Origin of the sequence: Flagellimonas nanhaiensis (assembly GCF_003382275.1) — a bacterium.
Classification (GTDB): Bacteria; Bacteroidota; Bacteroidia; order Flavobacteriales; family Flavobacteriaceae; genus Flagellimonas; species Flagellimonas nanhaiensis.
Genome location: NZ_QTJX01000003.1, coordinates 1 through 115,343, shown reverse-complemented (window position 1 = coordinate 115,343; position 115,343 = coordinate 1). Strand labels below are relative to the sequence as shown.

Here is a 115,343-nt window from a genome sequence, read left to right as displayed (position 1 = left end):
TTCGCTATATAAATGGGTGTGGGTATCAGTAATAATCATATCGCAAAAATAGGTTTATCTTTAATAAATTTTGCGAATGAAATCACTCAAAAAATTCTTGAAATCCAAAAGTTATGTAAGGATTCCTTTAGCATTGACCGAAACCAATCATTTTGAAATTTCAGCAAAGATAAATGGGGTATCTGGTCGTTTTATTTTGGACACAGGAGCCTCCAATACTTGTGTGGGCATAGATAAGATTGAATTCTTTGAGATGGTCTCCGAAACTTCAGACGTAAAAGCAGCCGGAGCCGGAGCGGTTGAGATGGAAACCTTGGTGTCTTCCAAAAACAAGATCCAAATTGGGGATTGGAAAAAGAACCGTCAAAAAATTGTGCTTTTTGATTTGGTCCATGTCAACCAGGCCCTGACCTCGCACAACGCGCTTCCTGTGGATGGAATTATTGGCGCTGACCTTCTTAAGAAAGGCAAGGCCATTATTGATTACGATAAAAAAAGCCTTTACTTAAAAAAGTAAAGGCCCATTAGTTTTGAAACATCTTTCGACTGCGCTCAAGGCGACCTTTTTTTAAAGCTCCAGTGCTTTTTTCACATTACCGTCCATCAACAATTCCTCCGGACTTTCCAAAGCTTCCTTAACGGCCACTAAAAATCCTACGGATTCACGGCCATCTATTATTCTGTGGTCATAGGAAAGTGCCACATACATGATTGGCGCCACCACAATTTGACCATCCTTAACAATAGGACGCTCTACAATGTTGTGCATTCCCAAGATACCACTCTGTGGAGGGTTAATAATGGGCGTGGACAGCATAGACCCAAAGACACCTCCATTGGAAATTGTAAAGGTTCCTCCCGTCATTTCATCAACCGTAATCTGTCCGTCCCTTGCACGAATTGCCAATCGTTTTACCTCAGCTTCCACTCCACGGAAAGTCAGGTTTTCGGCATTTCGGATAACAGGGACCATTAATCCTTTAGGACCAGAAACTGCTATACTGATGTCACAGAAATCATAAGTGATCATTTCCTTGCCATCGATCATGGAATTCACCGCAGGATACATTTGAAGCGCCCTGATCACCGCCTTGGTGAAAAAGGACATAAAGCCCAAACTAACCCCGTGCTTTTCCTTGAATTCTTCTTTGTACTGCTTGCGAAGTTCAAAAATGGGCGACATGTCCACTTCGTTGAAGGTGGTCAACATGGCGGTTTCATTTTTGGCAGAGACCAATCGCTCTGCAACTTTTCGTCTAAGCATTGATAGCTTGGAGCGGGTTTCTCCCCTATTTCCTCCAGTTGGAGTTCCCATGGATGGAACTGCACTCATAGCATCCTCCTTGGTGATTCTACCATCACGTCCGGTACCCGAAACTGCTGCGGGCGCTATACCCTTTTCATCCAATATCTTTTTAGCTGCAGGCGAAGGGGTTCCTGAAGCATAGGTCTCCTTGGCTGTTTCAGCAGCCTTGGGTTCTTGCTTTGGTTCTTCTTTTACAGCTTCCTCCTTTTTTTCTGCCTTTGGCGCATCTCCTTCCGGCTTTTCGGCGCTGGTGTCTATCAAACAAACTACTTCTCCGACGGCCACTGCATCGCCAACTTCTGCCTTTAAGGTGATTATTCCACTTTCTTCAGCTGGCAACTCCAAGGTTGCCTTATCAGAATCAACTTCGGCTATTGCTTGGTCTTTCTCCACATAATCTCCATCTTCCACCAACCACTCGGCAATTTCGACCTCTGTAATGGATTCCCCTGGCGAGGGAACTTTCATTTCTAAAACCATTCCTTTACTCGTTTATCTAGTTTTATTGAATTAACATATTGTCCTTGGACTTATCAAACACATACTCCAATACTTGGGCATGACGTCTTTGGGAACGTACCGCGCTTCCTGCTGCCGGTGCTCCATAGACCCTTCGCGAGGCAACCCTAAATTGTTTGGCTTCATCCAAGTGCATGAGCATATGACCCCAAGCTCCCATATTTCTTGGTTCTTCTTGGGCCCATACCACTTCTTCCGCGGATTTATATTTTTTGATGATTTTTCGCATTTCCTGAGCTGGCAATGGAAAGAGTTGTTCTACCCTTACCAAGGCAACATCTTTTCTATTGAGTTCTTCTCTTTTGTCGAGCAAGTCATAATAGAACTTACCAGTACAGAAAACCACACTTTTTACCTTGGAAGCCGTAACCGTGTCATCATCAATTACCATCTGGAAGCTACCGTTGGCCATTTCTTCTTTTGTGGAAAGCACCTTAGGGTGCCTTAGCAAACTTTTAGGGGTGAAAACCACCAATGGTTTTCTATAACCCGCCTTCATTTGTCTACGGAATAGATGGAAAAGGTTTGCAGGTGTTGTTACATCGGCCACGAACATGTTATCTTTTGCGCATAACTGAAGGTAACGCTCCATTCTGGCAGACGAATGCTCAGCTCCCTGTCCTTCATATCCATGTGGCAACAAGAGTACCAACCCGTTCTGCAACTTCCATTTATCCTCTGCCGATGACAGGTATTGGTCAATGATAATCTGGGCACCATTGCTAAAATCACCAAACTGTGCTTCCCAAATTGTCAAGGTTTTTGGACTTGCCATGGCATAGCCATAGTCAAACCCCATTACTGCATATTCGGACAAGAGCGAATTATAGATATGGAACTTCCCGTTCTGGTTTTTCCCAAGCTCGTTCAGCAATATCACCTCTTCCTCGTGCATCTCGGTCTTGATTACCGCATGTCTATGGGAAAAGGTTCCACGTTCCACATCCTGTCCGGTCATACGCACATCGTAGCCCTCTTCTATCAAAGAACCATAGGCCAAAAGTTCTCCCATGGCCCAATCCAACTTATTGTCCTCAAAATACATTCTGCGACGAGCTTCCACCAATCGCTCCAATTTCCTTAGGAACTTTTTCCCTTCCGGCAACCCTGTAATACCTTTTGCCACCTGATCCAACTTCTTCATGTCGTAGGTGGTATCCAAAGAACTTAGCATGGTTTCCTCGGTTACTTGCTCAAAGCCCTCCCATTCATCTTGCATGAAAGGCGTAATCCTGGTCTTCTCGATTTTTCGGGAATCCAACAGGTCTTCTTCCAGACTTTTCTTGTACTCTAATTCCAGTTCCTTCACATAGTCCTTATCTATAACACCCTCAGCAATGAGTCGTTCCGCATAGATATCTCTTGGATTCTTATGTTTTGATATTGCTTTGTACAATAGAGGTTGGGTAAACTTAGGCTCGTCACCTTCGTTGTGCCCATATTTTCTATAGCCTAAAAGGTCCAAGAAAATATCCCTTTTATATCGCATTCTATATTCAAGCGCAAAGGTTGCCACATGTACCACCGCTTCGGCATCATCAGCATTTACGTGCAATACGGGAGAGAGCGTAACCTTACCCACATCGGTGCAGTAGGTTGAGGACCTTGCATCCAAATAATTTGTGGTAAAACCTATTTGGTTGTTGACGACAATATGTATGGTCCCTTCCGTACGGTATCCATCCAAATTGGCCATTTGAATGATTTCATAAACCACTCCTTGACCTGCAAAGGCAGCATCACCATGTACCAAAATGGGCAGTACTTCAGAGGTATTTTCTTGATGATCTCTATCTTGTTTAGCCCTGGTTATTCCTTCTACAACAGAATTGACAGTTTCCAAATGCGAAGGGTTTGGGGCAATGTTCATGTTTACCATCTTCCCGGAATCGGTTTCCCGAGTTGATGTCCATCCTAAATGGTACTTTACGTCACCATCAAAAATAGTCTCCTCGTAATCCTTTCCATCAAACTCACTGAAGATATCCTTTGGGGATTTCCCGAAAATATTGGTCAACACATTCAACCTCCCCCGGTGGGCCATACCCATCACAAATTGCTTCACCCCGGCATCCGCAGCCTTTTCAATAATCACATCCAATGCTGGAATCAATGATTCTCCTCCTTCAAGGGAAAATCGTTTTTGTCCTACGTATTTGGTATGCAGAAAGCTTTCAAAGGAAACAGCTTCATTCAACTTTCGTAGAATGTTCTTTTTTTCCTCTGGGGTAAAGTTGGGGTGGTTGTCATTGACATTGAGCCAATCCTGAATCCACTGTATGCGTTCTGGAGTACGGATATACATGTATTCCACTCCAATAGCATCACAATAAATACGTTCTAGGTGAGCTATAATATCCCTGAGGGAACTTGACCCTATCCCGATGATTCGACCAGCATCAAAAACTGTATTCAGGTCTTCTTCTCCAAGTCCAAAATTGGCAATATCGAGGGTGGGAACGTATTTTCTTCTTTTTCTTACTGGATTGGTCTTGGTAAACAAGTGTCCTCTAGATCGATATCCGTCTATAAGCCGAATTACTTGAAATTCCTTTTGAAGTGTATCTGGTATGGCAACCTGTTCTCCATTGGCAAGAGCCACTGTTCCATTCTGCCCTACTTCAATTCCCAAATCATCAAGGGAACTCTCCAAGCCAAAATCAAACCCTTGAAAAAAAGCCCTCCAACTGGGCTCAATACTATCAGGGCTGGTCAGGTATTTATCGTATAGCTCCGCAAAAAATGAGGTATGCGCAGCATTTAAGAATGAATATTTGTCCATGGACATCTTCTAACTAAAACCTATCAAAAAAATTTCATCAAAAATACAACAAATACAATTGGCAGCCCATAAACGTTACTGGAATTGGAAAAATCTTTCAGGCACTGTATTTGTTTTTGAACCAGACCTTTGTCCAAACGCGTTTCAAAACCAAAAAACATACTTCTGCAGAAATATCAACAACATCTATACTCTTGATTTTTTTGACGTCATTTTCCGGGACATCAATCACATACAATAGCTTGAGATAATCTTGAAATCTTTCCATAAGCAAGAAATAGAGTTTTTCGTGGAGTTTTCCCTTTAGTTCTGAAGGCTTAATTTCATTTGAAATTTCAAATTCCACATTGGCCAATTCAAAATCCTTTTTCAATTGCACCAACATTTTTTGGTAGAGCTGCTTACTCTGAGCAGCTTCCAAAACCTCCATACTATTGTTCAATTTGGACAGCATACCTTATATACGTCCAAGGTTTTACCTAAGGTTTATATAGACTTGACTATTTTGCCATCTTTCATTACAAAGACCACGTTCTCCAAAGTTCTTACATCGTCCTTTGGGTTTTGGTCCACGGCAATGATATCAGCTAAAAATCCATCTTTTAACTGGCCAAGTTCATCTCCGACACCCAAAAGCGAAGCATTGGTTATCGTGGCAGATTTTAGGGCTTCCATAATTGGCATACCCGCTTCTACCATATATCCAAATTCCCTTGCGTTCTCACCATGCGGAAAAACTCCGGCATCGGTTCCAAAGGCAATGGGCACTCCCTTTTTATAGGCCTTTCCAAAAGTTCTTTGGCTCTTTGGGCCAATCTCAAGTGCTTTTTTGGCGACAACCTCTGGAAAGTAACCCGGAATCTTTGCGCTTTCTGTAGCTTGTTTTCCAGCAGTAATAGTGGGAACCAAATATGTATTATGCTTCACCATGAGTTCCATGGTTTCTTCACTCATTAAAGTACCGTGCTCTATGGTCTTGATTCCTCCTAGAATTGCTCTTTGCATTCCCTCGTCTCCATGGGCATGTGCCGCAGTCAACATGTTATAATCTTTGGCAGTTTGCACGATAGCTTTGACCTCTTCCAATGTAAATTGAGGGTTTTGTCCACTTTTAGCCACACTCAGCACTCCTCCCGTGGCCGTTATTTTAATAACATCAGCGCCATCTTTATATCGCTGGCGAACTGCTTTTTTAGCATCCTCAGGAGAATTTACCACTCCTTCCCTTGGTCCGGGGTCGCCCATCAATGATTTTTTCATGCCGTTGGTAGGATCGGCGTGTCCTCCCGTGGTCCCAATTGCCTTTCCAGCTGTAAAAATTCTTGGCCCCATAATGGTGCCTCTGTCAATAGCCTTTCTGAGCGCAATATTTACTCCACTACCTCCAAGATCCCGTACCGTTGTAAACCCAGCCAGTAATGTTTTCTTGGCATAGATGGTGGATTCAAAGGCGACATCCGCTTCGTTCAGCGTAAATCTTTGGATATATCTTTTTGGACTTGATTGTCCTTCGATATGCACATGCATATCTATCAATCCTGGAAGCACTGTTTTGTCTTTTAGATCTACAATGACATCCCCTTCACTTCCTGTTTGATAACCATTTGAAATTGATTTTATTTTCTTTCCTGAAACGACAATGGTCTTTTCGGAAAGAACCTTCCCAGATTCTACATCAATAATCTGCCCGCAATGCAAATAGGTCTCTTGGGAAAACATTAGGGCACTAAAAAGGCCCAACGAGATAGTTAGAAGTTTTTTCATTTTTATTTGAGTTAGCTATTTGGTCTTCTAAAATAAGTATACATTCTGAACCAACCTCAGAGTTGGACATGAATAAGTGGGAAACCATTGGAATTTTAATTGCTTCTAATCTTCTGTTCCCATTCCCAAGCCGACTTTATAGCTTCATCTAAAGTAGACTGAGCTTTCCATCCCAGTACATTATTGGCTTTTTTGGTATCCGCATAAGCCATGGCATCGTCCCCGGGTCTTCTGTCAACTATACGATACCTTAGCTTTTTGCTAGAAACTCTTTCAAAACTTTCAATAACCTCCAAGACCGTGTTTCCCTCTCCGGTACCCAGATTAAAATACTCGTAATTGGAATCGTTCTGAGCATCTAGCAGCCTTTTAAGCGCCTGTACGTGCGCCTTTGCCAAATCCACAACATGAATATAATCCCGAACGCAGGTGCCATCCTTAGTTGGCCAATCTCCACCAAAAACCTTGAGTTCCTCGCGGATTCCCATTGCGGTTTGGGTAATATAGGGTACAAGATTTTGCGGTTCTCCAAGTGGCAGCTCTCCAATGTGTGCGGACGGGTGGGCCCCAACAGGATTAAAATAACGCAACGATATAGTAGATAGGTTTGGATGGGCCTTACAGGTGTCCTCAAGGATATCTTCCCCTATCTTTTTTGTATTTCCATAGGGTGATTCTGCTGGCTGCAACGGTAAGTCTTCTGACATTGGCTTGTTGTCCAACCTTCCATACACTGTTCTGGAAGAGCTAAAAATAAAATTGGCTCTTTCCTTCTTAATCAGTTCCTGTAATACGTAGATCAATGTCCCAACATTGTTTTCGTAGTACAAAAGTGGTTTTTCAACACTTTCACCAACCGCTTTAGATGCCGCAAAATGAATAACCCCTTCCAAATCCTGGTGCTTTGAAAAGAAATCTTGGACTTTTGATTTTTCCCGAAGGTCGATTTTTTCAAAAGCAGGCTTCATTCCTGTGATTGATTCAATTCCTTCCAGAACATCTATAGAAGAATTGGAAAGATCATCAATTATCACCACATCAAAACCTTCGTTCTGGAGTTCAACAACAGTATGGGAACCGATATACCCCAGGCCTCCGGTTACGACTATTTCCATAGTTATTCCTTCACAAAATTTATGACCAGGTTGGTTATATGCTGAATCTGCTCATCATCCAACTCTGTATGCATCGGAAGAGAAATCACTTCGTTAATTAGCTGGTTAGTGACTCCAAAGTCCTCTTCCTTGTATCGCTCATCTAGATAAGCCTTTTGTTTGTGTAAGGGAACGGGATAATAAACACCACAGGGAACATCATTTGCATTCAAATGTTCTACCAATGCATCTCTTTTGCCATTAAGAATACGCAAAGTGTATTGATGGAAGACATGGCAATCACACGTGTCACAAATTCCATCGCAGTCATTGGTGGTTTTAGGAAGGATAATATTGGCCTGCCCCTTGAGTGCCTCTGAATATTTTTTCGCAGCTTCTCTTCGCTTCTTGTTATAGCTGTCCAGTTTTGGAAGTTTGGCCCTTAGAACAGCGGCTTGAATGGAATCCAATCTTGAGTTGACCCCTACCACATCGTGATAATACCTTTTGTACATACCATGATTTACCATGCCACGAATAGTATGGGCAAGGTCATCATCATTGGTAAAAATGGCACCGCCATCTCCATAGCATCCCAAATTTTTTGATGGAAAAAAAGAGGTTGAAGCCACATGACCCATGGTGCCTGCTTTTTGTTTTGTTCCATCTTTTGAAGTATAGGTAGCGCCTATGGCCTGAGCATTGTCCTCAATAACATACAAATTGTGCTTTTTGGCCAGTTCCATGATTGCATCCATATCTGCACATTGCCCAAACAAATGCACTGGAACTATGGCTTTGGTTCTTGGAGTTATTGCTTTTTCAATGGCTTTGACGTCTATGTTGAACGTATCCGGCTCAACATCCACCAAAACTGGGGTCAAATTTAAGAGCGCAATTACCTCAACTGTTGCCGCAAACGTGAAGTCAGCAGTAATGACCTCATCCCCAGGTTGCAGCCCAAGGCCCATCATACAAATCTGAAGAGCATCGGTCCCATTGGCACAGGGAATCACATGCTTTACACCAAGATAGTCTTCCAGTTCTTTTTGAAAAGCGTGGACATGCGGACCGTTTATAAATGCCGAGGAATTTAAAATTTCACTAATGGAATTGTTCACTTCCGTCTTAATACCTTCATACTGACCTTTAAGGTCAACCATTTGTATTTTTTTCATCCGATTATTTTGATGCTTCAAAATTAAGAAATTAAGATACCATAGCGCCCTATTCTCGAAAGAATGTATTTTAGCGAAATATGTTGGTCCTACGTTTCATCTACAGCCTTTTGATTTCAGTTTCCTGGTTGGCATTGAACATTATTGCAGCCTTCAATCCCAAAATTAGATTGTTTGTTTTAGGACGAAAAAAATCGTTCTCCCAATTAGAGAGCAATATCTCGGGATACGACAAGGTAGTTTGGATGCACGTAGCCTCCTTAGGTGAGTTTGAACAAGGACTGCCCGTACTTGAAAGCATAAGGACAAACTATCCTGATTACAAAATTGTTCTTACGTTCTTTTCTCCCTCTGGTTTCGAGGTGAAAAAAAATACACAAGCCGCAGACCTGGTTGTTTATCTGCCTATGGACACCATCACCAATGCACGAAAATTTATGGATATTGTCCATCCGTCCCTTGCAATTTTTGTGAAGTACGAAATCTGGCCCAATTACCTCAGTGAGTTGAACAAAAGAAAAGTCCCAACCCTTTTGGTCTCTGCTATATTTTCTAAAAGGCAAATATTTTTTAAACCCTTTGGCGGTTTCATGAGAAATGCACTAAAAAGCTTTGCCCATTTTTTTGTTCAGGATGAAACTTCAAAAAAATTGCTCAATTCCATAAGCTTTGAAAATGTAACCGTAAGTGGCGACACCCGTTTTGATAGGGTATCTAAGATTTTGGAACAGAATAACGAATTGTCCTTCATGAACAATTTCAAAGGAGAGTCCATGTGCTTGGTTTCAGGTAGCACGTGGCCAGAAGATGAGAAAATCCTAATTGACTATATCAACTCAGTAAAATCCTCCGTAAAATTTGTCATCGCTCCCCATGAAATAAAACCAACCCATGTTGACAATATCATTGATGCCCTGGACAAAAAGACAGTCTGTTACTCCAAAATGGGCGATTCCAATCTGGAAGATTTTGAAGTTTTGGTGATAGATACCATTGGTCTACTAACCAAAGTTTACAGCTATGCAGACATCGCCTATGTTGGAGGCGGTTTTGCCACTGGACTTCACAATACCCTAGAACCCGCCGTCTATGGAATTCCTGTAATTATTGGCCCCAACTACAAAGGATTTAAGGAAGCAGAAGATCTAGTGGAAAAAGAGGGGATTCTTTCCATATCAGGATCGGAGGAATTTAATACGTTAATGGACAAGTTCATTACCGCTGAGACCGAAAGAGAAAAAACAGGAAAGATCAACAGTGATTATGTGCAAAGCAATAGGGGTGCAACAACGTTAATTTTACAACAAATCAAAACTATTCTTTAACTTTTCCCTAGCTTTGATACAACCAACCAAACACATATGAACAACCGTATTTTTAAGATTTCCATAGCCGCAGCACTGGCAGGATTTCTATTTGGATTTGACACTGTTGTAATCAGTGGAGCCAACCAGCCTATCAAAGAAATTTGGGACACCAATTGGTTTTTAGGTGATTCCATTTTTACTTTTCACGGAATATTTATCATGTCCATGGCATTGTGGGGAACCGTATTGGGGTCTCTTTTTGGAGGCATCCCCTGTGACCGTTTGGGCAGAAAAAAGACACTTTTTTGGATTGGAGTGCTGTACTTCATTTCAGCAGTAGGCTCTGCTGTTGCCGCTGAACCCTACAGCTTTTCATTTTTTAGGTTTATTGGCGGTGTAGGTGTAGGTGCCTCTTCGGTGGCCGCACCCGTCTATATTTCCGAAATCTCCACTGCAGAGAACAGGGGGAGACTTACAGCGTTGTACCAGTTCAATATTGTATTTGGAATATTGATCGCTTTCATTTCCAATTATCTCATAGGAAATCTTTTCGATGAAAATGTTGCTTGGCGATGGATGCTGGGCATAGAAGGTTTACCGGCTTTGATCTACACACTGTTGGTGGTTAGAATTCCAAATAGTCCAAGATGGCTTCTTTTAAAGAATCGTGAAGAATCAGTGGTAATCAAATCCCTCACCCTTTTGGGAATTGACCCTGATAAAGCCTCTTCTCACCTTGCCCAGATTAAGGCTGCCATACAAGAGACGGCCGAAAAGGAAAAGGACAAACTCTTTTCTGGCAAATACAACAAATCATTGATTCTGGCTTTTTTGATTGCATTCTTCAATCAATTATCGGGTATAAACTTTGTTCTATACTATGCCCCGGAGATACTTGAACGGGCAGGGTTGGCCTCGGGCGAATCGCTTTTCAGTTCTATTTCAATAGGATTCATCAACCTGATTTTCACATTTGTCGGTATAGCCCTTATAGACAAGCTGGGGCGTAAACAACTCATGTACATTGGCTCTGTTGGCTATATTTTGAGCTTGGCCATGGTGGGTTGGTGTTTTTATACCGGAGCAAGTTCCGTTCTGTTGCTAATCTTCATTCTTGTTTTTATTGCTTCACACGCCGTGGGACAAGGATCTGTGATTTGGGTTTTCATTTCTGAAGTATTCCCCAATAAAGTCCGCTCGTACGGACAGTCCTGGGGAACTGGGACCCACTGGGTATTTGCCGCACTGATTACCTTATTGACCCCAACTTTTCTGGATTCGGAAATTGGAATCTTCAAGGATAATCCTTGGCCAATTTTCATTTTCTTTTCTTTTATGATGGTGCTTCAATTGCTCTGGGTATTCTTTATGATGCCAGAGACCAAGGGAAAAAGTCTAGAGGAATTGGGCAAACTTCTGAGTTCCAAAAAAGGAAAAAAGGACAAGTAGGTACATCACATGCCCAAAAGATAGCTTTTAATCGAATATCGAAGTTTGATTTACCTTCGGTACGTGAATAATTCCGTACATTGAAAGGAAATTACACTATTATGTCTAATGAAATATCTTTTGGCAACAAAATGATGGTTGCCTTTCTGCGGTTCATGGTAATTGTTCTGATTCTTATACTGATTGCAATTCCAGTTTGTATACTACTGGATTTAGTTGGGATTATTCAATAGATGCCAATTTTCAGCTTCTTAAATAGCTGTTTCCAATCAATTAAAAAATTACATCTTGTTCAGACATTGCCCCAGTGATCAGCTTGAGGTACGTATCAATAGCTTTGTCCATGTTAGCGGGTTCCATTACCTCTAGATTTCCCCTCCAGATCAACTCCCTTTCTTTACCCACGCATATGCAGTACAATGAAGTTTCTACATGGTACAAATTGAAGGTTTCATAATAACCAGGGTCGTAGTAAATGTCCTGATGCTCTAAATAATCACTGCTGAAACGGGTAAACATTGCATCAATATTGTTCATGCGCTCCCTAAAGGTTCTTCTATTTTCGGTTCCAACCACTTTGGTGAACAAAATAGCATCAAAACCTTTGTCCAGCAATTGCTGTTCCACCTCTGTCAGCTCGTCTTCTGATTTTTCAGAAGAAGTAAACTCTACATCAAAAAGATCAATGCTGCGCATGGCCTCTACGCCATTATCGCTGAACTTTTGTACGAGACGTGTCTCGAAATCGACTCTTACGTTCTCGTCCTGCGCCATACCCACTACAAGCACTTTATAAGCATCAAACAAAACTATTTCCGGATTTTTCCAGGTGCTGACGAGCTTGGTGGAAGAGCAGCTCATCAGTAATAGAAATAGAATGGATATGACTTTAGGTTTCATCGAAAATTAGTTTAATAGTTCATGCGCAGCCAATGATCTTGGTCTATCTAATGTGTGGCAAACGTTCCTTGGCGTTTTTCCAATTGACGTTTGAGTTCACTAATGGTCTCTGCCAGTGCTTTTTCAAAATCATTTGTCCTTGCCTTGGCAAAAAGCCGTGGGCCAGGAGCACTTAGCTCAATCTCACAAATCTTGTCCATACCCGTCTTATCATTCTCCAGTTTGAAAAGTACGTTGGCCTTGATCACCCAACTGTATTTCTCCCCCAGCTTGTCCAGCTTTTTCATTAGTATTTGACTTAATGATTCACTAGCCTTCATTTTTTGATATTGAACATGTACTTCCATGATAATTGTTTTGATTTATATCAAAGCTAACTCAGTAAAAAAAGAAATTAAATGACATAAGTCATTCTTAACCCATGAAAAATGGTTGGCCCGTACTCTGTAGTACCGAGAACCAGAATTCACCCTCCAAATCAATTTTCTTTCTTTTCTTGGTTACTTCGGAAATTGGTATGTAAACGTATTGATTGTTGACCTTACAGGCCATGAATTTGGTTTTTCCGGCCATAGCTCCATGTACGGCATGGTAGGCCAGTCTATTGGTGTACACACTATCGCCCGAGTTGGCCGGTGCACTTCTTACAATATAGCTAGGATCAATGTACTTTATGGTAATATCCTTATCCGCAAAGTGTTCTTCTATCTTAGCTTTTAAAAAGAGTCCGATATCTGAATGTTTTATGTTTCCCGAGGCATCTTTAACGGTACTTTTTTCTTCAAAGAGATGTTGTCCTGCCCCCTCGGCAACAACAATAAGCGCATGCTTTTTGCGCACCAAGCGTGCCTCAAGAGCTTTTAGGAAACCATTTTCGCCTTCTAGGGAAAAATCCATTTCGGGAATTAGCACAAAATTTACCACCGGCATGGCCAATGCCGCCGAAGCAGCAATAAAACCACTATCTCTTCCCATTAGCTTCACAATGGCAATACCATTATAGGCTCCGGTAGCTTCATTGTGGGCATCTCGGATTATGGGACTAGCCACATCAAAAGCTGTTTCAAACCCAAAGGATTCATCAATAAGGTCAATATCATTATCAATGGTCTTGGGTATGCCAACCACACTGATCTGTGCGTTTCTTTTCTTGATTTCCTCCCCTATGGCATTAACTCCTTTTAAGGTGCCATCTCCTCCAATTGCAAACAACATATCCACATTGTTGGCTTCCAAAGTATCTACCATAATGGACACATCTTGCCCTCCTCTGGAAGAACCTAAAAATGTTCCTCCAAACTGATGGATCTCTTTTACATTATCGGGTGACAGCTCTACTAATTTGTGTCCTTTTTCAGGATTGAGGCCTTCGTACCCATATGGGACACCTATGATTCGTTTTACCCCATAAAAGTAATGGAGCGCCATAACCACTCCCCTGATTACATTGTTAATACCGGGACATAGTCCCCCGCAGGTTACAATAGCGGCGGTCACTTTTTTAGGGTCATAGAAAATATCTTGTCTGGGGCCCGCCTTCTCCAAGCTTGGAGGTTCTTCGCCTGTATGTAAAATTTGGTTGTAATGTTCCAAGGAAAGGTCTAGGACCAATCTATCGGAATCTTTGATAAAATTGAAGATTTTATCTCCCCTGACAGTGCTTAACTGCAGGGGAGATTTAAATTTGGGTTCTCCAAGTTGTTCTATTCGGAACATATTCTTGTTATGATTTTACATGTGATCCATCTCGTGATGCGCATCAATTAGTGGACCTCCGTTCAAAATTTCCTCTGATGATTCGCTAGCAAATTTATCAAAGTTAATGTGGAATGAGTGTGCCAATTGAATTGCTTTACTAATGTAAGCACCTTTTTGCAGCCATGTATTCATTGGATCTAAAATTTCGCTTGGAACACCTGGGCAGTATTTTGGCATATGCAAACCAAAGATTGGATGTGTTTCATAATCAACTTGATCAAGTTCACCTTCTAGAATGGCAGAAATCATTGCTCTTGTGTATTTAAGCTTGATTCTAGAACCAACTCCGTAAGGGCCACCACTCCAACCTGTGTTGATCAACCATACATTTACACCAGCTTCTTGCATTTTTTTACTCAACATCTCAGCATAAACTGCTGGGTGCAATGGCATAAATGGCTCACCAAAACAAGCAGAGAACGAAGGTACCGGCTCGTTAATACCTGCCTCTGTACCAGCAACTTTAGCTGTATAACCAGAGATAAAGTGGTATGCTGCTTGACCTGGGGTTAATTTAGATACTGGAGGTAATACACCAAAAGCATCACAAGTTAAGAAGAAGATGTTCTTTGGATTGGATGCATATGATGGTGTCTGTAAGTTATCAATATGATCCAATGGATAGCTTACCCTTGTGTTCAAGGTAATTGAACTGTCAAAAAAGTCTACCTCTTTAGTGCCTTCTTTAAACACAACATTTTCAAGAAGTGCTCCAGGACGAATAGCTCTGTAAATGTCCGGTTCTTTTTCTTCTGTAAGGTCAATTACTTTTGCGTAACATCCGCCTTCAAAATTGAAAATGGTGTCTTCAGCTGTCCAACCATGTTCATCATCACCAATCAATTTTCTGTTAGGATCGGCGGAAAGGGTTGTTTTACCAGTACCAGAAAGTCCAAAATAAATAGCGGTATCACCTTTTTCACCAACGTTTGCAGAACAGTGCATTGGCAATACATCTTTTTCCACAGGTAGAATAAAATTCAAGGCAGTAAAAATACCTTTCTTCATCTCACCTGGGTATTCAGAACCACCAACCAAGGCTATTTTTCTTGAATAATCAAGAATGGAAAAGTTACCTGCAATAATGCCATACTCTTTTGGATCAGGGCACTCATAACCAGGAGCACAAAGCACCAACCATTCTTCTTCAAAATCTTTAAGTTCTTCCTCGTTTAATCCGATGAACATATTTTTTAAGAAGTAATTTGACCAAGGAAACTCAGTAACGCTTCTTACATTGGTTTGATATCTTGGATCAGCACAAACCGCTGCATCACGAACATAAATCTCTTTACCAGACAAGTATTTAACTATCTCACCTCTAAGTCTGTCAAAATTCTCAGGAGAAATCGGTTTGTTGATACGTCCCCACCAGATTTTATCTTTGGTATAATCGTCTTTTACCAAAAAACGATCTTTAGGAGAACGTCCAGTGAATTTCCCGGTATTGATAGCCAATGTTCCGTTTTCTGACTCTACGCCCATTCCTTTTTCTACGGTAATCTTCTGTAATGTTTCGGGATCAAGATTCCAATGCACTTGAGCATCTTTTATCCCATACTTTTCTAAGTTTTTCGTGTTGTCCATAACTGTACTCATTCTAATATTAATTTTCAAGGTTGTTTTAAAATTTCCAAATTAAAGGCACCAAAAACACGGTTGCCACAAAAAATAACAACAATAAAGGCCCACCTACCCTTACGTAGTCTGTAAACTTATACCCGCCCGCAGACATGACCATTGCATTGGTTGTTGTGCCCACAGGGGTTAAAAATGCTGTCGATGCGCTTATTGCCACCGTAATCAAAAATGGTTTTGGCGATACTCCAAGAGAGGTTGCAGCAATCAGGGCTATAGGCGCCATTAAAACTGCAGTCGCCGAATTGTTAATCGTTTGGCTCAAAATCGTGGTCAATAAGAAAATTCCACCCAAAAGAGCCACAGGGTGCCATTTACCCAAACTCTCTACCAAACCATTGGCTGCTTCTTGAGCTACCCCAGTTTTTTGTAGTGCTATACCCATTGGTATCATGGCCGCTATCATTACCACACTCGTCCAACTAATCCCTTTATAAGCTTTTGAAATTGGCACACAACGGGTTAACATCATTATACCTGCACATACCAGGGCTGCTATTGCACCTGGCAGAATCTTGAACACAAGAAATAGAATCATCAGCACCAAGGTTCCCAAAGCAATATAACTTCGCGGTGTAAGCTTGGCTACATTTTTTGACATTGCCTCTGGACTACCAATGATTACCACATTTTCGTAGAGAGACTTAAGGTTTTCAATATTTTCCCAAGGCCCCCTGATTATAAATGCATCTCCTGCCTCAATCTTTATTTTACCTTTTAAAGGTCTACTCTTACGTGACGCAGCCAATAACTGCACGCCTGATTTTTTCAGGTAATGGCCTAGATTAAATATTCTTCCCACAAAAACTGATTTAGGCGTAATCAGCATTTCTGCCATTCCCACCTCTTGGGTAATAAATTCTTCTTTTAACACATCTGATTCGGGGGGTGTTGGAATCACGCCCAACCTAAAGGTTCTTATCAATTTATCAATATCACCAGGCTCTCCTTTAACCGTTAAAATATCATGATATCGCATTTCGGTTTCAGGATCGGGCAACTCAACAAATAAGGGTACCTTTTGTTGAAGAGGACTGGGATGCCTTCTTCTCAAACGCATTATTGATACTTTATAATCTTCCTCAAAGCTCCAATCACCAATTTTCGTATTGATAAGCCGCGACATGGAACGAATTCGTAATCGATATAAGTTATCACCTATACTATAATCCTCAATCCATTTATACATTTCAGCGTCTAGGTCAGCAGGCTTATTCAGGGTTTTACGCTCTGGCAACAATCTATAGCCTACATACCTGAAATACACTATTGCAATAATTAGTAAGGGTAGGCCTATTAGGGTAAATTCAAAAAATGAAAATCCTTCAAAACCATTTTCTGCCAGCGTGTTACTTACAATAATGTTTGGTGGCGTACCTGTTAATGTGAGCAATCCTCCAGTATTAGACCCAAATGCAACAGGCATCAGTAATTTTGAAGGTAATGTTCCCGCGCTCCAAGCTGCCGATACTGTAACTGGCAACAGCGCTGCTACCGTACCTGTATTGCTCACCAAACCTGAAAGAACACTTGCTCCCATAGTTACTATTATTAATAGTTTAGGAACACTTTTACCTGCCCATTCCACAAATCGTCGACCCGCCAAGGCGGTCCAACCTGTTCTCGCCAAACCCTCACCTATTATGAATAATGCTGCAATCATTATTACTGTCGGGTTACTAAAACCGCTCAATGATTCCTGAAGGTTTATAATACCTGAAAGGTATAAAGCGAGCATTGATATAATCGCTACGACATCTGGTGGAAATTTGCCCCACACGAAGAGAACAATTGTAATACCCAAAATGATTAGCAGTGGCAGCATGCCTTTTATAGTATATGGGTTATCAGTCTAAAGTCAACACAGGAATTTCAGAATGCAAAGTCAGTAATTGGGTCAATCTGCCCTCTGACGGTGTACTCTTTTGTGCATGGTTTCTGGGCAGAATGACCAACATATCAATGTTCTTTTCATTGATATATTCCAAAATACCCTCTTCCACATCTTGATTTTTACTAAAGGAATGCTCTACATAAAAATGTTCCAGATAGTATTCCAATAGGTTTTCCGTGCTGTCAACTACAGACTCTTCGGCATATACTGACTCCTTATATATGGTCAGTACATGGACTCTTGAGTCAAAGGTTCGGGCCACATCCAATAGCGTGCCCAAAACTTCCCGGTCTTCAATTTCTTCTTTACCAAGTACCAATGCTATATCCTTGGGTTGTTTTATTTCACATCCAAAGGGCACAGATATTACAGGGCAATTGGCCCCCAAAACCAGTTTAGAGGTATTGGTAATGGCCTCATCTGTAACTTTGTCCCCCATGGTTCCCATTAAAACCAAATCAATATTTTGATCCTTCCTTACCGAAAGGATGGATTCTATTACATTTCCTGTGGTAGTAATAAACTCAGGGGCCTTTTTGGCCTTTTTCTGAAATGACCTCACCACTTTGGCAAAGTCCATTTTCAACATGTTTTCCTCAGATTCTGCTGTGGGCATTGCCGCTACATAGAGCGCCAAAATATCCACAGGTCGATTTGGTCCTACGTAATTGATCGCATACTGTAATGCATTGACAGATGCTTCAGAAAAATCGAAAGGAACCAAAATCTTTTTAATGTTGCTCATACCCATAAAATTTAGCTTGTTAAACTCTACGATCCAAAATTAGAACCGCCCTATAACCTAAAATATGACAGAAATCAGTTTTGGATTGTTTCATTACAGTATATAAAAATATATTGCCTTTTACCAGCCCACAACGTTAATTTTTAAAGGCCTTATGGTTATCTTTATCAAAGGCAATCAAAATATAACACGAGCTATGAAAATTGTTATAGGAGTAGACATAGGAGGTACAAAAACCAAAATTGGGTTGGTTGACCAACATGGAAAATGCCATGCCAAGACTTTTTTTAGAACAAGGGAATATCCTGAGCTGGAATCGTTTTTGGACAAAATAAAAAGCACCTCCGATGAACTTATAGAAAGTTTGGAAGGCGAAGTCTCTGTATTGGGGTGCGGAATTGGTGCTCCAAATGCCTCCAGTAAAAATGGAACCATTGAAAATGCCAGTAACTTGGTCTGGAAAGAATCGGTACCCATTCTTGAAAAACTAAAACTTAGAATGCCCATGCCCATGCGCATCATGAACGATGCAAGCGCTGCAGCCTTAGGTGAAATGTTGTTTGGAGGGGCAAACAAAATGAAAGACTTTATAGTCATTACTTTGGGTACCGGTTTTGGGGCTGGCATAGTCGCCAACGGACAATTAATTGATGGCTATGATGGTTTTGCCGGTGAACTTGGCCATGTGGACATGACCATTGGTGATGGCCGATTAACCGGACTCGGAGTAAAAGGAGGACTTGAGGCTTATGTTTCGGCCACTGGATTAAAACGGACCATAATGTATATGTTGAGCAAGTATATGACCGAGAGTCGGTTTAGAAATATTGCTTACAACGACCTTCATGGAGAAGACATCACTAAAGCTGCTGAAGAGGGTGATGAAATAGCCTTAATGGCCTTTGACTATACTGCAAGGATAATGGCTCTGGCACTGGCAAACTTCACGGCTTTCACACAACCTGAAGCTTTCATTCTCATGGGAGGACTCACCAATAGTGGAAAATGGATTCTGGAACCACTTGAGGGATATTTTAATGAATATTTGCTCGATGTGTACAAAGGAAAAGTCAAAATTCTCAAGTCTGGAATGCATGGCAAGACCGCAGCAATATGCGGAGCGGCAGCTCTTATTTGGGAAACCCAGGAGCATTGATGTCTACCCTATTTTGATACATTTTCCATAAATTATTTCCATAAATGATAAGTATCATATTATACTAAAAGTATTGAGGCAAAACTTTGTACCCAATCTTCAGAAACCATATTCATATGGGACGTACAAAGTATTTTACTGTTTTGTTTGTCTTATTTTTTTTGATTGCCCCAGGTCTTAAAAACACTTCTTACGGCCAAATGGAAAATGAAGGCCATCCAGGGTCATGGACAGTAATTTCAGGGAATGCTGACCTACATGAGGATTGGAGCATTCCCTTGGTGTGCCTTATGAAGCATAACGATGTGTTGGACCAATACGGTTTTTCCTTTGTTAGGACCGGGGTTACCCGTCAGCTTAGTAGATCATCAAAATTAACAGCGGGAATCTCTTTCTTTAATTCCAGCGTTTATGGAGAGAACGAAAGCATCAAAAATTCATCGCAGCTTTGGTTCTATGGGGAATACGTCTTTAATCTCAATCTTAGAAAGGATGTTCTTGCTCAGCGTTTTCGATGGGAAAACCGCAGGACCCTAAATTCCGAAGATGCCAACCATAACAATAGGATTCGATATCGCCTCCAATACATAAAACCAATTAGTAGTAACATATATATAAGATCGTTCAATGAATTGTTCCTAATCGTTGAAGGTTCCTCTTTTGATCAGAATAGATTTTACATCGGTGTTGGCCAAAGACTGACCAAATCCCTAAAATTGGATTTGGGGTACATGAAACGTCATTTGAAAGCTTCCAGTGAAGATATGATAAGAATGGAACTTACATTCTCTCTGGATCTGACCAAAAATGACCTTGCTCAGCATTCACAATAGAAATCTTAAAAAAAATGGGATAAAGGATAACCTGACGATTATCATGTTTTTTGATTAGGGACATATCTAACTTTATTTCAACAAAATAAGAAAAGTCATGAAACCCAAAAAGAATCCCAATGTAGACGTAGGTAGAAATAGTAGCCTATACTTCATGATAGGCCTTACTGTAATTTTATTTGTTACCTGGCAATCTTTCGAATTGAAGACCTATGAGAAAGACACTTTGGTATCTGAAGTTCTTGAAGTAACAGATGATCTTGATGAGGAAGTGCCAGTGACCGAAATGATTCGGACCCCCCCACCTCCACCTCCACCATCTGCACCAGATGTAATTGAAATAGTGGAAGATGTAGAAGATGTAGAAGAGACCGTTATTGAGAGTACCGAAAGTAGTCAGGACGTATATGTGGAAGACGTAGTTGTTAATGTGGATGATGTGGAAGTGGATGAAGTAGAGGATGATGTTGTTGTTCCGTTTGCTATTATTGAGTACGTTCCCGTATTCCCTGGATGCGAGGTTTACGAATCCCAAGCCGATCGTAAAGAATGTTTTAACCAAAAGGTTCAAGAACATATTAGGAAAAACTTCAAGTATCCACCAGCTGCATTGGATATGGGAATCACCGGTAAGGTCTTTGTCCAGTTTGTTATCAACTCAAAGGGCCAAGTAACCGAGATCAGACAAAGAGGACCAGACCGTCTTTTGGAGCAAGAAGCTGTGAGAATCATCTCTACCTTACCACAGGTAAAACCAGGTGTACAGCGCGGTAAGCCTGTAAAGGTTAAATACAGTATTCCAATACACTTTGTGATGAAATAAATTTCAAGAAGTAAAAGGTCCAAGTTTTTAACTTGGACCTTTTTTATTTAAACCATTCTGTATTGGAATATTCCCTAGTCTTTGATGCGGTCTCACGGCTCTTTACCACCAAATGGGTACTATTGAATTGCCTGGCCCTATATCCAAGAAGGTGGAAGAAGGATTTGGCCAAGAAACGTGCGATACGTTGATCCACCACCATTGCATCTTTTTTAATGGACTTCCAGTTGACACCTGGCAGTCTCACCAAGAGGTGATCCACCTTGAACCTTCTCAACCCTTTTGACATCCACAACAGTATTTTTGGTATAGGCCTTATAAAATAGAAGCCCTCTTTTCCCTGTTCCTGGTACAGTGGCATAAAAATCTGCCTTTTACTCTCTGTTGTCAAGATTTCCCCATTGCTCATGGCAATTTCAATTCCCTTGGGAATTTCCTGAAAGTTGATAAATCCAGGCAGCATTTTAAACTGATTGCCCACTGTGATATCGTGCTGGTAATAGATTTCATAGAATTTGTCCGACACCTCACTGGATTTCAAAACCTTGTTTCTAAGCACAATCTTCTCGTTCTTGGAACTGGGAACAGCACTTGTGATGGCCAGGGTGTAGCGAATGAAGTCCATACTATTTTTTATGGCCTTAATATCATCGTGCCTTCCACTTTCATATCCCAGGGACACATACCCTAGTTCATTAATAAAGCTCAACAATGCTCCTTCCAAATACTCTTCAATACCCAATATGGTCGGCAATGGATAGTTAGAGGCATATTTCCTGTTCAACAAACTATCATTTAGAACAATAAATGGTGAGGTGTCACTGGAAGTGGTGTGCAAATCGATAAAATAAAAGGGAGGACGGCCATCTTTCAAAATTTGTTTCAAGGTATTGTAGAGCTCCAAAAGCTCTTTTTCTTCAACACCAGGAACTTCTTTACTTCCCATGCTCTCAATCTTCTCAGGAAACCATATTCTGTTCAAATCCTGTTCTTGAAATCGAACTCTTTTCTCCAAGGCACCAAGATTCCCGGCAATGGCATAGACCTCCCCATGAATGGCCGCTTCGTTAATCTTCAACTCCTGCATTACATGTTTTAGAGCGAACACCCCTGCAGGTTCATTTCCGTGAATCCCAGCAAAAAATACCAGGGTAGGACCTTCTTTTTCTCCTTGAAAATGGTCAATGATACGTTCAATATCCAATGTTTCGGAAAGGGCTTCGCTATAGACTTTGGACATGTTTATAAATCAACTTTACTGATTATACCCACCAAATTGGAGCCTGAGCACACAGGCAAACATCCTATTTGATAATCTGCCATTAACTTCTTTGCAGTGGTAATTTTTGTTCTTGGACGTACGGTGACTACTTTCTTTATCATAATTTCCGACACGCGAACATTGTGGTTGTTCTTTATTTTGCCCAAATCTTCAATATGACTCCATGTCAAAAGTCCCACGAGTTCACCTTTGTTATTTTCTACCGGTAAATGGTGGATATTGTTCCATTTCATGATTGCTGTGGCCAAATTGGCAAAGTCATCTTCTTGGAGCTTTAAAAGTTTGGTGGACATAATCTGACCTACCCATTTAAAGGATTCCTTGATTTCATCAGTTTCGGTAATCAATGGCCATTCATGAACTGGTAAACCTGTCTGTTGATTTTCATACATTGCCTTTGTCATTTGAACAACGGCACTATCCGGCTTCATTTGTTTTTTTAGCTTTCTATAGTTCTTCACTTGCCACTCTGCACCAGAACTTAATTTGGTTCGCGCCTCAATTATGCCCAACAACCTTTCAATATCCTTTTCATCCACATTTCTCTTTTTAAGGCCGTCATACGCAATGGGCAGAAGCTCCTCAAGAACAAGTTTTTGTAAGGGCATTGGTTGGTTCAACCACGAGAACACAGTTTTTCTGCCATTGATAGCTGCTCGTATAAAATTGAGCTTTGCCTCCCTAAAGTCCATAATGTTGGACATGTCATCATATTTTTCTGGTCTGCCCACCATTAATCCCACCCAAAAGGCAAAGTTGGCCATTTCATCAATTACTGATGGCCCTGAAGGGATATATCGATTTTCTATACGCAAGTGGGGTTTTCCATTGCCCACACCGTAACATGGTCGGTTCCATCTGTAAACCGTTCCGTTGAACAAGCCGAGAGCCTCAAGTTTTGGGATAGCTCCATTTTCCAATATCTGCAAAGAATTATGGGTTATGGGTTTGGTCAACATTATTCTATGGGTGGAAATGTCCTCCTTGAAAATATCAGTAACCGTTTCATGTTGCCAATGCTGCCCAAAACCTACTCTGGGAACTTGTTCCCTCAAAGCGTTTATCCACTTTCTTGTGTCCAAACTCTGTTGAAAAAGGGCAATACGAGTTTCTTTCCAGAGTTCCCTGCCCATTAAATAGGGAGAATTACAGCACACCCCTAAAACTGGACCTGCAATGGCTTGCGCCCAGTTATAACTTTTTATGAAATCGTATGATGGAATCTGGAGGTGCAACTGAAAACTGGTGTTACAAGCTTCAAAAAGCACGGAATCATGGTAGAGGGACAATTCATCCACTCCTTGAATCTTGATTCGAAAATCATCGCCATGCCAATCCTTTAGAACCTCATTGATTTTATAATACCTGGGAATCGGAGTCATATACTCCATCTCCATTTCCGCTTTACTTATAGTAGGAAGGATTCCTGCAAGCAAAATCCGCATATCCAGCTTTTCGGCCTTTGTTTTTGCTTTGTCAAGGAATTCCAAAAGTTGTTTTTCTACCTTGCCAAAACACCCTTTTGTAAGCGTGAAGGGATCTAGATTTGCTTCTATGTTATAGCTCGCCAGTTCAGTAGTAAAGTGCGGGTCATCTATTTCCTTTAATAAAGACATTGACCTTCCGGCAGGCCTAAAATCATTATCAATCAAGCACATTTCCTGTTCCGCCCCTATTCGGGTGATATCATCCTCAATGAGTCCTTGATCAACAAGGATCTCCAACGCCTTTACATCATCAATAAGGTTTTGAACAAACGCAATGCGCTCTTTTTCATCAAATTTACTTTGTGCAATACGCTCTCCCATTCTATTAGGAAATTATAGATATTTAAATCTACAAAGCTGGTAATTCTTAAAACATGATAGTTGTCATACCCCAAGCTAGACCATTAACTGACAATTATCATGTTTTTTGTTGGGAGGCAATCCTAATTTTGACTTACATAGGTATGAAGCGATTATGTGTGATCTTGTTCAAAAATACAATGTTCCAGGGCCACGGTACACTAGTTACCCCACGGTACCCTATTGGGACTTGAATACTTTTTCCGGAGAACTCTGGAAATCAACCGTTGTAAAAGCCTTTCAAGAAAGTGAAGAAGAAGGAATCAGTTTATATATCCATCTTCCCTTTTGTGAAAGTCTATGTACTTTTTGTGGATGCCATAAACGCATCACCAAAAGACACGAGTTGGAACAACCTTATATAGTATCCGTTCTTAAAGAATGGAGATTATATTGTGACCTTTTTGAATCCAGACCTACCATAAAGGAACTACATCTAGGAGGTGGTACTCCAACATTTTTCTCTCCCGAGCATCTAAAAATGCTCATTGAGGGAATCTTGGAATTGGCCGATATGGACAAAAACCCAGAGTTCAGTTTTGAAGGTCATCCCAACAACACTACCAAAGCGCACCTAAGGGCACTTTATGATGTTGGGTTCCGGAGAGTTTGTTTTGGCGTTCAGGATTACAATGAAACGGTACAAAAAGCCATCAATAGAATACAACCTTTTGAGCATGTTGAACAGGTGACCCAATGGGCTAGGGAAATAGGTTATACCTCAGTTGGCCATGACATCATCTATGGACTCCCGTTTCAAACCAGCTCAGATGTTGAAAACACCCTGTTGAAAACAAATGCCTTGAGACCGGATAGGATTGCTTTTTACAGTTATGCCCATGTTCCATGGATAAAAGGAAACGGGCAAAGGGGATACAATGAAGATGACCTTCCTTCCTCAACTGAAAAAAAGACACAATATGAGATGGGCAAGAAGATGCTTGCCGAATTTGGATATAAAGATGTGGGGATGGATCATTTTGCACTCCCTACCGACAATCTCTACCATGCGCTGGTAGATGGTTCTTTGCATAGAAACTTCATGGGGTATACGCCCAGTAAGACCAAATTAATGATTGGTTTAGGAGTTTCCAGTATTGGAGACAGTTGGTATGGTTTTGCACAAAATGTAAAAAGCCTTGATGAATACGAACATTTGGTCAACAGCGGAGTCATCCCAATCTTTAGGGGACATATTTTGACCCAAGAAGACCAGATTCTTAGAAAGCATATCCTGAACATCATGTGCCAGTTTGAAACCCACTGGGGTAAAAATGAGATTGAATCAGTGGATTTTGACAGGATTATTGAAAACCTGACCGAAATGCAATCGGATGGTTTGGTTGAAATAGGCGCAGATTATATCAAAGTTACGAGCAAGGGCAGGCCTTTTGTGAGAAACATCAGCATGGCTTTTGATCTAAAACTATATCGAAAAAAACCTGAAACCCGAATATTTTCCATGACAGTTTAACCTTAAAACAAGAAACAAATGAAAAACATCATTGTACCCATAGACTTTTCGGAACAGTCTGAAAATGCTCTTAAAGTAGCTGCTACTTTAGCCAAAGATCACGATGCCTCATTGTATGTGCTCCACATGTTGGAACTTTCTCCGGCCATTATGAGCGAGTCTGGCTATGTGTCCCAGGAACAAGTGGTCCACCTGCTCAAAATTGGTGAAAAGCGATTTACCGATTTCCTGGACAAACCTTACCTAAAAGGTGTCAAAATAGTTCCCATCATCAAACACTATAAAGTGTTCAGTGAGGTGAACGATATAGCTGAAAAACACGATGCAGACCTAGTAGTTATGGGGTCCCATGGTACAGATGGTCTACAAGAAATCTTCATAGGGTCCAACACGGAGCGTGTTGTGAGAAACTCAGACATTCCTGTTTTGGTAATCAAAGGAGAGGTAGACAAATTTGAACCTAAACACTTTGTTTTTGCCTGTGATTTCCAAGAAGAAAATGTTCCTGCTTTGCACAAGGCACTAAAGATGTCGAAACTCCTTAAATCAGAATTGCTTCCGGTATATGTAAACACCCCAGGGGATGAATTTCTAAGTGCCAATGATGCCAATGCCAAAATCTCCAAATTCTTGGATGCTGCAGGATTGGGTATGGAAGTAAAAATCTATGATGATTATACTGTTGAAAAAGGAGTGCTCAACTACAGTGATGCTGTTAATGCCGATCTTATTGGTATACCCACACACGGTAGAAAAGGGCTGTCCCATTTCTTTATGGGAAGTATTGGCGAGGATATTGCCAATCACTCCAAAGCCCCAGTAATTACATTTAAAATCTAGTTGATTGCGTTTTTGATTGGTTTAATGCAATGAAAGAAGGGAGGCTTAACAACCTCCCTTTTTTTTGTCGTTACATAATTTGTTATTCCTTAAATCTCTCATGGACTTTTCTGTCCAGCGCTTCCCTATGATCTGGATGCGCAATGGATGTTAGGGCCATTGCTCTCTGACGCATATTTTTACCAAAAAGATTTACAACGCCGTATTCTGTGGCCACATAATGCATATGTGCCCGTGTTGTGGTCACGCCTGCACCTTCTTTTAGGAAAGGAACAATTTTAGAAGTTCCTTTTTTGGTAGTCGATGACATGGCAATGATAGGCTTACCTCCTTTAGACAATGAAGCTCCGCGGATGAAATCCATTTGGCCACCTACACCAGAAAAATGGTATCCTCCAATGGTATCTGCACAAACTTGGCCTGTGAGGTCAATTTCTATAGCACTGTTAATTGCCGTCACTTTTGGATTTCTTCGAATCCTGGAAGTTTCATTGGTATAACCAGAATCCCTAAAATCGCATATGGGGTTATCATCAACGAAATCATATAGTTTTTGTGATCCAACGGCAAAACAGCTCACTATTTTGCCCCGCTTAACCGTCTTTTCTTTTCCGTTGATCACCCCACTGGCCAACAAAGGCAGCACCCCGTCTGAAAACATTTCGGTATGGATACCAAGGTTTTTGTGATTCCCTAGGTTGGTGAGGACAGCATCAGGTATGTTCCCAATTCCCATTTGAAGGGTTGCTCCATCATCAATCAAGGAAGCCACATGTTTCCCAATCTCATGCTCTATCTCGGAGATTTCTGAGGGTTCGTGTTGGTGAATGGGTCTATCCACCTCAACGGCGTAAACTATTTCATCAACGTGTACAATTCCGGTACCATGTGTTCTGGGTACCATTGGATTTATCTGGGCCACGATTTTTTTTGCGGTTCTCACCGCAGGGAGGGCCACGTCCACCGATACTCCCAATGAACAATATCCATGTTTGTCTGGAGGTGAAACTTGCACAAAGGCTACGTCCAATGGAAGATATCCATCAATGAAAAGCCGTGGTATCTCACTCAAAAAAATGGGAATGTAATCGCCATGGGAACTATTGACCCATTTCCTTACATTACCCCCTACAAAACAAGAGTTAAGGTTAAAAGCTTTATGGTAAGGCTCCTGCGTGTACAAGGCCTCCCCCTCTGTATGGATGGAGATAATTTCTACATTTTCAAGTTCATTATATCGCTGACACAATCCGTCTATAAGTTCATTTGGGGTCATAGCCGCTCCTTGGAAGAAAACCCGGTCACCAGGTTTTACTATAGAGACAGCTTCTTCAATGTTTGTTATTTTCATGTTTTCTTGGCTAATCTACTGCTATAAAAATAAGAAGGATCATCATTGTTGACAATCCTTCCTGAAGTTTAAGGATTAAATCATTGTTAATTGTTCATTATTCTACCCATACCGCAACTCACAAAAGACTTTGCCTTAGCGGATATGGAATTTGGATCGTCGATGGCGGGGTAACCCATACTTTTCAATGATTCCTTGACTTTGGTCATCTCCTGTTCGGATTCAGCTTCAAAAGAAACCTCACCCTTCTCAATTTCGACCTCTACCTTGGAAACCCCTTCCAATTTTTCAAGATTTTTTTTGATGGTATTGGCACAACCACCACATTTTAAATTCTGTACTATTATCTGTGTTGTCATTGTATTAAAGCATTGTTTTAGGTTCAATGAATCTTGAAACTTCCACATTTTTGGTCTTGATATCAGCAAAACCTCCGGCTACATCCACAAAATTCTCCCAACCTCTTTGTTTTAGAATAGAAGCCGCGATCATACTTCTATACCCTCCGGCACAATGAAGCACAAATTCATTGTCCTTTGGAAATTCGGCCAAATGTTGATTGATCACATTTAATGGAATGTTGACCGCTCCAATTACGTGTTCAGAGTCAAATTCACTTTTCTTTCTAACATCTATTACCAAAGGTCGGCTGTCATTATATGCTAAAGCAAACTCATCGGCGTTCATACGTTGTATTCTATCAATTTCCTTTCCTGCCTTTTTCCAACTCTCAAAGCCATTTTCCAAATAACCCAAGGTCTTGTCGTATCCAACCCTGGACAAACGAATAATGGCCTCTTCTTCTTTACCTGGTTCGCAGACCAATAGGATTTCCTGTTTCACATCTGGAATCATTTCACCTACCCATTGTGCAAAACTTCCTTCCAATCCAATATTTACACTGTTGGGAATAAATCCTTTGGAAAAAGTTTCTGCGTCCCGAGTGTCCAACACCAAAGCACTGGTCTCATTGGCCGCAGCTTCAAATGCTTCTGGAGACAAAGGATTAGTTCCCCTTTCCATAATGGTGTCGATACTTTCGTATCCTTTGATGTTCATGAGCACGTTCTGGGGGAAATATCCAGGAGGCGCGGTAAGACCTTCCAACAATTCTTTTATAAATTCTTCTTTGGTCATGTCCGCCCGTAGGGCATAATTTGTTTTTTTCTGATGACCAAGTGTATCTGTTGTTTCACTGCTCATCTTTTTACCACATGCTGAACCTGCCCCATGATTGGGATAAACAATGAGTTTATCGTCCAATGGCATTATTTTGTTCCTGAGGGAATCAAATAAATGCCCTGCTAATTTTTCTTCGGTAAGCTCGGAAACAACATGTTGAGCCAAATCTGGCCTTCCTACATCACCAATAAAAAGGGTGTCTCCCGTGATTATTCCATGTTCCTTACCGTTTTCATCTATTAAAAGATAGGTGGTACTTTCCATGGTATGCCCTGGAGTGTGAATTGCTTTTACTTTGTAATCACCCACAGTAAATATTTGACCATCTTCGGCAATCAATGCATCGTATCCTGGTTTTGCAGTTGGGCCAAATACTATTGTTGCTCCGGTTTTCTCCTTCAAATTCAGGTGCCCGCTCACAAAGTCGGCATGGAAATGGGTCTCAAAGACATATTTTATTTTGGCCCCATCGTGTTCCGCTCTATCTATATAAGGTTTTACCTCCCTTAGGGGGTCAAAAATGGCTGCCTCTCCCCTGCTTTCCAAGTAATAGGCCGCATGGGCCAAACATCCAGTATAAATTTGTTGTACTTTCATGATCGTTAAGGATTTAAGTTACTTTCTAAAGGTAAAATCATCTCATTTTCATTTCAGTAACTTTAGTTGCAAAGCTGCTTCTTTTTTAGAGTAAAAAATATGATATCGGTCAGCGGTTAAAAATGAAATTCTTTGGTTAGTGACATTCCATGTTGCTCGACGCCATTTCCACTTGGGAGGGTGCTTTTGGAGATACGTATGGAATACCCAAGCCGAGACCCCTTAGAATAAAAAGTGCCCCAATGATGATTACAAAGACCGGTACAAATTTTTGCACCATTTGTCTTGTCCCCTTTTTAAGAAAAGAACTGAAATATACTGCAGAAGTCATTAAAGGAATAGTTCCAACTCCGAATAAAATCATGTACAATGCTCCCTCAAAAGGATTTCCCAGCGCAATTGCTCCCAAAAGGGCCATGTAGACGAGACCGCAGGGTAAAAACCCGTTCAAAAACCCAATGGTCAAAAACGTATCTGGGGTCTTTTTTTGAAGTTCGGCACCTAGTCTTGATTTTATCTTGCCAAGAAGTCGATACACCGGTTTTGCCACACTGAACTTTTTTACATGCCTTGCAGGAATAACGACCAAAAGTATCATTACCGCTCCAATCAATATGGAAAGTTTTTGTTGAAAGCCAAAGAGATAGAGTCCTTTACCAACTAATCCAAAAACCAATCCCATTAAGCCATAGGCCAATGCTCTTCCCAAATGGTAAATCCCCATCTGCATCAATTTTTTGGCCTTGTTGTCACGGTCTAGAGGCAACATAAAGGCAATGGGGCCGCACATGCCCAAACAGTGCAAGCTTCCTACAAGACCCAATACCATTGCCGATAGCAGCATATTTAGTATACCAGTTTTTCTTTGTGCAAAAAGGTACTACCTTCATAGTTCCATTTTACAATAATGTCCCAGCGACCGTCCACCAAGCGATTGTCAGGTATGAGCAAATGTGTTTTGGACAAACTTATGGGAAAGTCAACATCCAAGTGCTTGTTAGACGGTCTGTATAGGGACACTTTTCCTGTTATTTTCTTTGGGTCAAACTGTTCAGGAAAAAACAGCGTGATTCCTTTTTCTGATTTTTCAACCTTTATAATGGCACCCTTTTCGGATGCTGTCTTAGAGGCATCTATTTCTTCTTGGTAGGCCAGTTCTTTTTTATAGTATTCCTCAGTGACCAAGTCATGGTTGGCACGGTCATCTGTACTCATCCTGAATACAAAATACAGAATGAAGGATATGAATGCTATGAAAGCCAAAACGATACCTGTCCCCCAGTTGATTTTCATCTCTACTTTTTTTAATTATAACTTCGTGGTGCTAAAAACTGGGTTATGGTGGTTTCAATCAATTCCTCACCACTATACACCCCAATTTTTAACTTGTCCTTGTCCCCTGTCAATGCAGAGGCATTTATTTCAATGAACAATGTACCTTCGGCCAATTCTTCTGCTGGAACCACAAAACTGTCTTGTGACACCATTTTTATTTCCCCATTATGGGAAAGCAACTTGAAAGAAACATCTTCTACATCCTTAGCAGTTTTGTTCACCAGTTTATAGGTGTAGACATTACTGATAATATTATTGTCCTTTCGTTCATATAATTGTCCTGGAAGCCTAAGGATATTTGCTTCCAACTCATTTCTCAAAAAGAGCATCCCAACGAGAATACCAATCAAAATGGTAAGTACCGCAGTATAACCCTTCATACGTGCAGTGAACTTAAATTTTGACTTGTTGGTTATCTCATCCTCACTTGCATAGCGTATCAACCCTTTTGGTTTATTGATACTGTCCATGATATGATCGCACTCATCAATACAAGCTGTGCAATTAACACATTCAAGCTGAGTACCATTTCTGATGTCTATGCCTGTAGGGCATACGTGCACACATTGGAAACAATCAATACAGTCACCGTGTCCCAATGCATCTCTATCTTCATTTTTCCTGAACTTCTTTCTTCCATTTTCTCCTTCTCCCCTTTTATGGTCGTAGGCCACAACAATGGATTTGTTGTCCAACAGTACGCCTTGAAGCCTTCCATAGGGACATGCGATAATGCATACCTGTTCTCTGAACCAAGCGAAGACAAAGTAGAACACACCTGTGAAAATCAACAACGGGACCATGGTTCCCAAATGATTCATTGGTCCATCCAGTATGTATCTGATCAGCTTATCACTTCCTATTAAATATGCCAGAAAAACATTGGCAATCAAAAAGGAAATAATGAAAAAGATTATCCACTTGGTTAATTTTTTTCTGATTTTCTCACCGGTCCAGGAGGAACGTTCCAAGCGCATTTGCGCACCACGATCTCCTTCGATCCAATATTCTATCCTACGAAAGACCATTTCCATAAAAATGGTCTGCGGGCACATCCATCCGCAGAATATACGTCCGTAGGCTACGGTGAACAGGGCAATGAAAATCACCCCAATGATCATGGAGACCACGAACAAGTGAAAATCTTGCGGCCAAAAAGGAAATCCAAAAATATTGAACCGCCTCTCCAGCACATTGAACATTAAAAATTGGTGCCCATTGATCTTTACAAAGGGCGAAGCAAATAAAAAGATCAAGAGCGCATAGCTCACATATTTGCGATAATCATAAAACCGTCCACTAGGCTTTTTGGGATTGATCCAGGCCCGTTTCCCTTCTTTGGTAATGGTACCAATGGAATCCCGAAAATTTTCCTCCATTGCAATTTTGTTTAATTATAAGGTCGCGACATAACTGTCGCGACCTCATTCTACTTAATTCATGGCCACATCTGTGGAATCCGAGACTTGTTCCATCTCGGGTGTTTCGGTTTCTTGTGGTTGTTGTGGTGCATCTGGGTCTATCCAAATCTCACCTTCAGGTGCTTTTGGGTTTTCTGGTGTGGTTCCGACCAGAGTTAACACATAGCTAGACACCTGAGCTATTTCGGCTGGTTTAAGTGTTTGTTTCCAGGCTATCATTCCTTTTCCGTCTCGACCTCCTTCGGAAATGGTATTGAAGACATTTTTGATGCCTCCACCCAAAATCCAATACTCATCGGTCAAATTTGGACCAATACTTCCTCCTCCGTCAGCAGTGTGGCATGCAACACAGTTGGCCACAAAAATCTTTTCTCCTGCACTAAGGTCGGCAGCATCTGAAAGGAATTCCACCGTATTTACGTCCACCAAATCCTTGGCGGTCTTTTTATACTCTTCAATTGCTATTTTGGCTGCGGCAACTTCTTGTTCGTACTCCAATTTTTGGTCATAATCCCCAGCTATGTGGAATCGCACCAAATAAATTACTCCAAAGACGATGGTCGCATAAAATAGATATACCCACCAAGGAGGCAAGACGTTGTCAAGCTCACGGATTCCATCATAGTTATGGTCCATGATAACCTCGCCCTCACGCTCAATGGATTTACTTTTGGTAAGGCTCTTGAGCATGTTCTTGGCCCATTTCCATTCTGGTTTTTTGGCCTTTGAAGCTAAATAACGCTCCTTGGCCTCTTCAGAAAGGGTTTGAAACATGATGTTCTCAATAGACTTCAAAATAAGCTCAATGGCTATTAGAAGCATCAATACCATGAGCATAAAAAACTGCGTAATGGGGTATTCTATAATCGCCGGTTTATCTCCTGAATCTATAAAGTATTCCATTAATCCGAAGATCAAAAAGAATAATACGGGGACCCTAATCCACCAGGGTGTTCTTGTGCTCATAATATTATAGTTTGTGTTGATCGTTATTATCCAATGGTAGTTCTTCCATCTCTTTTATGTGTTCTTTTGATGCTGTAAGCACCCACCAAAAAAGGGCCACAAAGAACACGAAGAAGATCAAAAGGGATATCATGGGGTAGTTGGCCACCCCTTCAATACCTTCCATATGACTTTTTACAAATTTTAGCATGGCTTAGTTGTTTTGAGATAGTTCTTCGGCATCCTTGACCTTAATATCTGTTCCCAATCTTTGCAGATAGGCAATCAGTGAAACAATCTCCCTATCACGCATCTCCACAAAGTCTTCTCCATTTTCCTGCGCATATTTCTTGTCTGCCTCATAGGTTTTTACAAATTCTGGATCGGCATAAAGATTCTTTTCAATCTGAAGGGCTTGTGCAGCCATATGCTCTGGAGCATTGGCTATGTCCTCCTCTGTATACGGTACGCCCAGTTTCACCATGGTTTCCATCTTGGCCTGCACCGCAGAGCGGTCATGCCTATTTCTAACCAGCCATTGATACGCTGGCATAATGGATCCTGCCGAGGTACTTTGCGGATCGTACATGTGGTTTAGGTGCCAGTTGTCTGAGTATTTGCCTCCAATACGCATCAAATCGGGACCTGTACGTTTACTACCCCATAGGAAAGGGTGGTCGTAAACATATTCACCTGCTTTGGAGTATTCTCCATAGCGCTCGACCTCACTTCTAAATGGCCTGATCATTTGGGAGTGACAGCCTACACAGCCTTCACGGATATATAAATCTCGTCCTTCCAACTCCAATGGAGTATATGGTTTTACGCTTGTGATTGTTGGGATATTTGATTTTACCAATATGGTTGGAACAATCTGAACAATACCTCCAATCAGAATAGCTATGGTAGCCAAAATTGTAAGTTGGATTGGTCTTCTTTCCAACCAATTGTGGAATGTTTCACCAGCAACACGTCTTTTGGACACTCTTGTCAATGCAGGAGCTTCGGCCAATTCATCTTCCACCTTGCTACCAGATTTTATGGTCATCACAACATTATATAGCAGGATGAACATTCCCAGGATATAAAGGCTTCCACCTATAGCTCGCATCCAGTACATTGGGATAATCTGGGTAACGGTCTCCAAGAAGTTACCGTAAACCAATGTTCCATCTGGATTAAAGTCTTTCCACATCAAGGCTTGGGTAAATCCGGCTACATACATGGGCAATGCATAGAGCACGATACCCAAGGTACCTATCCAGAAATGGAAATTGGCCAATCCCTTGGAGTGCAAGCTGGTCTTGAACATTTTGGGAACCAACCAGTAAATCATACCGAAGGTCAAGAACCCGTTCCATGCCAAGGCACCAACGTGAACGTGTGCAATAATCCAATCACTAAAGTGAGCAATGGCATTTACATTTTTAAGGGAAAGCATTGGACCTTCAAAAGTCGCCATACCATAACCTGTAATGGCCACTACCATAAATTTCAGTGTTGCGTCGTTACGAACTTTGTCCCAAACTCCACGCAAGGTCAATAGTCCATTGATCATACCACCCCAAGAAGGAGCAATCAACATTACGGAGAACACAACTCCAAGGTTCTGTGCCCAGTCTGGCAATGCGGAATACAACAAGTGGTGTGGTCCAGCCCAAATGTAAATGAATATCAATGACCAGAAGTGGACGATTGAAAGTCTATACGAATAGATAGGTCTGTTTGCCGCCTTGGGAACAAAATAGTACATCAGCCCCAAAAATGGAGTGGTCAAGAAAAATGCCACTGCGTTGTGCCCATACCACCATTGTACCAGGGCATCTTGAACACCTGCATAAACAGAATAACTTTTAAGGGCCGATACTGGCAGCTCCAAGCTGTTGAAGATATGAAGCACCGCTACCGTAACAAACGTGGCTAAATAGAACCAGATTGCCACATAGAGGTGTCGTTGTCTTCTTTTTAAGATCGTTCCAATCATGTTCCATCCGAATACCACCCAGACCACGGCGATGGCCAAATCTATAGGCCATTCCAGTTCTGCGTATTCTTTGGACGTAGTGTACCCGAGTGGCAACGTCAATGCTGCGGCCACAATAATCAACTGCCAGCCCCAGAAATTGAAATTGCTAAGAAAATCACTGAACATCCGAGCCTTGAGCAACCGTTGAAGGGAATAATATACGCCTGCAAAAATGGCATTTCCCACAAAGGCAAAGATTACTGCATTGGTATGCAAGGGACGTAAACGTCCAAAACTTAGCCATGAGATACCATCCGTGACATTGGGAAATAAAAACATAAAGGCCAATAAAAGGCCTACTAACATTCCAACCACACCCCAGAGTATGGTGGCGTATAAGAACTTTTGCACGATTTTGTTATCGTAGCGAAACTGCTGTGTCTCCATATTTATTGGTTTGTACTTTTCTTTTGTTTGATTAAGTTATTGTCCTGGTTTGTTTTGTCCGCGTCATCCACAATCTCATCTTCAAAGAGCATCCTGACCGATGGGGTATAGGTATCATCGTACTGCCCGCTTCTAACAGAAAATACAAAAGCGGCAAAAAAGGCCAAGGCTACAGTAATGCTTATGGCCAATAACACATAAATAACACTCATACCTATCTTAAATTGGTGGTAAAACTACAGTGATGGTCCTGTGCAAAAAATGACATATATCAGCTTTCAAAAATTTTTAATTTCCTACCTATAAAATTTGTGCACAACGTCGCGAAAACCACTATACTAATGGAACTCAGCGGCATTAATATGGCTGCAATAACTGGTTCTAACTGCCCCGTTACGGCAAAATATAGCCCTACGATGTTATAACACAATGAAAAAATGAAACATAATTTAATGATTTTGATTGAGTTTTTGGACAGTTCCAAAAATGTGGGCAGTCTGGTAAGATTGGAAGCATCCAAAATACCGTCACATGCCGGAGAAAAAACATTGATGTTCTCCGATATGGCCACACCAACATCACTTTGAGCCAAAGCTCCTGCGTCATTCAATCCATCACCAACCATGAGCACATTGTTTTCTTTTTGTAATTGTTTTATGTACTCCAATTTATCTTCCGGTTTTTGATTGAACAAAATATTGGCATTGGAAGGCAACAAATTTTGCAATTGTTCTTTTTCTCCATCATTATCGCCCGACAACACCCCTAGTTGAAACTTGTTTTCCAGTTCTCCAAAAATCTTGCTCACTCCATCCCGATAGGTGTTTTTAAATACAAAACGACCTTTGATGTCCTCATCCGAACTTACATACACGGCTGTACTTGTCATTGAAGGGGATTGTTCTTTTCCCACATAGGCAGCGGAGCCTACTTTTATGGAACGGTCATTAACCCTACCTTCTATTCCTTTTCCCGTATGCTCATTGAACTCATCGAGCGTCATGATTTCATTTGACTTCAGAATTCCGTACAGGGACCTACTCAACGGGTGGTTGGATGCGCGCAATGTGGTTTTTAGAAGAGCCTTTTCATCTGCGGTCAACTCAACTCCTTCATAAAGAATAGTTTCTTTTTGTGCTGTGGTCAAGGTTCCGGTCTTATCAAAAATGGCAGTGTCAATTTTTGAAAGCCTTTCTATGACATTGGTATTCTTTAAATAAAATTTATGTCTTCCGAAAATACGGAGCATATTGCCCAAGGTAAATGGCGCGGCCAAGGCAATGGCACAAGGGCAAGCAATAATCAATACCGCCGTAAACACATTCAAGGCCATACTGGGCATGTAAAACAACCAAAAAGTGGTGGCCACCAATGCAATACTCAGTACAGCCAAGGTGAATCGTTTGCCAATACTATCGGTTAGGGTCTGAAACTGACTGACCTTGTCTTTTGAAAAGACGGAATTGCTCCACAATTGGGTCAAATAACTTTGCGAGACCGACCTCAACACTTCAACCTCCATAACTCCGGACAATTGTCGTCCTCCAGCAAAGAGTTTATCCCCTGATTTTCTGAAGACCGCCTGAGATTCACCGGTAACAAAGCTATAGTCAATTTCTGCATCGCCCTTAATCAAAATACAATCCACCGGAATGATCTCCTGGTTGCGAATCAGGATACGGTCGCCCACTTTTATTTTATAAATCTGAATATTTTCCTCTTTGTCATTCTCACCCAATCTGGTCACCGCAATGGGGAAGTACGATTTATAATCGCGCTCAAAGGAAAGATAGGCATAGGTCTTTTGTTGGAAGAATTTTCCGAGTAGCAGGAAAAAGACCAGTCCGGTAAGGCTATCAAAAAATCCCGAGCCCAGATCAAAGATGATATCCACAGTGCTTCGGAGAAAAAGTGTCAAAACACCAAGGGCAATGGGAACATCTATATTGAGCAGCTTGGATCTAAGTCCTTTGTATGCAGATATAAAATAGTCTTGCGAGGCATAAAAAACCACCGGAACGGAAAAGGCAAACATCAACCACCTAAAAACCAGTTTGTATTGGTCCAGCCAAAATTCCTCAACTTCAAAATATTCTGGAAATGACAACAACATGACATTTCCAAAGGCAAAACCAGCAACTCCCAATTTGTAAATAAGGGAGCGGTCCACCCGATTTTTTTTCTTGTTGTATGCTTCCAATGAGATGTATGGCTCATAGCCAATGCTTCCCAGAAGTAGCACGAGTGATTTAAGGGAAAAATCTTTTGTTTTATAGGTTACCCTGATGGTTTTTTTAGGAAAATCTACCTGTGAACTGGCTATTGCACCATGCAGGCGATTCAAATTTTCCAAAACCCAGATACAAGAGCTACAATGAATGGAAGGGATACTCAAACTTACCACCTGCACCCCATCTTCGTTGAATTCCAGAAGTTTTTCCGCAATTTCCTCGTTATCGAGAAAATCGTATTTTTTCCGAACCTCTTTGGGTGTTGTGCCTGCTGCGGCCTCAATTTCATAGAAGGTGGAAAGGCCGTTTGAAGTAAAGATTTCATAAACGGTCTTACAACCATTACAGCAGAAATCCTTATCATCAAAATGGACTTTGTGTCTTCCACAATCGTCACCACAATGATAACATGTCATGTTTGCCATTGACATTTGCTTTACCTAGGACAAATTTGTGATACTCTCCCTATTAAAAATATGACATTTATCAGTTATTGTTATTCTGTTTACCCTTAAATTTGTTGTTCCAGGTAAATCAATCTCGAGTAAGTTATGGAGAGCAGGTGTGAAAATTGCATCATAAGACAGTTCAATTCGCTGCGTGCCATGAGCAAGGAGGAGTTGCAACAAGTATCCGATTCCAAAGTCACCAAAAAAGTCAAGAAAGGAGAACATCTTTTTGAGGAAGGTGAAAAACTCAATGGGGTATATTGTGTACGAAACGGAGTTTCTAAACTCTCCAAGCTTAGCGCAAATGGAAAAGATCAAATTGTAAAATTGGCCACCAAAGGTGAGGTCATTGGGCAACGATCTGTAATTTCCGAAGAGCACACCAACCTTTCTGCCATAGCGGTAAGCGATATGGAAGTTTGTTTCATTCCTAAGGAAAGCATCAACCATACCTTGCAAAAAAATCCAAACTTTACCTTGGAAGTATTACGGCATATGGCCCATGATCTTAAAGAGGCTGATGACGTTATTGTCAATATTTCGCAAAAAACTGTGAAACAGCGTATCGCCGAAGCTTTTCTTTATCTGAAGAACAATTTTGGCGAGGATGAGGAAGGTTTTTTGGCGTTGACCCTTTCCAGGGAAGATATTTCCAATGTAGTGGGCACCGCCACTGAATCTGCAATCCGTATAATTTCCGAATTCAAGAAAAATGGGCTAATTCATACCTCCGGTAAAAGAATTGGCATCAAGAACGAACGGAAACTTTTGGAGATGGTCGAGGGCTTTTAACCTTTCCTGAGAATCAAAAGCTGACAATTGTCATAGAATCCCCCTAAGCTTAATGCTAATTTTATTGCATCCTTATTTTTTAGTCGGATGCAAAAGATTTTAATACCTACAGATTTTTCGGAAAACGCATGGAATGCGATAGACTATGCCATGCAGTTGTTCCGTGATAAAAGTTGCACCTTTTATCTGCTCAACACCTACACTCCGGTGATTCCCAGTAGCCGATTCATGGCCAAAATGGTGGACGGCGTACGCATTGTTGATGCGGTAAGGGATTCTTCCGAATTAGGATTACAAAAGACGGTATCCCAAATCAAAAGCAAATACAGAAACCCAAAGCATAGCTTTGAGACCATATCCTCGTTCAATCTTTTGGTTGAAGAGGTAAAGGATATTGTGGATTCTTTCGGAATCAATTTGGTGGTCACCGGAACCAAAGGAGCCTCTGGGATTGATGAGGTTTTTATGGGAAGTAATACGGTACGCATAATAAAGAATGCCAAAAAGTGCCCCGTATTGGCCATTCCACAATCCTTTGAGTATGTAACTCCCTCAGAAATTGCCTTTGCCACGGATTTCAATCGTTTTTATACGGTATCTGAGCTAAGTCCTTTGTTGGAAATGGCGAAAATGTTCAATGCAACAATCAGAATAGTGCATGTGCAATATGGTATTAAAGCCCTGTCTGAACTTCAGCAGTTCAATCTGAACATGTTGCGCAGGTATCTAGGCGAGGTGGAACACTATGTCCACACGGTTTCTGAGCTTCACTCAGTTTCCCAAACTTTGGAAATGTTCTCAAAAGAGCTGGACATACATTTGTTGGCATTGCTGAACTACCAGCACAGCTATATGGAAAAAATGACCAGGGAGCCCATTATCAAGAGAACGGCTTTCCACACCCAAATACCATTATTGGTCATTCCAGAGCTGGGAATGGAAGGCATATCCGTTGAAGTGGAGGAAGAGGAACAAGAGCAAGCTACTTCCGAATAAGCCATTCATCGAAAGTATTTTTAAGTTTTCTACCTATAAACCAAAAGAGTCTGAGGTTAATCCCCTTTGTTTTGGCTATTCCACATAGGCAACCTGAAGATAGCTCTCCAAATGTTCTATACGAAGTGGTTTTGCAATGAATTCCTTTACGTATTTGCCATATTTCTTGGCCTCTTGACGATCTGAATCCAAAACAGAGGAAGTGACTAAGAGTACTTCAACACTCTCAGGGAAGTTCTCCAAAACCATGAACTCCAAAAATTCAAAACCGCTCATTTCTGGCATATTGATGTCCAATAGGACCAAGGTTCTGTCATTTTGGTTTTCACGAAAGCGAAGATCATCCAATGCTAACTCAGGGTTGGTAAAGCTCTTGAGCTTTTCCTCCATTCCCATTTTCCTGAAATGGACTGCATTAATAGTGTTCACCAAATCTTCATCGTCTACTAGGTAAATCTCTTTATACATACTGGCGGATTTAGTTATTAATACCTAAAACTTTCCTGGTTAGTGTATTGCAAAGTTGGCAAAAAAACCAACACCTACATAAATACAACACCATTTGTTAAGATTTATTGTTGCATTTTAGTAAGAAAATATCTTAATCAAGTAAGAATAAAGTTATATTTAAAAAAGAAATGTAAGATTTTAATAGTCTTCCATAATTCAATTTCAAACCAATTAAACAATAATTTAGTTTAATTTGTGAACATAGATTTCTTGTACATTTAACCCTAATCGTAAACGTAGAAAACGAATTGACTGCCACTCCGATAATTGACTATTTTTCCAACTATTGGCCACTGGGTGAGAAAACCAAAGACATTCTCAACCATAGGGTAATCAAACAAAAACTGAATAGGAAGTCTCTTATTCTAAGAGAAGGACAAGAATGCAATCATTTTACTTTTGTTGTCAAGGGATGTTTAAAAATGTATATGATTGATGAGAAGGGAAACCATCATAACCTACAATTCGCCACTGAAAATAATTGGATTACCGATTATGGGAGTTTTTATAATGAGGAACCCAGTGATTTATACATAGAGACCATAGAACCTTCAGGTATTTTGCAGCTAAAGAAAAGTGATGTTTTCTACCTGTATGATCACTCCCCCATATTTGATAGGAATATTAGAATTGTTATTGAAAATACATTTATAGAGCAACAAAAGAGATTGCTTCAGACTATTAGCTCTACTGCGGAAGAACGGTATCAGTATTTCTTGAAAAGATATCCCAATTTATCCAATAGAATCTCCAACGTTCAAATTGCCTCCTATATAGGGGTCACTCCAGAATTTTTGAGCATGATACGAAAAAGAATTGCGGACAAATAGCAGTTTTTCTTAAACTATCTTATAGTTACCCCTCAAAAATGCATTGTAGGTTTGCATAAACTCATACCAAGTTCAATACAATGAAAAACAGGGTATTGCTTATACTCTTATCAGTTCTTGTCGGTAATCTTGCGTGCAAGAAACCTAAAACCAACAATACCATGATCATAGAAATTACCAAGTTTCAGCTTAAAGATGGAGTAACCGAGGATATCTTCAATCAGGCCTCTTTGGAATTCAATAAAAACTATTGCTCTCGTTGCGAAGGACTTGTACGCCGTCACCTTGTTAAAACAGATAACGGATATATGGATATTTTCCTATGGAAAAGTAGAGAACATGTTGAAAAGGTTCAAGAAACATTCATGCAAGATGAAGACGCCATGAAGTTTGCCAGCATGATCGACACCGTAGGTTTTGAAATGAAAAATTATGAAGCTGTGGGAATTTATAACTTTAATAATTAAATTACAGCAAACAACCAGATATGAAAACAATGACTTGCAGACAATTAGGTGGAGCATGTGACGAAACGTTTTCCGCCAATACATTTGAGGAAATAGCCGAAATGAGCAAAAATCATGGTATGGAAATGTTTCAAAAAAATGACGAACTCCATAAAAAAGCAATGGCTGATATGCAAAAACTAATGCAATCACCCAATGCAATGCAGGAATGGTTCGATAATAAAAGAAAGGAATTTGACGCACTTCCATCAAATTAATGGAAACTGTGTGACCCTTAAGTTATTTGCGCAGATTTTTGAAAAAATCCATGATTGACTCAGGTAAATTGACATCCCTGTTCAAGTTCCCTAAATAATTGGGCCAGTCACTAAAACCTGGGTTGTTGAAATGATGTCCTCCATTCACAATCTTAACCAAAGAAATCTTTTTGCGATTTTCAAAGACATAGCTGTAAATCACAGCAAGTGAATTGTCTTCTTCTACCTTATCATTGACATGCAAAAGCTCCTCTGATACTATTTTACTTCCTTGGTTTAAGTCGAGCCAATGATTCAACGTTTGTTCCGTAGATAGAACCTTTCCTCTAGAGATGCCATCTTTGGCTTTTACCTCCCCTCCAAAATAGGGGTTTATTGGATCGGACGTGCCATTTGCAATAAACATGGAAACGGGAGTATTACCCAGATTACAATCATCATTGTCCTGGGTGGGAAGGTTGGCCCCGACCACTGCGAATCCATTGAATCTGTCTGGCCTAACTTTGGCCAACTTGTATACCATGTGCCCTCCATTGGAAAATCCAACGACAAACACTTTGTTTTCTTTGATGTTGTATTTAATGCTCAGTTTCTGAACGATAGCTTCAAAGAAGCCAATATCATCCATATTCTCCAGTTTTGTGGTATACGTTGCCTCTTTTCGGCAGTCGTTCCAAAAATTGTCAAACCCTGAAGGGTAAATCACAATAGCATCTTTGTTTTCTTTTGCTATTTTTTCGAATCCGTTACCGGTGACCGCGCGCATCAAGTCCACAGACATAGTAGCTCCGTGCAGTACCATAATAAAATCGGGGTTAGACCGGATCAAAGGTGGTTCGTAATAGGTAAAACCTCTTTGTATTCCATCCATATTAATGGAATCAGAAACTATATCCTGAATCTTTTGGCTCCTGCATGGAGTTAAACAAATCAGAAATAAACCCGAAATAATCAATGTAAGCTTGCTCAAAATCTTTTTCATACGAAATAATTTTCTTCAATACACTATTTGGCTACTCTGAGTATAAAAAGCAGGGGTGGCCAAAAAACCAATCCCCTGCTCCAACATCATACTATTTTAAAGTGATGTTGTACACGCAATCAAAACCAACCGTTCCATTTGCAAAAGCCGTCATATCCAAAATAGCGTTAAGGGTTGAGCCTCCTTTGGACCCCTCAAAAATCCCTGTTCCGCCAACAAGATTGGTTCTAGCATCGTTCAATTTAATGGAGGCACTGAGTGTTCCCTCGTCCACTGGTCGCATATCGATTAAATTGTGCATTACCAGGGTGCCTTTATCTTTGGCAAAAGTGAAAATGGTAAAATTTTCTCCTTTCATGCTTCCATCTGGAAATGTTTCCGCTGCCACATTGATATCTGTTAAAGTTCCCAACTTTTCTCCTGTGGAATTGTCAAAAAAGTCCATGGTAAAAGCATTCCCTGTTACTTGAAAACCTGTACCCGCTATAGAAAAGTCTTGGACGGGCTGAGCAGTTGCGATACCCACTGCATTCAACGACAAGGCTTGTGGGTTTTTTTCACTGGGTACATAATCCCCATCATCATCGCTACATGAAATCAAGGTAAAACTGCATACTAAAATTGCGGTTAAAAACTTGCTAAAGTTTAACATAACTGTTTGTTTAAAGATTATTATGAATTGAATACTATTTTGAACAGAAATAATAGCTGTTGAGCATGTCGTGCTCGTAGCTTTCCATTTCTACTTTTGAAAACCCAGCCTCAGTCAACATTTCATTGGCTTTTTCAACTCCCCATACGGTACCGAGCCCCATTCCGCCCTGCGCCAAAGAGACCGACATGCAGTGCAATGTAGAAGCCGTGTACAAAAAGGGTGCAAACGGATGTTCCTTATTGTTTTCAAGTTGCGACGAAGCCTTAATGTCCATCATTAGGTATTGTCCATCACCCTTCAACAACTGGAAAATCTTTGTCAAAACCTTTGCAGGAAATGCAAGATCATGGATAACATCAAAAGTGGTTATAAAGTCGAACTTGGATTTAAAATCATGTTGAAGCACATCACCTTCCAGAAACTCAATATTGTTCAACTTTAAGGCAGCTGAATGGCTTTTGGCGCTTTCAACTGGTGCCTTGCAAAGGTCTATCCCTGTAAATTGACTGTTTGGAAATGCCTTGGCCAGTTCCATCAAAATTTTTCCGTCCCCACAACCAATGTCCAATACTGAAATTCCGTTTTTCAATTGGTACATTAGTTCAGGTTTCTTGGTAAGGATATTGTCAATAAGGTTAACCCCGACATTGGCATTGCTTATTTCTCCCATCACTTCGTAGAACCTGCCGTATTCCGAGTATGGCACTCCTCCTCCCTTTTCAAAACAGCCCACAATTTTATCTTCTACACTGGACCAGATAGGTAGTATTGAAGCTATTGCCGCCATGTTCTTTTCATTAGATTTTCGTGTAAGAAAGAGGGCATTCTCAGCAGGTAGCATATAAGTGTTGTTCTCAGGGTCATAGTCCACAATTTTTCCGGAGACCATGGCACCGAGCCATTCTCTAACATAGCGTTCGTTGAGTCCCGCGCTTTTGGCAATTTGTGTGGATGTCGCCGCTTCCAGTGTGTCGAGTACATCAAACAGGCTTGTCCTATGTCCAATGGAGACCATATTTCCCAGAGCGCTTTGGTTGAGCATGGAAATCATTTGTCCTGCAAAGGCTTCCATTTTATCAACGTCGCTGGGTATTCTTGGTAAACATGAATTACACATAACATTAATTTTATGATTAAGTATATGTGCAAATGTATCAGGACCTTGACCGACAGAATTGACCAAAAGGTTCAAGAAATTGACCTATCGGTTCAATTTGGTAATTGAAGGTTGAAAAATGGAATTTCTAGGTAGTTCTATACTTGGCAGGGGTAACTCCTTTGGCCTTTTTAAAGGATCTTATAAAATGTGAACTACTCTCAAAACCGCTTTTGAAAGCAATGTCATTTACACTGTCCTCCGTTTTTCTAAGCATTTTACTGGCCAATTGTATCTTTCTATTGAGTAACCATTTTCCAGGAGGTTCTTGGTATGTTTTGGAAAACTCCCTTTTAAAGGTGGATAGACTCATACAACATAATTCGGCAAAATTTTCCAGCTTCAACGTACTGGCAAAATTATCCTCCATGACCTGCCTTAAATTGAACTTGTTCTGTAGAGCAATAGCTATCAAGTGGTCTGTTAATGCTTTATACTCCTCTTGAGCAAAAATATTCAACATTAGTTCATCCAGTTTCACCTCCAGCAACTGATTGTCCACCTGGTCCATATTTGCAAAATAGTTCAATACGGAGTAGAAGAATCCTTCCATGGTCGGGTTGGTACCTAAATGAATGATGCTACCTTCATGGGAATCCAAATGGTTTTGTTTTACAACAATAGAACTATACTTCTCCAAAAAACCTTGGACAAAACTTTCTGGCATAAAGAACATAAGGGCACAATACTGCTCATCAAAAAAGTTCCTCCCGGTATAGGCCCCTTTTTTAAGATAAAAAATAGAACCGGGCACCACTTCATAATCCTCCTGATTGGAGCTATAGATTTTCTTTCCGGAAGTACAGTAAACCAAACAACCTACCTCGGTCCAAAACTTAAATGTTTCGTCTTCCAAAAAACATTTATACTCAACGCAAAGCATATCTCTAATGATTACTTTTTTGTAAACATCGATAGCCTTTAGCGTATGGTACAAGTTTATCATGATCTATAGTTTTCCGTAAGGTTTTATAAAAAAAATAAACCCCCAATTTCTTGGGGGCTTATTTTAAATTGTTTTTTTCTGTGCGGGTGAAGGGAGTCGAACCCCCACGCCTTGCGGCACTAGATCCTAAGTTAAATATATATTTGCTTAAAGAAAATCAAATCAGTTGATTTACAATGTATTACATCGTGATTAATTTTATTTGTTGTGAATTAAATTTATCTGAGTACAACAAAAATTAAAAAATGTTGTACATATGTTGTACTTAAAATTGAAAACGAATCCTTGTTATTTATACCAAATTTCACCGATTAAATTTAATAAGAATTCTTATCTTTAAGCATACATATGAAATATGTTGTATCTGGTTTGACTTTCGTTACCAAACACAGGACAACAATGGCAACTAGCACAAAAATAGTATTACGAAAGACTCCAAACAAGGCTGGTTTATATCCTCTCGCTATTCGAATCACTAAAAACCGTAATTCAACTTATAAGTTCATAGGAGAGTACATTCCATTAAAAGATTGGGATGTAAAAAATAAACTTGTAAAAAAATCGAATCCAGAATCAAAACACATCAATGATTTAATTGATATTGAACTAAAAAAGGCAAAAAAAGGAGTAAAATCTTTAAAGAAGAAAAATAGGGATACCGATGCCCACAAAATTAAAAAAGAAATCTATACTCCTTCTAGAAATGTTTCTTTCTTTGAATTTGCTCAGGAACATTTGGATGACCTTGAAGCTTCGGAGAATTATGGTAGGCTTTCCACTGATTCAAGTTTGATATCTTATATACGTTCGTTCAATAAATCGAATAATTTAGAATTTAGAGATATTAATGAAAGGTATCTAAAGAAGTTCAAAATTTATTTAAAAAAAGAACATGGATTGGTAGAGACTTCTATCATGAATGTTTTCGTATTAATTAGATTACTCTTCAATAGAGCTATTAAAAATAAAATTGTAAAACGAAAGTTCTATCCTTTTGGAAAGGACAAAGTACAAATTAAATTTCCTGAGACTCAAAAGATAGGATGGAACAAATGGGAAATAATGTTACTTGAACAAATTCCTGACCTTAGCTTTGATCAACTACATGCAAGGAACCTTTTTATGTTCAGTTTCAATTTTGCAGGGGTACGAATATCGGATGTTCTAAAATCTCGTTGGAGTGATTTCAAAAATGGCAGATATTATTATAGAATGGGCAAGAACAATAAATTAGTTTCTTTAAAAGTCCCTAAGAAAGTATATGACATTTTGGAGTATTATAAGAAAGATAAAAGGCATTCAAACGATTATATCTTTCCTGAATTAAAAGCAGCCAATGTAGATGACTCAAAAGACATACATAGAATTATTAAAGTATCTGGCAAGAAGATAAATCGACACTTAAAGAATTTGGCGAAAATGGTGAAAGTAGAGAAGAAACTAACAATGCATATTGCGAGACATAGTTTTGGGCATATTGCTGAAGACAAAATTCATCCTAAAAAATTACAAAAGTTATACAGACATAGTGATTTGAAAACTACAATAGGATATCAGGCAAATTTCATTCATTCTGATGCCGATGAGGCACTAGACAGTGTGATCAACTTTTAACATCAAATATAGAATCCAAACAATTAATCCCTTTAAAGTTCTAGGCAAATGAACATTATGATATTTACACAGCTCCTTATAAGCCCTAACTAATTTTATAGGGAAGCCTTATAAAGGCTTTGCCTATCCTTCTTCCGTAAATTTAAAGACCAGCGTCGGGATATCTATTCGCAAAATCAGGTGTAATGCCGTACTTGGATCTATCAACCGCTGCCAAAAGTTTCTCTTTCTTGTTTTAACCATCAAACAATCAAACTCATTGCTTGCGGTTTTCATTTCAGAGGTGATGAAATCTTCTATGTCGATGGTCCTGTTTTCAAAATGGATACCATCTCCCAATTCTGATTTGAGGTAATTGATCTTCTTTTCTTCCTGAACCGATATGTCCTTCAAAGCGAAGTGCAACACTGTAAGCTTCGAGCTGGCAAAGTTCCTTCTGACCCACTGCAGATTGTGGTAATCGTCACCTTTCAATGTGGTCAAATAGGCTATGGTGTTGAATCCGGCATAGGAATGGTCACCGGGCACAACCAAGGTAGGGATATCGGCAATGTTCAATAATACCTGTGTAAACAGGTTATTTTCACCGACAGCACTATGCCTGAAAACGGATTGACTTGCAATAATAAAATCGATTTTCTCCCTATTGATAAAGGTCTTTAGGCTATCCTGGATGTTACCTTGTATCAGTTGGTTCGACACCCAATCGGCATCTATCAGGTCCGAGGTATGTTCCAGCACGTACTGTTCAAGTTCCTTTTTCTTATCATTCCCTTTTGGATTGAAAATAAATCCGGACTTGCTCATATAGTAGGGGGATGAAATCAATATGGGCTGGCTTTTCGGTTCTATCTGAAGGATATGTAAGCGGAGGTCCAGATCCTTGCACAGCTTAGCGGCATAACGTAAGAGCTGTGGGGAATGCCCATCAATATTTGCTATCAAAAGGATATGTTTCATTGGTTACGGGTGTTAGCTACTCAATGGCATTCAATAGATATTTATAGTTTTCAAAAGAAATCTCCCCTCCAAAAATTTTCATGGATTTTTGTATGATCCCTTTGGCCCTTTCAGCATTACAGCCCAATCCAATGGCATACTTATGAATCAGTCTAAGTTCCTGCTCGTCCATTTTGTGGTCCACATAGATCATTCGGAACAGTTCATAGATATACTCAAGGCGTTCTTCCATGGAATTGGCCGAGGGTATGGGATACTTATCAAGGTTTTTGATTATGGATGTATATTGATGCTCATCGATATCAAGTTTACCCGCAAACTTGCGCAGCAATCTTGATTCATCCTCATTCATTTGTCCATCCACTACGGCAATATTGGCGATAGCGGCAAAATGCTCGATATGCTTTTTTTGTTCTCCTGATTCGTATATTTCTGAAATTGACATTCTAATATTTTTTTGGTTTCTACCCCTTATGACCCCATTTGTTTTTGGGGTCACTTTTTTTTAACTTTGATGTTTCAATTTACCTGAATGACTTTTGCAGCAACTCAAAAAATATATCATCGTTTTAATGGGGGTCACACCTCCCAATTTTGGTAAAAATACCCAAATACTCTCCGACGATGAGTTGGTCAGTAAGATTTTAGAAACTAATGATTCTACACTTTTTGGGAAGCTCTACGACAGGTATGGTGAAAAAATCTATCGCAAGTGTTATAGTTTTGTCAGAAACGAGGACGAGGCCAAGGATTTGACCCAGGACATTTTTCTCAAACTTTTTACCAAGCTACATACTTATAGGGCTGAGGCGAAGTTTTCGACCTGGCTATACAGTTTCACCTATAATTTTCTTGTAAAGTACAAAAAACGTGATCCGCACAGAAAATTGAGCGAGCGTTGGCAACGTTTGAACAAGAATGACAACCATCAGGCTTTGGAGGAGTTTGATCTTGAGGAGGAAGAGCTTTTTGAACTCAGGTCTTCCACACTTCTAAAAGCCATTGAGCTGGTGGAACCTGCTGATAAGGCCTTACTGTTGATGAAATACCAGGATGGAATTCTGATTAAGGACATCCAGGCTATTTTTGATATTAATGAAAGTGCCGTAAAGATGCGTTTAAGAAGGGCACGTGCGAGAGTAATGAAAGTATACTACAAGATAGAATCAGAGATCAATGACAAAAAAAAATCCGTTTAAATCCATAGAGCCTTCAGTTCAACCACCGGAAGAGCTCAAGGAGGAAATTATCCAGGAGGTTGAAGAAATAATCGAAGAAGAGGAAAATACGGATTCCGGTTCGGATGATTCAGATCATAGCTCATCAGAAGGGAGCAATCAGTAAATTTTCAGGGTGACCTAAACGTTTTTTTGGGTCACAAGGGGTAAGTATTTCATATTAATGTGGATTATGGGAAAGCGAAACCCTTTTGAAGACATTGGTTTTCCACAAAAAGAGGTCCCCAAAGAACTTAAGGAGATCATCATGCAGAAGATAAAGACCATGAAATTGCTTATGGAGTTATCAGAGAACTTTGACAAAAATTGTAAAGCGGCCATGTCCTCTTTGTACAAAACCAATATCGACCTATGATAACCAATAGAAGAATCCCTCTTAGCTACCCCTTTATTCTGGTCAAATGGGATATTCTGTTCACAGCTATTTTTTCTACGGGCATACATTTACTGGGCAAGTATATTGTGCATTGGAGCCTACCTATATCCATTGCCGCTTTTCTAGGTACTGCCATTGCACTGATTCTGTCCTTTAAACTCAGTCAATCTTATGACCGTTGGTGGGAGGCACGAAAAATATGGGGTGCTATCGTCAATGATTCCCGAACGCTGATAACCCAATTACTGGCATTTAGTGAATCGGATGTCAAGACCACAGAAAAAGTGGCCTATCGCCAGATGGGGTGGTGTTATGCGCTGGGGCAAAACCTGAGAAAACTGGATGCAACCAAGGAGCTTTCCAATTATGTTTCTGAAGCAGAATATCAATCTGTCACCAAGCACCAAAATATCCCATTGGTACTATTAAAAGAGCATTCATTGGATATTGCCAAACTATTTAAAGAAGGAAAGATCAACGCATACCAACAAGCTCAGTTAGATAGTACTGTAACACGTCTGAATGCCTCGATGGGAATGGCCGAACGCATTAAAAATACATATTTCCCGAAGCCATATCGGCTTACCCTACAGTTTTTCATTTATCTTTTTCTGGTGATTCTGTCCCTGTCCCTGACCGAAATGGACAATTTTGTTGAAATTCCACTATTAATGGTGATTGCCCTACCTTTTTTCCTTTTGGAGAAAATTGCGTTCCGTATCCAGGACCCTTTTGAGAACAGGCCCATGGACACCCCGATGACCGCCATTGCCAGAACCATTGAGATCAATTTAAGGCAGCTCATTGATGACCCCAACATTCCAAAACCTCTGACCTCAAGGACCTTTTATATCCTCTAAGTCATTAGACATGTTTTCTAAAAGGGGAGTTTCAGGAGTAAGGAAAAACTTCTCTGAGATTTCAATATTCAAAAATTCCAAGCACCAAATTCCATACATCTTGACCAGACCTCGATATAAGGTGTTTTATTGACTCCCGGAGATTTTTCAAAAGAACACCAAAATATGACCCCGACCTCGTTTTTAAGGGTTTTTGCCCAAAAACGGGGTGTTTTTTCAGGAGTAAGGGCTTTGAATACATTGTTTTTACCGGGGTAAGCTTATTCCTGAATATCCCTAAAAGGATTGTTGGTTCCAACGCCCACCATCACCTAAAGACCTCTAAGCACCAATAGGGGGACAGTACTGTTGAATGCTGTTTTTTCCACGACATTTTCTTGCATTAACCCGTAAAAAAAGCTTTGTTTATGGTAGATCAGCGATATCATATCGCTTTGGGTCTCCATTACAAAATCCCTTAGGGCCTCTGTCTCCGAACTATCGAACATGATCTTATTAAAAACGTGGGGGATTTTTTTCAACAGGACCACCAGGGCGTCCCTATGAATTTTTTGCCTATAATCCAGATACTGGTCCTCCATGAGTTGTACGATCTTCAGGTCGGCATTCCATTGTATCAACAGATCCATCAAGGGCTGTAGTTCCTTGGTGTTAAACGGTCTTTTAAAGTTTGTTGAGAACACCACTTGTTTTGGACCGGCAATAGCCGTATAGGCCCTTGGAACCACTATGATTGGGCAGCTCCGCACCTTGTTTATAAGTGTCACGGCATTACTACCCAGAAAAAACTGTTTAAGTCCTTTGGCCCCTTTGGTTCCCATCAGAATCAGATCGATCCCCAACTTTGCCACCTGCTCTGCCACACCATCTTCCAGGGTATTGACAGTGTACCCCATTTTAAACTGGTGTTTTTCGTTCTTGTTGTTCTGTTTGACCTCTTTCAGGAGTTTTTCAAGTTCGTCCACGGGAATATAGGTCTCCATATCATCACTCTCCCAACTTTCCAACCATTCATTGTCCCATTCATCCTCGATCACACCGGGTGCATTCAGCTGGAACGCGGCGAACAGATGAAAGGTCACTTCATTTTTTTCAAATAATATTTGGCCATAGGACAGGGCATTCATCGAATGCTCTGAAAAATCCACTGGAACGAGAATCTGTTTTATCATGTTTTTTTTATTTAATATGATCAATTTTCTTCATCTTCCAAGGGCAACTTCTCCAAAATCTCGATACCTTTCTGTATAACCAGAGAGTTGGGCAAGGAAATATATTCTCCTTTGTCCGTTTTCATAAAGAAGTAAAACCCGGTAATATCCTTTACCTCTCCAGTAAAGTCAAAATCGGCATCCAAAATCCGAATCCTATCTCCGATCCTAACCGGGTGGCTCAAAAACAGAATCACACTGGCCGTCAGGTTGGAAAGGATGGACCATTGGGCAAAAAAACCGATGCCCAAAACGGCCAGGACGGAAGAAATCACCAGAGCCACTTGTTTGATTTCCATCCCCCATATCAGTGCAAGGGCGGAACCCGCAAGAATATATACGAGCAAATAGCATAGACTAAGGATTACTTTCCTTCGATTGATTTCTATTTTGCGCAGTAGTGTAAACCGTTTCACAGCTCGTTTTATCAACAGGATAATCAGTATAACGACTATGGTCAGTACCATAGTAAGTAATATTTCATTTTTAAGGTGCGTCATAGGTCTTGGTCTTTGCCCTTGTGACCCCATTACTAGGATCGGGTCACCCCATACTTCGAAAAAAAAATGGGTGACCCCAAAAACGATCTAGGGTCACAAGGGAAAAACAAACACCGAACAGGTATGAATCTAAGGGACGGGGCAAGATCACCTCAAATCAAGGTAGCCTCCGAGGCTCAGAAACTGAGTATTCTTGTCAAGGACAAGACCAAAACGATGATCGATCGTCTGGAGAGTTTCGAGGACATCATCAATATTGAAGTTGGTGATACCCGATTGTCTCGTGCCAGGACTCTTGAGCGTGAATTCGACATACACCAGCTTTACATCAAAAACGAGGGCGAGAATCCTACGGGTACACAAAAGGACCGTATTGCTTTCGCCCAGGTCTATGATGCCCTGCGCCGTGATTATGATACAGTGGCTCTGGCCACTTGTGGCAATTACGGTGTTGCGGTTGCTTTGGCAGCCAATCTGGCCGGGTTGAATTGCAAAATTTTCATTCCTTCATCCTATCATACCGAGCGTATCAAGGAAATGGAAGCCCTGGGAGCGGAGATCATCCGTTTGGACGGCAGCTATGAAGAGCTTGTGAAATCAAGCTCTGATTATGCTATGGAGTATGACTGGTATGATGCCAATCCCGGAGGGGCCAATACCCCTTTGCAGATCAGCGCCTATGCCCAGATTGCACAGGAGATCTATGAAGAGTTGGGTGATGCCCCAAAATACTGTGCCGTTCCGGTATCCAATGGTACGCTACTTGCGGGCATCTTCCGTGGCTTCACAACCCTGTACAAGCGTGGAAAAACCTCTAGGGTCCCTAAGATGGTCGGAGCCTCTTCCAGTTTTAAAAACCCGATCATCTCCTCCTTTAAGAAAGGGCTATTGCATTGTGAGGATCTACTGCCCGAGCGTGTCAGGGAGAGCAAATACAACGAGCCCCTTATCAACTGGCACAGCTTTGACGGTGAGGAGGCCCTATATGCCCTAAGGGAGTCGCAGGGTGAGGCCTTCCATATCAGTGATCGAAAAATGAAGGAAATGGCCGTTTACCTCTTAAAAAAGGAAGGCATGAAAATACTTCCGGCTTCCACGGCGGGGCTTATTGCCCTATTGGAACTGGATGAAAAGATAAATTTTGAACCTGACCGCTTTGTGGCGGTCCTAACAGCAAAGAATTAAGTCATGAAAAAAACAATTGACGGAAGGGCTCTGGTCTACTGCGAAGGGGCTTTCAATACCCCTAATGGTAAAACGGCCCATGGGCTTGTCCGTTTTACGGAGCGCTATGAGATCGTGGGGGTCTTGGACAGCACTTATGCCGGCCAGGATACAGGAGCTGTTCTCGATGGCAAAAAGAACGGTATCCCGATCTTCAAAAATATGGGATCTGCCATCAGGGAGTTAAAGGATATGGGCGATATGCCCCAGACCCTGGTCATCGGGCTCGCTCCTGACGGAGGTCGCTTGCCCATAGAGGCCAAGGATATCATAAAGAAGGCCCTGACCCTTGGATGGAACATTGACAGCGGTCTTCACGATTTTATTTCCAATGATCGCGAAATGGTGGAACTTGCTGAACAATACGGTGGGCGTATCCGTGATGTCCGAAAGACCCCTTTAAGAAAGTATCTACACTTTTTTACCGGCGAAATTGAAAAGGTGGATTGTTTAAAGCTTGCCATATTGGGTACCGATTCGGCCATTGGCAAACGGACAACGGCCTGGCTTTTGGTGCATGCCCTTAGAAAGTCAGGTAAAAAGGCCGAAATGATCGGAACCGGTCAAACGGCCTGGATGCAGGGTGCCAAATACAGCATGATCATGGACAGTTGCATCAATGATTTTGTCTCAGGGGAGATCGAGCATGCGGTGGTCAGCGCCTACAAAAATGAAAATCCTGATGTGATCGTCATCGAGGGCCAGGGCAGTTTGATGAACCCGGCCTATCCCGGTGGCTTTGAAATCCTGGCTGCGGGACGGCCTGACTATGTCATCTTACAACATGCCCCCACGCGCAAGGAATATGATGGGTTCCCCGGATATAAACTGCATCCCTTAAAAAAACAGATCAGTGCCATTCAGACCATCTCCGGCAAAAGGGTGATCGCCATAACAGTAAACCATGAAGGCCTATCGGATGACCAGATCATCCCTGCCTGTCAGGACATTTCCATAGAAACCGGACTCCCTGCCTTCGATGTATTGAAGTACGGTGCCGAACCGCTTGTTAAACTAATCAAGGATTACATCAAGTGAAACGTATAAGGGATTTGGTTGTTTTTGAGCAGCTGTTGGTTGCTCATGTGGTTGTGGAACCCAAAAGGGTCAAGGCCACCTATACCCTAACAAAAATGGATGGCAGTACGACAAGCACTGATCTTATCTACAGTTATGACAGGACTTATTTCAACAAAAAGGAAACACAGGATGTTAACCTTGCCTCTATGATGGTGGCCCAGGTTGCGCTCAATTATGGGCTGTTCTGTAGGACCATAGTTTTTGACGGATTGTTTGATACTGCTGACCAGCGCTTTTTGCTGGATATGATGGAAAACACCTCCAGGGAAATCCTGATCAATAAGTTCCATGCCAAAAACGAATTTCTCAAAGACCCTTATAATGTCCTTGTCCCTGAAAACCTCAAGCATTATACTGCTGCCAAGGTCTTATTTGAGAACAGTAAATTTTCGGATATGAGGCTCTATCCTGTTTGTGAGGCACCCCATGAAAATGAATATGCCATTTTGAGCAGTGGGGGCAAGGACAGTCTGCTCACCTACGGTCTTATCAAGGAATTGGGCGTTCCGCACCCGGTCTTTATCAATGAGAGTGGCCGCCATTGGTTTACGGCCATCAATGCCTACAAGTATTTCAGGGAGAATGAACCCAATACCGCCAAGCCCTGGTGCAACAGTGACCGGGTCTTTAACTGGATGGTCCGACAGATGCCCTTTATCAGGGATAATTTTCAAAATATCAGGGCCGATATATATCCCATTCGTCTATGGACCGTGGGAGTCTTCCTCTTCGGGGTACTGCCCATTGCACGCAAACGAAAACTGGGCAATATATTGATCGGCAATGAATTCGATACGACGATGAGAAGCACCTTTGAGGGTATTACCCACTATCAGGCGCTCTATGACCAAAGCAAGTATTTTGACAATGCCCTGACCCGTTACTATCAAAAAAAGGGTTGGAATATCAAACAATACTCTTTACTCCGCAGTCTTTCGGAACTGCTTATCCTAAAGATTCTTGTGAAGCGGTATCCGGACCTACAAAAGACCCAGGTTTCGTGCCATGCCGCCCACGAAAGTGGGGGAAGCATGCGTCCATGTGGCAAATGTGAAAAATGCCGTAGGATCGTGGGCATGCTGACCGCTTTGGGTGAAGACCCAAAATGCTGTGGTTATACCACTGAACAGATCGGCAGTGCCCTGGAAAATCTGGCCAAAAAAAATGTAAAGCAGATCGGTAGTGATGCCGCCCATTTGTTCCATTTGTTGACCGAACAGGGGCACATTGCCAAAAATGCATATACCAAAAGATTGGCCAGGTCCTATCCTCGGATCATGCACCTGCGCTTTGACAATGAGCGCAGTAAAATGGAGGATTTACCATTTCACATAAGAATGCCGCTTTTCTCCATCCTGACTGAATATGCCGATGGCATTTCAACCCAGCGTGACCGTGTATGGCAAGACTCCTACTATGGTGACCTGTCCTTTGACACACCTTATAAACCGTTACAAAAGACATTGATATGACAACAAGACATTCGTTCCTTTGGGAACAAAAGACATGGCCAGAGATCGAGGCCTATTTAAAAACTGTGGATACGGTGATCTTGCCCACAGGGGCCATCGAACAGCATGGACCACACTTACCGGTGGACATTGATTTCTATGATGCCAAGTATATGGCCTATCAGGTAGCCCATGCCTGTAACGAGCCCAAACCGCTGGTGCTGCCTGCCATTCCTTTCGGGGTGTCCTATCACCACGATAGCTTTAAGGGCACCCTGAGCGTGACCAACAATGCGCTTTCCCGTTTTGTATATGATTTGGGCATGAGCCTGGCGAAGAACGGAGTAAAAAAGATCATCATTCTGAACGGTCATGGGGACAATGCCCCAACGCTGAGCTATGCTGCACAAATGATCAACCGTGATGCCAAGATCTTTGTATGTGTGGATACCGGGGAGACCAGTGATGTAGATCTGTACGAGCTCATTGACACGCCCAATGATATCCATGCCGGGGAAATCGAGACCAGCACGACCTTGGCGCTCAGGCCTGATATGGTACAAATGGACAAGGCGGTAAACGAAACCTTGACCTTTGGGAGCAAATTCCTGGACTATGATAACGAGCGAGGTGTAAAATGGTATGCCCATACCCATAAATTATCGGAAAGTGGCGTTATGGGTGATGCCACCAAGGCAACTGCAGAAAAGGGGCAAAAAATGTGGGATATTATGATACAGAACATGGTACGCTTTGTAGAAAGTATCAAGAACACACCTCTTGAAGAACTTTATCAAAAAAGATACTAATGAAAATTACCAAGATAAGTTACGAGCGTCTGGAGCTCAGGCTCAAGGAGCCCTATACCATTGCCTACGAGACCGTGGAGCGTTCCACAAACTTCGTGCTAAGGATCGAGACGGATTCCAGGATCATCGGTTACGGCTGCGCCGCTCCCGACCTGCAGGTGACCGGGGAAACCCCAGAGGAAGTGGAGAACAATATCAAGGGCATCCTGATTCCTTTTCTTAAGGGCAAAAACCCCTATATGGTGTCACAGCTTTTGGAGGGGGTGTTCGAACTGGTCCAAAAGAAATCCTCCACCTTGGCCATGGTGGATATGGCCCTTATGGACATCGTTTCCCGAAAGACAGGGGTGCCCCTATACCAGTTTCTGGGCGGGTACCGTGACCATATTGCCACGAGTATCACCATCGGCATCCAGTCTGTCCATGAGACCCTTTTGGCCGCCGAGGAGTATATAAGCCAGGGATTCTTTATCCTCAAAATAAAGGGTGGCCTGTCTTTGGCCGAGGACATTGAAAAAATGGTACGCCTACGGGAGAAGTTTCCGGACATCGTATTGCGTTTTGACGGTAATCAGGGCTATAGCATAGAGGAGGCCCTTGGTTTTTTTGCCTCCACCAAAGACCTTAATATTGAGATCTTTGAACAGCCCACCAAGGTCGGCAATGGAAAAAAGATCGGGGCCGTGACCCAAAAGGTCGCTTTTCCGGTCATGGGTGACGAGAGCGTCAAGAGTTTGCAGGATGCTTATTATCTTGCCCATAACAAGTTCATTGACATGGTCAATATCAAGCTCATGAAGGTTGGTGGCATCCGTGAGGGCATGCACATCAATTCGGTGGCCAGGGCTGCTGGTTTGGAAAGCATGGTAGGTTGTCTGGACGAGTGTCGTCTGGGAATAGCTGCCGGGCTCCATTTTGCGCTCTCCAGGCCCAACATCCAATATGCCGATCTGGATGGACACCTGGATATGGAAAACGACCCCTTTAAAGGTCTTTTTACCCTGGAAAATGGTATTCTACATCCAACCGGGGAACCTGGTTTGGGCAAAATAAATTTTTAATGGAACAACTAGTCATCTATCTGGGTTTTACCATAACGGCCTATGCTGTGATTGCCAATGATGTGATACAGACCCTGGGCACCTTCATTGCTTCCAACCAAAAGTTGAAATGGTGGTTGCTCTGGAGTTTTGCGGGCCTTATTCTTTCCCTGACCTTAGTTTACGGATGGCAGGCAAATCATGGGGATGTCTCATACGGGCGATTGGGCAAAATTCCACTGCCCGAGGTCATGCATTGGTGGTATCTGTTGGCACCGATGGCACTTTTGGTGATCACGCGGTATGGGATACCAGTCAGTACCACGTTTATGATACTTAGTGTCTTCTCAACAAGCCAGGTCATTGAAAAGATGATCCTCAAATCGGTATTGGGATATGCCCTGGCCTTTGTGTCATCAATCCTGATCTATTGGTTCGTATCAAAATGGTTGGAATCCAAAGCCTCCCTAAGGCTGATGGGTATCAAGAAACAAAAAAAGTACTGGCTTGTGGCCCAGTGGTTTTCAACAGGTTTTTTGTGGTCACAGTGGCTCATACAGGACTTCGCCAACATCTATGTTTACCTGCCAAGAGCGTTGTCCATGACCGAATTGTTGTTCTCACTGGCTGTGATCTTGTTCATTATGGCCTACATCTTTAAGAGCAAGGGTGGCAAGATCCAGGGTATCGTTACCCAGAAATCCAATACCGAGAACATCCGTTCGGCCACCATCATTGATTTCATCTACGGTATCCTGTTGTACTTTTTAAGTAACTTGAGTTCCATTCCGATGAGTACCACATGGACCTTTATCGGTATTCTGGCCGGTCGTGAGATCGCCATCAACTATTTATTGAACCGCAAACAGCTCAACCACACCTATACCCTCATTTTCAAGGATCTGGCCAAGGTAAACATTGGTCTTATCATCAGTGTTTTGGTGGCCTATGGTATCCAACTTTTAAAATCATGAAGATCAGAACCATTCTTATTACCCTTCTCCTGACTGGAGTTTTCTCATTGGCCAAAGCCCAGGAGCTTCCGGTCCGTATTTCCAATGACAGTACTCCCCTGCGTCAATTGATCGACCAGGAGCTGCAGGACCATTTATTGAGCGAGGTCTCCAAAAAGCCCAAATGGAAGCGGCTTATTGACCAGAAAAAAATGGCCATTGGTGTGGTGGACCTTTCGGACACCTCCCATATCCGCTTTGCCCGGATCAACGGCAACCATATGATGTATGCAGCCAGCCTACCGAAGATCGCGGTATTGTTGGCGGCCAAGGATGCTATTGAAAAGGGGGAACTAATCGAATCCCTGGAGGTCCAAAAGGACATGAAACTGATGATCAGCAAATCCAACAATGCGGCCACAACCCGGATGATCGACCGTCTGGGCTATGAAAAAATCGAAGCTGTCCTTACCAGCGAACGTTACAACCTTTATGATGAAGAGCGTGGTGGGGGCCTATGGGTTGGCAAGCGTTATGGTGGTGGTGGGGGCACCAATAGGGAGCCCTTAAAAAATCTGAGCCATGCAGCAACAGCAACCCAAGTATGCCGATTTTATTTTTTGCTGGCACAGGGAAAACTGGTAACGGAGGAGCGCTCGATGGAAATGCTTGAGATCATGGAGGACCCGGCCCTGCACCATAAATTCGTGAACACCCTGGATCGTATTGCCCCCAATGCCCGTTTGTTCCGAAAATCTGGCTCCTGGAAGACCTACCATTCGGATTCGGTACTGGTATGGGGAAAACCTTCAAGACGGTATATTCTGGTTGCCCTTGTGGACGATCCCAACGGGGAGCAGATCATACGAAATCTTGTTGAGCCCATAGAAAGGGTGCTCCAAAAGTGACCTTCCCGTCAATAGGGGTCATAAGGACAAAAGGAGCATACCAAAGATGACACTATCCAACAGGTTAAAAAAGATTTTTAATGTACGGGACGGCGAGACACGAACGGTACTGTTGATGCAGGCCTACATTTTTCTGGTAATCGCCACCCTGCTTATCATCAAACCGGTGGTCAACTCCCTGTTTTTGACCGGACCCGGCGCGGACCAGTTGCCCTTTGCGTATTTATTGGTAGCGGCCACTGCTATCATTAGCTCCATGGCCTATTCCCGACTCAGCGAGCGTCTTCCCATGTTACGTCTAATGAGGTCTACCCTCTGGATAAGTATTCTTTGCCTTTTATTGTTGGTGTTACTGTTATATCTGGAGCTTACCGCCGGGTGGATACTTTATCTTTTTTATGCCGGGGTGGCCATTTATGCCGTATTGGCAAGTTCCCAATTCTGGGTCCTGGCCAATCTGATATTCAATGTCCGTCAGGCCAAGCGGCTGTTCGGTATAATCGGTGCCGGAGCCATAGCCGGAGGTATTTTCGGCGGCTACCTGACAACGGTTCTGGCCCCTCTTATAGGGAACAAAAACCTGATGCTGTTGGCTGTGCTGTTATTGCTGTTATGCTTTCCGGTACTTGTTAAAATCAGGAACCTCTTCCCTGACAAACTTCAGTTATCCAAACAAAAAAGACATCTGGCAAAACCCGCGGAGAGCCCTTTCAAACTCATCCTTGGATCAAGACATCTATTATATCTTGCCGGTATCATAGGTATCGGGGTCCTTACTGCACGATTGGTCGATTATCAGTTTAGTTATGTGGCCTCCCGGAAAATAGAGGACAGTGATGCCCTTGCCTCTTTTTTCGGGTTTTGGCTTTCCTCTTTTAACGTGGCGTCACTTTTGATCCAGCTTTTTATCACCCAAAGGATCGTTGGGGTATGGGGCGTGGGATTTTCATTGCTGCTGTTGCCCATACTACTTTTCTTAGGTGGGGCATTGTTCCTGGTATTCCCCGAGTTGTGGGTGGTCATCCTCATGCGTGCCACTGATGGTAGTTTCAAACAATCCATAAACCGATCCGCCACCGAACTGATCGCCCTTCCGCTGCCCTATGCACTAAAAAAGAAGACCAAGTCCTTTATCGATGTGGTGGTGGACAGTGTGGCCACCGGTATTGGAGGGATACTGCTTATCGTCCTGATCCAGGGCTTACAACTTCAGGGGGCTTATATCATTGGTCTGATACTGGCATTAACCCTGATATGGTCCTATTTTATCCTAAAGGTTCGCAAGGAATACTTTCTGACTTTTCGAAAAAATCTTGCCCAACTGCATCCTGTGAGAAAAAAAAGTATGAAGGTCATTACCGGGGAATCTTTTTTGGGTGGCATGCAGCGGGTTTTTCGCGAGGGCGGGGAACGGGAGATCCTATTCATGCTGGAAAAGGCTAAGGAAATCAATGATGACCGGCTCTCCGGGGCCATCAAAAACCTCCTGACCCATCCATCGCACAGGGTAAAGGCGGCAGCATTAAGAAGCCTGCACCACTTTGACCAGGGGGCGATTCCCATTAAGGTGGCCCATTTGTTGAATGTTGAGGATATGGAAGTGGTCCATGCTGCCCTGGAGTATTTGCTGGTACATGCCGAAACCAACGAGGGTATTGTCTTTGAGCATTATCTTGACCATACCAATCCACTGATCGCCGAGGCCGCCCTGGTTTGTCTGGCCAGGGAATCTACCGAGCATCCTGAGCTTGCGATAAGGTTTGAATTACGCGGGCGTATAGAAGACAAAGCTGTGCAGCCACCTGCAGCTGATTTGGACCAAAACGTCCAGCAGGAAAGTGTTTTCTTGAGCTTAGTGGGGCTGTCAGGATATGAGGATTATTACGGTGCCATTTTCGACGGATTGAAAAGTCCCGACATCCGGCTTAGGCAGGCGGCATTTTCAGCTGCTGTGTATTCGCGGGATTTCCGCTTTCTGGAATCCCTTTTGTCCTGGCTTCCGGACAAACAATTGAGACCTTTGGCAACCCGCTCGCTTTTAGGGTATGGCGGTGAGGCCATTCCCATCATCGCCTCCCGGCTAGGACATAAGGATTTTCCTTTGGACCAAAAGCGCAACCTTCCGGGCCTACTTGGGGCTTTTGGCTCCCAACAGGCGGTACATGCCCTGTTCAGGGGCTTTATCGAAGCCGAGGACCTTACCGTTCGATTGCGCTGTGTCCTTGAGCTCACAAAATTAAAGGAAGTGGCGCCCCAACTTTATTTTGATGAAAAGAAAGTGGCTAGGCTGATCCTGGAGGAGTGCAAATTGTACAACCACACCCTTATGGCCATGCATACCCAGATCATTGTACACTATCTGAGGAGAAAGAAAATGAGGCCACCATTACAGATCAGTGAAATGGATGCCAGGGAAAGCCTGATGGTGTTATTGGAACGCCGATTGGAAGGCGGGTTGGAGCGTATTTTCAAACTATTGGAGTTACGCTATAATTCCAAAGATGTCCGTTCGGTATATCAGGGGATATTGAGTGAGGAACAGGAACAGCGTACCAACGCCATAGAATTTTTAGACTTACTGCTAAACATTGACCTTAAGACTGCGCTGATCCCCATTGTGGAAGCCACAATACTGGATACCTCTTCCGAGGAGGTCATCGCCCATATGGCCAACAGCAGTTATACGGAGTTCGACTGTTTCAAGAATATCCTTGAGGGCAGGGATCTCAGGTTAAAACTGGCCGTTCTCTATCTGATGGTCCAACAACAGGACCCCAGATATCAGGTATTGCTGAAACCTCTGTTAAACGACCGGGATCCGAAACTCAGGCAATTTGCCGATCAGGCATATGTCAAAATGCCTTTAACCGAAACCCTGTAGCTATGAACGAATTGATCGACATTATACTGCATACGGATGATGCCCTGTTAGCATTGGTCTCCGATAATATTGTCAAGGCTTATATGGTGCTGTTCATTATTATCATGCTTGAAACTGGAGTCATCCTTTTTCCTTTTTTGCCGGGTGATGGCCTATTATTTTCGGCCGGGGTCATCACGGCCACCACGGAACTAAATTTGTATATCCTGCTCCCTCTTCTGATCCTATCGGCCATTTTGGGAAATGCGATCAATTACCGGACCGGGGTTTTATTTGGGGGCTCCCTGCATAAAAGCAGGAATTACTTTATCCGGACATCCCTGGTGAAACACCTCCCAAAGGCGGAGGCCTTTTATTCAAAATATGGTGGCCGTGCCATTATACTGGGGCGCTTTTTCCCGGTAATCCGGACCTACCTTCCCTTTGTTGCCGGCCTGGTCAGAATGGAAAAGGCCCTGTTCATGAAAAATACCATTATCGGGGCCATTATTTGGGTATCCCTCTTTTTATGTATGGGCAACCTGTTGGGGGAAATTCCCTGGGTCAAAAACAACTATGGCCTTATTTTCCTGTTCCTGATCCTGATAACGCTGATTCCATTACTGTTGGCGTTGTTGCGCAGGACCGTGTTCAAACGTTGATTTTCAAACACAAACCAAGACCTATGAAAAGAATCTATCAAAATTTACTTGAAGCCCTGGAGGACCTTACCGTAAGGGGGTATGTACAATCTTTTGGCCTGACCCCTGCGGGACTCTACTGCCCATTGACAAAACAGGTCTTTACGGCAGCACAGCTCCGTATTGTTGAAGCTCACCATTTTGAGGGGGATTCCGACGTTGGCGATTTGGCCATCCTATACGTTATCGAAACCAATTCGGGGTGTAAGGGTGTCCTGATCGATGCTTATGGTACCTATGGCAGTTCGGATATGGGAAACATTTTACGCACATCAAAAACTTGAAGCTATGACATCAACAGATTTTTTGACCCGTTTATTTTTGGCAGTTGCCGTAGGGCTCTGCATTGGTTTTGAAAGGCAATGGCGGAACAAAACCGCAGGAATCAAGACCAATATGCTGGTATCCACGGGATCGGCCATCTTTGTACTGCTCTCTATCCTAATCACTGAGGAGGATGGGGACGTTACCCGGATCATTGCCATGATCGTTTCCGGTGTTGGTTTTTTGGGTGCCGGGGTTATTTTCCGGGAAGGGGCCAATATTCACGGATTGGGGTCTGCTGCCACGATTTGGTGCAGTGCCGCCATCGGGAGTATGGCAGGAGCTGGTTTTCTTAAGGAGGCCATATTCTCAGCAGTTTTGGTGGTGGGTATCAATATCATTATAGAGCCACTGGACAAATGGCTCCGGGGGCGCAAGTAAACCGCCTCTGACCACTAGAAGGGGATTAAGGTTTTCCAATGCCCAAAGGACTTTGTTTTTTACAGATTGGTGTCCTTCATATTTTCCCGACCCAAATCCCAAGGTATCCCGGTCTTGTCGGATTGAAACAAAAAAAGGGCATCCCAAAATCCGGGACGCCCGCACAGCCTTTATGGTGAAATCCCTACTGATTGATCAGATCGGCGGTTGCCTTAATATTATCCTTTAGGTCCTTTGCTATGTTTTGATTCCCATCCTGGTCATTTGGGAATATTTCAATAATTCCATTGCCATTTCCATCGGTTGCCTGGGTAAGGTCAATCTCTTTCAGAGCACTTAAGAACTGCGAGGTATTGAAGGTAACCGTAAAATTTACCGTTCCACCGACCACATCCACTCCTGTACTTCGGCCCACGTCCAGGTTCTCACTGGTATCGTGCCAAAATACGAAAGGCTGGTCCCCTATGGTACCTTCCATATAAATGGATCTATCATAAAGATTGTCCGTAGCGGGCAAGTCCTCATCCTTGTGGAACTTGAAGCGAAGTTCCTTGTACCTACCATCAGGCACCACGGCATCTCCAATCGTTTGGGAAAGTGCATTGCCCCCATCCAAAAGATCAATCTGATAAGGTCCCCTAAACTGGATTTCATCCGTATCAAGATTACTGTTTGGATCATCATCATTTTTAAAGACCACATCGCGAATGGATATCCTGAAATCGGTAAAGACCACATTCTCATTGCGTTTCCCTATTGTATTGGATCTCGAACTTGTTGTATTATCGGTGGTACTCACCTTAAGACGGATACTGCTATGCCCGTCATCATCTTTGGAGCAACCCACCATAAAAAGTGCCATGACCAATGCCATTAAAAAAGTATGTTTCATAATAATAAATTTGGGTTATACATTGTTGTTCAAAAAAGGACTGGCGCCTGTTCTCTATAGAGAACCAACTTCAGTGCCCTTTATTTTTTTTTTGAATGTCCCGAAATGTTATCCGGGACATTCCCTTTGTTTTTCTCTTTCATAGGGGAGGCTATATCACTTGTTTTTGGACATATCCTCCCAGATATTATCTTTCGAACGTGAGCATATCCGTTCCACCATTGCCCCCGCTGATATCAATGAGCTCGATTTTTGTGGATGTGGAGGATACCACATCCCAGTCATCGTTCAAATCCTCGAAGTCATCAGTTTCCGGTACAGCAAAGAATATGTTAAAATCAATATCATCATCACTGCTGCTATCATCATTACTGTTGCTGTCATTGGTTACGGACCAGGTTCCTGTTTTGGTATTCGTTCCGTTGGTCGCTATCAGGGACCCATCGGAATTAAAGCTAAACTCATATCCGGTAAAATCCGTCGTCTCATCCTGTCCTGAATCCATAAAACGGGTAATTCGCCAGGTACCTGACTGCACCGTGTTTCTTATTTGGGCTATTTGCTGCTCATTGTCGTCAAGGCCATCGTCATCGTTGGAACACATGAACGACATCAGTGAAAGGCAAAGTAAAATCAGGGCGTTAAATAACAATCCTCTTTTCATGATTTATTGGTGATTTAAATAGTATTATTAATTTTTTTGAAGTGTCAGTGTATCCGTTCCGCCATTGCCTCCACTCACATCCTGAAGCACCACTTGTGTATCTGACACAGAAATGACATCCCAATCATCGTCATTGAACTCATCGAACGGCATATCGGTACCAAAGTCTAGGGTCATTTGATTTCCACTACTAAAAACGCTCCAGGTACCCGAATTTGTATTACTCCCGTTTGAAGCGGAAACGCTACCGTTGGCATCAAAAGTCAGTTCATACCCGTTATAGTTTGCCGTTTGGTCATCCGTATCCTCGGTATAGGAAGCTACGATCCAAACGCCATCGGTCAAGATAGCCTCCAGGTCATCATTACCATTTCCACCATCGAACGGGGTCCGTTCAAAGGTCAGGAAGTCTTCTGAACCATCACCGCCGCTGATATCCTTTAATCGAATGATATCGTTGGTCACTTCCAACACGTCCCAATCATCAGCCAATTCATCCAGGGGCACCCCAGTTCCAAAGTTCAGGTTCAGCCCAAGTGGGGTTTCATCACCTGAGGCGGTTGACCAACTCCCATTGGTCGTACCGTTGGAGTCACTGGCCGTCGCTGTATTGTCCGAGGCAAAATTAAAGGTATAGGCGGCAAAGTCCGTAGTTTGATCAGTATCGTCAAAGAAATAGGTGATATACCAGTCCCCGTTTGTCAAGGCGTTCACCAAGGTGGTATCGTCGATGGTCCCGCTACTGGAACAGTCGCTTTCAAAACGCAATCGATCATCTCCCAGCCTCAGGTCAACCTTTACCTCTCCTGGATCTTGGTCAATCTCATGCAGGTTCCAGGTATCATTAAAGTCCGATAGCCCGGTGACATTAATGGTCACAGAAATATTATTTCCTGTTCCGGAAGCCGTCCATGTACCATTAAAGGTATTGCTGTTCTGCGCAACGGTTATGGTTCCATCATTGTTAAAGGTAAACACATAGCCTACATAATTATCTTCCAGATCATTATCATTTCTTTCCAGTTTATCCACTGTCCATTCCATACAATCCTCAAAAACCGTATCCAGGTCACTGGTAGAACACGAGTTACAGTCGTCATCATCGAAGTCCGTATCATCATCCTCATCGCAACTGTTATCGGCCATTTCGATGGCATTTTGCAATTCCTGAATGCTATTGATGATTTGGGTGGTATCATCCGCCAGGATCACGGTAATGGGGAAATTTATGGTGACGGCCGCAAATTCATCCAGATCCTCAATAAAGTCAAACATGTCGTTGTCATTGGTAAGGGTGACGGAATCGATCAGATCATTGTTTTCATTAAAAATCGATGCTGTGATCGGGTATTGGAAATCGATACATTCGATATCATCATCATCTTCATTTTCACCAGAACAATTGGCTGCAAGTGCTGTCAACTCTGCATTCGAATTCACCAATACGGTCGAAAAATCCGTAAGTATTACTGTTATCGGATAGGAAATCTCCATGGTATCCACATCATCATCGAACAGGTCGATAATATCTTCAATATCCTCATAACCATCATCATCGTTGATTTCCAACACTATTCCATTTACGGTTACGGTAACGGGAAGCTGAACACTGAGGCAGTTTGCACTGTCTATAATATTGTCAGGGGAGCCATCGTTCATGGCCGTTCTCCCCATCAGATCGGCAATCGTTGAGTTTGCCTCCAGGGTATCCTCCACCGGGGGATCAATGCTTAGGTCGTCTTCGGTCCTGCAAGAGGTAAGAGTCAATACCAAACCTAATGCGATACACAAGATGGTTTTTAATGTTTTCATAATCAATTGTTTTTTTTAAATCTCATTTGTTGATCCTATGCTTGATCAGGGATCAGCAGTCGTCTTTGTACTTAAAACAATTCAAAAAAGAAATGTCCCAAAGAAATGATCAAAAAAATAATCCTTCCAGCTCCCGTTCCAATTGTTTTAGGTCCTTTAGGGTCTTTATTAACTGGTGGAACCGTCCAACCACCAGTGCCTGTTTATATTCATACAGGGCATTATTGGCCCCTTTGCTTTTGGTCTTTTCCATGTCCATTACCTTCTGCCTATAGCTGTGCAACTCATTTTCCTTGATCAGGGCCATCATATAGACCAGTTTGGCTGTTTTACTTTTGGAAGTGCAACGGTTCATATTCATGTTTATTTTCAGACAGGTCCCTTAATCGGGCCCGAGGCTTGGGCTGATCCACCCTATTGTAGTTTTAAAACAACTCAATCGGACATTCTCCCAATTAGGTCATGATATTTTTTTATCTTTCCGTTTTCAACCAACGGAATCAATTATTGCAAAAACCCTTACATCAAAATATTTGTGACAAGCTACGTTTTTCAAAACTGTATGAGAAGTATGCCCAGACCCTGAGCAATATTCTGTTGTACAAATATGGATCCCTGGCAAACCCATCGGACAAAGTCCAGGAGGCTTTCATCAAGCTATGGGAAAATTGTTCCAAGATCACACCTCAGGCGGCAAAATCCTACCTATATACCACGGCAAACAACATGATGTTGAACGAGGTAAAACACCAAAAGGTTGTATTGAAGCACCAGCAAATCAAGCCCAGGGACTATACGAATGAATCCCCTGAGTACATTATGAGGAAGAACGAATTTTTACAGCGTTTTGAGCGGGCCTTATCGGAATTAAAGGAAGAGGAACGTGTGGCCTTCCTCTTGAGCAAAGCGGAGGGCAAGACCCACAAAGAGGTCTCCGAAACTCTGGGTATCACAAAAAAGGTGGCGGAACACCGGATCTACGCCGCACTCCATAAACTTAAAGATGCACTGGAAGAACTAAAACAAAGATAAGTATGGGACATTTCTTTTTTGAGTTGTTATAATTATATAACCGTATGTTATGGATAGAGAATCTTTAATCAAAAAATGGCTGGGCGATACGCTCACTGAGGAAGAGGCCAAGACCTTCCGGACTTTGGACGACGCCCCTCTCTATAAGGAAATTGTAGAGGAGGCCCGGCGATTCCATGGCACATCGCAGGTCAGAGTACCGACCTTTGAGGAGCTTGAGAAAAACCTCTATACAAGCAGGAAGGTCCCACGAAACTGGATAAGGATCGTTTCAGGCATAGCAGCGGCCTTTATCATAAGTATTGGGCTCTATACCCTTATCGATAAGTTTGGCACAACCACCTATCGTACGGATTTTGCGCAAATCAAGGGCATTATGCTTCCAGATGATTCTTCGGTCCGCCTGAATACCTTATCACAAATAAGCTATAACGGCAATCGTTGGGACGAAGAGCGAAAGCTTACCCTTAACGGAGAGGCCTATTTTGATGTTGCCAGGGGCCGTCGCTTTGATGTCAGTACCCTGAATGGGACTGTAAGTGTCCTGGGGACTGAATTTAATGTCCTCTCCAGGGACAGTATATTTGTGGTCTCGTGCTTTGAAGGCCTTGTCGGTGTGAATTATGGTAATAAAACCGTCCAGCTGCCTGCTGGCTCCAAACTTACCCTGAGCGCTGGAGGGGATGCCACCACCTCTAAAATCTACGTATCGGAGCCCTACTGGCTTAAGGGTCTGAGTGTTTTCAAAAACGCTCCGATAGTTGATGTTATTTCGGAGCTTGAAATGCAGTACCGCATAAAAGTTGATTACCAATCGGAGAAAAAGCTTCACTTCACCGGTGCTTTTGAGCATACCCATCTTGAAAATGCCTTGAGATCCATTACCCAGCCCCTTAACCTGATCTATGTCATAACTGATAAAAACGTGGTCACTATAAGGGATGCCAGGAACCAATAATCATATACTATATCTTTTATTGTTGTTGTGGTGCCCCTTTTTAAATGGGCAGGATCGGCAGAAATCACCCATTACGGATGTGCTGGAAAATATTTCAATGACGCACAATATCACCTTCAATTATGAAAGTGACCTGCTTGTGGGTATTGAGGTGCTTCCTCCATCCAAAGATCTAAGTTTAGAAAATACAATTAGGTTTCTTGAACGCCAAACCCCATTGATTTTCACTAAAATCAGTGATCTGGTCTACACCATAACCAGGGTCTTAAAGCTTTGCGGTTATATCCAGGATGCTTCCCTGCAACAACCTCTGGAGGGTGTGACCGTCAATGGTCGGTCCGGCTATACGGTCACGGATGAAAAGGGATATTTTGAAATCGAGCTGGCTTCCCTATCAGAATCACTGACCCTTCGGCATATTGGTTTCAAAACCATTGAACGCCAGGCAAGGTTTTTCAATATAGGGGATTGTGGGGTTATCCCCATGCTGGAACAGGCACAGGTCATGAGTCCTAGTGCGTATTTGGTCAGGGGTATTGACAAAAGGCAGGATTGGAACACTTCCATCGATTACAAAAAATTCAGTCTGTTACCAGGCCTGATCGAGGGGGACGTACTGCAGACCGTTCAGGCGTTGCCGGGAATCATAAGTGTGGATGAAACTGTTTCTAACATTAACATTAGGGGTGGATCGCACGACCAGAACCTGATCTTATGGGATGGCATCAAAATGTTCCAATCAGGGCATTTCTTTGGACTTATCTCAAGTTTTAATCCACATATGACCCAATCGGCTACCATTATCCACAACGGTTCCGATGTTTCCTATACTGATGGTGTTTCCGGAACGATCCATATGCAGACTGACCAACAGTTACAACCCCACTTCAGTGGTCTTTTCAGTGTAAATTTTTTGAATGCTGATCTACTCACAAACATTCCTTTGGGCGGTAAGTCCTCCTTACAGGTAGCTGCCAGAAAATCGGTGGATAATTTGGTCAGGACTCCAACCTATGATGTGTATTTTGACCGGGTGACCCAGGATACCGAAGCCCAGGAGAACGTTTCGGAAGTCACCAATTCCGATCAGGCGTTCAATTTTTATGACACGTCATTGCGATGGCTTTACAACCCTTCGGATAGGGACATGGTCCGGGTAAACTTTTTGTTGATCAACAATGATCTGAGTTTTAATGAAACTGCCAGTGTCGATGGTGCCATCCAGACCAGGGAGAGCAGTGTATCCCAAAATAGTCTGGCTGCGGGACTGCACTACCGAAGACATTGGAGTGATGCCATTACAACTGTCCTGAATATTTATGAGACAGATTATAAATTGCAATCCATTAATGCCAATGTCCTTGCCGACCAGCGTTTTTTGCAGGAGAATACTGTTTCAGAAACGGGAGTCAAAGTGGAAGGCACATACCGCCGAGAGCAATGGCAGTTCAAATTGGGATATGACTTTGTGGAAACTGAGGTGGTCAACCTGAACGATATTGACCTACCGCGATTCGTCAGAAGGGATGAAGAGGTGTTACGGGAACATGCGGCCTATGGCCAGGCGTTGTTTCGGTCTCGAGATAAAGGTTTTACCATACGTTCCGGTATCCGGTTAAACTACCTTTCCAAATTCAAAGAACTGATCCTCGAGCCTCGCATAAGCATCCGTCAAGCATTGGGAGACCATTTTGAAATGGAGGCACAGGGGGAGTATAAGCACCAGAGTACTTCCCAGATCGTCAATTTTCAAAATGACTTTTTGGGCATAGAAAAGCGGAGGTGGCAACTCTCGGACAATGATGCCATTCCGATTTTAAAAAGCAAACAGGCTTCCCTGGGGCTTCTATACAAAAAAGACGGCTGGCTTTTGGACACCAAGCTCTTTCTCAAAAAGATTGACGGAATCACCACCCAAAGCCAAAGTTTCACGACCAAATATGAATTCATAAAAGAGAGCGGCAGCTATACTGCTTCGGGCGTTGAGTTTTTATTGCGAAAAAAGTTCAATACGGTGCATAACTGGTTGAGTTATTCATACCTAAAAAACACCTATACCTTTGAAAATCTGGAAGAGGTGGAATTTCCCAGCAATTTTGATATCACCCATTCGATAACTTTGGGAACAACCTACAGTGACCGTTCCTGGGACATCTCTGCCGGTGTCAATTACAGGACCGGAAAACCGACCTCTATTCCCCTACCGGGCAATGAGATCATAGATGATGACGTCAATTTCGACCAAGCGAACGATGTCAGGTTACAGGACTATTTAAGACTGGATGCTTCCGCCATCCATAAGTTTAAGATAAATGATGCTTTGAGATCGGAAATCGGGGCATCGGTTTGGAACCTGACCGATCGGAAAAACAGTATTAACACCTATTACCGGATCAACCAAAGCGGTACAATAGATACTTTTTCAAGGTTTTCTCTGGGAATAACCAGCAATGTAGTGTTCCGACTGTACTTTTGACCCCACGGACCCCATGCTCTTAATTTCTTCTTTGGCCTTCAAAATGTCTCGGACCAATAATGATGCCATGGATTTTAGGGTTTCCTTTCAAGTCTGGCAAAGCTCCACTTGAGCAATATGGGTGTGACCATGGTAGTAACGATACCCATGATGACCAAAATCGAAAATATTTCCAGATCGATCATCCCGGAGGCATAGGCGATGTTGGCAATGACCAGTTCCATAATGCCCCGACCATTAAGGCCTACGCCAATGGTCCATGCACTGGCAGGATCGAGTCCGGAGAGCCTGCTACCGAGATATCCTCCCATTATTTTGGAAAAAAAGGAAATACCAAGAACGGTCGCGAGCAAACTATACTCCTGGATGGAGCCAAAACTGAACTCCAGTCCTATCCCTGCGAAAAAGATGGGGGAAAGAAAGCTCATGGCCATACCATTGGTGGTCTTTCCGAAGGCTTCCACATGTGTTTTCCCAATCAATTTTCCATCGAGTAGCATGGCGGCGAAAAAAGCCCCAATGATAAAATGGAAGCCCAACGATTCGGTGATCATGGCAAAGCTCAGGATAACAATGAACAATAGGGCATATAGGGATTCCCTGGCCTTTAACCGATTGACAAATGTATTGAGCTGGTCCTCAATATAATGTTCCTTTTTGGACAGGCGTTTTAGTACGTAGTGAGCACCCCATAGCAGACTAAGGAACAAGAGCAGTTTTACCAGTGAAACCGAAGCTACCCTGGCAATGGTCATTAGGGACTTGTCGGTATCCTCTATATTGATGATCAGACCAAGAATGGTCAGTGCCAACACATCATCAAAAATGGCTACCGATATGATCTTTTTGCCGATTTCCGAATCCAGCTTCCCCATATCCATCAACATCCGGATACTCACCGGTAGTGCGGTTATCGCAATACACAGCCCCAAAAACACCGTTACCATGGCATCCTTCCCAAAAAGATAGCCGACTCCAAAGCCACATAGCAGTGGAAGGAAAAAGGCCATAATTGAAATGATGATGTTCTTTCCTTTGAGCGACCTTAGGATATCATCAAAACGGATCTCCAAACCAGCGATGACCACCAGCAGGAACACCCCCAATTCGGAGATCGTGGCAATTTCCCCGGTTTTATGGATAAGGTTAAAGACCGATGGCCCTAAAAAGATTCCGGCCAGTATCTCACCTATCATAGCGGGTTGCCCCAGGCGTTCGGACAGTTCCCCCAGTACCCGTGCCAACACCAAAAGTATCAACAGGTTGGTAAAAAAGGGCAATTCTATGAATCCGATATTTGCTTGCATCATTCTTTAAGCGATCATGTTTTGAACATGTTGTTAGTATACTTTGCCCGACTCATCCGGTTGGGTTGGGTTTGTTAAGAGGTGGCTCTTTCGATGGCCATACAGGAAATAAATAAAAACACCCAAGACCATCCAGAGCGCAAATCGTATCCATGTGACATAGGGTAGGGCTATCATAAGACCGGTACATATCACCACGCACAGGGTACACACCACTTTATGGAAAGGGGTTTTGAACTTGCGGGGCGCCCCGGGTTGTCTGACACGAAGGACCCACACACCGACAGCGACCAGTACAAAGGCGAATAGGGTTCCGATATTGGTCAGTTCCGCTGCCACACCGATATCTATGGTTCCGGCCAGTAGGGCTACGAACAGTCCGACAAGAATGGTGGCAAAGGATGGTGTGGCAAAGCGTTTGTTTACTGTATTGAACTTACTACCCAGAAGCCCATCCCTGCTCATGGCGAACAGTATCCGTATCTGTCCTAGTTGCATGACCAAGAGCACGCTGGGCATGGTCAGGGTAATCCCCATGGCAATAAGGGCTGCTATTTTCCCTTCCCCAACTGCAGTCAGGGCTTCTGCCACCGGCTTTTCATTGGCCAGAACCTCCAGGGGAACCATTCCTGTCAGGGTCGCGGCCACAACGATATACAATACCGTACAGATGACCAGGGAAAGGATCATTGCCCTTGGTAGGTCCCGTTGGGGTCTTTTGGCCTCTTCCGAGGTCGTACTGACCGCATCGAACCCGACATAGGCAAAAAATACCAGGGCCGCCCCCGTCATTATCCCTTTCCAACCGTTGGGTGCAAAGGGCTCCCAATGGATTTCCGGATTAAAATGCGGCAAGCCAAACCAAAGGAACAACAGGACCAGTACAATTTTGATCACTACCAAAAATGCATTGACCCGGGCAGATTCCTTGATTCCGATGTACAATAGTACGGACACGAACACCGTAATGGCAAATGCGGGCAGGTTGAACAGTGCCATTTCTTTGGGCAACTGTGCTATGGTATCGGCAAAATGTGCATTTATGGCAGGGGTAAGCTCGGTCCATACGCCAGAGGGAAGCTGAACCATTTCCGTTCCAGAGGCAGCACTCATCCAACCTGGGAGGTGCCAGCCAAAACCATCCAGGAGGTTTTTGAAATATCCGGACCAACCTATGGCCACGGCCACATTTCCAACGGCATATTCCAATATCAGGTCCCAACCGATGATCCATGCAATGATTTCTCCAAAGGAGTGGTATGAATAGGTATAGGCGCTTCCGGAAACGGGTATCATGGAGGCAAACTCGGCATAACACAGTGCTGCGAAAAGACAGGCCACTCCTGTAATAATAAAGGATATGGTCAATGCCGGTCCTGCTCCCAGGGCGTGCTGGGTTCCTGCTGCCGCTTCCCCGGTCAAAACAAAAATGCCCGTCCCAATAATAGCTCCTATACCCAGCATGGTAAGGTCAAACACTCCTAGCGAGCGTTTCAGTGGTGAACGCCTGGACTCGTCGACCAAGCTCGCCAAAGTTTTTTTTCTAAAGAGTTGATTTGCCATAGTTTAATACTTAATTATGTATCCCTTGTCACCCTGACTTTTCTGCCATGGGATACATTGATTCCTATTTCCTCATCGAGCACCACTGCTCCGTTCAGTCCAAAATCATTCTTCATGGAAAGTCCGATGACGTTCATAAAGCGATATACCCGGGCTGCCAGCACCTCATGGGCACTAAGGTTACTATCACTGGCGATAACGGTTTGGATCAGGACAAACTTAAGGTCGGGCGGAATGTCCATTTCAGAATCCTTAAAGAAGCCACTGATTCCCATGATCTCTCCCCTGTTTGTCATGTCGTGGTGTATGGCCCGCATGGTATCCTCTATAAAATGGGGTTCCTTAAATCCGAGCCGCAATACAACAAAAAATGCTTTCCCCGGGATCAGGGTTTCACTCCGATATGAAACGCCATAGGGAACATCTTCGATCTTCAGGTGTAAAAACCAGTATGTTGCAGCTCTCTTGGGCTGCCCATAGAACAATGACCGGACCACTACAGTATCGATACTGTCCTTTTTGGGCGAGCGCACGGGAAAAACCAGGTTTGTTGCCAACAAGGGCAGGCTATGGTCCCCGTGTACTTTGTCCAATAAGGGTATCATGGTCTTGGAGCTCTGGTATTGAAGTACCCGGTTTCGAAGTTCCCTGGCCACTTTATAATAGTACAAAAGCACAAAAAGCAGGGAGGCCACCAATAATGTCACCCATCCTCCGTGAGGTAACTTACCGAGGTTGGATACAAAAAATATACTTTCGACCCCCACAATGGCAATGAATCCCAGTAAAACGGTCCATGGTCTCCTTTTCCGGTCGGCCCATAACAGGTATCCCAACAGCACACTGGTCATGAGCATATCAACGATAATGGCCATCCCATAGGCCGATTCCATATTTGCTGCCTTTTTGAACAAAAAAATAACGGCCAGACAGCCTATCATAAGAAAGTAATTGACCTGAGGCAGGTAGACCTGTCCCTTATGTGCGGCTGGATATTTGACTTTTATATAAGGCCAAAGCTTCAGTTTGACAGCTTCATTGACCAGGGTAAATATTCCTGTGATCAGGGCCTGGCTTGCAATTATGGTTGCCATGGTGGCCACAACAATGATTATGGGCAGCACGGCTTGGGGGACCGATGCGTAAAAAACCGACGGCAGTTCACTTCCTTCAGGCAGGGTAAGGCAAAAGGCGGCCTGCCCAAAGTAACTGAGCAAGAGTGCCGGCAATACAAAAGACCAGGCATAGCGGATGTTTTTTCGGCCACAATGCCCAAGATCAGAATATAGGGCCTCAGCTCCCGTCGTACATAAGAAAACGGCTCCCAACACCCAAATTGCCCCGGGATATTCCATTAAAAATTTAAGGGCATAAGCCGGATTCACGGCTTCCAGTATCGAAGGCAGTTTCATAATATTGACAAGGCCCAAAATGCCAATACTGGAAAACCACAACAACATGACCGGGCCAAATATGCCCCCTATCTTCAGGGTCCCAAATTGCTGTACTAAAAACAGGAGTATGACAATGGCGCAGACGATGGGTAATGTAGGAACGTTTTCATAGAGATGGGTAACCCCTTCCACCGCCGATGATATTGAAATGGCCGGGGTAATGAATCCGTCACTGATTAAGGTGGCACACCCAATAAGCGCCGGAAAAATAATCCATTTGGATTTCGTCTTCAACAGTAGGGCGTAGAGGGCAAAGATACCGCCTTCCCCTTTGTTGTCCGCTTTCAGTGCCAGATAAATGTATTTGAAGGTCGCTATAAGGACAAGGGTCCAAAAAATACAGGAAAGACTGCCCATGATCAGTGATCTGTCAAAGTGCTTCCCCCCGGTAATGGCACTGAAGACGTACAAAGGGGAGGTCCCGATATCGCCAAAGACGATTCCGAGGGTGACCAATAAACTGGCGTATGTAACTTTTTCCGTGTCACCTCGCATTTCAATCCTTTTTTTGGTTCATGTGATAATCCGTTATGGTTCCCGTATCAACCTGTCAATTTTACTGGCCAGGACCAGGTGGTCTCCCGCCGAGTTCTTCCCCAGAACATTGGTCATCAGGCAGACCATATAGTTTTTACCGTCAGGATGTTCGATTATGGCCACGGAGTTCATATAATTGTACACATTGCCCCTGTACTTCCCACAGGAAGCATCCTTTACCCTATCACACTTATAGAGGCTACCGGATTTAAAGTAAACGGCTGCTTCCTTGAGTTCCGGTGCCTGGGCGTACCGTATACGGCGATCGGTCATATAGATTAGTCTTTTGATCTCCAAACTCGATTTTTCATCGACTACTTTCCCCTGTTCCAATTGTAGCATCCATTTCATAAGACCCAATGGCGAGCCTATACTACCGCCCTTGCTTCCCACATAGGGATTGGCCCCTCTGGTAAAGAAACTTCCCAGGCGCCATTCCTCCTCTGAGATTCCCAGATCCCTCAGAGGTTCGTTCACCAAGGTAATGGCCAGTTCCGTAATATCTGTTTTGGGCGTATTCTTAAAATAGGCATCGGCATCTTCCTGGGCCATTGTAGGGTATTTGTCCTTAAAAGCGGCCATCAACAGGGCCTCACGCCATACTACACTTGCCGCACCATTGTTACTTACCGAGAGCATATGATCGGCCCATTCGTATAACGAGAACACATCACTGGCCACCGCCTGCCGTTTGACCAGGGTATTGGTGGTCACATCAAAAACAGGGATGGTGTGCTCATCAGTCAGCACCCAATTCCCACCCTTGACCGTTTTACTTCGCAGCAATGCCACGCGTTTCTCCCAGGAATCCGGATATAGCTTTTGAAGTTGATCAAAAAGTGCCGTGACCACGACCAGTTTCCCCACACTTCCGGGCTGGTAACCGCTAGTTGCGTTCTGCTGTGCATAGCGCAACCTTGCCGGATCGGTAATATCCAAGATGGTCACCGAATAACTGCGATGCAGTTTGGGAAAGAGGGCATCCACCTTCTTTTGTAGTCCAGCATCTTCCACCAAGAGCTGTGCATTGTTGTCCTGCTTTCGTGAAAGCAGGTGCAGTTTGATATCCTTGATGGATCTATAGGCTCCCAGGGGAAGTCCCGCATCGGGTAATTTCCCATCTTTGGCCAACTGCAGGCGTTTTAATCTTTTGATCCCCGTGGTCTCATAGCCGTCAATGGGGTAGTCAACCGTAGTAAAGGCCATACAGGCGAACAATCCAAGTGCAATAATTCCGATTTTTTTCATCTTATATTTTTTTTGTGAGTGGAATGTCTTTGTTCTTATCGATCTTGGGAGTAATGGATTCCAGATAATCGGACCCCAGTGCCTTTTTGTTTTCCACAAAGGGCCTGATCTGGAAAAGCCAAAGCTTATTGTCCTTAAACCCCAGTTCAACGTCATAGGCTCCCTGGTAATCGGACCTGGTCTCTTTGGCAAACCGCTTTTTAATGGAGCTTGCCAAATCTCGAATGTCCTTAAGGTTCCCAGCATTTAGGATAGGGGTTTCGAAAGATGCGATTCCCGTTCCCGTACCTCCAGAGGTGGGCAGGGTCTTATACTGCGGCTCCCGTGCCGGGGCGGCCAATTTCTGTCCTCCTTCGGCCTTGAGGATATAGGACTCCGCGACCTGGCCGTCCACAGCACCTCCTGCACCACGGCTAAAGGCAATGGTCAGCTCCCTATCGTTCCCGGACACTACGCCCTTGGTGATCAACACCCCGGAATAATCCACATCCACAGAGGGAATGACCAGAATGGACGGATAGACATTTTCCGGGTTCAGCAGGTATTTTTGCCGCCATTTAAAGCTACGCTCCGTATAGGGCGATGCCCATACATCCTTGATCCCTTGAAGAATCCTTTCTTTTTCCAGGACATTGAAAAGGGTCAGGTTAAGTCCTGCTCCGGTAAAGTCCTTAAGATCTTCCATATTGGTATCGCTGCGCAAAAAGACCGGTACGCTGCCCAAGGGCTTCCCAAAAATGTTCTGAAAGGACTTCTGGATATCCTCTATAAAATCCTGGCTCAATGGCATTTTTTTTATGGCCTCACGAAGTATTTCCAACTGTTGCAGTTGATAGGCTTCGACCTCAGTTTCCGCAACCCCGTTTTTTCGTTGTTTTTCCGCTTCCCTGAACATGGCGTTCAAAAAAGCCCAATAGGATCCTTTTTGGCATGGCATGGGCTGTAACATATGTTTCTTGAATATTCCAAAGGGCACCACAAAGCCTTCCACCACCATTTCGGGATATAGGGCTTTGAGCTGACCGAGGTTCGCTGCTTTTGGTCCACACAGTTCTCCGGAGTCCCCGGCATTCACCGCTCTAAGGTCCAGAATACGGTCCCGATCCAATTTCAGATCCGATACGGGAACTGTTATGCGTTCCTCTTTGCGCTCCTTTACGGCGAACAACCGCGTCTCTATTTGACTCATGTCCTTTTCCAGTTTCAAGATCACATTGCCCATATTGGATACGGCAATGAACACTTTTTTTCCGTGGTAGCGTTTGAGGTCCTCCAGGTTCTCCCGTGACAATGCGACATTGGGGATTCCCAGATTTCTGGCCAGAAGTTGGACATGGGAGACGAGGTTCCCTTCTGAAACGGTGCCAATCCCTGCAACGGGCTTTAAGTCTGAAGGCGCCCTGTCAAAGACATAGATTTTCTTTCCGGACACCTCCAAATCTTCAGGGTTCCCTTCCACCACCACCAATTCCCCAAAGGCATATCCGGGGTTCAGCCCACGGATGGTACTTTGATTGTCCAGTTGTAGCACCTTGTTGGACAACTGGGATTCCCGGGCGATGACAGCACCCAATTCACCAACGCTTTTCCCGAGGTGCAGTGCGATCGAGGAACGAATTCTATCATCAATGAACCCATAGGCCAAAGGCTCAAACTTGGCATAGGTATTAACCACATTCCCATACACGGCATTGGCTGTTCCGGTACTCCATTCCAGCACGCTTCGTGCAGCTTCCATGGTTTCCGTAAGCTGGTACAATTTACGTGTATTGCCTGTTGTAGGTTCCAAAATTGGGGCGATGGCCTTCCATTCCCAGAGTTCAACAAGTCCGATCCCTGCTGCAGCCTTGCTCAGCACATAGTTCTTTTCCATGAGCTCGGAAAGTGTGGAGGTCTCCCATTGTTGGGCCAGTTGGAACAGCATTGTCTCCAATTGTGAGGCAATATCTAGAAGTGCCAACCGTTGTGCGGCCTGCTTTTCCCTGGAAATATTAGTCCTTATCTTTAAAAGGCTGTTGGCAGCCGCCCCAGCTATCTGTCTCGTGCTGCCGGAACCGGTATTGGTGGTGATAAAATGCTTCAGATCTGGTTTCAGGGCATTGGAACCTGACAGGGCATTTATCTTCTTTTCCAGATGTTGAAAACTTACAGGCTGATGGAATTTTCCCATGGTTTCGATAAGCTCATTGATCTTCTTGTTCTGAGCCACCGATAATTGGTCCTTATGGGCTCTGGCAAAAGCGATGGTTCGATCTATGTCCTCGGGCTGCGGATCACTATGAATTTTGATCCTGATATCCATAAAGGGCCTATACTGGTCCGAAATGGCCTTGGACTGCGCCCGAACCAAGAGGGAGAGGTCATAATCCCCCTTATGGGGTATATCCTTAAGGGACTGCATGATCAGGTAGTAGTGTTGCCGTAGATTCTCATCCCTGGCCAACAACCATTTATAAAATGCAATTCCCCATTCCTGTTCGTCCTCTATTTGGATGGCCCCACGATAGTACTGTCCCTTCCGGTTGACCCATCCATCGTCCACCCGCATCAAATAGCGGCCCATTTGGTACTGTTTCAGTCTGGACTGTGCCTTCGTGCCGTCCCAAAACTCCTGTTTATCCGTATGGGCAAGTATTTGCCCCAAAAAAACATGGTTTGATTTACCAAGGGCCACCACCTCGGGTTTATAGGTGGCGTGCTGTATACCTCCAATGGCGTCCGGGCAGGGGTCTTTGGGCATGCGGACGGAGCCGTCCTTACAGAACCAGCGAATACTCTCATAAGTGCCCCTGGCATCTTCCTTATAGGTTGCAATACGTTTTTTAATCTGTTCTATGGTAACCTCCTGACCCAATAGGGGTTGCTGGGTTGCCAACAGGCTACCTATCCAAATAACATACTTGCATAATGGTCTAAACATGTTTAGTATTTTCCCGTTACGACCCTCATTTGGTGGTCAGGTCACCCCTTAAATGCCATACTTTTACAAATGGGAGTGACCTAAAAGCAAAAACAGGTCATAAAAGTAACCCTAAGCGGAGCGAGATGGCATTACCAAATAGTATCACAGATCCTCATATTGCGACCATAGCACTTATATCGATTGCTATCATAGTGATCAGTCTTTTATTAAAGCGCCTAAAGCAGACCTATATTATCGGTTACATACTGATTGGGGTATTTGTAAAGGAATATGGCCTGGAGGTCACGGGCAATATGGACTATCTAAGGCTTTTGGGGGAACTGGGCATCATACTGTTGCTTTTCTTCATTGGCATGGAGATCAATTTGGTAAACTTCCTAAAGCAGTGGAAAATTGCTGTCCTTGGTGTTATTGCCCAATTGCTGTTCAGTCTGTTGTTCATGTTCGGTATGGGAACGGTTTTCGGATGGAGCACGGCCCGTATTGTGGTACTGGGCTTTGTGGTGGCTCTGAGCAGTTCCGCTGTGGTAATCAAGATCTTACAGGACAAAGGCCTTATAGACACCGCTATGGGCAAGAATGTCCTGAGTATTTTATTGGCACAGGATGTGGCCTTTGTTCCTTTGTTACTGATCATCTCACAATTGGGTGGCTCCGAGATGACGACCATGGATCTAGTGCTCATGAGTATCGGGGCCATATTGGTGGTGGCACTACTTGCCTATATCTATATAAAAAGAAGCCTTCACTTTCCTTTTCTAAGACGTATGGAGAAAGACCATGAACTACAATTTTTCGTGGCCGTGGTACTTTGTTTTGGCGGGGCCCTTGTAACCTCATTCTTTGGCCTATCGGCCGCCCTTGGTGCATTTGTTGGTGGGATGCTGATAAACGCGACTAGGGAGACCCATTGGATACAGGATACCCTGCACTCCTTCCGTATTTTGTTCGTATCCTTTTTCTTTATTGGGATCGGTCTGCAGATTGACCTGGGCTTTATCCAGGCCAATATGGGTGCTGTAGGTAGTGCGATCGTTATTGTATTTTTGTGCAACCACCTTCTCAATACACTGATCATCAGGTATTTTTCCGGCAATTGGAAGGATGCTTTTTTGGGCGGGGCCTATCTGGCCCAGATCGGGGAACTGAGTTTCCTGCTTGCCGCTACCGCCTTTACCTATGGTATCATTGAGGAATTCAGTTATAACTTTACCATTAGCCTTATCTCATTAACGCTCATCATAAGCCCCTTTTGGATAGCCCTCGCTGAAAAAATAAACGTTGTTTTGTTTAAAAAAACTAAAGACTGATCCTCCAAACAAGCTTTAATAAAATATATTTAAAATTTTAGGTGACCCTTTTTTAAAAGGGGGTCATAAGGGAAAAGAAGACAGACTACACACCTTCGGATGTGGCAAAACTGGAGGAGTGTAGTTTCTCTATTTTTTATGGATAATACGTATGGAACATGTTCCATTATTATTAGGTTTGTTTTAACCATAGGTTCCCAAAAGGGTACCTAGCCTATATAAATGAAATCTTTTTTCAGATTCGGGCTTAGGGGAAAAAAGAAGTCCACCCCAAAAGCTGCCTCAGGGATGAGGAACCGAATTCTAAGGCTGACTTCTACCGTTGTGACCACTTTCCAATATTTGGGAGCAAAATCCTTTGTCCCATCCACGGTTTTCATATTTAGGGTTTGATCAGCGATCTGATTGTAAGCAATCAAAAGCGTACCACTTCCAACAACAACCCATTACCAATTAAAATCATCAATATCGGATATGCTATTGGCTATCCTTAAAAAAAATAAGATATAAATGAAAACCAAATACATCGATCTGATCGACCAAACCTTTGATTTCCCACAGGAAGAATTCACATTAAAGCATAATGAGCTCCATTTTCATGGCATTGACCTAATGGCACTTATCGAGACCTATGGGGCTCCTTTAAAATTCACCTACCTTCCCAAAATCTCCGAAAATATTAACCGGGCCAAGCGTTGGTTTTCGGATGCCATGCAGGAGCATGGTTATAAGGGGCGTTACAACTATTGTTATTGCACTAAGAGCTCCCATTTCAAGCATGTGCTGGATGAGGCCTTAAAGAACGATATTCATATAGAGACCTCCTCCGCCTTTGACATCGACATAGTTGAAAACCTAAAGGTGGAGGGTAAGATTTCGGATGAGACCTATGTCCTGTGCAATGGTTTCAAACGTGACCAGTATATACAGAACATTGCCCGGCTAATCAACAAAGGGCACAGGAACTGTACTGTCATAATAGACAATTATGAGGAAATCGACCTTTTAAGCGGGAGTATTGATGTACCGTTCCAAATAGGTATCCGTATTGCCTCGGAGGAAGAGCCCAAATTTGAGTTCTATACCTCCAGATTGGGAATCGGGTATAAAAATATTGTGCCTTTCTACAACCGGGAGATCAAGGACAATCCCATGGTCACCCTTAAAATGCTGCACTTTTTCATCAATACGGGTATTCGTGACAATGCCTATTACTGGAACGAGCTGTTGAAATGCATGAAGGTCTATGTTAATCTAAAAAAGGTATGTCCCAGTCTTGACAGTCTCAATATCGGCGGTGGTTTCCCTATAAAGAACTCATTGGCCTTTGATTATGACTATGCCTATATGGTGGATGAGATCATCAAACAGATCAAACAGACCTGTGACGAGGCCGGAGTGGATGTCCCGCACATATTCACGGAATTCGGAAGCTTTACCGTTGGGGAAAGTGGTGGTGCCATTTATCAGGTACTCTATCAAAAACAACAAAATGACCGGGAGAAATGGAACATGATCAACTCTTCCTTCATTACCACCATGCCGGATACCTGGGCCATCAACAAGCGGTTTATTATGTTGGCCGTCAATGGGTGGAACAAGGAATATGAGCGTGTGCTTTTGGGTGGCCTTACCTGTGACAGTGATGATTATTACAACAGTGAGCAGCATATGAATGCTATTTACCTTCCAAAATTCAATCGGGAAAAACCCTTATATATCGGATTTTTTAATACCGGGGCCTATCAGGAGACCATTGGGGGCTTCGGAGGGTTGCAACATTGTTTGATCCCGAACCCCAAACATATTTTAATAGACCGTAATGAGGTGGGTGGATTGACCACCACGGTCTTTGCCGAGCAACAGACCTCAGAACAATTGTTATCGATCCTGGGATATGACTATCAAATAAACAAGGTAGCTGCCGAACAGAAACAGGAACGTGACAATGACCTTATTCCTGAAATTGTAAACACTACGTATTAACAGCTAATTTTTAAGACAATGATTACCGAAAACACGTATGCCGGCATTCCAAACAGCTATGCCGGTCCGGACAAATCGAAAATCGTATTGATCCCAGTACCCTACGATGGAACGAGTACCTGGGGAAAAGGAGCGGACAAGGGGCCTGAGGCGTTTTTACATGCTTCGGAAAACATGGAGCTATATGACATTGAAACAGATACTGAGGTTTACAGGCAAGGGATATATCTGGCCGACGCCATAGCCGAAAACAGTTCCCCTGAGGCTATGGTGGAAGCCGTCCATGCCCGTGTGAAATCCTATATCAAAAACAACAAGTTCACTACCCTTTTTGGTGGTGAACATTCCATATCCATAGGCGCCATCCGTGCCTTCGATGAATGTTTTGAAAACCTCACTGTTCTACAGTTGGATGCCCATGCCGACCTTCGTAAAGAATACAATGGTTCAAATTACAACCATGCCTGTGCTCTTTATGAGGCTAGCCAGAATACGAATCTCATTCAGGTAGGTATCCGAAGCATGGACAGTGCTGAAAAAGGAACCATGGACCTGGACAATGTATTTTTTGCCCATGACATGGCCAATGATGATTATTGGATGGACAGCGTTCTTGATCTAATGACGGACAATGTGTACATCACTTTGGATCTGGATGCCCTGGACCCCTCGATCATGCCCAGCACGGGAACCCCTGAACCAGGTGGACTACTTTGGTATGAGACGTTGGATTTCCTTAGAAAAGTATTTACGGATCGGAATGTTGTCGGTTTTGATATTGTGGAGCTCTGCCCAAATCCCGCAGACCGGTCTTCGGACTTTTTAGCGGCAAAACTTTATTATAAAATGCTGAGTTACAAGTTTGAAGAACAGGATGTGGATGATGAGAATGAGAATTTATACGCTGAGCAAAAGGTCAATAAAATCAATAAATTAAAATACGATCAAAATGAAGACTAAAGGGGCTATCTCCCAATTTATTTCCAAATACTATCTGCATTTCAATGCTGCGACCCTGGTAGATGCCGCCAAGGCCTATGAGGTACAGCTCTCCGGTGGTGCAAAAATGTTGGTCTCTTTGGCCGGGGCCATGAGTACTGCGGAATTAGGCAAAATATTCGCTAAAATGATCCGAAAGGACAAGGTGCATATCATTTCCTGTACGGGTGCCAACCTGGAAGAGGACATCATGAATTTGGTGGCCCATAGCCACTACCTTCGGATTCCGAATTACCGTGACCTTACCCCGGAAGAGGAATTTGAACTTTTGGAAAAGGGGCTCAATCGCGTTACGGACACCTGTATTCCCGAGGAAGAGGCATTCAGGCGTCTGCAGAAACATATTTTTGAACTATGGAAAGATGCGGACGACAAAGGGGAACGTTATTTTCCTCATGAATTTATGTACAAATTGTTGCTGTCCGGGGTATTGGAGGAGTATTATGAAATAGACCTCAAAGACTCCTGGATGTATGCTGCCGCTAAGGCGAATCTTCCAGTGGTGGTCCCGGGTTGGGAGGATAGCACCATGGGTAACATATTTGCCAGTTATGTCATGAAAGGGGAATTAAAAGCGAGCACAGTGAAGTCGGGTATCGAGTATATGACCTATCTCGCGGACTGGTATAATTGGAACTCAGACAAAGGTGTTGGGTTCTTCCAGATCGGTGGTGGCATCGCCGGGGATTTCCCCATTTGTGTCGTCCCTATGTTGTATCAGGACCTGGAAGAGGAAAACACTCCTTTTTGGAGTTACTTCTGCCAGATCAGTGACTCAACCACCAGTTATGGGTCTTATAGTGGGGCGGTGCCCAATGAAAAGATCACCTGGGGGAAACTGGATATTGATACCCCAAAATTCATCATTGAGAGCGATGCCACCATAGTGGCCCCGTTGATATTTGCATATATATTAGACATGTAATTATGAGAAATATGAACAATCCAAACTTAAAGCGAATCATCGTAGACTTTAAAAAACTCACCCCGGAGATTTTGGCGTTGGTGGTGGAAAAGTTTCCGGATGGCTATGACGATGATGATATCATCACTTTCCGAAATGCCAAATACGAGCTTGTCGAAGCCATCGAGGTCCTCACGGAGGATACCAAGTACCTTGTAAAGGTAAGCGGGAAACTCGAAAGGGTCATTGCGGATTACGACGAGGAAGACTACGAGGATTACGATGCCAATGATCCCGTAGCGGTCCAGGATCCATTTGATGAAACCGAGCAATCCTAAACAAAAATATGCATGAAGCTTAAAAAGAGCATAAACAAATCCCGTCTTATAGCTATCAGGAAGGAACAGGTACTGGTCCTGCAAAAGGTGGGCTATTCCAAAAAGTATTCCCTTCCGGGTGGTATCACCAAAAAAAAGGAAGGCCATGAGCAAGGGCTAATCCGTGAGGTCTTAGAGGAGATCGGCCAGCAATTGAATACTGGAGATCTGACCTACTTTATTTCCAGAAAAGACCGCAAGAAGAAGGAACAAAAGGTATACAAGCATTATTTTATCACGACCAGATCCTTAAAACGGGCCAGGGTATGTGAACCGCATAAATTTAAAAAGGTGCTATGGGTACCATGGTATGAGGCTCTTGAGGATTTGGATCGGGAAGACCGAAGTGCAGTTGCCCTTTACTTTGATCAAAAACAAAAAATTGCTAATTAACAATTATTATGGAAGCAAAATTTCATTTGGCACTGCCTTGTGCCGACATTACTGAAACCCGGGCCTTTTATGAGGAAACTTTGGGAATGCCCATCGGCAGAAATGCCGAAAAATGGATGGACGTAAACCTATTTGGAAACCAAATTACCTTCACCAATGCCGGTGACTTCAATTTTGTCTTTAAGGATTATAGGTTAGGAGAACACATCCTGCCCTCCTTCCATTTTGGGGTCATTGTTGATCAGGACCATTGGGGCAGGCTCTATAAGCGACTGTTCACTGACAAGAACCTGGATGTGACCATGGAAGTGTCCTTTATGGAAGAAAAGGTAGGGGAACATCTCTCCTTTTTTATCAAGGATCCCAATGGTTATATGATCGAATTCAAAAGTTTTAAAAACGAAGGTGAAATATTCACCACTGACCGATGAAAACCAAGGATATTGAAAACATTGAGCTTAAGTTTCTTGATCTTGAGGATTATCAGGAACTGAAGTCAGCCATGATTTCTGCATACACCAATATGCCGGGATCTTACTGGAAGGAGCACCATATCCAATCCCTTATAGAAAAGTTTCCTGAGGGTCAGGTAGTGATTAAGATCAACGGCCATCTTGCAGGCTGTGCCCTTTCCATCCTTGTTGACTATGATGATTTGGATGATGACCACACCTATAGGGACATCACCGGCAACTATACCTTTGACACCCATACCGCTGAAGGAGATGTTCTTTATGGTATAGATGTATTCATTAAACCTGAGTTTCGCGGACTAAGACTCGGCAGAAGGCTTTACGACTACAGGAAGGAAGTTGCTGAAAAGCTAAACCTGCGGGGTATTGTTTTTGGGGGCCGGATACCGAACTATCATGAATATGCCGAAACCATATCCCCAAAAGAATATATTGCCAGGGTAAGGCGCAAAGAGCTCCATGACCCGGTATTGAACTTTCAAATATCCAATGACTTCCACCCTACAAAGGTCATGAAGGGCTATCTTGAAGGGGACAAGGCCTCCGGTGAATACGCCATTCTTATGGAATGGGACAATATTTTTTACAAAAAGCCCACCAAAAAAGCTGCAATCAAAAAACGTGTGGTCCGTTTGGGTCTGATACAATGGCAGATGCGTCCCTATAAAAACCTTGAGGAGCTTCTAAATCAGGCCGAATACTTTGTGGATGCCGTTGCGGGGTATCGATCGGACTTTGCACTGTTCCCGGAATTCTTCAATGCGCCGTTAATGGCGAAGGACAACCATTTGAGCACGCCCGAGGCCATCAGGGAACTGGCCAAACATACTGAGGCCATTATGAGCAAGTTCTCTGAGTTTTCCATTACCTACAATATCAACATTATTTCCGGCAGCATGCCTGAGGTGCGGGATGGCCGACTGTACAACGTAGGCTATTTATGCAGACGTGACGGTACGGTTGAGCGTTACGAAAAACTACATGTTACCCCGGACGAGTACAAAGTATGGGGCATGCAGGGCGGAAATCAGCTCAAGGCCTTTGACACGGACTGTGGGAAGATCGGGGTATTGATCTGTTACGATTCCGAATTTCCGGAACTCAGCAGGCTCCTGGCTGATGAGGGCATGGATATTTTGTTTGTTCCTTTTTTGACCGATACCCAGAACGGTTATTCCCGGGTACGCCATTGTTCACAGGCGCGTGCCATTGAAAACGAATGTTATGTTGCCATCGCCGGTAGTGTTGGGAACCTGCCCAATGTGGAGAACATGGATATACAATTTGCGCAGTCCATGGTATTTACCCCATGTGACTTTTCTTTTCCAACCAATGGAATCAAAGCTGAGGCCACGCCAAATACGGAAATGATTCTTATTGCGGATGTGGACATTGACCTGTTACGGGAACTGCACCAGTTTGGAGCGGTAAAAAATCTAAAGGACAGGCGCAAAGATCTTTTTGAGCTTAAAAAGAAAACCAACGATTAAATATCTGTGGATATATAAGTTACTTCCATATGTATGGATTTACCAACGAAAGTGCTATTGCAAATTGTTTTCCTTTTCGTTGTGTTTTAGGTGCAGATCCGGAATACGTATCACTTCTACCGTTGCGGAGGCTATTGTAATGGCTCCCTGGGTCTTTTCAATTTCCTTGCCGATCAATTCGTTCAGAAGGTGCCTGGTGTACCTTCTTTTTTTGTAATCCACAATATATCTTAAATTGAAGTTCACCCAGTTATCGGTCATGGTAATAGCCAGGGTAGGTTCCACCTGGGCATCCTCAATATAGTATCGGTCCACGACGTTTTTCCATTTGGAGACGGATTGGGTGACATAATCAGATAGATTATCCGATGCTACCTGGATGATGATTTTTTTGGCCAGTTCCAAATCCGACCCATACCTGACGGGGAGATCAAGTTCGTCCCATATGAATGGGAAATCGCGGGAATAATTATAAATGGGGCCCCTGAACACAAAGGCATTGCTCAACTTAACGATCCTTCCGCTATAGTTGTCACTACTCACCCATTCCCCGATCTCCATCATGGTGGTATAGATACTATCGATATCAATGACATCCCCCTTGATCTTATGGATCTCTATCCGATCTCCAGGTTTATATACCTTGACCAAAAAGATATAGATAGATCCCGCGATACTCAGGATGAGCTCCTGCAGGGTAATGGTTATCCCTGCCGTGAATAGACCAATGGCCAAACCAAAATCCTTGATATTTCCTGTAAAATAGGTAATGGTCAAAAAAATCAGGGCAAGATAACCAACGACTTCTACCCCTTTCTGGGACTTATACCTGGTATTGGTATCCGGAAGGTTCTTGCGGAGCAATTTTCTAAGGAGTTGGATAATGGCCACGACGAAGATGACCCATATCAGGTATTTTAACAGGGATGTGGTAGTGGGGTGTCCTTCCAGCCATTGCCGGATAAATTCCAGTGATTTCAAAATAATTTATCGTTTGGTTTGTGCCACTTGAGGTAAAAGTATGGGGTAACACTAAAAAAACAAATGACATTGATCATATAATCCCATTATTTTCAGAAGCTTAATCCAAAAGATAACAGGGTGACCCTTTCTGGGGTTAGGGGTCTAAAATGTTGTCCAACACCGTTCGACGTGACCAAACATCAAGCTCGATCGCATAACCCTATTTTTAAATGATCATCTGGATAGCTTTTTTCGTATTTATCATAGCCAGTTTGCTAGTAGACTTGCTGATTCTTAATCGTAAGGGTGTTGCCTTCACCCATAGAAAAACTGCCATAGAAACCTTTTTATGGATCACCCTGGCGCTGTCCTTCTCCTTTGCGGTCCACTGGATCTACAAGAACGGGATGGTCCACAATATCAATGGCCTGAGCCCTTCTGAGGCAGTTGTGAAATACATCACCGGCTATCTAATCGAACTGTCCCTAAGTGTGGACAACCTGTTTGTCATTGCCATGATCTTTACCTCGTTTAAGATCCCTTTAAAACATCAGCACAAAGTACTCTTTTACGGTATTTTAGGAGCCATCGTTTTCAGGGGGCTCATGATATGGGCAGGTATCATTCTGATCCAAAAACTCAGCTGGATAACATACATTTTTGGGGTGCTGATGTTGTTCACCGCCTTTAAGATGTTGGTCAAGGACGAGGGCCATAACACGAGCCCATCAAAGTTCCAAAACTATCTGTACCGAAAGTTCAATGTAAGCAATACCCAAAATGAGGATAAGTTCTTTATTGTGGAAAATGGCGTAAAAAAGGTAACCCCTTTATTCATTGCCCTTTTGATGATAGAGCTCACCGATCTGTTGTTTGCCATCGATAGTGTCCCTGCCGTGCTGGCAGTCACTACCGATCCTTTTATTGTACTCACTTCCAATATATTTGCCGTGCTGGGTTTGCGGTCCATGTATTTTTTTCTTGCTGATATGCTGGAGCGGTTCAAGTATCTCAAATACAGCGTGTTCACAATTTTGGTATTCGTTGGACTCAAGCTGATAACCCTTCATTTCTTTAAGTTTCCCGAGTGGTTCTCCCTTTCTTTCATAGGGGTTTCCCTATTGTTGGGCGTATTGGTTTCCCTATGGCATAAAAATTCAAAATAAGGGGTGACCCAAACCCTCGAAAGGGGTCAAAAGGGATACAAAACCACCCACATGTAAGGACACTGTACAGTGCTTACAAAAGGCCAGGCTTGATGTGGGCGTGAACTGGAAAAACGGAATGTATTAACCATAACAAATTTTACAAATGAAAGATTTAAAAAAAGTATTGGCCCTTGGCATGATTGCACTGTTTACCTGCTATTCCGGGTTTGCCCAGGATGACGAGGAAACCCTTGAAGATCCGATCACCGTTATAGGTACCTACGACGGTTTTGATGATGACATGTATAGCTTTATCATCGCAAATGGGGACGACGACGAAGAGAGTCTCTTTTTTGACTATGTGAATGATGATGTTTTGGCGGCCTTTGACCTACAATCCCAAAAACTGGTGGGCAAAAAGTTTCAGGTTACCTATACGGAAATCATGGAAATTGAGGAGGACGAGGACGGTGAGGAAGTGGAATATACCAAAAGAACGATCATTTCCCTTAAACCTGTCAAATAACAAAATCCGGGCGGCTCAAAAGGTCGCCCTTTTAAAGTCCGTCCATGCAAGTTTTTAAAAAAGAATTCTATACCGCATTGGCCCATTTGTTCTATGCCATCGCCATGGCCGACAAAAAAATGGTCGTAGACGAAAAGCGCAGGATTGTGGCCTTTGTGGAAAAATACTGGACTGTAACCGTTGATACAGAAAACAGTGCCGAGATCATCTATGAAACCCTCAGGACACTAATAAAGGAAAACTGGGGTGCTGATCAGGCCTTTGAGGTATTCAAGGCCTACCGCCAGGACCATAGTGAGGAGTTCTCCCAGGACGTTTGCAAACAACTCATGGAAACGGTGGATGGCATAGCACTTTCTGCTTCCGGGAGAAACAAATCAGAATTGGTACTGCTTACCAAAACACATAGACTTTTATTTAAGAGCCCCTAAAGACGCAATATATTGGGACTGTCGATCATTGATGTTTGGGCCTGATCGATTTAAAACTATAAAAAGAAGCAGATGAAGAGATTAATCAATTACCTTTTTCAAGGCATTTTATACAGTGCTCCCTTAGCCATAATCATCTATGTACTCTACAGGGTTTTTGTGGTTTCAGATAACCTGTTGCAAAAGACGATAGAAGATCTGTTCCATGTTACAATACCTGGGCTAGGAATTCTTTCTTTACTGTTGTTCCTGGTAATAATAGGTTTTTTGGGCAATACCATAATTGCCAAACCCATGAAGCGCATCTTCAAAAAAACCGTTGACCAAGTACCCCTATTGCGCTTTGTACATTCTGCATTGACCGATTTGTTCTCTGCCTTTGTGGGCAAGGAAAAGAAATTCAACAGACCCGTACTGGTAAAGTTGAACCTACATTATAAACTTGAAAAACTAGGGTTTATAACAGAAGACGATTTGGACTTTCTTGGGCAAAAGGACAAAGTTGCCGTTTACTTCCCACACTCTTATAATATCTCGGGAGAACTTTTTATAGTGCCCAGGGAACATATTACCCCTCTTGACCTCCCATCCAGTGAGGTCATGAAATTCATTGTTTCGGCGGGGCTTATGGGTCAGGAGAAATAGGATCATAACGGAACGTGGGTTTTGTTTCGTTTTACAAAATAATTTGAATATGAACAGACATTTTAATATTGTTATAGCAGGAGCAGGAGGTATCGCCCAGGCGGTCGGCCTGATTCTTGCTCAGTGGAGCAAGGTTTCCCCGACCCTTTATATTGGCAACAGGACCTTGTCCAAGGCGGAAGATATGGCCCAATGGATCAAGAATGGCAGCAGCAGATCTTGTATCATTGAAACTTTTGAGATGAGCGAGGGTATAAACCCTGGAATGGAGGCCGTTTTCAAGAAAGGGGATATTCTTTTGGACTGCCTTCCCGGTAGCCTTGCACCAACTATGGCCAAATACGCCAGAGACTACAATATGCATTATGCCAATCTAACCGAATATGTTGATGAGACCAATCAGATAATGGAACTGGCCAGGGGTGCCGATACGGGGTTTGTGCTTCAAACAGGGCTGGCCCCCGGCTATATCAATGTACTTGCCCATTACCTGTTCCAGGAGTTCTGCAATGATTTTGAAGTGGATACCGTGGAGCGTTTAAAGTTCAGGGTAGGTGCACTTACCGATCATGCGATTCCCCCTCATTTTTATGGCTTTACCTGGAGTCCTGTCGGTGTGGCCACGGAATACATAAAAGATGCCGTAGCACTAAGAAAGTATCAAAAAACCATCCTGCCCTCACTGTCGGAACAGGCAACCCTTATCCTGGATGGGATTACTTACGAGGAGGACCTGACCTCGGGAGGCGTAGCGGACCTTCCGGACGCTTTGGCCGGTAGAGTGGGTTCATTGGATTATAAGACCTTACGTTATCCGGGACATTATGACTGGGTAAAGGATAAGATCAAGGGTATGGAAAACAAGGAAAATCTTATCCCGTGGCTACAGGATCAAATGGAAAAGGTAGTTCCGCATACCGAAAATGATCAGGTGGTTCTGTATGCTTCCGTGGAAAGCAGGGACAAGACCAGTGTTTTACGAAGAAGGGAAGTTTCCAAACGTATTTTTCCGCAAAAAGTAGGAACACATAGGTTGCGCGCCATTCAAATCACTACAGCAGCTCCTTTATTACAATCGGCACAACTCCTTCTGGAATCCAATATCAAAGGCGTGGTCCTTCAAAGCCAGATAAATCCCAAAGTCTTCTTGGAGGGAAACTATATTACGGCGGTATATGGCAATGTATAACCAATAATTTATAGTGAAAATGACATTAATTAAAAGCACGGTAATATGGTTGGTCGCACTGGCAACCATGGTATGTAGTGCTCAATTAAAAAATCAGAAAACATTGAGTGCAAAGATTCACGGGAACTGTGAAAAATGCGAGAGTACCATCGAGAACGCTGGAGATATAAAAGATCAATCCGATGTGGATTGGAACAAAGAGACCAAAATGGCCATGATTTCGTTTGACAGTCTAAAAACTTCCATAGACGAAATTCTAAAACGTATTGCACTGGCAGGCTATAACAATGACATTTTTTTAGCGCCAACCGATACCTATTCCCGGTTACCGGGCTGTTGCCAATATAAAGGGGCGGTAAAAGCTAGGGGCAAATCAGCCGGATTCAATATGGATAGCGAAACGCTGGATCATGTATATTCAAACCAAAAGATGGTCAGGCAAGAAACGCATCTGCTTTCAACAGTTTTTGACAACTATTTTGTTTTGAAAGATGCTTTGGTCAATTCGGATGGAATAACGGCTTCTGCAAGCGCCAAGAGCCTTTTGCGTACAATCAAAGATGTACAGATGGAAAAACTACCTACAGATGTACATATGGTTTGGATGAAGGTTTTAAAACCGTTGGAGCAGGATATTGGCCATATTGCTGCAACAGAAAATATCAATCGCCAAAGAGTGCATTTTGCATCCCTTTCCAGAAATATCTATGAGGTGTTGAAAATCTCAAAACCAGAAGTGCCGGTCTATTATCAATACTGTCCCATGGCCAGTGACGGCAAGGGAGCAAACTGGTTGAGCAAAGAAGAGATTGTTAAAAACCCTTATTATGGTTCCGTAATGTTGAGTTGTGGCCAGACGGTAGAAACTATTAAGCAATGAGCAAAATAAAAGGTCCTTTAAAGTTTTTTTTCATATTGGCCGGGATATTGTTGCCCTTTAAAGCAATGGCTCAAAATGTGGTCCGTTACAACCTGACCGTAACTGATACCATGGTCAATTATTCCGGTAAAGCGAAAAGGGCAATTGCAGTAAATGGTCAGATCCCGATGCCCACCTTGACCTTTACTGAAGGGGACATTGCAGAAATCGTAGTTCACAACAAACTAAAGGAAAGCACCTCCTTGCACTGGCATGGTGTGTTCCTTCCAAATCAGGAAGACGGCGTACCCTATTTGACCCAGATGCCCATAGCTCCGGGAGAAACTTTCACCTATCGTTTTCCGGTCATTCAAAATGGCACTCACTGGTATCACAGTCATAGTGGTTTTCAAGAACAGATAGGCATGTATGGTTCGTTACTCTTCCTAAAGAAGAAGGATGACCCAACATTTAGAAAAGGGATTGATGATTTACCCCAAGTGCCCCTTATCTTAAGTGAATGGACAGATATAAAACCAGAAAATGTACACCGAATGCTGCATAATGCAAACGACTGGTTTGCCATTAAAAAAGGAGCGGTTCAAAGTTATACGGAGGCCATACAGGCCGGACATTTCAAAACCAAGCTGAAAAATGAATGGAAACGGATGTTGGCAATGGATGTCAGTGACGTCTACTATGATAAATTTTTAATCAACGGTAAGGACGAAAGTTGGCTCCCTCAATTCAAAGCGGGGGACAAAGTACGTCTGCGCCTGTCCAATGGGGGTGCTTCCTCCTATTTCTGGTTAACCTATGCCGGTGGTAGAATAACCGTAGTAGCCAATGATGGTAATGATGTAGAGCCCGTTGAAGTGGATAGATTAATTATTGGTGTATCGGAAACCTATGATATTGTGGTTACCCTCCCCGAAGAGGATGTGGCCTACGAACTACTGGCCACACCCGAGGACCGCACAAAATCGGCCTCCATTTATTTAGGTCAGGGTAGGATTCAGTTAAATAGCAGACTGCCAAAACTAAATTATTTTGAGGGAATGAAAATGATGAACGGGATGATGAATATGGATGGAAGCATGGACGATATGGGAATGGACATGTCTTATCAGAAAATGGATATGAACATCGTTATGTACCCTGAAATTACTGGAAACACACCTATAAAGAGTGGTGGCCTAAAAGAACAAAACGGTCATTCAACCCATTTGAACCGAGATATCACCACTTTAAATTATGGAATGTTAAAAGCCCCTCAACCAACAACATTGCCTAAGGAGGCACCAGTGAGGGAATTTCGTTTTGAGCTTACTGGAAATATGAATCGCTATGTGTGGAGTTTGGATAACAAAATACTATCTGAAACTGACAAAATCCTTATAAATAAAGGCGAAAACATAAGAATCGTACTGTACAATGGTTCCATGATGCGCCATCCGATGCACCTTCATGGGCATGATTTTAGGCTATTGAACGGTCAGGGTGAATTTGCCCCCCTCAAAAACGTCCTCGATATTATGCCCATGGAAACCGACACCTTGGAGTTTAGTGCCAATATGGAAGGGGACTGGTTTTTTCATTGTCATATTCTTTACCACATGATGGCAGGTATGAATCGGGTGTTCTCTTATAAAAACCAAACGCCAAATCCCTATTTGCCGAATAAGGTCTGGGCTTATAAAAAATTACAATCAGAAAGCAATATGTTTCATTTCATGGCAGAAAATGATTTTGCAAGCAATGGAAATGACGGAAAGATCATGGTTCAAAATACAAGATGGAGTCTTGGAGCCGAATGGCGTTTAGGTTACCACGATGAGCACGGTTATGAAACAGAGGTTCATATTGGCCGTTACATAGGAAAGAACCAGTGGTTTATGCCTTTTATTGGTTTTGACTGGCGCTATCGAAAACAACACGGCGGACACGAGAAAAACCTGTTTGGACAAACCAGCACAAAAGACCATAGAGCGGTTTTGAGCCTAGGGGCGGAATACACCTTACCCATGCTTATACAACTACAAGGTGAGGTTTTTATTGATGGCAAGATACGGTTTCAGTTAATGAGGGAGGATATTCCGGTTTCACCAAGATTAAGGGGAGCTTTTATGGTAAATACTGACAAGGAGTATATGACAGGATTCAAATATATACTCACTCGTAATTTAAGCATTTCAACTCATTATGACAGTGATATGGGGGTTGGGGTTGGTGCAACTTTGAATCACTGACATTGAAAACAACCACATCAGATGGTTCAAACTACATTCCAATGGCCTAACTTCTCGTATTAGACTTTCTTTTCATAATACCAGACTAAAAGAGAATAGACTACAGCCATTTTTTGCGCCTAAAGTAATAGAACAGGGCAGCAAAGATAAGTACCATCACGCCCCATAATATAAAATAGCCATATTTGAATTTAAGCTCGGGAATATATTCAAAATTCATTCCATAGACCCCGGCCAAAAAGGTCAACGGAATAAAAATGGAAGCTACAATGGTCAGGACTTTCATGATCTGGTTCATCTTATTCCCCAGAGTGGTCATATGCATATCCATTAGCCCCCAGATCATTTCACGATAAATCTCCACGCTCTCCGAAACCTGGATAATATGATCGTACAGATCCCTAAGATAGAATTGTGTACGCTCGGAAATATATTTATGGCCTCCTTTTTCCAACCTATTGACCACTTCACGCAAGGGTGACACCGCTCTTTTTATCCGTAAAATTTCCTTCTTCAGTACCTGGATCTCATAAACAATGTCATCATTGGGTTTATCCTCGAACAGGGCATCCTCCAAGGTTTCAATTTTTTCCGCAATGGCTTCGATAAGGATAAAATAATTATCTACTGCCGCATCCATTAGGGCATAAAGCAGATAATCTGCTCCATTGGCACGAATACGGCCCTTGGCATTCCTTAGTCTATTTCTTACCGGGTCAAAAACGTCACCTTCTGCCTCTTGGAATGTCAATACATAATCCTTTCCAAGGACAAAACTGACATGTTCAATGTGAAGTTCTCCCTCACCGTTGAAATGGAGCATTTTAAGCACCAGGAACAGGTATTCGTCATACTCATCAATCTTAGGACGCTGGTGGGTATTGGCAATATCTTCCAGGATAAGGGGATGGAGCTTGCAGTAATCCCCGATTTTCCCAATGGCCTCAACATGGTTCAATCCATTGATATTTATCCAGGTAATGGGTTCGGAATCCACATATTTATAGGCATCCTCGATGGTGCCCAGTTTGTTTTCCTCAAAGAAATCCACATTGTAATCGAACACGTCAATAAACAGCTCGGTGTTTTCCTTGTTACCGGTATATATTATTGTACCGGGGGCCTGGCCCAAACTCTTTTTTATGTTTTTTGATCTTCTTCCCATTACGGTATTCGAAATATAAACAAATTAGAGCAAATGTGCCTCTAGCATCCAGAGCGACTTATCGAGACCTCTGGATATTTCCGTAAACAGATCGGCCGTGGCCTTGTCCCCATGGGATTCACAACTATCAATACATCCCCTGGTGGATGTACATACCTGAGCATAGCGTTCGACCATTTTTGTAATGGTATATTCACTGTTGTCGAAGGAATCCGGGCTTTGTTCCAACCGGGTAAGTTTCGAGGCCATCCGGATGGTCCCACGCGCAACCCCGCCCAATGCTGTGGTACGCTCAGCAATCATATCCACAAAGGATAGGGTCTGCTCTGCCAACTGGTCGAACAACAGATGTAACGAATGGAATTCCATCCCTTTGACATTCCAATGGGCCTGTTTGAGTTGGCTGTACAGATCGAAGGTATCGGCCAATTGCTGATTCAGAATACTGATCAACTCTTCTTTGTTTCCAACTTTAATGGAGCTTTTATAGCGTATCATTTGTCTGAGTTTTGTCTTTATTAATAATATAAAGGCCGGAATCTACATCCCGGCCAACATCAATCAATCTATCCATCAACCATTAGTGAGCTATTAACTAGTCCTTCACTATTTGATTTCAATCTGCTTTGGAGGTTGCTTTTTTGCCTCCTCCTTTTTGGGCAATCTAATCTTCAGTACACCTTCATTGTATGAGGCATTTATCTTTTCCACCTGTACACTTTCTGGTAATGTAAAGGATCTTTGGAAGCTACTAAAGCTAAACTCCTTTCGTGTAACTTTCTTTTCCTCGCTTTCCTTTTCCTCGCTTTTTTCCGACGAAATGGTCATCATTCCGTTTTCCAGGTTGACCTTAAAATCTTCTTTTTTCAGCCCTGGCGCTGCTACCTCTATATCGAAAGCATCTTCGCTTTCTGTGATGTTTACTGCGGGTATGGTTGTCCCTGTTTGTACACCGCTCACGAAATCACGTCCCCAGAAATCATCAAAAAATGATGGTAAGGAAGGGAATAGGTCATCTTGTTTGTTCCATTTAATAAGTGACATTGCTTTAATTTGTTTAATGGTTAAACTATTTTATCTTTTTTTTGAAGGGTGGATCATTGACAACCAACTTTAGTAGAAACCTCATTGATCTTTACACTGCACCTTCAGTTACGTTTTTGAATGTAATCAACCAATCCACCCATTCTATCCTTTTTGACCCATTCTCAAAAAAGGGTCACCTGTTTTATCAAAGTTTTTTTATCAACAGAACTCATCGTCACAGGCTTCTTCCTGATTCTCTTTCAGGGACTTGAAGTACTCATCATCAAAGGTATCGGGCAAGGTTTCTACCAGGGATTTTTTGATCAGAAAAACCTTATTGTCCAGCACCACCTTAATCCGGTCTTCCAGCTCAGAATCCACCTCCGACAAAACGATCACGTCATGCTCTTTGAATCCCTCGGGATTTACCTGGGCGATCCGTTTCAAAAGGTCAGCGGTCAGGTATTCGTAATCCACATCTATTTTTTTCATGATTCTCTTTTTCCCTTTCGACCCCTATTTGGTATTGGGGTCACCCTCTTTTTTTTTTGACGATTTGAAGGCAGGTTATTCTAACCCTTCTCCTTTTCCGGACGTTTCTTAGAATTACACGAAGTTTCAACCAATAAATACAGTGGTTATAGTGCAGATATCAAGTTGACTTTTCGATGTCCCTTGCGTTCTCTCAATTCTATTTCCAGTTTTTCGTTATCGCCCAACACAATTTTAGAGACTACCAATACCAATCTATGAGACTGTCCAATTTTGATAATCTCCGGCATATTATGGCTATGAAGTACTCTTTGTTCCAAACGTTGATAAGAAGCTTTCTTTTTCTTATTTCCATTAGTTCGATACACATTTAAAAAATCAATTTCAAAATCAATTCCAGATCGGTTTTTAATCTCCAGTACCAAATACACTTCATCCTCATTATAGGACATTTTCTGCAATTGTAATTTTACTCCTTTCTTACGTTTTGTAGAGATAGGTACATATTTAGTTTTCAACTGATAGGCACTAAACTTCTCAAAATAGGTTCTCCTATTCGCATAAGGATTAATTGATACGATTTCTTTTTTAAGCGGAATAATTACTGGCTTTTCATTTCCGATACTTTCATTTTTTGAAATGAAATAGTTTATCCTCGGAAGCTTTTCGGCATATTTGAGAATATAAGAATACACCTGGCCGTCGCTTGTTACCACCAAAAGGTTACTTTCGGTTCCTGGCTTTGCCTGTAACAATCCAAAGTACTGTTGTTTTTCACGGTTGTATGTAAACACAAAATTACTTTTACCGGGGATACCCTGACGAATAGGGCTAGGAAAAAAGAGTGCAACATTTTTTTGATCGTTGGCATAAATTACATTGTCCAACTGCTGTGCAAACAAACTGTTTGTACAGACCAATAATAAAATTAGAATGTATGTTTTCATATCAAAATGTTTTTTAGATTATTACTGCCGATTATCGGCTTTTAAAATGAGTTTGTAGTTATTATAAATAGTGGCTTTGACCCGTCGATTATTTCTCTGAAATATCCTCTTAATACCACTAACTTGTGGCACCCCAACAATATTGATGTCATCAACCACATCACCAACTATTTCCTGGGTTGCCTCAGCCCTGAAACTGTTCACGATATTAATCCCCTCACTGCCATCCTGAAGATCAAACGATTTTAAGTTAATTGGCTTATGGTTAATGTTCTCAATCGTTATAATCGTACGATTGGGTTTGAAACTGATAAAGCCATAAAGCTGGGTGTTTCTTGGATAGACAACACTATTAATAAGAGCTTCTTTTGTTAGGCGCATTTGAAGTCTGTAATCCTTTCTTACCGTTTGGGTACCATCAACATGTGCGTAAATGAATTCATCAGTACTTTGAGGTTTTATATCCCCATTTTTTTGTGGATTCGATGCAAAGAATAGTTGATGTTCTAAAGCAAGTTCCTTAACCAATATACTTGTTTCATCCTTTACAATTGTCTTAATGGTGTCCTTCTGTTTAGGTTTAGGTGGCTCCGGTATTTTAGGTTTTCTGTATGATGCATCAGAATAGTTGATACGACCTTCATTATAAATACTGTCTATAATCTTCATCTTTTGTTTCTCCAATAAATCCGGATCATAAACCCCTGTGGAATCTAAAAGACGTTCATCATAAATACTAGGAGCATTTGTTTCCCTAATTTCCTTCAGGTCATCCAACGCATCCAACCTAGATTTATATTCCTTTTGTTCTTCCCCTAATTCGGGAACAGGGATTTGATTGTTTTCAATTGTTGGCTCTTCATCTTCCCCTAACACCATAAATGCATAAGTTCCTATAAATAGCACTACGCAAATCAATACCAGGGCAAATACTATTTTATTCTTTTCTACTTTCATAGCTTTCTATTTTTCTTAGTTTATTCTCAAAAAAGTTTGTGATTGATAATCCATGTGTGTTTTTTGGAAAATTTCTCTTTTCCAAATGAATGAGCGCACCTGAAGTTGTAAGCTCATAAGTGTCAACCGTAGTTCCCCTATTAACTTCAAATACTGTGACCGTTCTAAAGGGATAAGGTTCAGCTTTCAGATCGATTTCTGATTTAACACTGATAATTTTTTGTACAAGGGAATATTGAACAATTCTGTTATAAACACCATCAGCTTTTTTCTGCCGGTACACATTATCTACAGAACTATCCCCTAGCCAAAGGGCTTTTTCAATGTTACTTTCATAATTAATGGCATCGATACCATAGAAATAGTTATGGAACAATAATAGGTGGTCCAAAACTTCAACTTCAAGATCTTCCTGCTCAGTATGCCATCTTAATGGTATAACCTCACCATCAATACCGATGGCAAAGTTACCCTGCATAAAGTCCTTAACTGTTTTGTTCGATATTAGACTTGAAGTAATAATAGAAATTCCAGAGGCAATTACTACAGTCAGAACAATAAAACGATTGAACTTTAGCACGTCGTAAATATTTTTATAAGGCGTTTTCGTCATCATCTTGATTTTTTTTAGCCTTTCCCAAGAGTAACATTTCAGATAACACGATCTCTGTTACCTGACGTTTTACATTTTCTTTATCCTGGTAAGTTCGATAGGTTAGTTTCCCTTCGATGGCCAGCTCCTGGCCTTTGGTTACTAATTTTTCTACGATTCCGGCTACTTTACCCCATGCAATAAGAGTATGCCACTCAGTACGTGTGATCTTTTCACCTTTGGCATTTTTATAATGTTCATTGGTAGCAAATGACAAACGAGCCACTTTATTGTCATTTCCCAATTCAGTTATCTCCGGTTTTTCCCCGACATTCCCAATTAGTATGACTTTGTTTCTAAGTTTATTCATGATTTAATATTTAGATAATTGATTATTAATTGAAATCCCCTTCAGGTATCAGGAGGTAAACAGTCTGAATACAAAAGAGGTTGCCCTACGATAAAGTTTGAACTTCAACAAGACTATAAATCCTACTGAAGCCAATTGAATTAAAGGAGCGAAAAAGGAGCTACCCCAATCTGTTCCGAAAAGATTACTCCAGAAATTGGTATTGACTTCTGTATATAGGTTATTTACAAAAACGTTGACCAGAAAAAATGCAGGAACCAGCATATAAACTCCGGCATAGAGTTTAAAGAAATTATACGCCAAGGTTCTAAACTTCTCGAATACGGCAAGACTAATTACCAAAGGAAAAAAGGCTTGCATTATTCCCAAAAGAAAATAACGTTCAGCAAGAAATAGCGGATAGATAAACAGGTCTAACAGCCAAAGGAAAACCCCCATAATAAAAGCCAATATCTTCAATCCATAAAGGGGAGTAACCAACGACTCATAAAGCATCGCCATTGCTTTTTTGGCGGCTTCCAAGACACCCACATCCTGTTCCAAATCCACATCTTGCATTTGTAACGGGAGGAGTGCCGGAGCCGTGTCTCGGTATTGGGATTCAATAGCCACAAGTATGCCATCGAACACATTCAATACCTGCGTTGAGAAGATTACGAGAATAACAACTGCAAAATTCTTGGCGAGTTCTGCAGGTGTCAGCCCCCAGGTATATCCATCATCATTAGCAATACCTTCATTATATTTTTTAAGGATATTGATTAAAAAGAATAGGATAGCCAGGGTTTTCATTCCAGCAATGGTGTACTGTGAAAACTCACTGTCTTTAATGACCTGAAAAACAGCATCCACATACTCTAAACCTATACCCAAGAAAAACCCTGCCATCAGTATTTTGCTTCTCGGTTGTTGATCTTATCCTGCATTTCACGAAATGCAATAATCTCGCGATAACGTCTTGTCTTTGCTTCAATTTCTGCCACCATTTCAGTAGATTTCAGCTCCATTTCTTTAAGTACTTCTGCGCGCTCGGCATCGGTCATTTTCAGGCTATTACTAGATAAGATCTGGTCGATATAATTCATGCCGTCCAAAGAGTTTTCTATAATCGCGTTAAAGGAGTCAGAAATTCTATTGACTTCGTGGGATTTGATGTAAGGAGAATTTAGAATTTCACGAAGGTCGTCCTGAACAATGTTGAACAATTTTTGGTTGTTACGTGCCAGTTCCCTAACGGCTTTAAGTTGACGTATCACGTTGTTCACTTTCTCAATGTTCTCTTTTTGCTGTTTAAGGAATTGTACCGTTTTAAGAAGTTGAGAAGTCTGTTTTGCCGATTCCAATAAGGACTTTGTAAAGCTTATGAAATTCGTGTTATCGTAAACTGGCATTCCCTGTGCGGAAATTTTACTTGCAAACAGTACAATAAATAGTACCGAAAGAATTGATTTTTTTAATGTGTTTTTACTCATTTCTAATAATTTGTTTTGGTATTCGCGAATCTTCGATTTCATGATTTTTCGTTTTAAGAGTTAATAAATATTTGAATGGCTTTTTCCATTGAGTTATGTTCTTCATAGAGCTTCATAAGTTGTTCACTTTCCTTACCATCTGTGAGATAAGCCGCGTACACCTCTTTAGGAACTTCGAGACGAAAAATGTTACTTTCCTTCCCAATTTTGATGAACATTTCCGTGTACTTCCTATCCCCGGTGAGATTATTGCGGATAGACTTTAATTGGTTCAAATCGTGACTGGACAGGCAAAGCCTGTTTTTTAATTCTTCATAGCCTTTCTCATTTCTTAGGCTATATATGACCTGCGTATTTTCTAGAATACTTGCCGATGTCGAATTGTTTGGGAGCTGGTTAATAGATTGCAAAATGATTCCAATAGCTCCATTCTGTTTACGTATAGCTTGATAGTAGAACTCTACACTCTCCAGGACGTTTTCAAATTTGAGTTGTTTTGCAAACTCGTCGAAAAGAATAATACCACGCTCCGAGCGATTTCGCCAAATGGTACGCTGAATTGCGGACTTTATAAGCTTCAACATAACCGAAAGGATTTCCTTGTTGTCTTTTACTTCGTCCAGTTCAAAGACAATCATTTGTTTGTCCTCTATCTTAAAAGTTTGATCTTCGCCTACGTTGAATAGAAAACTATATAGTCCGTCACCAACATACTCGGATAGAATGTGTAAAAAGTTATAGACGCTAAAATCTTCCTCTCTTATTTTGAGTTCATTTATAAGAGATTCCTTTTTGTTATCAATGAATTTGTATAATGATTCCAGGGAATGGCGAACACTAACTTCTTTATAGTAAAAGCGTAGTACTTTTTTCATGGCAACCTGTTTGGACTTGGATTGCTCCTTATCTGCCAATAATTCCAAAAGAAATATTGCCAGGTCTTCCAATCGTTCCGGTGATAGGTCGGATTCGTTAGAAATGAAGAACGGGTTAATCCCTAAATTCTTACCCTGTTCGTAACGCAGGATGGTATGGCCGTCAGGGTAGAGTTTGGCAAATTTTGAGTAAGATCCTCCTAAATCAATTATGACCAATCGTACTTGTTGCTCAAAATACTGGCGAAGTATATTGTTTGCTAAAAACGATTTCCCTTCTCCCGTTGGAGCAAAAATTGCAAAGTTTCGAGCCTTAATGCGCTTCTTTTTTTCATCCCAGACATCTTTTAAAACTGGTATATTATGTTGCCGATCATTGAAAATGATCCCGACTTCATCAGTTTTATAGTTGCTGTTATTGATGTAAAGACACAGTGCATGTTTTAGATCGGTCACATACAGGTCTTCATTAGAAAAATTCGAAGTATAACAGAAAAAGCTATTTAAAAAGTAGTTTTTGCGTTCCTCACCTCTCGGATAATAGGGCACGATGTCCAATTCTTTAAACTCCGTTTTTATCTTGGAAGCTATTCGGCCTAATTGTGACACATCATTGTCCCAAAAAATTATATTAAGATGACCTCTGATGATACGTGAGGAATCATCTTCATTAATCTTGGAAACGATGTCCTTAATTTTTTTAAGAACGACTTTATTTTGGGTTCCAAAATTCGAGCTTTTATTTAGCTCTTCAATTTTTTTATCAAGTAGTTTGCGCCATTTATGCTTATCGTCCAGATAGATGATTTGATTGACAATATGGTTTTCACCTAAGTTTAATCCCAGTCCGTCAATAAAACCTTGATGGAATACGAAATCGTCTGAAGTAAACTTATCATTGGTCTTACTACTTTGAACTACATCACCAAAGCACAGCTCACTGTTAATAGCCAGAATATCAAAATGATTATCCCCTATTTCAATAACATTCTTTTTGAGTTGAATGTCAGTATCAAATCCGTCATTAAAGCCATTGAAATAGCTATTGGTGAGATTTAATATTTCATCTTCGCTTAAGGGAGCCATTGACACTTTGCGACTGTTATTGATAAAAGAAACAGCATCATTTACAGCAGCGATAAATTCCTCAACAGAGTGATCTAATTTCTTGTGAATTCCTTTTTCAACTTTTCGGAAAGGATTCGTAAATTTTGAAGCATTTAACGTCTTGCTGAAGGGGAGAACAAAAAAGAGAAAACAAGAGTGCCCTGTAAACTGACGACCTTTGAAATAATCATAGGTTGCTTTTTCAAGGAAACTCTTATTTGGTAATTGATCCCCTGAATAGATTTGTTTTCTATAAATGTCCTGTTTATGGATTACGGTTCCGGTTGGAAGAGATTTAAACGCCTGAAACCAGGAATTGTGAAGATCTTCAAAATCTCCTTCGGAAAGTGAATAGATTTCGGGAAATTGACCTTTGTAACATAGAACTATGTTTCCATTGTTAGCATAAAGTGTTTGGTTCTTAATATCAAGTATTGGGTGGTATTTAGATAAATTAATCTTCTTCATATTTTAGTTGGCTTTCTTTCTTATTACTGATTGTAGAGGGAAAAACTTTTTGAAAGTGTAGTAAGGCAGGGTTCCTACGTATATTGGTAAGTGCGATATAAAGAGCCGCATTAAATACCAATACGAAAATGATTATCGAGAAACTAAAGGAAAAAATGATAAATAGAAGTGACCCGATTATGGATGTCATCATTAGCGCGAACAGTGAAACGGGAAGCCCCATTATCACTGCACGCTTTCTAATGTTTTTGTATACCTCAAACTTCTTCATAAGTACTGCTGATTCCTTAAATGCCTCTTGAGGCTTAAACAACGATACCAATGAGGTAAGTAAAAATTCCAACCACTGCACCCGCTATCAGCACGAATACCAACACACGGGTAATTCCTTTTTTCAAATCTGCGTTCTCACCGAAAAAGTGACCTGCATTAAATAGGAAGCCAATTAAAAAGATAACGCCAAGAATGATTGGGAAAATTGCTCGTATTGTATCCGATACATCATTTACGGAATCTTCAATACCTCCTATCTGAGCAAAAATGGAGTTGGTAATAAGGAGCAAAAGTGCGGTTAAATAGACTGATTTTTTCATATCAAAAAAGTTTTAAAAAGTGATTGAATTCGATATGAGAAAAGTACTTTTTATATTAAACTAAATAACTGTATATCAGCAAGTTGTGAATAAAATAATCATTGTATCCGATTGTTGCAATTTGTTGCCAATTGACATCAAAGTGTATGAAAAACTGAAATGATGTTGTTAATAACTCAAGATTGAAAAGTTTGATTTGTCTTAGAAAACGTCAGATTTTGAAAACACCGAAGAAACTTTGAGTTAAATTTTTAAATTTTCAATGGCATCAAAAAAGGCATTTATATCATTGTAAAGAGATAAATCAATTGTCCTCTTTGGTAAATCAGTGATTTGATTTTCAATCACAATTATTTTGGTTCCAACCTTTGTTCCTGAGCGTTCAAAAACCACAAATGGAAGAATCATTTCGCACGATAACTTAATGTTTCTATTTTCCTTTAGGGCAAAAAACTTGTTCAGTCTTTTTTCCATAGAAGACCCATTCGGCACAATGGCTATTACCTTAGCTTTACCATTTTTAGAAAGGTGTTTAATTGCTTTACTCACATGTTCCATTGCTGTTTTCCCAGCAGATCCAAAAGGTGGATTCATAACAATCCCTTTATATTTGTTTATAATATTCAGATCTTCAAATCTCTGAGTCTTAACTTCTCCATTCACATTGATGGACAACCTAGAACAAAGGGTATAACTAGGTTCTATAAAAGTATTATCGGTATTCTCTGGAAAAAATCTTCCTATTGCCCCATGTCCTGCACTGGGTTCCAATAGAGCATCTCCGGGTTTTGCATTAAGCCATTCAACCATCTTTAATCCTAGAGGCTCAGGAGTTGCAAAATAGTCTATTCCTTCTCTGGACTTGTTGGATGCGGTTCGTTTTCCCATTCCGAAATAATAGGATTTAGCCTTGTCAAATTCTGAAATGGTTTCAAACTGAAAATCTGAATCCTTACCGCCAGTTCCTTGATCGTTGGATGGTCTTTCATCATGAGCATTTAAGTAACCTTCAGTAAAAACCAACTCTAGGTTCCTGGCTTGCTCACCCATTGCCAGATTTTCGGCAGTTCTTGATCTGGTCGCTATTTTTTCCGCAAAAGCATATCTTTCAAAATTCGTATGCAGGGTGATGTATTCATAAATGGCATCGCTCATCAGTCCAATTCGATAAATGCGGCCTTCAATCTGAATAGCATCTGTTGGCGCAGTTGGCAGACCCAATGTCATTAAAACTCTATTAACACCTCCTAATTTATCATGCAATGATATTCCCTCCTTACCTGCTTTAGTTTGTACTAGTAGTACATTGAATTTTGAATTATTGTCATTAAACAGATTGATATTCTGAATTCGGTTCTTTTTAGAGACAGTACCATTTATTTCTAAGGCATTTGGAAAGCATTCTTTAATAGTCTGTCTAGGGTTTACTAAATTTGAGAGGTCTAAGTTTACGAGTTCGGGATATTCCTGGTTGAATCTCTCTATATCTTCATGCAACCCAATTTTATCAACTGATTCTTCTTCAGATCGAATCAGCTTATTGGCTTCAAAATAGAAAGGGTGACTGGGTAAAGAGTTATTGTAATTATGAAAAATGACAACTTTTCTACCCAGTTTAAGATGTTCTTCAATTCTAGAAATCACCTCTTTTGCCTTGATGCATTCTAGGAGTTGATTGGTATAATTATAATTAAACTTTCTATGATGGTATTTTGATAGATACTTATATCTTTCCCTAAAATCGGAAGAATATAGAAGTTCCTTTCCCTGGTCAATTCTTGCACCAATCTCACTATTGACGATTATAAAATCACGTGAATAGTCCTTATCAACGTGAATTTTACGACCAGAAACAATACCTTCTTTCCGGAATTTCTCATAAAAATTCCTCTCCATCAAACTAACGTTAACCTGGCTGTCCGGGGTGGTCAGTTTATTATAGCGCATGCGATAGCCAAAATGCTCTATAAAGAATTTCTCGTAGTCATCTGGTTCGTTGTAGCTGCGGTGAACATATTCGGTTAAATATGGCTTTTCGTAAATGTCCCATAGGCAGCCGTCACCTAACATTATTGATTTATGATAAGCAAATGGTGAAGCCGAAAGAAATACAACTTTTGTAGAGTTTATATATTCCGCTAACCGTCTATTATAAATGGATTTGTAAAGATTATTATCTACATAGTTTTCTCCATCTTTCTCAGAGGTAGCTGCTTGCCTAATATCATCACGATATTTTTGCTCAAAGGTAGATGGCAGTTTGGCAACATGCTTATGTTTCCATAGACTTTCAGTAAAATTACCAGAGCCATTTTGGAGTAAGTAATGACATTCATCATAGACAACCAAATCAAAATCCAAGTCAGATAATCTTTCATTCTGATAGAAATTTGCATAAGTGGTTACAGTAATTCGGGGTTTACAATCTTTTGTATTCTCCAATAACCTAATTTCCAGATTTAGAACCTGCCCGTCGATAATCCAGTCCTTAGCTTTTTTATCAGTTGGAACAACTACGAGTATGTTCCTTTTATTCCTTGCATTGAATCTTTTGATAATTCCTAGTCCTACAAAAGTCTTTCCGGTTCCCGTCCCATTGGTAAAGAGAATACCTTTGCCTCTTTTAAAGCGTTGTTCTGCCTTTTGAACATCTTTTTGCTGTTTTGGGAATAGCTCAGGAAGCATGTCTTGAATATTCACAAGATCTCCCTCTTTTACTTGAAGGTCATTGAACGAGCTGAACTCTAACAACAATTGACCAACGCTTGAAGCTAGATTTAAAGTTTGTGTGGTTTCCATACGAAATATGATTTTGGATTAAACAATATTTCGCATGACCCAAACGGAAGACAAAAAATTTGGAGTGGAAAGGAAACGGAATAAACAAGCAAAGGATAAGGAGTGGCTTTATGCCGTAGTCTTTTCCGATAAAATTTTGCGAGTTTAACTTTGCGCTCTATTGTATTGACATCTTCACTAAACCAAATCCGTTAACTGAAATCAGGGTTTTTGATAAATGTTTAGCTGATACACAAATTGGTATCAAATTGATAGGATAGTGGAATTAAAAAAGGAGCGTAATTTTCTTAGATAAAAATCGTATATTGACAAACAATGATTTGACTTTCAATAATTTATTGTTTACCTAAAATTTGATTCGTTTTGCATTCATTTAGTTGCAATTGATGTCAAAATTTAAATTTCGTGAAAGTCATTATTCTACATAAAGTAAAATTTTGGTGCTTAATAAACATCAAAATTGTCATTTCTATCGCTTTTTTCTTAAGTGTTGGCTCAATATATAGTCAAGAAATTAATCCCAAAAAACGAATTATTATAGATCTTGGACATGGTGGAAAAGATTCCGGGGCAATTGGAGTAAATGGTATAAAGGAAAAAGATGTGGTTTTGCTAATCGCAAATGAGATTCTTCAACTAAATACTGACCTTTTTGAAAACCGACTGGACATTTACTTGACTAGGTACAAGGACACTTTAATTTCATTAAAAAACAGAAGTTATATAGCAAAGGTATTAAAGCCCGAATTGTTCATATCCTTACACTGCAATGCAGGTCAGTCGAACGCACAGGGATTTGAAGTTTATGTAACTCATGCATCTAACAATGCTTCACAAATCAAGAAATCAATTGCATTAGGGTTATCCATACTTCAGGAAAGCACCATGAAATTAGGAATTAAGGAGCGAGGTATCAAATTTGAGAATTTTTACGTAATAAGGGAAACTACCCCAATTTGCCCTACAGCCCTAATAGAAACAGGATTTGTAACAAATGACGACGAGGCGAAATATTTTCAAAAAGGTAAAAACATAAAGGCAATGGCCTTAGCTATATTATCAGGAATCTATAATTATTTAAAATTATGAAGGAACTATTTATTGAGATTATCAAGAGTTTAAAGGAAATATCCTTTACACTATTTAGAGAGCTTATATCAATGAAAATTTGGTTTGGGTCAAAATAAGTCAATACTGGTATGTTATTGACCATTAGATTCTTTTGTCTTTACTATTCTTATCAAATGCTATTAAATTAAAGAGTTGGCGCATCCTTGAACGAACCCTTTTCCCGTAGCGTTCTTCAAGTTCATTGGCATTAAGATTAGTGGTTGCATGAGTTTTTATTTTATTGGATAAAAAAAGGTCATGACGACTAAGTAGTATTTCTCCCAGAACATTGCAATCTTTTCCAAAATGTCTGCCTGTTGGTTCTACACCCAAATCGTCAAAGCAGAAGTACTTACTATTTCCAAACTGACTGATTGTAGAATATCCAATGTTATTAAACGAAAATACTATATTTCGGGTAGGAATAACTTCATAAGGTTTCCTATGTGGAACTAAGTGTCTTATCAATCTGAGCAACGAGGTCTTTCCACAACCAACGGGTCCGGAGAGCAATATTCCTTTATCAATATCTATCCCAAATTCCTCACATGCAGAACGGTCTTGAATTATGTACAAACATAATTTGTAAACAATCTTCTTATCCTCATCATAAATCCTGAACTTTTTCCCAAATAACAATTTTCCCTTCGCCTCTAAGTATATGAGCATTTTATCAAAGTCATAAAGTATCTGATTTCCATTTAGCGTTCCCAATGGGTATTGCACTGCCCCTTCGATAATGATATGTGGATTTGGCAAATTCATAACGGCTCATCATAATTTTTGTCTATAGATGTCTGAAGGTTGTCTTCATTTGGGACACTCCCGGAAAGTTTATTAGATTCAGAATTTTCAAAATTTAGTTCATCTTGTTTATTATTGTTTTTAAATGTTTGAATATGTTTATATATAGGTACTAACTCTTGTCCATGACTTGTCTCTATTTCGGTACGACTGGGGTACATGACTTGTTCAGAACTTGTCCCGAAATTGAACATCTTGATTTGGCTTCCCTTAAATGGATTATGTGAAGGTGAATAAAGTATGTAGTTCCAATGACTTAATTCTTTAATACATCTATGGTAAGTAGATTTTGAACCTATTTTGGAAATCCTCATTACTTCCTCTCTATTTATGAAAAACACATTTACAAATCGGTTTGTATTCCAAATTTGAAACAGCGCCATATAAAGGCTTATATGTGTAGGGTTCAACCTGGAGTCTTTTGAGAATTGTAGGAAAACAGCATTTAGATGTTTTATGTAGTTAACTTGTTCCAACATTATGGGATTTTATTATTTACCCTATTGCTTTCAAGAACCTGCATTATTTCTTCATAATCATAATACAGCACACCTCCAACTTTACTAAATGGTAGTGTCCCGTTTAATCTTAAATTTTGTAGTGTCCCATGTGAAACACCTAAAAGTTCTCTAACCTCATGAGTCTTAAGCCATTTTTTAGGAAAATGATCGGATCTATTTTGGAGTAATGTTCTGATCTCATCAAGAAGTTCTAGCTTAAACTCCATGAGATCTTCGGTGGTTAAAATTGTTGCACCCATTGCAGTAATTTGTAATTTTAAAGAGACCACCGCTTTTTAAATATTCAAATTAAGTGGCCTCTTCTGATTTGACTTTCGTTCTACAAAAATCTTTGGGTGATTTTGTTTTTCATCAATAGATATGCATAGGGTGGGTAAGATTTTTTTATAAAAAAATTTGATGCTTTTTAACCTTAATTGGTAAAAGCTTCAAATTTAAGGGTGATGAAAATCGACAAATTTTATGGAAAATGGGTAAGTATTGACTTTCCCCAAGTTGGGTACCAACTTGGGTCAATCATCAAGTCCTTCCATACGTTGATTAAGAAGTTCTATTAACTTATCAAGGAATTTGGTCTTGCTGTTTTTCCTTCCTCTTATTTCAATAAACGTGTGATAATAATTGCCTAAATCGATATTAAATATGTATTCAAAATAGGAAGCCATTTCTTTAATATCAACAGTACCGCTATTTATAACATTGCTGCATTGCAAAGCATATATCAGCTCAATCAGTTCAGTTTTGCTTCCGGTCCAAAATAGCTTTGAAGGTTCGTTGATTGGTTTATTCATTGTATTATCTGCATTAATTTCTAATTTACCAATTTCCTGCTGCAAGTACACAATTAGCATATCGAATGCCATAATTGTTGCGACAGTATTGTCCTGACATGTTGAAAATTTATCGTCGATCAAAAAATGAAAGGAGTCCGGTGGCAACCGTAAATCTCTATTTCCTCTTATGAAATATCGCTCATCCATTGAGGTTGCGCCTCTCCGGTAATAATTGTAAAATTCAAGATTGTCATTGAAGTAAGATTGGAGCTTTTCAATTTGATTATTAAAATATTTTACTTGCGATTTAGTACTACTTCTAGGTCTCTTACTCTCAATATTAAAGAGTTTTACATAATAAATTAGTTTGCTGAAAATTTGGGGCTTGACGTGTTTGAAAAAATAAATTTCCTCAGATTGTGATTTAAACTCCTTTTTTATGACTTCCTTCTGTAGTTCTTTGATACACTTTTCCACCTTGGTAATTCCGGATTCTGCTTTAAATAAAACATCACCGCTACCTGCTTCCAAATCTTCCAGCTTAGATTCTAACCCTGATAACAATTCTTTGAATTTCATGTTAAAGAAGCATCTTCATCTATGATTTTCCATTATACCTAATAGTTCAATACTATAGTTATCTGAAACTTGTATATAGGCAAATTTTTCACTTACCGTTGCTCCTAGTTTCCTTTTTTCAAATGAAGCCGTCATTCCAAAATCTAAACGTTTAAAATTTAGATCTATAGCTCTCTTGATTGTCTGATAAAGTAGTTGTCTGTATATATGATGGGATTTCACATAATCATAATTTAGTCCTACAAAAGCTGGAATATAGGTTTGGTCTAAATTGTTATAACATAGCATTACCCCGATTAACTCATTAGGATTGTCCTTTAAACTTAAAGTAATAAACTCCCAATTTGGGTGTTTCGACATTTCTGAAAATAAACTGTCCGGAAAAGAGAATGTATTTAGACCTAAATTATTCTTATGGACATTATTGTACAATCCCTTAATTTGCTTAAGCCATTGTTTTTCAAGGGATTTCAAAAACCTAACTTCAAATTGTGGCTCGAACGCTAAGATCTCCTTTCTATAATGTCTTCTGTTTCTCGTTGATAATTCCTCTATGTAATTTTTAATAGTTTGATTTTCCTTAAACCGAACCTGACAAGAATTTGGCATTTGTACCTTAATAAACCCTTGACCGTGGAAAAACTGGTTCAATCTGCCTTCTGAGTCAAAATCCCTTAAAGCAACCATTTTAGCGTCTAGATTTTGTTCCAATTTTTCCAGGGTTTGCATCATTACATTTAAACTATACTCAGCCTGGTAATGATCTCGATCAAGGTAAATGTGTTCCCCCTCGGTAAACAGGGAACCCATACTAACAACCTTAGAAGTCAAATAGTAAGGGTTAATCAATCTTTCTTTTTCAATTTTATCTGAAACACTAGGCTTTGACAACATATCATCTTTCCATAAAGACAGCGTGAAAAATGTTGCTAAAATGGGTTTCAAATCCTTGTCCCTAATAATTAAATATCTAAACTCCCAATTATGTTCATTCAGACCATTATTTGTAAATACATCTTCCAGGAATTTAAGTCCTTCCCAATCAAATACTCCATTGCCTCCAAGTAGGTTGTTCCAAAGATTCTTATCTATTTTTTGAATGGTGCTTTCCAATTGAACATTCAATTCCGAACTTGGGTTTATTGTCTTTTCCAGTGGCTTAATTTTAAATGCATGATACACCCGGTCTAAATTTGTAAATGTATCTTCTAAGGTGGAAACGCCGGACATAGTATACCACCCTCGCCGGGTTAAAGTGACCATAGCTGGCCGGACGAAAGTGACCCACCCC

Annotated in this window: 113 protein-coding genes (1 of these 113 running past the window's edge); 49 read left to right on the top strand and 64 right to left on the bottom strand. The window is 41.8% G+C overall.

What is annotated here, in order from left to right; all coding sequences use genetic code 11:
* Window positions 1-39: the 5' end (the start) of a TatD family hydrolase gene (locus DX873_RS13450; RefSeq protein WP_116185005.1), read on the bottom strand. It extends 729 nt beyond the left edge of the window; 39 of the gene's 768 nt are visible here — the first part of the coding sequence; it begins with the start codon at window positions 37-39; its stop codon lies beyond the left edge, outside the window.
* 37 nt (window positions 40-76) lie between these two features.
* On the opposite strand from DX873_RS13450, the gene DX873_RS13445 reads away from it, so the two are divergent.
* Window positions 77-517: a retropepsin-like aspartic protease family protein gene (locus DX873_RS13445; RefSeq protein WP_116185004.1), complete on the top strand. Its 441-nt coding sequence runs from the start codon at window positions 77-79 to the stop codon at window positions 515-517.
* Between the two features lie 51 nt (window positions 518-568).
* On the opposite strand, the gene odhB is transcribed toward DX873_RS13445, so the two are convergent.
* The 6 genes from odhB to DX873_RS13415 all read right to left on the bottom strand — a co-directional run bounded on the left by odhB (window position 569) and on the right by DX873_RS13415 (window position 8,643).
* Window positions 569-1,786 carry a 2-oxoglutarate dehydrogenase complex dihydrolipoyllysine-residue succinyltransferase gene (odhB, locus tag DX873_RS13440; protein WP_116185003.1) on the bottom strand — a complete coding sequence of 406 codons (1,218 nt, stop codon included), beginning with the start codon at window positions 1,784-1,786 and terminating at the stop codon, window positions 569-571.
* 22 nt (window positions 1,787-1,808) lie between these two features.
* Window positions 1,809-4,607: a 2-oxoglutarate dehydrogenase E1 component gene (locus DX873_RS13435; protein WP_116185252.1), complete on the bottom strand. Its 2,799-nt coding sequence runs from the start codon at window positions 4,605-4,607 to the stop codon at window positions 1,809-1,811.
* A gap of 97 nt (window positions 4,608-4,704) precedes the next feature.
* Entirely contained in the window at window positions 4,705-5,037 is a 333-nt protein-coding gene (locus DX873_RS13430) for a hypothetical protein (protein ID WP_232520936.1), read from the bottom strand.
* Window positions 5,038-5,093: 56 nt separating this feature from the next.
* A complete protein-coding gene (locus DX873_RS13425; RefSeq protein ID WP_116185001.1) occupies window positions 5,094-6,371 on the bottom strand; it encodes a metal-dependent hydrolase family protein in 1,278 nt (425 codons plus the stop codon).
* A 95-nt stretch (window positions 6,372-6,466) separates the two neighbouring features.
* Window positions 6,467-7,486 carry a UDP-glucose 4-epimerase GalE gene (gene galE / locus DX873_RS13420; RefSeq protein WP_116185000.1) on the bottom strand — a complete coding sequence of 340 codons (1,020 nt, stop codon included), beginning with the start codon at window positions 7,484-7,486 and terminating at the stop codon, window positions 6,467-6,469.
* A 2-nt stretch (window positions 7,487-7,488) separates the two neighbouring features.
* Entirely contained in the window at window positions 7,489-8,643 is a 1,155-nt protein-coding gene (locus DX873_RS13415) for a DegT/DnrJ/EryC1/StrS family aminotransferase (protein WP_116184999.1), read from the bottom strand.
* A gap of 80 nt (window positions 8,644-8,723) precedes the next feature.
* Here DX873_RS13415 and DX873_RS13410 point away from each other — a divergent pair, with 80 nt between their 5' ends.
* Window positions 8,724-9,968, top strand: coding sequence for a 3-deoxy-D-manno-octulosonic acid transferase (locus tag DX873_RS13410; RefSeq protein WP_181899511.1), 1,245 nt, complete (start codon window positions 8,724-8,726; stop codon window positions 9,966-9,968).
* A gap of 36 nt (window positions 9,969-10,004) precedes the next feature.
* Window positions 10,005-11,399, top strand: coding sequence for a sugar porter family MFS transporter (locus DX873_RS13405; RefSeq protein ID WP_116184998.1), 1,395 nt, complete (start codon window positions 10,005-10,007; stop codon window positions 11,397-11,399).
* 273 nt (window positions 11,400-11,672) lie between these two features.
* Here the strand turns inward: DX873_RS13405 and DX873_RS13400 are convergent, their stop codons facing one another.
* The 6 genes from DX873_RS13400 to DX873_RS13375 form a co-directional block, all read right to left on the bottom strand.
* Window positions 11,673-12,299 carry a hypothetical protein gene (locus DX873_RS13400; RefSeq protein ID WP_116184997.1) on the bottom strand — a complete coding sequence of 209 codons (627 nt, stop codon included), beginning with the start codon at window positions 12,297-12,299 and terminating at the stop codon, window positions 11,673-11,675.
* Window positions 12,300-12,346: 47 nt separating this feature from the next.
* Window positions 12,347-12,646: an HPF/RaiA family ribosome-associated protein gene (locus tag DX873_RS13395; RefSeq protein WP_116184996.1), complete on the bottom strand. Its 300-nt coding sequence runs from the start codon at window positions 12,644-12,646 to the stop codon at window positions 12,347-12,349.
* A 67-nt stretch (window positions 12,647-12,713) separates the two neighbouring features.
* The gene (locus DX873_RS13390; protein ID WP_116184995.1) at window positions 12,714-14,015 is read right to left on the bottom strand and encodes an ATP-dependent 6-phosphofructokinase; all 1,302 of its coding nucleotides are present in this window, start codon (window positions 14,013-14,015) and stop codon (window positions 12,714-12,716) included.
* Between the two features lie 15 nt (window positions 14,016-14,030).
* A complete protein-coding gene (gene pckA / locus DX873_RS13385) occupies window positions 14,031-15,656 on the bottom strand; it encodes a phosphoenolpyruvate carboxykinase (ATP) (RefSeq protein ID WP_116184994.1) in 1,626 nt (541 codons plus the stop codon).
* 25 nt (window positions 15,657-15,681) lie between these two features.
* Window positions 15,682-17,499, bottom strand: a complete 1,818-nt coding sequence (locus DX873_RS13380; protein WP_232520935.1) for an SLC13 family permease — start codon at window positions 17,497-17,499, stop codon at window positions 15,682-15,684.
* Between the two features lie 43 nt (window positions 17,500-17,542).
* On the bottom strand, window positions 17,543-18,334 hold the full coding sequence (locus tag DX873_RS13375; protein ID WP_116185250.1) for a universal stress protein: 792 nt from the start codon (window positions 18,332-18,334) through the stop codon (window positions 17,543-17,545).
* Window positions 18,335-18,530: 196 nt separating this feature from the next.
* On the opposite strand from DX873_RS13375, the gene DX873_RS13370 reads away from it, so the two are divergent.
* From DX873_RS13370 to DX873_RS13360, 3 genes are all read left to right on the top strand, one after another.
* The gene (locus tag DX873_RS13370; protein ID WP_116185249.1) at window positions 18,531-19,490 is read left to right on the top strand and encodes an ROK family protein; all 960 of its coding nucleotides are present in this window, start codon (window positions 18,531-18,533) and stop codon (window positions 19,488-19,490) included.
* A gap of 116 nt (window positions 19,491-19,606) precedes the next feature.
* Entirely contained in the window at window positions 19,607-20,323 is a 717-nt protein-coding gene (locus DX873_RS13365; RefSeq protein ID WP_116184992.1) for a DUF2490 domain-containing protein, read from the top strand.
* Window positions 20,324-20,420: 97 nt separating this feature from the next.
* Window positions 20,421-21,146, top strand: a complete 726-nt coding sequence (locus tag DX873_RS13360; RefSeq protein ID WP_116184991.1) for an energy transducer TonB — start codon at window positions 20,421-20,423, stop codon at window positions 21,144-21,146.
* Window positions 21,147-21,189: 43 nt separating this feature from the next.
* Here DX873_RS13360 and DX873_RS13355 read toward each other — a convergent pair whose 3' ends face one another.
* Together DX873_RS13355 and DX873_RS13350 are read right to left on the bottom strand one after the other, a co-directional pair.
* Window positions 21,190-22,386 carry a succinylglutamate desuccinylase/aspartoacylase family protein gene (locus tag DX873_RS13355; protein WP_116184990.1) on the bottom strand — a complete coding sequence of 399 codons (1,197 nt, stop codon included), beginning with the start codon at window positions 22,384-22,386 and terminating at the stop codon, window positions 21,190-21,192.
* Between the two features lie 2 nt (window positions 22,387-22,388).
* Window positions 22,389-24,236 carry a glutamate-cysteine ligase family protein gene (locus tag DX873_RS13350; RefSeq protein ID WP_116184989.1) on the bottom strand — a complete coding sequence of 616 codons (1,848 nt, stop codon included), beginning with the start codon at window positions 24,234-24,236 and terminating at the stop codon, window positions 22,389-22,391.
* Between the two features lie 154 nt (window positions 24,237-24,390).
* On the opposite strand from DX873_RS13350, the gene hemN reads away from it, so the two are divergent.
* Window positions 24,391-25,749, top strand: a complete 1,359-nt coding sequence (gene hemN, locus DX873_RS13345; RefSeq protein ID WP_181899510.1) for an oxygen-independent coproporphyrinogen III oxidase — start codon at window positions 24,391-24,393, stop codon at window positions 25,747-25,749.
* A gap of 18 nt (window positions 25,750-25,767) precedes the next feature.
* Window positions 25,768-26,589: a universal stress protein gene (locus DX873_RS13340; RefSeq protein WP_116184988.1), complete on the top strand. Its 822-nt coding sequence runs from the start codon at window positions 25,768-25,770 to the stop codon at window positions 26,587-26,589.
* 82 nt (window positions 26,590-26,671) lie between these two features.
* Here DX873_RS13340 and DX873_RS13335 read toward each other — a convergent pair whose 3' ends face one another.
* From DX873_RS13335 to DX873_RS13285, 11 genes are all read right to left on the bottom strand, one after another.
* A complete protein-coding gene (locus DX873_RS13335) occupies window positions 26,672-27,940 on the bottom strand; it encodes an acetyl-CoA hydrolase/transferase family protein (protein WP_116184987.1) in 1,269 nt (422 codons plus the stop codon).
* An 86-nt stretch (window positions 27,941-28,026) separates the two neighbouring features.
* Window positions 28,027-28,299, bottom strand: a complete 273-nt coding sequence (locus DX873_RS13330; RefSeq protein ID WP_116184986.1) for a heavy-metal-associated domain-containing protein — start codon at window positions 28,297-28,299, stop codon at window positions 28,027-28,029.
* A gap of 4 nt (window positions 28,300-28,303) precedes the next feature.
* Entirely contained in the window at window positions 28,304-29,719 is a 1,416-nt protein-coding gene (locus DX873_RS13325) for an MBL fold metallo-hydrolase (protein WP_116184985.1), read from the bottom strand.
* A 136-nt stretch (window positions 29,720-29,855) separates the two neighbouring features.
* The gene (locus tag DX873_RS13320) at window positions 29,856-30,563 is read right to left on the bottom strand and encodes a sulfite exporter TauE/SafE family protein (protein ID WP_116184984.1); all 708 of its coding nucleotides are present in this window, start codon (window positions 30,561-30,563) and stop codon (window positions 29,856-29,858) included.
* A gap of 2 nt (window positions 30,564-30,565) precedes the next feature.
* Window positions 30,566-31,012: a FixH family protein gene (locus DX873_RS13315; RefSeq protein WP_116184983.1), complete on the bottom strand. Its 447-nt coding sequence runs from the start codon at window positions 31,010-31,012 to the stop codon at window positions 30,566-30,568.
* Between the two features lie 11 nt (window positions 31,013-31,023).
* The gene (ccoG, locus tag DX873_RS13310) at window positions 31,024-32,433 is read right to left on the bottom strand and encodes a cytochrome c oxidase accessory protein CcoG (RefSeq protein WP_116184982.1); all 1,410 of its coding nucleotides are present in this window, start codon (window positions 32,431-32,433) and stop codon (window positions 31,024-31,026) included.
* Window positions 32,434-32,487: 54 nt separating this feature from the next.
* Window positions 32,488-33,441, bottom strand: coding sequence for a cbb3-type cytochrome c oxidase N-terminal domain-containing protein (locus DX873_RS13305; protein ID WP_116184981.1), 954 nt, complete (start codon window positions 33,439-33,441; stop codon window positions 32,488-32,490).
* Window positions 33,442-33,445: 4 nt separating this feature from the next.
* Window positions 33,446-33,631, bottom strand: coding sequence for a CcoQ/FixQ family Cbb3-type cytochrome c oxidase assembly chaperone (locus DX873_RS13300; RefSeq protein WP_116184980.1), 186 nt, complete (start codon window positions 33,629-33,631; stop codon window positions 33,446-33,448).
* Window positions 33,632-33,634: 3 nt separating this feature from the next.
* A complete protein-coding gene (ccoN, locus tag DX873_RS13295) occupies window positions 33,635-35,833 on the bottom strand; it encodes a cytochrome-c oxidase, cbb3-type subunit I (protein WP_116184979.1) in 2,199 nt (732 codons plus the stop codon).
* A gap of 2 nt (window positions 35,834-35,835) precedes the next feature.
* A complete protein-coding gene (ccoS, locus tag DX873_RS13290; RefSeq protein ID WP_116184978.1) occupies window positions 35,836-36,045 on the bottom strand; it encodes a cbb3-type cytochrome oxidase assembly protein CcoS in 210 nt (69 codons plus the stop codon).
* Between the two features lie 59 nt (window positions 36,046-36,104).
* On the bottom strand, window positions 36,105-38,489 hold the full coding sequence (locus DX873_RS13285; RefSeq protein ID WP_116184977.1) for a heavy metal translocating P-type ATPase: 2,385 nt from the start codon (window positions 38,487-38,489) through the stop codon (window positions 36,105-36,107).
* A gap of 126 nt (window positions 38,490-38,615) precedes the next feature.
* On the opposite strand from DX873_RS13285, the gene DX873_RS13280 reads away from it, so the two are divergent.
* Together DX873_RS13280 and DX873_RS13275 are read left to right on the top strand one after the other, a co-directional pair.
* Window positions 38,616-39,305, top strand: a complete 690-nt coding sequence (locus DX873_RS13280) for a Crp/Fnr family transcriptional regulator (protein WP_116184976.1) — start codon at window positions 38,616-38,618, stop codon at window positions 39,303-39,305.
* An 87-nt stretch (window positions 39,306-39,392) separates the two neighbouring features.
* A complete protein-coding gene (locus DX873_RS13275) occupies window positions 39,393-40,301 on the top strand; it encodes a universal stress protein (RefSeq protein ID WP_116184975.1) in 909 nt (302 codons plus the stop codon).
* A 75-nt stretch (window positions 40,302-40,376) separates the two neighbouring features.
* Here the strand turns inward: DX873_RS13275 and DX873_RS13270 are convergent, their stop codons facing one another.
* Window positions 40,377-40,769: a response regulator gene (locus tag DX873_RS13270; protein ID WP_116184974.1), complete on the bottom strand. Its 393-nt coding sequence runs from the start codon at window positions 40,767-40,769 to the stop codon at window positions 40,377-40,379.
* 290 nt (window positions 40,770-41,059) lie between these two features.
* On the opposite strand from DX873_RS13270, the gene DX873_RS13265 reads away from it, so the two are divergent.
* The 3 genes from DX873_RS13265 (at window position 41,060) to DX873_RS13255 (ending at window position 42,365) form a co-directional block, all read left to right on the top strand.
* Window positions 41,060-41,641 carry a Crp/Fnr family transcriptional regulator gene (locus DX873_RS13265; RefSeq protein ID WP_116184973.1) on the top strand — a complete coding sequence of 194 codons (582 nt, stop codon included), beginning with the start codon at window positions 41,060-41,062 and terminating at the stop codon, window positions 41,639-41,641.
* A 161-nt stretch (window positions 41,642-41,802) separates the two neighbouring features.
* Entirely contained in the window at window positions 41,803-42,108 is a 306-nt protein-coding gene (locus DX873_RS13260; RefSeq protein WP_147296667.1) for a hypothetical protein, read from the top strand.
* A 20-nt stretch (window positions 42,109-42,128) separates the two neighbouring features.
* The gene (locus DX873_RS13255; RefSeq protein ID WP_116184971.1) at window positions 42,129-42,365 is read left to right on the top strand and encodes a DUF1059 domain-containing protein; all 237 of its coding nucleotides are present in this window, start codon (window positions 42,129-42,131) and stop codon (window positions 42,363-42,365) included.
* 22 nt (window positions 42,366-42,387) lie between these two features.
* Here the strand turns inward: DX873_RS13255 and DX873_RS13250 are convergent, their stop codons facing one another.
* The 4 genes from DX873_RS13250 to DX873_RS13235 form a co-directional block, all read right to left on the bottom strand.
* On the bottom strand, window positions 42,388-43,347 hold the full coding sequence (locus DX873_RS13250; protein ID WP_116184970.1) for a CE1 family esterase: 960 nt from the start codon (window positions 43,345-43,347) through the stop codon (window positions 42,388-42,390).
* Window positions 43,348-43,438: 91 nt separating this feature from the next.
* The gene (locus tag DX873_RS13245; protein WP_116184969.1) at window positions 43,439-43,999 is read right to left on the bottom strand and encodes a hypothetical protein; all 561 of its coding nucleotides are present in this window, start codon (window positions 43,997-43,999) and stop codon (window positions 43,439-43,441) included.
* A 34-nt stretch (window positions 44,000-44,033) separates the two neighbouring features.
* The gene (locus tag DX873_RS13240) at window positions 44,034-45,119 is read right to left on the bottom strand and encodes a class I SAM-dependent methyltransferase (RefSeq protein ID WP_116184968.1); all 1,086 of its coding nucleotides are present in this window, start codon (window positions 45,117-45,119) and stop codon (window positions 44,034-44,036) included.
* Window positions 45,120-45,246: 127 nt separating this feature from the next.
* Window positions 45,247-46,104, bottom strand: a complete 858-nt coding sequence (locus DX873_RS13235) for an AraC family transcriptional regulator (RefSeq protein WP_116184967.1) — start codon at window positions 46,102-46,104, stop codon at window positions 45,247-45,249.
* A 399-nt stretch (window positions 46,105-46,503) separates the two neighbouring features.
* Between DX873_RS13235 and DX873_RS13230 the strand changes: the two genes are divergently transcribed.
* Window positions 46,504-47,718, top strand: coding sequence for a site-specific integrase (locus DX873_RS13230; protein WP_116185247.1), 1,215 nt, complete (start codon window positions 46,504-46,506; stop codon window positions 47,716-47,718).
* Between the two features lie 123 nt (window positions 47,719-47,841).
* Here the strand turns inward: DX873_RS13230 and DX873_RS13225 are convergent, their stop codons facing one another.
* On the bottom strand, window positions 47,842-48,678 hold the full coding sequence (locus DX873_RS13225; protein WP_116184966.1) for a universal stress protein: 837 nt from the start codon (window positions 48,676-48,678) through the stop codon (window positions 47,842-47,844).
* Between the two features lie 16 nt (window positions 48,679-48,694).
* Window positions 48,695-49,123: a TerB family tellurite resistance protein gene (locus DX873_RS13220; RefSeq protein ID WP_116185246.1), complete on the bottom strand. Its 429-nt coding sequence runs from the start codon at window positions 49,121-49,123 to the stop codon at window positions 48,695-48,697.
* 127 nt (window positions 49,124-49,250) lie between these two features.
* On the opposite strand from DX873_RS13220, the gene DX873_RS13215 reads away from it, so the two are divergent.
* From DX873_RS13215 to DX873_RS13205, 4 genes are all read left to right on the top strand, one after another.
* A complete protein-coding gene (locus DX873_RS13215) occupies window positions 49,251-49,877 on the top strand; it encodes an RNA polymerase sigma factor (protein ID WP_116184965.1) in 627 nt (208 codons plus the stop codon).
* Window positions 49,855-50,022 carry a hypothetical protein gene (locus DX873_RS18935; protein ID WP_181899509.1) on the top strand — a complete coding sequence of 56 codons (168 nt, stop codon included), beginning with the start codon at window positions 49,855-49,857 and terminating at the stop codon, window positions 50,020-50,022. Before DX873_RS13215 ends, DX873_RS18935 begins: the two co-directional genes overlap by 23 nt.
* Window positions 50,023-50,088: 66 nt before the next feature.
* Window positions 50,089-50,271: a hypothetical protein gene (locus DX873_RS13210; RefSeq protein ID WP_116185245.1), complete on the top strand. Its 183-nt coding sequence runs from the start codon at window positions 50,089-50,091 to the stop codon at window positions 50,269-50,271.
* On the top strand, window positions 50,268-51,152 hold the full coding sequence (locus tag DX873_RS13205) for a bestrophin family protein (protein ID WP_116184964.1): 885 nt from the start codon (window positions 50,268-50,270) through the stop codon (window positions 51,150-51,152). Before DX873_RS13210 ends, DX873_RS13205 begins: the two co-directional genes overlap by 4 nt.
* A gap of 311 nt (window positions 51,153-51,463) precedes the next feature.
* Here DX873_RS13205 and DX873_RS13200 read toward each other — a convergent pair whose 3' ends face one another.
* Both DX873_RS13200 and DX873_RS13195 read right to left on the bottom strand, forming a co-directional pair.
* On the bottom strand, window positions 51,464-52,324 hold the full coding sequence (locus DX873_RS13200) for a universal stress protein (protein ID WP_147296666.1): 861 nt from the start codon (window positions 52,322-52,324) through the stop codon (window positions 51,464-51,466).
* Window positions 52,325-52,344: 20 nt separating this feature from the next.
* Window positions 52,345-52,863, bottom strand: coding sequence for a mechanosensitive ion channel domain-containing protein (locus DX873_RS13195; RefSeq protein WP_116185244.1), 519 nt, complete (start codon window positions 52,861-52,863; stop codon window positions 52,345-52,347).
* Between the two features lie 66 nt (window positions 52,864-52,929).
* On the opposite strand from DX873_RS13195, the gene DX873_RS13190 reads away from it, so the two are divergent.
* From DX873_RS13190 to DX873_RS13140, 11 genes are read left to right on the top strand one after another with little or no spacing between them, the layout of a single operon-like run.
* Complete coding sequence (locus DX873_RS13190) at window positions 52,930-54,048, top strand: pyridoxal-phosphate dependent enzyme (protein WP_232520934.1); 1,119 nt, start codon at window positions 52,930-52,932, stop codon at window positions 54,046-54,048.
* 3 nt (window positions 54,049-54,051) lie between these two features.
* A complete protein-coding gene (locus DX873_RS13185; RefSeq protein ID WP_116184962.1) occupies window positions 54,052-55,125 on the top strand; it encodes an N-acetyltransferase DgcN family protein in 1,074 nt (357 codons plus the stop codon).
* The gene (locus tag DX873_RS13180) at window positions 55,122-56,639 is read left to right on the top strand and encodes a hypothetical protein (protein WP_116184961.1); all 1,518 of its coding nucleotides are present in this window, start codon (window positions 55,122-55,124) and stop codon (window positions 56,637-56,639) included. The genes DX873_RS13185 and DX873_RS13180 overlap by 4 nt, the downstream gene beginning before the upstream one ends.
* Window positions 56,636-57,427 carry a creatininase family protein gene (locus DX873_RS13175; RefSeq protein ID WP_232520933.1) on the top strand — a complete coding sequence of 264 codons (792 nt, stop codon included), beginning with the start codon at window positions 56,636-56,638 and terminating at the stop codon, window positions 57,425-57,427. The genes DX873_RS13180 and DX873_RS13175 overlap by 4 nt, the downstream gene beginning before the upstream one ends.
* Window positions 57,427-58,488 (top strand): mandelate racemase/muconate lactonizing enzyme family protein, encoded by a 1,062-nt coding sequence (locus DX873_RS13170; protein ID WP_116184959.1) that lies wholly within the window; start codon window positions 57,427-57,429, stop codon window positions 58,486-58,488. The genes DX873_RS13175 and DX873_RS13170 overlap by 1 nt, the downstream gene beginning before the upstream one ends.
* Window positions 58,488-59,441 carry a hypothetical protein gene (locus DX873_RS13165; protein ID WP_116184958.1) on the top strand — a complete coding sequence of 318 codons (954 nt, stop codon included), beginning with the start codon at window positions 58,488-58,490 and terminating at the stop codon, window positions 59,439-59,441. The genes DX873_RS13170 and DX873_RS13165 overlap by 1 nt, the downstream gene beginning before the upstream one ends.
* Window positions 59,438-60,328, top strand: a complete 891-nt coding sequence (locus tag DX873_RS13160) for a serine hydrolase (RefSeq protein ID WP_116184957.1) — start codon at window positions 59,438-59,440, stop codon at window positions 60,326-60,328. The genes DX873_RS13165 and DX873_RS13160 overlap by 4 nt, the downstream gene beginning before the upstream one ends.
* Before the next feature lie 46 nt (window positions 60,329-60,374).
* Window positions 60,375-63,209 carry an Npt1/Npt2 family nucleotide transporter gene (locus tag DX873_RS13155; protein ID WP_116184956.1) on the top strand — a complete coding sequence of 945 codons (2,835 nt, stop codon included), beginning with the start codon at window positions 60,375-60,377 and terminating at the stop codon, window positions 63,207-63,209.
* Between the two features lie 2 nt (window positions 63,210-63,211).
* Window positions 63,212-63,850 carry a VTT domain-containing protein gene (locus DX873_RS13150; RefSeq protein ID WP_116184955.1) on the top strand — a complete coding sequence of 213 codons (639 nt, stop codon included), beginning with the start codon at window positions 63,212-63,214 and terminating at the stop codon, window positions 63,848-63,850.
* 23 nt (window positions 63,851-63,873) lie between these two features.
* Complete coding sequence (locus DX873_RS13145; protein WP_116184954.1) at window positions 63,874-64,173, top strand: phosphoribosylpyrophosphate synthetase; 300 nt, start codon at window positions 63,874-63,876, stop codon at window positions 64,171-64,173.
* Between the two features lie 4 nt (window positions 64,174-64,177).
* Entirely contained in the window at window positions 64,178-64,594 is a 417-nt protein-coding gene (locus DX873_RS13140) for an MgtC/SapB family protein (protein WP_116184953.1), read from the top strand.
* Between the two features lie 184 nt (window positions 64,595-64,778).
* Here the strand turns inward: DX873_RS13140 and DX873_RS13135 are convergent, their stop codons facing one another.
* From DX873_RS13135 to DX873_RS13120, 4 genes are all read right to left on the bottom strand, one after another.
* Window positions 64,779-65,486 (bottom strand): DUF4382 domain-containing protein, encoded by a 708-nt coding sequence (locus DX873_RS13135; protein WP_116184952.1) that lies wholly within the window; start codon window positions 65,484-65,486, stop codon window positions 64,779-64,781.
* A 187-nt stretch (window positions 65,487-65,673) separates the two neighbouring features.
* Window positions 65,674-66,150 carry a hypothetical protein gene (locus tag DX873_RS13130; protein ID WP_232520932.1) on the bottom strand — a complete coding sequence of 159 codons (477 nt, stop codon included), beginning with the start codon at window positions 66,148-66,150 and terminating at the stop codon, window positions 65,674-65,676.
* 27 nt (window positions 66,151-66,177) lie between these two features.
* Entirely contained in the window at window positions 66,178-67,962 is a 1,785-nt protein-coding gene (locus DX873_RS18930; protein ID WP_181899508.1) for an autotransporter outer membrane beta-barrel domain-containing protein, read from the bottom strand.
* A 109-nt stretch (window positions 67,963-68,071) separates the two neighbouring features.
* Window positions 68,072-68,317: a hypothetical protein gene (locus DX873_RS13120; RefSeq protein ID WP_147296665.1), complete on the bottom strand. Its 246-nt coding sequence runs from the start codon at window positions 68,315-68,317 to the stop codon at window positions 68,072-68,074.
* Between the two features lie 107 nt (window positions 68,318-68,424).
* On the opposite strand from DX873_RS13120, the gene DX873_RS13115 reads away from it, so the two are divergent.
* From DX873_RS13115 to DX873_RS13105, 3 genes are all read left to right on the top strand, one after another.
* Window positions 68,425-68,994, top strand: a complete 570-nt coding sequence (locus DX873_RS13115) for an RNA polymerase sigma factor (RefSeq protein WP_232520931.1) — start codon at window positions 68,425-68,427, stop codon at window positions 68,992-68,994.
* Between the two features lie 49 nt (window positions 68,995-69,043).
* The gene (locus tag DX873_RS13110; protein ID WP_116184949.1) at window positions 69,044-69,952 is read left to right on the top strand and encodes a FecR family protein; all 909 of its coding nucleotides are present in this window, start codon (window positions 69,044-69,046) and stop codon (window positions 69,950-69,952) included.
* Between the two features lie 97 nt (window positions 69,953-70,049).
* Window positions 70,050-72,428, top strand: a complete 2,379-nt coding sequence (locus DX873_RS13105) for a TonB-dependent receptor (protein ID WP_181899507.1) — start codon at window positions 70,050-70,052, stop codon at window positions 72,426-72,428.
* Between the two features lie 74 nt (window positions 72,429-72,502).
* Here DX873_RS13105 and DX873_RS13100 read toward each other — a convergent pair whose 3' ends face one another.
* The 5 genes from DX873_RS13100 to DX873_RS13080 are packed head-to-tail and all read right to left on the bottom strand — an operon-like array spanning window position 72,503 to window position 81,457.
* Window positions 72,503-73,738, bottom strand: coding sequence for a cation:proton antiporter (locus DX873_RS13100; protein ID WP_116184947.1), 1,236 nt, complete (start codon window positions 73,736-73,738; stop codon window positions 72,503-72,505).
* Window positions 73,739-73,768: 30 nt separating this feature from the next.
* On the bottom strand, window positions 73,769-75,298 hold the full coding sequence (locus DX873_RS13095) for an amino acid permease (RefSeq protein ID WP_116184946.1): 1,530 nt from the start codon (window positions 75,296-75,298) through the stop codon (window positions 73,769-73,771).
* Window positions 75,299-75,312: 14 nt separating this feature from the next.
* Window positions 75,313-77,247, bottom strand: a complete 1,935-nt coding sequence (locus DX873_RS13090) for a KUP/HAK/KT family potassium transporter (RefSeq protein WP_116184945.1) — start codon at window positions 77,245-77,247, stop codon at window positions 75,313-75,315.
* Window positions 77,248-77,280: 33 nt separating this feature from the next.
* Window positions 77,281-78,537: a serine hydrolase gene (locus tag DX873_RS13085; protein WP_116184944.1), complete on the bottom strand. Its 1,257-nt coding sequence runs from the start codon at window positions 78,535-78,537 to the stop codon at window positions 77,281-77,283.
* Between the two features lies 1 nt (window position 78,538).
* Complete coding sequence (locus DX873_RS13080; protein ID WP_116184943.1) at window positions 78,539-81,457, bottom strand: PEP/pyruvate-binding domain-containing protein; 2,919 nt, start codon at window positions 81,455-81,457, stop codon at window positions 78,539-78,541.
* Between the two features lie 125 nt (window positions 81,458-81,582).
* Here DX873_RS13080 and DX873_RS13075 point away from each other — a divergent pair, with 125 nt between their 5' ends.
* Complete coding sequence (locus DX873_RS13075; protein ID WP_116185241.1) at window positions 81,583-82,770, top strand: cation:proton antiporter; 1,188 nt, start codon at window positions 81,583-81,585, stop codon at window positions 82,768-82,770.
* Window positions 82,771-82,979: 209 nt separating this feature from the next.
* Here the strand turns inward: DX873_RS13075 and DX873_RS18925 are convergent, their stop codons facing one another.
* Window positions 82,980-83,150: a hypothetical protein gene (locus tag DX873_RS18925; protein ID WP_181899506.1), complete on the bottom strand. Its 171-nt coding sequence runs from the start codon at window positions 83,148-83,150 to the stop codon at window positions 82,980-82,982.
* A gap of 130 nt (window positions 83,151-83,280) precedes the next feature.
* Here DX873_RS18925 and DX873_RS13065 point away from each other — a divergent pair, with 130 nt between their 5' ends.
* From DX873_RS13065 to DX873_RS13035, 7 genes are read left to right on the top strand one after another with little or no spacing between them, the layout of a single operon-like run.
* Window positions 83,281-84,756, top strand: a complete 1,476-nt coding sequence (locus DX873_RS13065) for an arginine decarboxylase (RefSeq protein WP_116184941.1) — start codon at window positions 83,281-83,283, stop codon at window positions 84,754-84,756.
* Between the two features lie 18 nt (window positions 84,757-84,774).
* A complete protein-coding gene (gene speB, locus DX873_RS13060; RefSeq protein ID WP_116184940.1) occupies window positions 84,775-85,716 on the top strand; it encodes an agmatinase in 942 nt (313 codons plus the stop codon).
* Window positions 85,706-86,680: a deoxyhypusine synthase family protein gene (locus tag DX873_RS13055; RefSeq protein WP_116184939.1), complete on the top strand. Its 975-nt coding sequence runs from the start codon at window positions 85,706-85,708 to the stop codon at window positions 86,678-86,680. Before speB ends, DX873_RS13055 begins: the two co-directional genes overlap by 11 nt.
* A 2-nt stretch (window positions 86,681-86,682) precedes the next feature.
* On the top strand, window positions 86,683-86,997 hold the full coding sequence (locus DX873_RS13050; RefSeq protein ID WP_116184938.1) for a hypothetical protein: 315 nt from the start codon (window positions 86,683-86,685) through the stop codon (window positions 86,995-86,997).
* Between the two features lie 12 nt (window positions 86,998-87,009).
* A complete protein-coding gene (locus DX873_RS13045) occupies window positions 87,010-87,429 on the top strand; it encodes an NUDIX domain-containing protein (protein ID WP_116184937.1) in 420 nt (139 codons plus the stop codon).
* An 8-nt stretch (window positions 87,430-87,437) separates the two neighbouring features.
* The gene (locus DX873_RS13040; protein ID WP_116184936.1) at window positions 87,438-87,860 is read left to right on the top strand and encodes a VOC family protein; all 423 of its coding nucleotides are present in this window, start codon (window positions 87,438-87,440) and stop codon (window positions 87,858-87,860) included.
* A complete protein-coding gene (locus DX873_RS13035) occupies window positions 87,857-89,392 on the top strand; it encodes a carbon-nitrogen hydrolase family protein (protein WP_116184935.1) in 1,536 nt (511 codons plus the stop codon). Before DX873_RS13040 ends, DX873_RS13035 begins: the two co-directional genes overlap by 4 nt.
* Window positions 89,393-89,446: 54 nt before the next feature.
* Here DX873_RS13035 and DX873_RS13030 read toward each other — a convergent pair whose 3' ends face one another.
* Complete coding sequence (locus DX873_RS13030) at window positions 89,447-90,373, bottom strand: mechanosensitive ion channel family protein (RefSeq protein ID WP_116184934.1); 927 nt, start codon at window positions 90,371-90,373, stop codon at window positions 89,447-89,449.
* A 212-nt stretch (window positions 90,374-90,585) separates the two neighbouring features.
* On the opposite strand from DX873_RS13030, the gene DX873_RS13025 reads away from it, so the two are divergent.
* The 7 genes from DX873_RS13025 (at window position 90,586) to DX873_RS12995 (ending at window position 97,402) form a co-directional block, all read left to right on the top strand.
* Window positions 90,586-91,521 (top strand): TerC/Alx family metal homeostasis membrane protein, encoded by a 936-nt coding sequence (locus DX873_RS13025; protein WP_116184933.1) that lies wholly within the window; start codon window positions 90,586-90,588, stop codon window positions 91,519-91,521.
* 145 nt (window positions 91,522-91,666) lie between these two features.
* Complete coding sequence (locus tag DX873_RS13020; protein ID WP_116184932.1) at window positions 91,667-92,029, top strand: hypothetical protein; 363 nt, start codon at window positions 91,667-91,669, stop codon at window positions 92,027-92,029.
* 44 nt (window positions 92,030-92,073) lie between these two features.
* Window positions 92,074-92,460, top strand: coding sequence for a hypothetical protein (locus tag DX873_RS13015; RefSeq protein WP_116184931.1), 387 nt, complete (start codon window positions 92,074-92,076; stop codon window positions 92,458-92,460).
* Window positions 92,461-92,532: 72 nt separating this feature from the next.
* The gene (locus tag DX873_RS13010; protein WP_116184930.1) at window positions 92,533-93,105 is read left to right on the top strand and encodes a DUF502 domain-containing protein; all 573 of its coding nucleotides are present in this window, start codon (window positions 92,533-92,535) and stop codon (window positions 93,103-93,105) included.
* Between the two features lie 49 nt (window positions 93,106-93,154).
* Window positions 93,155-94,294, top strand: a complete 1,140-nt coding sequence (locus DX873_RS13005; RefSeq protein WP_116184929.1) for a saccharopine dehydrogenase family protein — start codon at window positions 93,155-93,157, stop codon at window positions 94,292-94,294.
* Between the two features lie 19 nt (window positions 94,295-94,313).
* The gene (locus DX873_RS13000; protein ID WP_116184928.1) at window positions 94,314-95,174 is read left to right on the top strand and encodes a DUF3347 domain-containing protein; all 861 of its coding nucleotides are present in this window, start codon (window positions 94,314-94,316) and stop codon (window positions 95,172-95,174) included.
* Between the two features lie 65 nt (window positions 95,175-95,239).
* Window positions 95,240-97,402 carry a multicopper oxidase domain-containing protein gene (locus DX873_RS12995; RefSeq protein WP_232520950.1) on the top strand — a complete coding sequence of 721 codons (2,163 nt, stop codon included), beginning with the start codon at window positions 95,240-95,242 and terminating at the stop codon, window positions 97,400-97,402.
* 100 nt (window positions 97,403-97,502) lie between these two features.
* Here the strand turns inward: DX873_RS12995 and corA are convergent, their stop codons facing one another.
* The 11 genes from corA to DX873_RS12940 all read right to left on the bottom strand — a co-directional run bounded on the left by corA (window position 97,503) and on the right by DX873_RS12940 (window position 106,873).
* A complete protein-coding gene (corA, locus tag DX873_RS12990; protein WP_116184926.1) occupies window positions 97,503-98,567 on the bottom strand; it encodes a magnesium/cobalt transporter CorA in 1,065 nt (354 codons plus the stop codon).
* Window positions 98,568-98,591: 24 nt separating this feature from the next.
* Entirely contained in the window at window positions 98,592-99,086 is a 495-nt protein-coding gene (dps, locus tag DX873_RS12985) for a DNA starvation/stationary phase protection protein Dps (RefSeq protein ID WP_262511012.1), read from the bottom strand.
* Between the two features lie 87 nt (window positions 99,087-99,173).
* Window positions 99,174-99,611 carry an Hsp20/alpha crystallin family protein gene (locus DX873_RS12980; RefSeq protein ID WP_116184924.1) on the bottom strand — a complete coding sequence of 146 codons (438 nt, stop codon included), beginning with the start codon at window positions 99,609-99,611 and terminating at the stop codon, window positions 99,174-99,176.
* Between the two features lie 201 nt (window positions 99,612-99,812).
* On the bottom strand, window positions 99,813-100,085 hold the full coding sequence (locus tag DX873_RS12975; protein WP_116184923.1) for a hypothetical protein: 273 nt from the start codon (window positions 100,083-100,085) through the stop codon (window positions 99,813-99,815).
* A 146-nt stretch (window positions 100,086-100,231) separates the two neighbouring features.
* A complete protein-coding gene (locus tag DX873_RS12970; RefSeq protein ID WP_116184922.1) occupies window positions 100,232-101,032 on the bottom strand; it encodes a DUF4138 domain-containing protein in 801 nt (266 codons plus the stop codon).
* 21 nt (window positions 101,033-101,053) lie between these two features.
* Window positions 101,054-101,989, bottom strand: a complete 936-nt coding sequence (gene traM, locus DX873_RS12965) for a conjugative transposon protein TraM (protein WP_116184921.1) — start codon at window positions 101,987-101,989, stop codon at window positions 101,054-101,056.
* Window positions 101,970-102,602, bottom strand: coding sequence for a conjugal transfer protein TraK (locus DX873_RS12960; RefSeq protein WP_116184920.1), 633 nt, complete (start codon window positions 102,600-102,602; stop codon window positions 101,970-101,972). The genes traM and DX873_RS12960 overlap by 20 nt, the downstream gene beginning before the upstream one ends.
* On the bottom strand, window positions 102,583-102,951 hold the full coding sequence (locus DX873_RS12955; protein WP_116184919.1) for a single-stranded DNA-binding protein: 369 nt from the start codon (window positions 102,949-102,951) through the stop codon (window positions 102,583-102,585). Before DX873_RS12955 ends, DX873_RS12960 begins: the two co-directional genes overlap by 20 nt.
* Before the next feature lie 48 nt (window positions 102,952-102,999).
* Window positions 103,000-103,839 carry a hypothetical protein gene (locus tag DX873_RS12950; RefSeq protein WP_116184918.1) on the bottom strand — a complete coding sequence of 280 codons (840 nt, stop codon included), beginning with the start codon at window positions 103,837-103,839 and terminating at the stop codon, window positions 103,000-103,002.
* On the bottom strand, window positions 103,839-104,342 hold the full coding sequence (locus DX873_RS12945; RefSeq protein WP_470299674.1) for a conjugal transfer protein: 504 nt from the start codon (window positions 104,340-104,342) through the stop codon (window positions 103,839-103,841). The genes DX873_RS12950 and DX873_RS12945 overlap by 1 nt, the downstream gene beginning before the upstream one ends.
* 134 nt (window positions 104,343-104,476) lie before the next feature.
* Complete coding sequence (locus DX873_RS12940; protein ID WP_116184917.1) at window positions 104,477-106,873, bottom strand: TraG family conjugative transposon ATPase; 2,397 nt, start codon at window positions 106,871-106,873, stop codon at window positions 104,477-104,479.
* A gap of 155 nt (window positions 106,874-107,028) precedes the next feature.
* Between DX873_RS12940 and DX873_RS18920 the strand changes: the two genes are divergently transcribed.
* Window positions 107,029-107,175, top strand: coding sequence for a hypothetical protein (locus DX873_RS18920; RefSeq protein ID WP_181899505.1), 147 nt, complete (start codon window positions 107,029-107,031; stop codon window positions 107,173-107,175).
* Window positions 107,176-107,178: 3 nt separating this feature from the next.
* On the opposite strand, the gene DX873_RS12930 is transcribed toward DX873_RS18920, so the two are convergent.
* The gene (locus DX873_RS12930) at window positions 107,179-107,466 is read right to left on the bottom strand and encodes a hypothetical protein (protein WP_116184916.1); all 288 of its coding nucleotides are present in this window, start codon (window positions 107,464-107,466) and stop codon (window positions 107,179-107,181) included.
* 243 nt (window positions 107,467-107,709) lie between these two features.
* Entirely contained in the window at window positions 107,710-110,265 is a 2,556-nt protein-coding gene (locus DX873_RS12925; protein ID WP_116184915.1) for a DEAD/DEAH box helicase, read from the bottom strand.
* 405 nt (window positions 110,266-110,670) lie between these two features.
* On the opposite strand from DX873_RS12925, the gene DX873_RS12920 reads away from it, so the two are divergent.
* Window positions 110,671-111,354 carry an N-acetylmuramoyl-L-alanine amidase family protein gene (locus tag DX873_RS12920; protein ID WP_232520929.1) on the top strand — a complete coding sequence of 228 codons (684 nt, stop codon included), beginning with the start codon at window positions 110,671-110,673 and terminating at the stop codon, window positions 111,352-111,354.
* Window positions 111,355-111,477: 123 nt separating this feature from the next.
* Here the strand turns inward: DX873_RS12920 and DX873_RS12915 are convergent, their stop codons facing one another.
* From DX873_RS12915 to DX873_RS12895, 5 genes are all read right to left on the bottom strand, one after another.
* Entirely contained in the window at window positions 111,478-112,140 is a 663-nt protein-coding gene (locus tag DX873_RS12915; protein WP_417935342.1) for a P-loop NTPase family protein, read from the bottom strand.
* A complete protein-coding gene (locus DX873_RS12910; RefSeq protein WP_417935341.1) occupies window positions 112,137-112,658 on the bottom strand; it encodes a hypothetical protein in 522 nt (173 codons plus the stop codon). The genes DX873_RS12915 and DX873_RS12910 overlap by 4 nt, the downstream gene beginning before the upstream one ends.
* Window positions 112,658-112,939, bottom strand: coding sequence for a helix-turn-helix domain-containing protein (locus DX873_RS12905; RefSeq protein ID WP_116184914.1), 282 nt, complete (start codon window positions 112,937-112,939; stop codon window positions 112,658-112,660). The genes DX873_RS12910 and DX873_RS12905 overlap by 1 nt, the downstream gene beginning before the upstream one ends.
* Window positions 112,940-113,212: 273 nt before the next feature.
* Window positions 113,213-114,052, bottom strand: a complete 840-nt coding sequence (locus DX873_RS12900) for an RteC domain-containing protein (protein WP_116184913.1) — start codon at window positions 114,050-114,052, stop codon at window positions 113,213-113,215.
* 15 nt (window positions 114,053-114,067) lie between these two features.
* Window positions 114,068-115,343: GNAT family N-acetyltransferase (locus tag DX873_RS12895; protein ID WP_232520928.1), on the bottom strand; the 1,276-nt coding region annotated here is incomplete at its 5' end.

Excerpts from the sequence above, each read along its gene's own strand:
- DX873_RS13445 (WP_116185004.1), top strand. The coding sequence starts at position 77 with ATGAAATCACTCAAAAAATTCTTGAAATCCAAAAGTTATGTAAGGATT.
- odhB (WP_116185003.1), bottom strand. The coding sequence starts at position 1,786 with ATGGTTTTAGAAATGAAAGTTCCCTCGCCAGGGGAATCCATTACAGAG.
- DX873_RS13435 (WP_116185252.1), bottom strand. The coding sequence starts at position 4,607 with ATGGACAAATATTCATTCTTAAATGCTGCGCATACCTCATTTTTTGCG.
- DX873_RS13430 (WP_232520936.1), bottom strand. The coding sequence starts at position 5,037 with ATGGAGGTTTTGGAAGCTGCTCAGAGTAAGCAGCTCTACCAAAAAATG.
- DX873_RS13425 (WP_116185001.1), bottom strand. The coding sequence starts at position 6,371 with ATGAAAAAACTTCTAACTATCTCGTTGGGCCTTTTTAGTGCCCTAATG.
- galE (WP_116185000.1), bottom strand. The coding sequence starts at position 7,486 with ATGGAAATAGTCGTAACCGGAGGCCTGGGGTATATCGGTTCCCATACT.
- DX873_RS13415 (WP_116184999.1), bottom strand. The coding sequence starts at position 8,643 with ATGAAAAAAATACAAATGGTTGACCTTAAAGGTCAGTATGAAGGTATT.
- DX873_RS13410 (WP_181899511.1), top strand. The coding sequence starts at position 8,724 with ATGTTGGTCCTACGTTTCATCTACAGCCTTTTGATTTCAGTTTCCTGG.
- DX873_RS13405 (WP_116184998.1), top strand. The coding sequence starts at position 10,005 with ATGAACAACCGTATTTTTAAGATTTCCATAGCCGCAGCACTGGCAGGA.
- DX873_RS13400 (WP_116184997.1), bottom strand. The coding sequence starts at position 12,299 with ATGAAACCTAAAGTCATATCCATTCTATTTCTATTACTGATGAGCTGC.
- DX873_RS13395 (WP_116184996.1), bottom strand. The coding sequence starts at position 12,646 with ATGGAAGTACATGTTCAATATCAAAAAATGAAGGCTAGTGAATCATTA.
- DX873_RS13390 (WP_116184995.1), bottom strand. The coding sequence starts at position 14,015 with ATGTTCCGAATAGAACAACTTGGAGAACCCAAATTTAAATCTCCCCTG.
- pckA (WP_116184994.1), bottom strand. The coding sequence starts at position 15,656 with ATGAGTACAGTTATGGACAACACGAAAAACTTAGAAAAGTATGGGATA.
- DX873_RS13375 (WP_116185250.1), bottom strand. The coding sequence starts at position 18,334 with ATGAGCAACATTAAAAAGATTTTGGTTCCTTTCGATTTTTCTGAAGCA.
- DX873_RS13370 (WP_116185249.1), top strand. The coding sequence starts at position 18,531 with ATGAAAATTGTTATAGGAGTAGACATAGGAGGTACAAAAACCAAAATT.
- DX873_RS13365 (WP_116184992.1), top strand. The coding sequence starts at position 19,607 with ATGGGACGTACAAAGTATTTTACTGTTTTGTTTGTCTTATTTTTTTTG.
- DX873_RS13360 (WP_116184991.1), top strand. The coding sequence starts at position 20,421 with ATGAAACCCAAAAAGAATCCCAATGTAGACGTAGGTAGAAATAGTAGC.
- DX873_RS13355 (WP_116184990.1), bottom strand. The coding sequence starts at position 22,386 with ATGTCCAAAGTCTATAGCGAAGCCCTTTCCGAAACATTGGATATTGAA.
- DX873_RS13350 (WP_116184989.1), bottom strand. The coding sequence starts at position 24,236 with ATGGGAGAGCGTATTGCACAAAGTAAATTTGATGAAAAAGAGCGCATT.
- hemN (WP_181899510.1), top strand. The coding sequence starts at position 24,391 with ATGTGTGATCTTGTTCAAAAATACAATGTTCCAGGGCCACGGTACACT.
- DX873_RS13340 (WP_116184988.1), top strand. The coding sequence starts at position 25,768 with ATGAAAAACATCATTGTACCCATAGACTTTTCGGAACAGTCTGAAAAT.
- DX873_RS13335 (WP_116184987.1), bottom strand. The coding sequence starts at position 27,940 with ATGAAAATAACAAACATTGAAGAAGCTGTCTCTATAGTAAAACCTGGT.
- DX873_RS13330 (WP_116184986.1), bottom strand. The coding sequence starts at position 28,299 with ATGACAACACAGATAATAGTACAGAATTTAAAATGTGGTGGTTGTGCC.
- DX873_RS13325 (WP_116184985.1), bottom strand. The coding sequence starts at position 29,719 with ATGAAAGTACAACAAATTTATACTGGATGTTTGGCCCATGCGGCCTAT.
- DX873_RS13320 (WP_116184984.1), bottom strand. The coding sequence starts at position 30,563 with ATGCTGCTATCGGCAATGGTATTGGGTCTTGTAGGAAGCTTGCACTGT.
- DX873_RS13315 (WP_116184983.1), bottom strand. The coding sequence starts at position 31,012 with ATGAAAATCAACTGGGGGACAGGTATCGTTTTGGCTTTCATAGCATTC.
- ccoG (WP_116184982.1), bottom strand. The coding sequence starts at position 32,433 with ATGGAGGAAAATTTTCGGGATTCCATTGGTACCATTACCAAAGAAGGG.
- DX873_RS13305 (WP_116184981.1), bottom strand. The coding sequence starts at position 33,441 with ATGAGCACAAGAACACCCTGGTGGATTAGGGTCCCCGTATTATTCTTT.
- DX873_RS13300 (WP_116184980.1), bottom strand. The coding sequence starts at position 33,631 with ATGCTAAAATTTGTAAAAAGTCATATGGAAGGTATTGAAGGGGTGGCC.
- ccoN (WP_116184979.1), bottom strand. The coding sequence starts at position 35,833 with ATGGAGACACAGCAGTTTCGCTACGATAACAAAATCGTGCAAAAGTTC.
- ccoS (WP_116184978.1), bottom strand. The coding sequence starts at position 36,045 with ATGAGTGTTATTTATGTGTTATTGGCCATAAGCATTACTGTAGCCTTG.
- DX873_RS13285 (WP_116184977.1), bottom strand. The coding sequence starts at position 38,489 with ATGGCAAACATGACATGTTATCATTGTGGTGACGATTGTGGAAGACAC.
- DX873_RS13280 (WP_116184976.1), top strand. The coding sequence starts at position 38,616 with ATGGAGAGCAGGTGTGAAAATTGCATCATAAGACAGTTCAATTCGCTG.
- DX873_RS13275 (WP_116184975.1), top strand. The coding sequence starts at position 39,393 with ATGCAAAAGATTTTAATACCTACAGATTTTTCGGAAAACGCATGGAAT.
- DX873_RS13270 (WP_116184974.1), bottom strand. The coding sequence starts at position 40,769 with ATGTATAAAGAGATTTACCTAGTAGACGATGAAGATTTGGTGAACACT.
- DX873_RS13260 (WP_147296667.1), top strand. The coding sequence starts at position 41,803 with ATGATCATAGAAATTACCAAGTTTCAGCTTAAAGATGGAGTAACCGAG.
- DX873_RS13255 (WP_116184971.1), top strand. The coding sequence starts at position 42,129 with ATGAAAACAATGACTTGCAGACAATTAGGTGGAGCATGTGACGAAACG.
- DX873_RS13250 (WP_116184970.1), bottom strand. The coding sequence starts at position 43,347 with ATGAAAAAGATTTTGAGCAAGCTTACATTGATTATTTCGGGTTTATTT.
- DX873_RS13245 (WP_116184969.1), bottom strand. The coding sequence starts at position 43,999 with ATGTTAAACTTTAGCAAGTTTTTAACCGCAATTTTAGTATGCAGTTTT.
- DX873_RS13240 (WP_116184968.1), bottom strand. The coding sequence starts at position 45,119 with ATGTGTAATTCATGTTTACCAAGAATACCCAGCGACGTTGATAAAATG.
- DX873_RS13235 (WP_116184967.1), bottom strand. The coding sequence starts at position 46,104 with ATGATAAACTTGTACCATACGCTAAAGGCTATCGATGTTTACAAAAAA.
- DX873_RS13230 (WP_116185247.1), top strand. The coding sequence starts at position 46,504 with ATGGCAACTAGCACAAAAATAGTATTACGAAAGACTCCAAACAAGGCT.
- DX873_RS13225 (WP_116184966.1), bottom strand. The coding sequence starts at position 48,678 with ATGAAACATATCCTTTTGATAGCAAATATTGATGGGCATTCCCCACAG.
- DX873_RS13220 (WP_116185246.1), bottom strand. The coding sequence starts at position 49,123 with ATGTCAATTTCAGAAATATACGAATCAGGAGAACAAAAAAAGCATATC.
- DX873_RS13215 (WP_116184965.1), top strand. The coding sequence starts at position 49,251 with ATGGGGGTCACACCTCCCAATTTTGGTAAAAATACCCAAATACTCTCC.
- DX873_RS18935 (WP_181899509.1), top strand. The coding sequence starts at position 49,855 with ATGACAAAAAAAAATCCGTTTAAATCCATAGAGCCTTCAGTTCAACCA.
- DX873_RS13210 (WP_116185245.1), top strand. The coding sequence starts at position 50,089 with ATGGGAAAGCGAAACCCTTTTGAAGACATTGGTTTTCCACAAAAAGAG.
- DX873_RS13205 (WP_116184964.1), top strand. The coding sequence starts at position 50,268 with ATGATAACCAATAGAAGAATCCCTCTTAGCTACCCCTTTATTCTGGTC.
- DX873_RS13200 (WP_147296666.1), bottom strand. The coding sequence starts at position 52,324 with ATGATAAAACAGATTCTCGTTCCAGTGGATTTTTCAGAGCATTCGATG.
- DX873_RS13195 (WP_116185244.1), bottom strand. The coding sequence starts at position 52,863 with ATGACGCACCTTAAAAATGAAATATTACTTACTATGGTACTGACCATA.
- DX873_RS13190 (WP_232520934.1), top strand. The coding sequence starts at position 52,930 with ATGGGTGACCCCAAAAACGATCTAGGGTCACAAGGGAAAAACAAACAC.
- DX873_RS13185 (WP_116184962.1), top strand. The coding sequence starts at position 54,052 with ATGAAAAAAACAATTGACGGAAGGGCTCTGGTCTACTGCGAAGGGGCT.
- DX873_RS13175 (WP_232520933.1), top strand. The coding sequence starts at position 56,636 with ATGACAACAAGACATTCGTTCCTTTGGGAACAAAAGACATGGCCAGAG.
- DX873_RS13170 (WP_116184959.1), top strand. The coding sequence starts at position 57,427 with ATGAAAATTACCAAGATAAGTTACGAGCGTCTGGAGCTCAGGCTCAAG.
- DX873_RS13165 (WP_116184958.1), top strand. The coding sequence starts at position 58,488 with ATGGAACAACTAGTCATCTATCTGGGTTTTACCATAACGGCCTATGCT.
- DX873_RS13160 (WP_116184957.1), top strand. The coding sequence starts at position 59,438 with ATGAAGATCAGAACCATTCTTATTACCCTTCTCCTGACTGGAGTTTTC.
- DX873_RS13155 (WP_116184956.1), top strand. The coding sequence starts at position 60,375 with ATGACACTATCCAACAGGTTAAAAAAGATTTTTAATGTACGGGACGGC.
- DX873_RS13150 (WP_116184955.1), top strand. The coding sequence starts at position 63,212 with ATGAACGAATTGATCGACATTATACTGCATACGGATGATGCCCTGTTA.
- DX873_RS13145 (WP_116184954.1), top strand. The coding sequence starts at position 63,874 with ATGAAAAGAATCTATCAAAATTTACTTGAAGCCCTGGAGGACCTTACC.
- DX873_RS13140 (WP_116184953.1), top strand. The coding sequence starts at position 64,178 with ATGACATCAACAGATTTTTTGACCCGTTTATTTTTGGCAGTTGCCGTA.
- DX873_RS13135 (WP_116184952.1), bottom strand. The coding sequence starts at position 65,486 with ATGAAACATACTTTTTTAATGGCATTGGTCATGGCACTTTTTATGGTG.
- DX873_RS13130 (WP_232520932.1), bottom strand. The coding sequence starts at position 66,150 with ATGAAAAGAGGATTGTTATTTAACGCCCTGATTTTACTTTGCCTTTCA.
- DX873_RS18930 (WP_181899508.1), bottom strand. The coding sequence starts at position 67,962 with ATGAAAACATTAAAAACCATCTTGTGTATCGCATTAGGTTTGGTATTG.
- DX873_RS13120 (WP_147296665.1), bottom strand. The coding sequence starts at position 68,317 with ATGAACCGTTGCACTTCCAAAAGTAAAACAGCCAAACTGGTCTATATG.
- DX873_RS13115 (WP_232520931.1), top strand. The coding sequence starts at position 68,425 with ATGATATTTTTTTATCTTTCCGTTTTCAACCAACGGAATCAATTATTG.
- DX873_RS13110 (WP_116184949.1), top strand. The coding sequence starts at position 69,044 with ATGGATAGAGAATCTTTAATCAAAAAATGGCTGGGCGATACGCTCACT.
- DX873_RS13105 (WP_181899507.1), top strand. The coding sequence starts at position 70,050 with ATGACGCACAATATCACCTTCAATTATGAAAGTGACCTGCTTGTGGGT.
- DX873_RS13100 (WP_116184947.1), bottom strand. The coding sequence starts at position 73,738 with ATGATGCAAGCAAATATCGGATTCATAGAATTGCCCTTTTTTACCAAC.
- DX873_RS13095 (WP_116184946.1), bottom strand. The coding sequence starts at position 75,298 with ATGGCAAATCAACTCTTTAGAAAAAAAACTTTGGCGAGCTTGGTCGAC.
- DX873_RS13090 (WP_116184945.1), bottom strand. The coding sequence starts at position 77,247 with ATGCGAGGTGACACGGAAAAAGTTACATACGCCAGTTTATTGGTCACC.
- DX873_RS13085 (WP_116184944.1), bottom strand. The coding sequence starts at position 78,537 with ATGAAAAAAATCGGAATTATTGCACTTGGATTGTTCGCCTGTATGGCC.
- DX873_RS13080 (WP_116184943.1), bottom strand. The coding sequence starts at position 81,457 with ATGTTTAGACCATTATGCAAGTATGTTATTTGGATAGGTAGCCTGTTG.
- DX873_RS13075 (WP_116185241.1), top strand. The coding sequence starts at position 81,583 with ATGGCATTACCAAATAGTATCACAGATCCTCATATTGCGACCATAGCA.
- DX873_RS18925 (WP_181899506.1), bottom strand. The coding sequence starts at position 83,150 with ATGAAAACCGTGGATGGGACAAAGGATTTTGCTCCCAAATATTGGAAA.
- DX873_RS13065 (WP_116184941.1), top strand. The coding sequence starts at position 83,281 with ATGAAAACCAAATACATCGATCTGATCGACCAAACCTTTGATTTCCCA.
- speB (WP_116184940.1), top strand. The coding sequence starts at position 84,775 with ATGATTACCGAAAACACGTATGCCGGCATTCCAAACAGCTATGCCGGT.
- DX873_RS13055 (WP_116184939.1), top strand. The coding sequence starts at position 85,706 with ATGAAGACTAAAGGGGCTATCTCCCAATTTATTTCCAAATACTATCTG.
- DX873_RS13050 (WP_116184938.1), top strand. The coding sequence starts at position 86,683 with ATGAGAAATATGAACAATCCAAACTTAAAGCGAATCATCGTAGACTTT.
- DX873_RS13045 (WP_116184937.1), top strand. The coding sequence starts at position 87,010 with ATGAAGCTTAAAAAGAGCATAAACAAATCCCGTCTTATAGCTATCAGG.
- DX873_RS13040 (WP_116184936.1), top strand. The coding sequence starts at position 87,438 with ATGGAAGCAAAATTTCATTTGGCACTGCCTTGTGCCGACATTACTGAA.
- DX873_RS13035 (WP_116184935.1), top strand. The coding sequence starts at position 87,857 with ATGAAAACCAAGGATATTGAAAACATTGAGCTTAAGTTTCTTGATCTT.
- DX873_RS13025 (WP_116184933.1), top strand. The coding sequence starts at position 90,586 with ATGATCATCTGGATAGCTTTTTTCGTATTTATCATAGCCAGTTTGCTA.
- DX873_RS13020 (WP_116184932.1), top strand. The coding sequence starts at position 91,667 with ATGAAAGATTTAAAAAAAGTATTGGCCCTTGGCATGATTGCACTGTTT.
- DX873_RS13015 (WP_116184931.1), top strand. The coding sequence starts at position 92,074 with ATGCAAGTTTTTAAAAAAGAATTCTATACCGCATTGGCCCATTTGTTC.
- DX873_RS13010 (WP_116184930.1), top strand. The coding sequence starts at position 92,533 with ATGAAGAGATTAATCAATTACCTTTTTCAAGGCATTTTATACAGTGCT.
- DX873_RS13005 (WP_116184929.1), top strand. The coding sequence starts at position 93,155 with ATGAACAGACATTTTAATATTGTTATAGCAGGAGCAGGAGGTATCGCC.
- DX873_RS13000 (WP_116184928.1), top strand. The coding sequence starts at position 94,314 with ATGACATTAATTAAAAGCACGGTAATATGGTTGGTCGCACTGGCAACC.
- DX873_RS12995 (WP_232520950.1), top strand. The coding sequence starts at position 95,240 with ATGGCTCAAAATGTGGTCCGTTACAACCTGACCGTAACTGATACCATG.
- corA (WP_116184926.1), bottom strand. The coding sequence starts at position 98,567 with ATGGGAAGAAGATCAAAAAACATAAAAAAGAGTTTGGGCCAGGCCCCC.
- DX873_RS12980 (WP_116184924.1), bottom strand. The coding sequence starts at position 99,611 with ATGTCACTTATTAAATGGAACAAACAAGATGACCTATTCCCTTCCTTA.
- DX873_RS12975 (WP_116184923.1), bottom strand. The coding sequence starts at position 100,085 with ATGAAAAAAATAGATGTGGATTACGAATACCTGACCGCTGACCTTTTG.
- DX873_RS12970 (WP_116184922.1), bottom strand. The coding sequence starts at position 101,032 with ATGAAAACATACATTCTAATTTTATTATTGGTCTGTACAAACAGTTTG.
- traM (WP_116184921.1), bottom strand. The coding sequence starts at position 101,989 with ATGAAAGTAGAAAAGAATAAAATAGTATTTGCCCTGGTATTGATTTGC.
- DX873_RS12960 (WP_116184920.1), bottom strand. The coding sequence starts at position 102,602 with ATGACGAAAACGCCTTATAAAAATATTTACGACGTGCTAAAGTTCAAT.
- DX873_RS12955 (WP_116184919.1), bottom strand. The coding sequence starts at position 102,951 with ATGAATAAACTTAGAAACAAAGTCATACTAATTGGGAATGTCGGGGAA.
- DX873_RS12950 (WP_116184918.1), bottom strand. The coding sequence starts at position 103,839 with ATGGCAGGGTTTTTCTTGGGTATAGGTTTAGAGTATGTGGATGCTGTT.
- DX873_RS12945 (WP_470299674.1), bottom strand. The coding sequence starts at position 104,342 with ATGCCAGTTTACGATAACACGAATTTCATAAGCTTTACAAAGTCCTTA.
- DX873_RS12940 (WP_116184917.1), bottom strand. The coding sequence starts at position 106,873 with ATGAAGAAGATTAATTTATCTAAATACCACCCAATACTTGATATTAAG.
- DX873_RS18920 (WP_181899505.1), top strand. The coding sequence starts at position 107,029 with ATGATAAATAGAAGTGACCCGATTATGGATGTCATCATTAGCGCGAAC.
- DX873_RS12930 (WP_116184916.1), bottom strand. The coding sequence starts at position 107,466 with ATGAAAAAATCAGTCTATTTAACCGCACTTTTGCTCCTTATTACCAAC.
- DX873_RS12925 (WP_116184915.1), bottom strand. The coding sequence starts at position 110,265 with ATGGAAACCACACAAACTTTAAATCTAGCTTCAAGCGTTGGTCAATTG.
- DX873_RS12915 (WP_417935342.1), bottom strand. The coding sequence starts at position 112,140 with ATGAATTTGCCAAATCCACATATCATTATCGAAGGGGCAGTGCAATAC.
- DX873_RS12910 (WP_417935341.1), bottom strand. The coding sequence starts at position 112,658 with ATGTTGGAACAAGTTAACTACATAAAACATCTAAATGCTGTTTTCCTA.
- DX873_RS12905 (WP_116184914.1), bottom strand. The coding sequence starts at position 112,939 with ATGGGTGCAACAATTTTAACCACCGAAGATCTCATGGAGTTTAAGCTA.
- DX873_RS12900 (WP_116184913.1), bottom strand. The coding sequence starts at position 114,052 with ATGAAATTCAAAGAATTGTTATCAGGGTTAGAATCTAAGCTGGAAGAT.